The organism is Roseixanthobacter glucoisosaccharinicivorans (genome assembly GCF_043195095.2).
Lineage (GTDB): Bacteria > Pseudomonadota > Alphaproteobacteria > Rhizobiales > Xanthobacteraceae > NCEH01.
Map to the genome: position 1 here is coordinate 4200865 of NZ_CM195538.1, position 111950 is coordinate 4312814.

At 68.0% G+C, this 111950-nt stretch carries 105 protein-coding genes and 1 tRNA gene (2 of these 106 only partly in view); 65 read left to right on the forward strand and 41 right to left on the reverse strand.

Annotated elements, in window-relative coordinates; all coding sequences use genetic code 11:
- The 8 genes from V5F78_RS19455 to V5F78_RS19490 all read left to right on the forward strand — a co-directional run.
- A protein-coding gene (locus V5F78_RS19455) for a heme/hemin ABC transporter substrate-binding protein (RefSeq protein ID WP_394070271.1) crosses the window boundary here: on the forward strand, window positions 1-27 show its 3' end. Its footprint begins 900 nt before the window's first position; only the last 27 of its 927 coding nucleotides appear in the window; its start codon lies off the left edge, out of view; it ends in the stop codon at window positions 25-27.
- On the forward strand, window positions 24-1106 hold the full coding sequence (locus V5F78_RS19460; protein ID WP_394070273.1) for a FecCD family ABC transporter permease: 1083 nt from the start codon (window positions 24-26) through the stop codon (window positions 1104-1106). The genes V5F78_RS19455 and V5F78_RS19460 overlap by 4 nt, the downstream gene beginning before the upstream one ends.
- A 3-nt stretch (window positions 1107-1109) precedes the next feature.
- The gene (locus V5F78_RS19465; RefSeq protein ID WP_394070275.1) at window positions 1110-1937 is read left to right on the forward strand and encodes a heme ABC transporter ATP-binding protein; all 828 of its coding nucleotides are present in this window, start codon (window positions 1110-1112) and stop codon (window positions 1935-1937) included.
- Window positions 1938-2041: 104 nt separating this feature from the next.
- Entirely contained in the window at window positions 2042-3226 is a 1185-nt protein-coding gene (locus V5F78_RS19470) for a TDT family transporter (protein ID WP_394070276.1), read from the forward strand.
- Window positions 3227-3517: 291 nt separating this feature from the next.
- Complete coding sequence (locus V5F78_RS19475) at window positions 3518-5467, forward strand: sigma-54-dependent Fis family transcriptional regulator (RefSeq protein ID WP_394070278.1); 1950 nt, start codon at window positions 3518-3520, stop codon at window positions 5465-5467.
- A gap of 205 nt (window positions 5468-5672) precedes the next feature.
- On the forward strand, window positions 5673-7826 hold the full coding sequence (locus V5F78_RS19480; RefSeq protein ID WP_394070279.1) for a hydantoinase/oxoprolinase family protein: 2154 nt from the start codon (window positions 5673-5675) through the stop codon (window positions 7824-7826).
- Between the two features lie 41 nt (window positions 7827-7867).
- The gene (locus V5F78_RS19485; protein ID WP_394070281.1) at window positions 7868-10198 is read left to right on the forward strand and encodes a hydantoinase B/oxoprolinase family protein; all 2331 of its coding nucleotides are present in this window, start codon (window positions 7868-7870) and stop codon (window positions 10196-10198) included.
- A 66-nt stretch (window positions 10199-10264) separates the two neighbouring features.
- Window positions 10265-10771, forward strand: a complete 507-nt coding sequence (locus V5F78_RS19490; RefSeq protein ID WP_394070283.1) for an acetone carboxylase subunit gamma — start codon at window positions 10265-10267, stop codon at window positions 10769-10771.
- Between the two features lie 64 nt (window positions 10772-10835).
- Here V5F78_RS19490 and V5F78_RS19495 read toward each other — a convergent pair whose 3' ends face one another.
- The 3 genes from V5F78_RS19495 to V5F78_RS19505 all read right to left on the reverse strand — a co-directional run bounded on the left by V5F78_RS19495 (window position 10836) and on the right by V5F78_RS19505 (window position 14758).
- Complete coding sequence (locus V5F78_RS19495; RefSeq protein ID WP_394070455.1) at window positions 10836-11396, reverse strand: GNAT family N-acetyltransferase; 561 nt, start codon at window positions 11394-11396, stop codon at window positions 10836-10838.
- A 23-nt stretch (window positions 11397-11419) separates the two neighbouring features.
- Window positions 11420-13777 (reverse strand): Orn/Lys/Arg family decarboxylase, encoded by a 2358-nt coding sequence (locus V5F78_RS19500; protein WP_394070285.1) that lies wholly within the window; start codon window positions 13775-13777, stop codon window positions 11420-11422.
- A gap of 84 nt (window positions 13778-13861) precedes the next feature.
- Window positions 13862-14758: a LysR family transcriptional regulator gene (locus V5F78_RS19505; protein WP_394070287.1), complete on the reverse strand. Its 897-nt coding sequence runs from the start codon at window positions 14756-14758 to the stop codon at window positions 13862-13864.
- Window positions 14759-14843: 85 nt separating this feature from the next.
- Here V5F78_RS19505 and V5F78_RS19510 point away from each other — a divergent pair, with 85 nt between their 5' ends.
- The 5 genes from V5F78_RS19510 (at window position 14844) to V5F78_RS19530 (ending at window position 23487) form a co-directional block, all read left to right on the forward strand.
- Window positions 14844-15857: an NAD-dependent epimerase/dehydratase family protein gene (locus V5F78_RS19510; protein WP_394070289.1), complete on the forward strand. Its 1014-nt coding sequence runs from the start codon at window positions 14844-14846 to the stop codon at window positions 15855-15857.
- Between the two features lie 118 nt (window positions 15858-15975).
- Window positions 15976-17874, forward strand: coding sequence for a molecular chaperone HtpG (gene htpG, locus V5F78_RS19515; protein ID WP_394070291.1), 1899 nt, complete (start codon window positions 15976-15978; stop codon window positions 17872-17874).
- Between the two features lie 390 nt (window positions 17875-18264).
- Window positions 18265-19767: a PAS domain-containing sensor histidine kinase gene (locus tag V5F78_RS19520; protein ID WP_394070293.1), complete on the forward strand. Its 1503-nt coding sequence runs from the start codon at window positions 18265-18267 to the stop codon at window positions 19765-19767.
- Window positions 19764-20144, forward strand: coding sequence for a response regulator (locus V5F78_RS19525; RefSeq protein ID WP_394070295.1), 381 nt, complete (start codon window positions 19764-19766; stop codon window positions 20142-20144). The genes V5F78_RS19520 and V5F78_RS19525 overlap by 4 nt, the downstream gene beginning before the upstream one ends.
- Before the next feature lies 1 nt (window position 20145).
- Entirely contained in the window at window positions 20146-23487 is a 3342-nt protein-coding gene (locus tag V5F78_RS19530) for an EAL domain-containing protein (RefSeq protein WP_394070297.1), read from the forward strand.
- A 30-nt stretch (window positions 23488-23517) separates the two neighbouring features.
- On the opposite strand, the gene V5F78_RS19535 is transcribed toward V5F78_RS19530, so the two are convergent.
- The 6 genes from V5F78_RS19535 to V5F78_RS19560 are packed head-to-tail and all read right to left on the reverse strand — an operon-like array spanning window position 23518 to window position 28940.
- Window positions 23518-24762: a M20/M25/M40 family metallo-hydrolase gene (locus tag V5F78_RS19535; protein ID WP_394070299.1), complete on the reverse strand. Its 1245-nt coding sequence runs from the start codon at window positions 24760-24762 to the stop codon at window positions 23518-23520.
- Window positions 24759-26030: an allantoate amidohydrolase gene (locus V5F78_RS19540; protein ID WP_394070301.1), complete on the reverse strand. Its 1272-nt coding sequence runs from the start codon at window positions 26028-26030 to the stop codon at window positions 24759-24761. The genes V5F78_RS19535 and V5F78_RS19540 overlap by 4 nt, the downstream gene beginning before the upstream one ends.
- Before the next feature lie 44 nt (window positions 26031-26074).
- Window positions 26075-26797 carry an amino acid ABC transporter ATP-binding protein gene (locus V5F78_RS19545; RefSeq protein WP_394070303.1) on the reverse strand — a complete coding sequence of 241 codons (723 nt, stop codon included), beginning with the start codon at window positions 26795-26797 and terminating at the stop codon, window positions 26075-26077.
- Window positions 26784-27434 (reverse strand): amino acid ABC transporter permease, encoded by a 651-nt coding sequence (locus tag V5F78_RS19550; RefSeq protein ID WP_394070305.1) that lies wholly within the window; start codon window positions 27432-27434, stop codon window positions 26784-26786. Before V5F78_RS19550 ends, V5F78_RS19545 begins: the two co-directional genes overlap by 14 nt.
- 3 nt (window positions 27435-27437) lie before the next feature.
- On the reverse strand, window positions 27438-28100 hold the full coding sequence (locus V5F78_RS19555; RefSeq protein ID WP_394070307.1) for an amino acid ABC transporter permease: 663 nt from the start codon (window positions 28098-28100) through the stop codon (window positions 27438-27440).
- A gap of 39 nt (window positions 28101-28139) precedes the next feature.
- Entirely contained in the window at window positions 28140-28940 is an 801-nt protein-coding gene (locus tag V5F78_RS19560; RefSeq protein ID WP_394070309.1) for a transporter substrate-binding domain-containing protein, read from the reverse strand.
- A gap of 143 nt (window positions 28941-29083) precedes the next feature.
- Between V5F78_RS19560 and V5F78_RS19565 the strand changes: the two genes are divergently transcribed.
- Window positions 29084-29962 carry a LysR substrate-binding domain-containing protein gene (locus V5F78_RS19565; RefSeq protein WP_394070311.1) on the forward strand — a complete coding sequence of 293 codons (879 nt, stop codon included), beginning with the start codon at window positions 29084-29086 and terminating at the stop codon, window positions 29960-29962.
- A gap of 27 nt (window positions 29963-29989) precedes the next feature.
- On the opposite strand, the gene glk is transcribed toward V5F78_RS19565, so the two are convergent.
- The 4 genes from glk to V5F78_RS19585 all read right to left on the reverse strand — a co-directional run bounded on the left by glk (window position 29990) and on the right by V5F78_RS19585 (window position 34236).
- Window positions 29990-30940, reverse strand: coding sequence for a glucokinase (gene glk / locus V5F78_RS19570; RefSeq protein WP_394070313.1), 951 nt, complete (start codon window positions 30938-30940; stop codon window positions 29990-29992).
- Between the two features lie 98 nt (window positions 30941-31038).
- Window positions 31039-32535, reverse strand: coding sequence for a tripartite tricarboxylate transporter permease (locus V5F78_RS19575; protein WP_394070315.1), 1497 nt, complete (start codon window positions 32533-32535; stop codon window positions 31039-31041).
- On the reverse strand, window positions 32535-32999 hold the full coding sequence (locus V5F78_RS19580; RefSeq protein ID WP_394070317.1) for a tripartite tricarboxylate transporter TctB family protein: 465 nt from the start codon (window positions 32997-32999) through the stop codon (window positions 32535-32537). The genes V5F78_RS19575 and V5F78_RS19580 overlap by 1 nt, the downstream gene beginning before the upstream one ends.
- Window positions 33000-33267: 268 nt before the next feature.
- A complete protein-coding gene (locus V5F78_RS19585) occupies window positions 33268-34236 on the reverse strand; it encodes a Bug family tripartite tricarboxylate transporter substrate binding protein (protein ID WP_394070319.1) in 969 nt (322 codons plus the stop codon).
- Between the two features lie 459 nt (window positions 34237-34695).
- On the opposite strand from V5F78_RS19585, the gene V5F78_RS19590 reads away from it, so the two are divergent.
- The 13 genes from V5F78_RS19590 (at window position 34696) to V5F78_RS19650 (ending at window position 48303) form a co-directional block, all read left to right on the forward strand.
- Entirely contained in the window at window positions 34696-35409 is a 714-nt protein-coding gene (locus V5F78_RS19590; RefSeq protein ID WP_394070321.1) for a Tim44/TimA family putative adaptor protein, read from the forward strand.
- A gap of 366 nt (window positions 35410-35775) precedes the next feature.
- The gene (mltA, locus tag V5F78_RS19595) at window positions 35776-36945 is read left to right on the forward strand and encodes a murein transglycosylase A (protein WP_394070323.1); all 1170 of its coding nucleotides are present in this window, start codon (window positions 35776-35778) and stop codon (window positions 36943-36945) included.
- Window positions 36942-37586 (forward strand): Smr/MutS family protein, encoded by a 645-nt coding sequence (locus V5F78_RS19600; protein WP_394070325.1) that lies wholly within the window; start codon window positions 36942-36944, stop codon window positions 37584-37586. The genes mltA and V5F78_RS19600 overlap by 4 nt, the downstream gene beginning before the upstream one ends.
- Before the next feature lie 24 nt (window positions 37587-37610).
- Window positions 37611-37976 carry a helix-turn-helix domain-containing protein gene (locus V5F78_RS19605; RefSeq protein ID WP_394043958.1) on the forward strand — a complete coding sequence of 122 codons (366 nt, stop codon included), beginning with the start codon at window positions 37611-37613 and terminating at the stop codon, window positions 37974-37976.
- 155 nt (window positions 37977-38131) lie between these two features.
- Window positions 38132-39415: an imelysin family protein gene (locus V5F78_RS19610; RefSeq protein WP_394070457.1), complete on the forward strand. Its 1284-nt coding sequence runs from the start codon at window positions 38132-38134 to the stop codon at window positions 39413-39415.
- Between the two features lie 5 nt (window positions 39416-39420).
- Complete coding sequence (locus V5F78_RS19615; protein ID WP_394070327.1) at window positions 39421-40860, forward strand: multicopper oxidase family protein; 1440 nt, start codon at window positions 39421-39423, stop codon at window positions 40858-40860.
- Complete coding sequence (locus V5F78_RS19620) at window positions 40860-42083, forward strand: di-heme oxidoredictase family protein (RefSeq protein WP_394070329.1); 1224 nt, start codon at window positions 40860-40862, stop codon at window positions 42081-42083. The genes V5F78_RS19615 and V5F78_RS19620 overlap by 1 nt, the downstream gene beginning before the upstream one ends.
- Window positions 42084-42183: 100 nt before the next feature.
- A complete protein-coding gene (locus V5F78_RS19625) occupies window positions 42184-43233 on the forward strand; it encodes an imelysin family protein (RefSeq protein WP_394070330.1) in 1050 nt (349 codons plus the stop codon).
- Window positions 43234-43236: 3 nt separating this feature from the next.
- The gene (locus V5F78_RS19630; protein WP_394070332.1) at window positions 43237-44337 is read left to right on the forward strand and encodes a DUF1513 domain-containing protein; all 1101 of its coding nucleotides are present in this window, start codon (window positions 43237-43239) and stop codon (window positions 44335-44337) included.
- A gap of 66 nt (window positions 44338-44403) precedes the next feature.
- The gene (locus V5F78_RS19635; protein WP_394070334.1) at window positions 44404-44781 is read left to right on the forward strand and encodes a PRC-barrel domain-containing protein; all 378 of its coding nucleotides are present in this window, start codon (window positions 44404-44406) and stop codon (window positions 44779-44781) included.
- A gap of 150 nt (window positions 44782-44931) precedes the next feature.
- Complete coding sequence (locus tag V5F78_RS19640) at window positions 44932-45297, forward strand: PRC-barrel domain-containing protein (RefSeq protein ID WP_394070336.1); 366 nt, start codon at window positions 44932-44934, stop codon at window positions 45295-45297.
- Between the two features lie 3 nt (window positions 45298-45300).
- On the forward strand, window positions 45301-45516 hold the full coding sequence (locus V5F78_RS19645) for a hypothetical protein (protein ID WP_394070338.1): 216 nt from the start codon (window positions 45301-45303) through the stop codon (window positions 45514-45516).
- 114 nt (window positions 45517-45630) lie between these two features.
- Window positions 45631-48303, forward strand: coding sequence for a TIGR02302 family protein (locus V5F78_RS19650; protein WP_394070339.1), 2673 nt, complete (start codon window positions 45631-45633; stop codon window positions 48301-48303).
- Window positions 48304-48506: 203 nt separating this feature from the next.
- Here V5F78_RS19650 and V5F78_RS19655 read toward each other — a convergent pair whose 3' ends face one another.
- Complete coding sequence (locus V5F78_RS19655) at window positions 48507-49235, reverse strand: class I SAM-dependent methyltransferase (RefSeq protein ID WP_394070341.1); 729 nt, start codon at window positions 49233-49235, stop codon at window positions 48507-48509.
- Window positions 49232-49768, reverse strand: a complete 537-nt coding sequence (gene hpt / locus V5F78_RS19660) for a hypoxanthine phosphoribosyltransferase (protein ID WP_394070342.1) — start codon at window positions 49766-49768, stop codon at window positions 49232-49234. Before hpt ends, V5F78_RS19655 begins: the two co-directional genes overlap by 4 nt.
- A 154-nt stretch (window positions 49769-49922) precedes the next feature.
- Between hpt and ftsE the strand changes: the two genes are divergently transcribed.
- The 5 genes from ftsE to V5F78_RS19685 all read left to right on the forward strand — a co-directional run bounded on the left by ftsE (window position 49923) and on the right by V5F78_RS19685 (window position 53607).
- A complete protein-coding gene (ftsE, locus tag V5F78_RS19665) occupies window positions 49923-50582 on the forward strand; it encodes a cell division ATP-binding protein FtsE (protein ID WP_348844549.1) in 660 nt (219 codons plus the stop codon).
- Window positions 50575-51534, forward strand: a complete 960-nt coding sequence (locus V5F78_RS19670; protein ID WP_394070344.1) for a cell division protein FtsX — start codon at window positions 50575-50577, stop codon at window positions 51532-51534. The genes ftsE and V5F78_RS19670 overlap by 8 nt, the downstream gene beginning before the upstream one ends.
- A gap of 132 nt (window positions 51535-51666) precedes the next feature.
- Entirely contained in the window at window positions 51667-52302 is a 636-nt protein-coding gene (locus tag V5F78_RS19675; protein ID WP_394070346.1) for a YdcF family protein, read from the forward strand.
- Between the two features lie 40 nt (window positions 52303-52342).
- Window positions 52343-53131 (forward strand): lysophospholipid acyltransferase family protein, encoded by a 789-nt coding sequence (locus tag V5F78_RS19680; RefSeq protein WP_394070348.1) that lies wholly within the window; start codon window positions 52343-52345, stop codon window positions 53129-53131.
- 56 nt (window positions 53132-53187) lie between these two features.
- Window positions 53188-53607: a hypothetical protein gene (locus V5F78_RS19685; protein WP_509276312.1), complete on the forward strand. Its 420-nt coding sequence runs from the start codon at window positions 53188-53190 to the stop codon at window positions 53605-53607.
- A gap of 138 nt (window positions 53608-53745) precedes the next feature.
- Here the strand turns inward: V5F78_RS19685 and V5F78_RS19690 are convergent, their stop codons facing one another.
- Window positions 53746-54318 (reverse strand): gamma-glutamylcyclotransferase, encoded by a 573-nt coding sequence (locus tag V5F78_RS19690; RefSeq protein WP_394070459.1) that lies wholly within the window; start codon window positions 54316-54318, stop codon window positions 53746-53748.
- Window positions 54319-54453: 135 nt separating this feature from the next.
- Between V5F78_RS19690 and V5F78_RS19695 the strand changes: the two genes are divergently transcribed.
- Window positions 54454-55518, forward strand: coding sequence for a DUF2125 domain-containing protein (locus V5F78_RS19695; RefSeq protein WP_394070352.1), 1065 nt, complete (start codon window positions 54454-54456; stop codon window positions 55516-55518).
- On the opposite strand, the gene V5F78_RS19700 is transcribed toward V5F78_RS19695, so the two are convergent.
- The 6 genes from V5F78_RS19700 to V5F78_RS19725 all read right to left on the reverse strand — a co-directional run bounded on the left by V5F78_RS19700 (window position 55512) and on the right by V5F78_RS19725 (window position 61391).
- Window positions 55512-56447, reverse strand: coding sequence for a prephenate/arogenate dehydrogenase family protein (locus V5F78_RS19700; protein ID WP_394070354.1), 936 nt, complete (start codon window positions 56445-56447; stop codon window positions 55512-55514). The two genes, V5F78_RS19695 and V5F78_RS19700, sit on opposite strands and share 7 nt — an antisense overlap.
- The gene (hisC, locus tag V5F78_RS19705) at window positions 56444-57574 is read right to left on the reverse strand and encodes a histidinol-phosphate transaminase (protein WP_394070356.1); all 1131 of its coding nucleotides are present in this window, start codon (window positions 57572-57574) and stop codon (window positions 56444-56446) included. The genes V5F78_RS19700 and hisC overlap by 4 nt, the downstream gene beginning before the upstream one ends.
- A gap of 15 nt (window positions 57575-57589) precedes the next feature.
- On the reverse strand, window positions 57590-58441 hold the full coding sequence (locus V5F78_RS19710) for a chorismate mutase (protein ID WP_394070358.1): 852 nt from the start codon (window positions 58439-58441) through the stop codon (window positions 57590-57592).
- Between the two features lie 69 nt (window positions 58442-58510).
- The gene (locus V5F78_RS19715; protein WP_394070360.1) at window positions 58511-59155 is read right to left on the reverse strand and encodes a sugar transferase; all 645 of its coding nucleotides are present in this window, start codon (window positions 59153-59155) and stop codon (window positions 58511-58513) included.
- Entirely contained in the window at window positions 59152-60324 is a 1173-nt protein-coding gene (locus V5F78_RS19720) for a glycosyltransferase family 2 protein (protein ID WP_394070362.1), read from the reverse strand. The genes V5F78_RS19715 and V5F78_RS19720 overlap by 4 nt, the downstream gene beginning before the upstream one ends.
- Complete coding sequence (locus tag V5F78_RS19725; protein WP_394070364.1) at window positions 60318-61391, reverse strand: glycosyltransferase; 1074 nt, start codon at window positions 61389-61391, stop codon at window positions 60318-60320. The genes V5F78_RS19720 and V5F78_RS19725 overlap by 7 nt, the downstream gene beginning before the upstream one ends.
- A gap of 194 nt (window positions 61392-61585) precedes the next feature.
- Here V5F78_RS19725 and V5F78_RS19730 point away from each other — a divergent pair, with 194 nt between their 5' ends.
- From V5F78_RS19730 to V5F78_RS19745, 4 genes are read left to right on the forward strand one after another with little or no spacing between them, the layout of a single operon-like run.
- Window positions 61586-61858, forward strand: coding sequence for an STAS domain-containing protein (locus V5F78_RS19730; protein ID WP_509276314.1), 273 nt, complete (start codon window positions 61586-61588; stop codon window positions 61856-61858).
- On the forward strand, window positions 61855-62217 hold the full coding sequence (locus V5F78_RS19735) for a hypothetical protein (protein ID WP_394070367.1): 363 nt from the start codon (window positions 61855-61857) through the stop codon (window positions 62215-62217). Before V5F78_RS19730 ends, V5F78_RS19735 begins: the two co-directional genes overlap by 4 nt.
- A 1-nt stretch (window position 62218) precedes the next feature.
- Window positions 62219-64381, forward strand: a complete 2163-nt coding sequence (locus V5F78_RS19740) for an SLBB domain-containing protein (protein ID WP_394070369.1) — start codon at window positions 62219-62221, stop codon at window positions 64379-64381.
- Between the two features lies 1 nt (window position 64382).
- Window positions 64383-65069, forward strand: coding sequence for a P-loop NTPase family protein (locus V5F78_RS19745; protein ID WP_394070370.1), 687 nt, complete (start codon window positions 64383-64385; stop codon window positions 65067-65069).
- A gap of 7 nt (window positions 65070-65076) precedes the next feature.
- On the opposite strand, the gene V5F78_RS19750 is transcribed toward V5F78_RS19745, so the two are convergent.
- From V5F78_RS19750 to V5F78_RS19760, 3 genes are all read right to left on the reverse strand, one after another.
- On the reverse strand, window positions 65077-65769 hold the full coding sequence (locus V5F78_RS19750; RefSeq protein ID WP_394070371.1) for an alpha/beta hydrolase: 693 nt from the start codon (window positions 65767-65769) through the stop codon (window positions 65077-65079).
- A 129-nt stretch (window positions 65770-65898) separates the two neighbouring features.
- Window positions 65899-66315, reverse strand: coding sequence for a hypothetical protein (locus V5F78_RS19755; RefSeq protein WP_394070372.1), 417 nt, complete (start codon window positions 66313-66315; stop codon window positions 65899-65901).
- 213 nt (window positions 66316-66528) lie between these two features.
- Window positions 66529-67215: a TenA family protein gene (locus V5F78_RS19760; RefSeq protein WP_394070373.1), complete on the reverse strand. Its 687-nt coding sequence runs from the start codon at window positions 67213-67215 to the stop codon at window positions 66529-66531.
- Window positions 67216-67440: 225 nt separating this feature from the next.
- Here V5F78_RS19760 and V5F78_RS19765 point away from each other — a divergent pair, with 225 nt between their 5' ends.
- Both V5F78_RS19765 and V5F78_RS19770 read left to right on the forward strand, forming a co-directional pair.
- On the forward strand, window positions 67441-68628 hold the full coding sequence (locus tag V5F78_RS19765; RefSeq protein WP_394070375.1) for a GGDEF domain-containing protein: 1188 nt from the start codon (window positions 67441-67443) through the stop codon (window positions 68626-68628).
- A gap of 424 nt (window positions 68629-69052) precedes the next feature.
- The gene (locus V5F78_RS19770; protein WP_394070461.1) at window positions 69053-69679 is read left to right on the forward strand and encodes a TetR/AcrR family transcriptional regulator; all 627 of its coding nucleotides are present in this window, start codon (window positions 69053-69055) and stop codon (window positions 69677-69679) included.
- Window positions 69680-69691: 12 nt separating this feature from the next.
- On the opposite strand, the gene V5F78_RS19775 is transcribed toward V5F78_RS19770, so the two are convergent.
- Entirely contained in the window at window positions 69692-70006 is a 315-nt protein-coding gene (locus V5F78_RS19775) for a DUF1127 domain-containing protein (RefSeq protein WP_394070377.1), read from the reverse strand.
- Between the two features lie 80 nt (window positions 70007-70086).
- On the opposite strand from V5F78_RS19775, the gene V5F78_RS19780 reads away from it, so the two are divergent.
- A complete protein-coding gene (locus V5F78_RS19780; protein ID WP_394070379.1) occupies window positions 70087-71427 on the forward strand; it encodes an aminotransferase-like domain-containing protein in 1341 nt (446 codons plus the stop codon).
- 5 nt (window positions 71428-71432) lie between these two features.
- On the opposite strand, the gene V5F78_RS19785 is transcribed toward V5F78_RS19780, so the two are convergent.
- Window positions 71433-72416: an NAD(P)-dependent oxidoreductase gene (locus V5F78_RS19785; protein ID WP_394070381.1), complete on the reverse strand. Its 984-nt coding sequence runs from the start codon at window positions 72414-72416 to the stop codon at window positions 71433-71435.
- Window positions 72417-72466: 50 nt separating this feature from the next.
- Here V5F78_RS19785 and V5F78_RS19790 point away from each other — a divergent pair, with 50 nt between their 5' ends.
- From V5F78_RS19790 to V5F78_RS19810, 5 genes are all read left to right on the forward strand, one after another.
- Complete coding sequence (locus tag V5F78_RS19790) at window positions 72467-73516, forward strand: LacI family DNA-binding transcriptional regulator (protein WP_394070383.1); 1050 nt, start codon at window positions 72467-72469, stop codon at window positions 73514-73516.
- Between the two features lies 1 nt (window position 73517).
- Entirely contained in the window at window positions 73518-74330 is an 813-nt protein-coding gene (locus V5F78_RS19795) for a TrmH family RNA methyltransferase (RefSeq protein ID WP_394070385.1), read from the forward strand.
- A gap of 155 nt (window positions 74331-74485) precedes the next feature.
- Window positions 74486-75676 carry a tRNA 2-thiouridine(34) synthase MnmA gene (mnmA, locus tag V5F78_RS19800; protein ID WP_394070387.1) on the forward strand — a complete coding sequence of 397 codons (1191 nt, stop codon included), beginning with the start codon at window positions 74486-74488 and terminating at the stop codon, window positions 75674-75676.
- Between the two features lie 90 nt (window positions 75677-75766).
- Window positions 75767-76411 (forward strand): class I SAM-dependent methyltransferase, encoded by a 645-nt coding sequence (locus V5F78_RS19805; RefSeq protein ID WP_394070389.1) that lies wholly within the window; start codon window positions 75767-75769, stop codon window positions 76409-76411.
- A 115-nt stretch (window positions 76412-76526) separates the two neighbouring features.
- A tRNA-Met gene (locus tag V5F78_RS19810) sits at window positions 76527-76603 on the forward strand.
- Window positions 76604-77004: 401 nt separating this feature from the next.
- Here V5F78_RS19810 and mmsB read toward each other — a convergent pair.
- The 3 genes from mmsB to V5F78_RS19825 form a co-directional block, all read right to left on the reverse strand.
- Window positions 77005-77928, reverse strand: coding sequence for a 3-hydroxyisobutyrate dehydrogenase (mmsB, locus tag V5F78_RS19815; protein WP_394070463.1), 924 nt, complete (start codon window positions 77926-77928; stop codon window positions 77005-77007).
- Window positions 77928-79070, reverse strand: coding sequence for an acyl-CoA dehydrogenase family protein (locus V5F78_RS19820; protein ID WP_394070391.1), 1143 nt, complete (start codon window positions 79068-79070; stop codon window positions 77928-77930). The genes mmsB and V5F78_RS19820 overlap by 1 nt, the downstream gene beginning before the upstream one ends.
- A 163-nt stretch (window positions 79071-79233) precedes the next feature.
- Window positions 79234-80730, reverse strand: a complete 1497-nt coding sequence (locus tag V5F78_RS19825; protein ID WP_394070393.1) for a CoA-acylating methylmalonate-semialdehyde dehydrogenase — start codon at window positions 80728-80730, stop codon at window positions 79234-79236.
- A 123-nt stretch (window positions 80731-80853) separates the two neighbouring features.
- On the opposite strand from V5F78_RS19825, the gene V5F78_RS19830 reads away from it, so the two are divergent.
- From V5F78_RS19830 to V5F78_RS19840, 3 genes are read left to right on the forward strand one after another with little or no spacing between them, the layout of a single operon-like run.
- Window positions 80854-81777 (forward strand): LysR family transcriptional regulator, encoded by a 924-nt coding sequence (locus tag V5F78_RS19830; RefSeq protein ID WP_394070395.1) that lies wholly within the window; start codon window positions 80854-80856, stop codon window positions 81775-81777.
- Window positions 81778-81814: 37 nt separating this feature from the next.
- A complete protein-coding gene (locus V5F78_RS19835; RefSeq protein ID WP_394070396.1) occupies window positions 81815-82156 on the forward strand; it encodes an ArsR/SmtB family transcription factor in 342 nt (113 codons plus the stop codon).
- Window positions 82153-82632, forward strand: a complete 480-nt coding sequence (locus tag V5F78_RS19840) for an SRPBCC family protein (protein WP_394070398.1) — start codon at window positions 82153-82155, stop codon at window positions 82630-82632. The genes V5F78_RS19835 and V5F78_RS19840 overlap by 4 nt, the downstream gene beginning before the upstream one ends.
- A gap of 211 nt (window positions 82633-82843) precedes the next feature.
- Here the strand turns inward: V5F78_RS19840 and V5F78_RS19845 are convergent, their stop codons facing one another.
- On the reverse strand, window positions 82844-83500 hold the full coding sequence (locus V5F78_RS19845) for a TetR/AcrR family transcriptional regulator (protein ID WP_394070400.1): 657 nt from the start codon (window positions 83498-83500) through the stop codon (window positions 82844-82846).
- Window positions 83501-83611: 111 nt separating this feature from the next.
- Here V5F78_RS19845 and V5F78_RS19850 point away from each other — a divergent pair, with 111 nt between their 5' ends.
- From V5F78_RS19850 to V5F78_RS19860, 3 genes are all read left to right on the forward strand, one after another.
- Window positions 83612-84364, forward strand: coding sequence for an SDR family oxidoreductase (locus V5F78_RS19850; protein ID WP_394070402.1), 753 nt, complete (start codon window positions 83612-83614; stop codon window positions 84362-84364).
- Between the two features lie 171 nt (window positions 84365-84535).
- Window positions 84536-84835, forward strand: a complete 300-nt coding sequence (gene rpmB, locus V5F78_RS19855) for a 50S ribosomal protein L28 (RefSeq protein WP_394015240.1) — start codon at window positions 84536-84538, stop codon at window positions 84833-84835.
- A 35-nt stretch (window positions 84836-84870) separates the two neighbouring features.
- Window positions 84871-85455, forward strand: coding sequence for a queuosine precursor transporter (locus V5F78_RS19860; RefSeq protein WP_394070404.1), 585 nt, complete (start codon window positions 84871-84873; stop codon window positions 85453-85455).
- Between the two features lie 180 nt (window positions 85456-85635).
- On the opposite strand, the gene V5F78_RS19865 is transcribed toward V5F78_RS19860, so the two are convergent.
- The 3 genes from V5F78_RS19865 to V5F78_RS19875 all read right to left on the reverse strand — a co-directional run bounded on the left by V5F78_RS19865 (window position 85636) and on the right by V5F78_RS19875 (window position 90491).
- Window positions 85636-87243, reverse strand: a complete 1608-nt coding sequence (locus tag V5F78_RS19865; RefSeq protein WP_394070406.1) for an AMP-binding protein — start codon at window positions 87241-87243, stop codon at window positions 85636-85638.
- 99 nt (window positions 87244-87342) lie between these two features.
- Window positions 87343-87855 carry a CAP domain-containing protein gene (locus tag V5F78_RS19870; protein ID WP_394070408.1) on the reverse strand — a complete coding sequence of 171 codons (513 nt, stop codon included), beginning with the start codon at window positions 87853-87855 and terminating at the stop codon, window positions 87343-87345.
- 77 nt (window positions 87856-87932) lie between these two features.
- The gene (locus V5F78_RS19875) at window positions 87933-90491 is read right to left on the reverse strand and encodes a DUF3772 domain-containing protein (protein ID WP_394070410.1); all 2559 of its coding nucleotides are present in this window, start codon (window positions 90489-90491) and stop codon (window positions 87933-87935) included.
- A gap of 180 nt (window positions 90492-90671) precedes the next feature.
- Here V5F78_RS19875 and dapE point away from each other — a divergent pair, with 180 nt between their 5' ends.
- The 3 genes from dapE to V5F78_RS19890 all read left to right on the forward strand — a co-directional run bounded on the left by dapE (window position 90672) and on the right by V5F78_RS19890 (window position 93180).
- A complete protein-coding gene (gene dapE / locus V5F78_RS19880; RefSeq protein ID WP_394070412.1) occupies window positions 90672-91862 on the forward strand; it encodes a succinyl-diaminopimelate desuccinylase in 1191 nt (396 codons plus the stop codon).
- A gap of 18 nt (window positions 91863-91880) precedes the next feature.
- A complete protein-coding gene (locus V5F78_RS19885; protein WP_394070413.1) occupies window positions 91881-92648 on the forward strand; it encodes an alpha/beta hydrolase in 768 nt (255 codons plus the stop codon).
- Between the two features lie 82 nt (window positions 92649-92730).
- Window positions 92731-93180 carry a DNA polymerase III subunit chi gene (locus V5F78_RS19890; protein WP_394070415.1) on the forward strand — a complete coding sequence of 150 codons (450 nt, stop codon included), beginning with the start codon at window positions 92731-92733 and terminating at the stop codon, window positions 93178-93180.
- A 14-nt stretch (window positions 93181-93194) separates the two neighbouring features.
- Here V5F78_RS19890 and V5F78_RS19895 read toward each other — a convergent pair whose 3' ends face one another.
- Window positions 93195-93662, reverse strand: a complete 468-nt coding sequence (locus V5F78_RS19895; RefSeq protein ID WP_394070416.1) for a phage holin family protein — start codon at window positions 93660-93662, stop codon at window positions 93195-93197.
- On the reverse strand, window positions 93659-94027 hold the full coding sequence (locus V5F78_RS19900) for a hypothetical protein (protein ID WP_394070417.1): 369 nt from the start codon (window positions 94025-94027) through the stop codon (window positions 93659-93661). The genes V5F78_RS19895 and V5F78_RS19900 overlap by 4 nt, the downstream gene beginning before the upstream one ends.
- A 212-nt stretch (window positions 94028-94239) precedes the next feature.
- On the opposite strand from V5F78_RS19900, the gene V5F78_RS19905 reads away from it, so the two are divergent.
- From V5F78_RS19905 to V5F78_RS19915, 3 genes are all read left to right on the forward strand, one after another.
- Window positions 94240-94878, forward strand: a complete 639-nt coding sequence (locus V5F78_RS19905; RefSeq protein ID WP_394070418.1) for a 2-hydroxychromene-2-carboxylate isomerase — start codon at window positions 94240-94242, stop codon at window positions 94876-94878.
- A 65-nt stretch (window positions 94879-94943) separates the two neighbouring features.
- The gene (locus V5F78_RS19910) at window positions 94944-95384 is read left to right on the forward strand and encodes a hypothetical protein (RefSeq protein ID WP_394070419.1); all 441 of its coding nucleotides are present in this window, start codon (window positions 94944-94946) and stop codon (window positions 95382-95384) included.
- 118 nt (window positions 95385-95502) lie between these two features.
- Window positions 95503-96600, forward strand: coding sequence for a DmpA family aminopeptidase (locus tag V5F78_RS19915; RefSeq protein WP_394070420.1), 1098 nt, complete (start codon window positions 95503-95505; stop codon window positions 96598-96600).
- An 86-nt stretch (window positions 96601-96686) separates the two neighbouring features.
- On the opposite strand, the gene V5F78_RS19920 is transcribed toward V5F78_RS19915, so the two are convergent.
- Entirely contained in the window at window positions 96687-97472 is a 786-nt protein-coding gene (locus tag V5F78_RS19920; RefSeq protein WP_394070422.1) for an EAL domain-containing protein, read from the reverse strand.
- Between the two features lie 263 nt (window positions 97473-97735).
- Between V5F78_RS19920 and V5F78_RS19925 the strand changes: the two genes are divergently transcribed.
- Both V5F78_RS19925 and V5F78_RS19930 read left to right on the forward strand, forming a co-directional pair.
- The gene (locus V5F78_RS19925) at window positions 97736-98587 is read left to right on the forward strand and encodes an alpha/beta hydrolase (protein ID WP_394070423.1); all 852 of its coding nucleotides are present in this window, start codon (window positions 97736-97738) and stop codon (window positions 98585-98587) included.
- Window positions 98588-98699: 112 nt separating this feature from the next.
- Window positions 98700-99167 carry a secondary thiamine-phosphate synthase enzyme YjbQ gene (locus tag V5F78_RS19930; protein ID WP_394070425.1) on the forward strand — a complete coding sequence of 156 codons (468 nt, stop codon included), beginning with the start codon at window positions 98700-98702 and terminating at the stop codon, window positions 99165-99167.
- 96 nt (window positions 99168-99263) lie between these two features.
- Here V5F78_RS19930 and V5F78_RS19935 read toward each other — a convergent pair whose 3' ends face one another.
- Complete coding sequence (locus V5F78_RS19935; RefSeq protein ID WP_394070427.1) at window positions 99264-100298, reverse strand: glutamine synthetase beta-grasp domain-containing protein; 1035 nt, start codon at window positions 100296-100298, stop codon at window positions 99264-99266.
- A 490-nt stretch (window positions 100299-100788) separates the two neighbouring features.
- Here V5F78_RS19935 and V5F78_RS19940 point away from each other — a divergent pair, with 490 nt between their 5' ends.
- The 3 genes from V5F78_RS19940 to V5F78_RS19950 all read left to right on the forward strand — a co-directional run bounded on the left by V5F78_RS19940 (window position 100789) and on the right by V5F78_RS19950 (window position 103576).
- On the forward strand, window positions 100789-100986 hold the full coding sequence (locus V5F78_RS19940; protein WP_394070429.1) for a DUF2735 domain-containing protein: 198 nt from the start codon (window positions 100789-100791) through the stop codon (window positions 100984-100986).
- Window positions 100987-101462: 476 nt separating this feature from the next.
- Window positions 101463-102131 carry a response regulator transcription factor gene (locus V5F78_RS19945; protein WP_394070431.1) on the forward strand — a complete coding sequence of 223 codons (669 nt, stop codon included), beginning with the start codon at window positions 101463-101465 and terminating at the stop codon, window positions 102129-102131.
- A 74-nt stretch (window positions 102132-102205) separates the two neighbouring features.
- Window positions 102206-103576 carry an AmpG family muropeptide MFS transporter gene (locus V5F78_RS19950; protein ID WP_394070433.1) on the forward strand — a complete coding sequence of 457 codons (1371 nt, stop codon included), beginning with the start codon at window positions 102206-102208 and terminating at the stop codon, window positions 103574-103576.
- 928 nt (window positions 103577-104504) lie between these two features.
- On the opposite strand, the gene V5F78_RS19955 is transcribed toward V5F78_RS19950, so the two are convergent.
- Window positions 104505-105359 (reverse strand): C40 family peptidase, encoded by an 855-nt coding sequence (locus tag V5F78_RS19955; protein ID WP_394072783.1) that lies wholly within the window; start codon window positions 105357-105359, stop codon window positions 104505-104507.
- 10 nt (window positions 105360-105369) lie between these two features.
- On the reverse strand, window positions 105370-106731 hold the full coding sequence (locus V5F78_RS19960; protein ID WP_394072785.1) for a leucyl aminopeptidase family protein: 1362 nt from the start codon (window positions 106729-106731) through the stop codon (window positions 105370-105372).
- 646 nt (window positions 106732-107377) lie between these two features.
- Here V5F78_RS19960 and leuS point away from each other — a divergent pair.
- The 3 genes from leuS to holA are packed head-to-tail and all read left to right on the forward strand — an operon-like array spanning window position 107378 to window position 111674.
- The gene (gene leuS / locus V5F78_RS19965; protein ID WP_394070468.1) at window positions 107378-110008 is read left to right on the forward strand and encodes a leucine--tRNA ligase; all 2631 of its coding nucleotides are present in this window, start codon (window positions 107378-107380) and stop codon (window positions 110006-110008) included.
- Window positions 109995-110645 (forward strand): hypothetical protein, encoded by a 651-nt coding sequence (locus tag V5F78_RS19970; protein WP_394070470.1) that lies wholly within the window; start codon window positions 109995-109997, stop codon window positions 110643-110645. The genes leuS and V5F78_RS19970 overlap by 14 nt, the downstream gene beginning before the upstream one ends.
- 3 nt (window positions 110646-110648) lie before the next feature.
- Window positions 110649-111674, forward strand: coding sequence for a DNA polymerase III subunit delta (holA, locus tag V5F78_RS19975; protein WP_394070472.1), 1026 nt, complete (start codon window positions 110649-110651; stop codon window positions 111672-111674).
- 9 nt (window positions 111675-111683) lie between these two features.
- Here holA and V5F78_RS19980 read toward each other — a convergent pair whose 3' ends face one another.
- Window positions 111684-111950: the 3' end of an alpha/beta hydrolase gene (locus tag V5F78_RS19980; RefSeq protein WP_394070474.1), read on the reverse strand. Its footprint extends 969 nt past the window's final position; the window shows 267 of its 1236 coding nt (coding positions 970-1236); its start codon lies beyond the right edge, outside the window; its stop codon occupies window positions 111684-111686.

Genomic DNA, 111950 nt, shown 5'->3' on the forward strand with positions numbered 1-111950 from the left:
CCCTGGGCAGGCGAGGCGATGCCATGAGCGCGCAGGCGCACCGCACCGGCGTGTCCGGCTCCGGTCTCTGGCCCGCGGGCGCCGGCCTCGTCGGCTTCGCGGCGCTGGCGCTTCTCGCCTTTCTCGCCGCACTCGCCCTGGGGCCGGTGACAATACCCCTCGGGCGGGTCGTCCAGGTGCTGCTCGATGGCATCGGCGGGCATCGCGAACAGGCGGGTGCGGGCCTGCGCGACACCGTCATCGTGCTGGATGTCCGCCTGCCGCGCGCGGTGCTCGGCGCGCTGGTGGGCGCAGGCACGGCCACGGCGGGCGCGATCATGCAGGGCGTGTTCCGCAATCCCCTGGCCGATCCTGGCCTCATCGGCGTTTCCCCCGGCGCGGCCTTGTCCGCCGTGGCCTGGATCGTACTCGGCGGCGCGGCGGCTGGCCTTCTTCCTGCGCAAGCGGGAAGCCTCGGCCTGCCGCTGGCCGCCTTCGCCGGCGGGCTCGCCACCACACTGCTGATCGCCCGCCTTGCCATGCGCGAGGGTCACACCTCCATGGCGACGCTCCTGTTCGCCGGGCTCGCGCTCGGCGCGCTGGCGAGCGCCGGCACGGGCGTCCTGGTTTTCATGGCGAGCGAACAGCAATCGCGCGAATTCCTGTTCTGGACCCTTGGCAGCCTCGGCGGCGCGACCTGGATGAAGGCGGGGCTGACGGCGCCGTTCGTGATGGTGCTGCTGGCCGCCGGGCCGTTCCTGGCGCGCGGGCTCGATGCCCTGGCTCTCGGCGAGGCGGAGGCCTTTCACCTGGGCCTGCGGGTGGAACGCCTGAAGCGCATCGCCCTGCTTCTGGTCGCGGCGGGTGTGGGGGCTTCGGTGGCGTCCGCCGGTGTGATCGGCTTCGTCGGCCTCGTGGTGCCGCATTTGGTGCGGCTGTCCATCGGGCCGGGCCATCGCGCCCTGCTGCCGGCCTGCGCCCTGCTGGGCGCCGCGGTCCTGCTCGGCGCCGACATCCTCGCGCGGCTGATCGCGGCGCCGGCGGAACTTCCACTCGGGGTGGTGACGGCATTGGTCGGCGCGCCCTTCTTCCTGTGGCTGCTGCGCCGCCGTTCGGCGATCGGGTGAAGCATGTACCAAGCGCACGATCTGACCTTGCACCTGCAGGGCAGGACCTTGCTCGAAGGCGTTCATCTCGCGGTGATACCCGGGGCGGTGACGGTGGTGGTTGGCCCCAACGGGGCCGGCAAATCCAGCCTGCTGAAGCTTTTGGCCGGCGAGCGTCGCCCCACGTCCGGGCGTGTGACGCTGGACGGCACCGACATCGGCACCCTCGCTCCCGCCCGTCTCGCACGCCGGCGCGCGGTGCTGCCGCAGGCCGCCGAGGTGGCGTTCGCCTTCAGCGTCGCCGAAGTGGTCGGCATCGGGCTTGGTGCCCATGGCACCAGGCGGGCGGGGGCGACAATCGAAGACCTGCTGGCGCGGGTGGACCTGCCCGGATTCAGCCAGCGGCGCTACGATTCCCTCTCCGGCGGCGAGCGCCAGCGGGTCCATCTCGCGCGGGTGCTCGGCCAGCTGGCCACGCAGGCAACCGGCGCGCCGCGCTATCTGCTTCTGGACGAACCCACCTCCAGCCTGGACCTGTCGCATCAATTGCTGGTGCTGCGGCTTTCCCGCGCCCATGCGGACTCGGGCGGCGGGGTGCTCGCGGTGCTGCATGACCTCAACCTCGCCGCCATGGTCGCCGACCATCTCGTCCTGCTCGCGGCGGGCCGGGTTCTGGCGGAAGGACCGCCGGCGCAGGTGCTCACCGATGCGGTCCTGGCGCGGGGGTTTGGCGTGAACGTGCGGGTCAACACGGTCCCTGCCGGCCCCTTCATCCTGCCGCAGAGCGTAGATGGCGAGCGGCGCGCCGACAGTCATTCTCCCGTTACGGGCACCGGGCTACGCATGATATGAATATCAAGGCTTTGCGACCTCCCTCCGGCCATTGCGCTGCGCAACGCGCGCGGCTCGGCCCGGGGCGTCGTGCAAAGCAGCACGAGATCCAGTCGGAGCAGGATTTGGCCCATTCCCCTTCCCCCGCAGCCGTGGTCGGCAGCGATCCGAAGAAGACGCCCGGCACGCTCCGCGAGGTGGTGCGCCAGTTCACGCCCAATTGGTTCACCGCGACCATGGGCACCGGCATCCTAGCCGTCGCGGTCAATCAGTTTCCGCTGTCCTTTCCCGGCCAGCATGAAATCGCAACCATGATCTGGTTGGCGAATATCGGGTTCTTCGCCATTTTCACAGCGCTCTATACGGCGCGCTGGATCCTGTACCCGGCTGAGGCTCGGCGCATCTTCGGCCATTCGGTGATGTCGATGTTCTTCGGCGCCATCCCGATGGGACTCGCCACAATCATCAACGGCTTCGTGGCCTTCGGCCTGCCCTTGTGGGGACCGGTTGCGATCGACATCGCGCTGGCGCTGTGGTGGATCGACGCCGCCCTGTCGATCGCCTGCGGCGTGTTGATCCCGTTCCTGATGTTCACCTGGCAGAACCACAGCATCGAGAAGATGACCGCCGTCTGGCTGCTGCCGATCGTCGCCGCGGAAGTCGCGGCCGCCACCGCCGGCCTGATCGTGCCCCATATTTCAGATCCCGAAGCGGCTTGGCGGCTGCTGATCCTCGCCTATGCGCTTTGGGCCTATTCGGTGCCGCTGGCCATGAGCATCCTGGTCATCCTGTTGCTGCGCCTGGTGCTCCACAAGCTGCCGCCGAAAGACATGGCGGCCTCCGGCTGGCTGTCGCTGGGCCCGATCGGCACTGGCGCGCTCGGGCTCCTGTTGCTGGGGGCGGCCGCGCCGCAGGTCTTCGCAGCCGTAGGCATGGCCGACATGGGCCATGTCGCGGCGGGCATCGGCCTCGTCGGCGGCGCCATCCTGTGGGGCTATGGGGCGTGGTGGTTCGCGCTCGCCGTGCTGACGACGATGCGCTATCTCGCCCAAGGGCTGCCTTTCAACATCGGCTGGTGGGGCTTCACCTTCCCGCTCGGCGTCTATGCGGTGGCGACGCTGGCGCTCGCCCGGCAGACCCATCTGAGCTTCCTGCTGGTGATCGGCGGCGCGCTGGCGATCTGCCTTATGATCCTGTGGGCGATCATCGCCTATCGCACCCTGCGGGGGGCCATCGACCGCAGCCTGTTCTTTTCACCGTGCCTATTGTCCGGTGCCATCCCCGCCGATTTCGAGGCCGACGTGGTCTGACGCGCCGGCGCGTCAGCCTGTTCGCTCCCCCTGCGACCCAGCCCGCGCTCGCGCGGCGCTTGCAGAGGTGCGCGATAACGCCTTAACTGCACGCCACGTGCGGGCCACAGAAGCCCGCCGAGAGGAAACGCAGGCGGAGTTAAGGCACACCGGGCATCGCCCGCCGTTGCGGTCGGCAGCTCCTTGCAGCGAAGCCCTTCGTGGCGAGGAAGACGGCGCACCGCTCAAGCCCTCCGCACCACCGGACGCGACGCATCGCGCGCCGTCCGGTCGACGTCGGGGAGGACGCATATGGAGCAGGGCGAGATTCGCGCAGCCTGGGAGACCTTCCAGGTCGAAGGTCGCAAGCCCCGCGGCATTCCTGCGGCTGTCGCAGCGTCGTGGGAACGCTCCCATGTGGCCGGGGTCGGGGCGGGCCGCACCGAGGCGCCGCTCGCCGGCGAACCCGAGATCTTCCGCCGCCGCAGCAGCAGTGCCGCCCTTCTGGCCGCCGCCCGGCCCGCGCTCCAGCGCTCGGGCGTGTTCCTCGCCGAAGCCGCCTCCATGATGATCCTTGCGGATCCGAGCGGCTTCATCGTCGAGACTGCCGGGGACCCGCGCGTGGTCGACACCGGACGCCGTAATCATTTGCAGACCGGCGGCAGCTGGGAGGAAGGCACCATCGGCACCAATGCCATCGGCACCGCCCTCGCCGACGGGCGCGCGATCCAGATCTGCGGGGCGGAGCATTATTGCGAGGACGTGCAGCGCTGGACCTGCGCGGCGGTGCCGGTTCGTCATCCGATCGACGGCGCCTTGCTGGGGGTGGTGGACATCTCCGGCCCGGCCGAATCCTTCCATCCCCAGAGCCTCGCGCTCGCCGTCGCCATCGGGCAGGAGATCGAGGCCTCGCTGGGCAAGACCGCCAAGATGGAGCACGAAATCCTGCTCCGTCATTTCGTCTCCAAGCGGTCCATCTGGCTCACCGAGCAGATGCTGGTGGTGGACCGGCACGGCTTTCTCGTGCACGCGGCGCAAAAGACCCTCGATGCCATCGGCCCGGAGAGCCTTGCGGCCGACATGCGCCGGATGATCGGGAGCGCCGGCCTGGAGGCATGGGAGGAGAATTGCCGGCGGCGCTTCCCCAATGCCAGCCTGGAGTTGGTGAAGCACGACAATGCCGTGGTCGGCTGCCTGCTCGTGATGCATGGCGGACGGCGCCGCGCCCTTCCCGCCCCGCCTCCCGCCTCGTCGGCCGCCGCCGAGGCGGTCGTGGGCTTCGACCAGATCATCGGCGAGAGCCTGGCTATCCGCGCGGTGCGCGAGCGCGCCCGCAAGCTCGCGGCGAACGCGCTGCCCATTCTCATTGAGGGCGAGACCGGGGTCGGCAAGGAATTGTTCGCCCGCGCCATCAAGGGGGCAAGCCCGGTGGCGCATGGCCCGTTCATGCCGGTGAATTGCGGGGGCATGGCCCGCGACCTCATCGCCAGCGAATTGTTCGGCTATGCGAAGGGCGCCTTCACCGGCGCCGACGAGCACGGGCGCGCCGGCAAGATCGAGAAGGCCGACGGGGGCACCTTGTGCCTGGATGAAATCGGCGAAATGCCGCTCGATCTGCAATCCTATCTGCTGCGCGTGCTGGAGGACGGGGTCGTCTATCGCGTGGGCGAGCACGAAGGGCGCCGCGTCAACATCCGCATCCTGGCCATGACCAATCGCGATCTGCTGGCGGAAGTGGAGGCGGGGCGGTTCCGCCGCGACCTGTATTATCGCATCGCCGCCGCGCGCCTGCGCATCCCTCCGCTGCGCGAGCGGCCCGAGGACATCGCCCCGCTGGCGGAGAAATTCGCGGCCGCCGCCGCCCGTCGCCTCGACCGCCCGGCGCCCGCCTTCTCGCAGGCGGCGCTTCAGGTAATGCAGGCCTATGGCTGGCCCGGCAACATCCGCGAATTGCGCAATGTCGTGGATACCATGGTGGCGCTCGCGGAAAGCGACCGGCTGGAGGACGAGGACCTGCCGCTGGAATTGCGCGCACCCGCGCCCCCAGGCGCGCCAGCTTTCACGGCCGAGGACGCCCCGCGCGTCCTTGCGCCCGCGATCCCCGCCGCCGACCTCAAGGCCGCCGAACGCGCGGCGATCCTCGCCCAGGTCCAGGCGTGTGGCGGCAATCTCACGGAGGCGGCGCGCCGGCTCGGCATCGCCCGCTCCACCCTTTATGTGCGGCTCGCGGAATATGGCGACGGTCGCGCGCCCAAGAGCTGAGGTGGGCGAACTGTTCGATGCCCGTGCGGCGCGCTCGGACGACAGTCCGGCTTTCGGACGCTCGCAGACGCAACACACCACCTGAGCGACCGCGGTAAGAGCTTGGCAGATTTCATTCTGCCCCTTGCAAGTAAAACTGGCACGTCTCCTGCGACCCTGCTCGATGCCCGGCTCACCAGAAGCCGGCTCGGACAGGAGGACACGCGTGAACATCCAGGCACGGCACGTCAGAAGCGTCCAGGTGCTCGGCATTGATGCCGGCGGCACCATGACCGACACTTTCTTCGTCGATTCCGATGGCGATTTCGTCGTCGGCAAGGCGCAGAGCACCCCGCAGAACGAGGCGCTCGGCCTCATCGCCTCGAGCGAGGACGGCCTCGGCAGCTGGGGCCTCTCGCTCGCCGAGGGCCTCCAAGGCCTCCAGACCGGCGTCTATTCCGGCACCGCCATGCTCAACCGCGTGGTCCAGCGCAAGGGGCTCAAATGCGGCCTCATCGTCAATGCGGGGATGGAGGACTTCCACCGCATGGGCCGGGCGATCCAATGCTATCTCGGCTATGCGTATGAGGATCGCATCCACCTCAACACCCATCGCTACGATCCCCCGCTGGTGCCGCGCAATCTGACGCGCGGCGTCGCCGAGCGCATCGACATGTTCGGCAAGGTGGTGATCCCGCTGCGCGAGGACACCGCCCGCGCCGCGGCCCGCGACCTGATCGCGGCGGATGTGGAGGGCATCGTCATCAGCCTGCTGCACTCCTACAAGAACCCGGCGCACGAGCGGCGCGTGCGCGATATCGTCACCGAGGAAATCGCCAAGAGCGGCAAGAAGATCCCCGTATTCGCCTCGGCCGATTATTATCCGGTGCGCAAGGAAACCCACCGCACCAACACCACCATATTGGAAGGCTATGCGGCCGAGCCCTCGCGGCAGACGTTGAAGAAGATCTCAGACGCCTTCAAGGATCACGGCACCAAGTTCGACTTCCGCGTCATGGCCACCCATGGCGGGACCATCTCCTGGAAGGCCAAGGAGCTGGCCCGCACCATCGTCTCCGGCCCCATCGGCGGCGTCATCGGCGCGAAATACCTCGGCGAGGTGCTTGGCTACAACAATATCGCCTGTTCCGACATCGGCGGCACCTCGTTCGACGTGGCGCTCATCACCCAGGGTGAGCTGACGATCAAGAACGACCCGGACATGGCCCGCCTCGTCCTGTCGCTGCCGCTGGTGGCCATGGACAGCGTGGGCGCCGGCGCCGGCTCCTTCATCCGTCTCGATCCCTACACCAAGGCCATCAAGCTCGGCCCGGATTCGGCCGGCTACCGAGTGGGCGTGTGCTGGAAGGAGAGCGGCATCGAGACCGTGACCATCTCCGACTGCCACATGGTGCTGGGTTATCTGAACCCGGACAATTTCCTCGGCGGCGCGGTGAAGCTGGACCGCCAGCGTTCGGTGGACGCCATCAAGGCGCAGATCGCCGATCCGCTCGGCCTCTCGGTGGAGGACGCGGCGGCGGGCGTGATCGAATTGCTCGATTCCGACCTGCGCGATTACTTGCGTTCGATGATCTCGGCCAAGGGCTACAGCCCGGCGAGCTTCGTGTGCTTCTCCTACGGTGGCGCCGGCCCGGTGCACACCTATGGCTATACGGAAGGGCTCGGCTTCGAGGATGTGATCGTGCCCGCCTGGGCCGCCGGCTTCTCCGCCTTCGGCTGCGCGGCGGCGGACTTCGAATATCGCTACGACAAGTCCCTCGACATCAACCTTGCCCCCGATGCGCCCGACGCCTTGTGCGAGGCCGCCTCCAAGACGCTCCAGGGGGCCTGGGACGAACTCACCCACAATGTGCTGGAGGAGTTCAAGCTCAATGGCTACGACGCCGACCAGGTGACGCTCCAGCCCGGCTACCGCATGCAATATCGCGGGCAGCTCAACGACCTGGAGATCGAATCGCCCCTGCCCGCCGCCGCCAGCGCGGAGGATTGGGCTAAGCTGGTGGACGCCTTCAACGCCACCTATGGCCGCGTCTACGCCGCCTCCGCCCGCTCGCCGGAACTCGGCTATTCGGTCACCGGGGCGATCATGCGCGGGTCGGTGCCGATTCAGAAGCCGAAGATCCCCAAGGAGCCGCTGGAGGGCGAAACCGCGCCCGCAGACGCGTTCCTCGGCACCCGCAAATTCTATCGCAAGAAGCGCTGGGTGGATGCGCAGCTGTATCGCATGGAGAGTCTGCGCCCCGGCAATCGCATCGCCGGCCCGGCCATCATCGAATCCGACGCCACCACCTTCGTGGTGCCCGACGGCTTCGAAACCTTCCTCGACGGCCACCGCCTCTTCCACCTCAAGGAAGTCTGAGCCCCGCCCGTCCTTTCCAATCAAATCAAGGAAACGCCAAGATGAACATCAATGTTCGGCCCCAGGGCGCGCAAGGCGCCACACGCGGCATCGTGCGCGGCGGGGAAACCCTGAAGGAACATCGCGACCGCCTCATGGAGGCGACCAAACGCACCAAGCATTACGCAGGCCTTGAGAAGATGGAGCTGCGCGACAGCCAGCCCATCCATTACAACAAGCTGTTCTCCCGGCTGCGCGCCGGCGTGGTGGATGCGCGCGAAACGGCGAAGAAGATCGCCGCCTCGCCCATCGTCGAGCAGGAGGGCGAACTGTGCTTCACCCTCTATAATGCGGCGGGCGACAGCATCCTCACCTCCACCGGCATCATCATCCATGTGGGAACCATGGGTGCGGCGATCAAATACATGATCGAGAACGACTGGGAGAGCAATCCCGGCATCAAGGACAAGGACATCTTCTGCAACAACGACTGCCTGATCGGGAACGTCCATCCCTGCGACATCCACACCATCGTGCCGATCTTCTGGGAGGGCGAGCTGATCGGCTGGGTCGGCGGCGTCACCCACGTCATCGACACCGGTTCGGTGGGGCCGGGCTCCATGTCCACCGGGCAGGTGCAGCGCTTCGGCGACGGCTACCAGATCACCTGCCGCAAGGTGGGCGCCGACGACACGCTGTTCCGCGACTGGCTGCACGAGAGCCAGCGCATGGTGCGCACCACCCGCTACTGGATGCTGGACGAGCGCACCCGCATCGCGGGCTGCCACATGATCCGCAAGCTGGTGGAAGAGGTGGTCGCGGAAGAAGGCATCGAGGCCTATTGGAAGTTCGCCTATGAGGCGGTCGAGCACGGCCGGCAGGGCTTGCAGAACCGCATCAAGGCCATGACCATTCCCGGCACCTACCGGCAGGTGGGCTTCGTGGACGTGCCCTACGCCCATGAGGACGTGCGGGTGCCCTCCGACTTCGCCAAGCTCGACACCATCATGCACTCGCCCTCGGAAATCACGATCCGCGGCGACGGCACCTGGCGGCTCGATTTCGAAGGCTCCAGCCGCTGGGGCTGGCACACCTACAATGCCCATCAGGTGAGCTTCACCTCGGGCATCTGGGTGATGATGACCCAGACCCTGATCCCCTCGGAAATGATCAATGACGGGGCGGCCTACGGCACCGAGTTTCGCCTGCCCAAGGGCACCTGGATGAACCCGGACGACCGCCGCGTCGCCTTCTCCTATTCCTGGCACTTCCTCGTCTCGACCTGGACGGCGCTCTGGCGCGGCCTGTCGCGCTCCTATTTCGGGCGCGGCTACCTGGAGGAGGTGAATGCGGGCAATGCCAACACCTCCAACTGGCTGCAGGGCGGCGGCTTCAACCAATATGACGAGATCCACGCGGTGAACTCGTTCGAATGCGCCGCCAACGGCACCGGCGCCACGGCGGTGCATGACGGCCTCTCCCATGCCGCCGCCATCTGGAACCCGGAAGGCGACATGGGCGACATGGAGATCTGGGAACTGGCCGAGCCGCTGGTCTATCTCGGCCGGCAGATCAAGGCCTCCTCCGGCGGCGCCGGCAAGTATCGCGGCGGGTGCGGGTTCGAGAGCCTGCGCATGGTCTGGAACGCCAAGGACTGGACCATGTTCTTCATGGGCAACGGCCACATCTCCTCCGATTGGGGGCTGATGGGCGGCTATCCGGCCGCCTCCGGCTATCGCTTCGCCGCCCATGACACCGGGCTGAAGGAGCTGATCGCCTCCGGTGCGCCGATCCCGTTCGGCGGCGATACCGATCCGCAGAACCCGGTGTGGGACGCGATGATGCCCGACGCCAGGATCAAGCGCGACAAGCAGGCGATCACCACCGAGGAGATGTTCAAGGATTACGATCTCTACCTCAACTACATGCGCGGCGGCCCCGGCTTCGGCGATCCGATCGACCGGGATCCGCAGAGCGTGGTGGCCGACATCAATGGCGGCTATCTGGTGGAGCGCTTCGCCCTCCAGGTCTATGGCGTCGTGGCGGAAAAGGGCGCGGACGGTACCTATGCCGTGGATGCGCCCGCCACCGCCACGCGGCGCAAGGAGATCCGCGCCGAGCGGCTCGCCAAGTCCGTGCCCACCCGCGACTGGATGAAGGGTGAGCGCGAGAAGATCCTTGCCAAGGACGCGGGCGACCACGTCAAGCAGATGTTCGCCTCGTCCTTCAAGCTCGGGCCGAAATTCTTCAAGGACTTCCAGACGTTCTGGGATCTGCCGGCGGACTGGACGCTGCTGGAGGAAGAGATCGGCATCCCTCACTACGGCTCGCACTACCACATGGACGTGTCCGAGCTGCCCGACGTGAAGACCGTGCAATTCGTCGAACAATAAGCGCGCCGGGCACCGGCCGCGCGCCGGTGCCTTCCGCCTCAATCATCAAAATTCAGGAGGACACCCATGGCCTACACACGCGCCAAGATCGCCGACCTCGTCGATGGAAAGATCGACCACGACACGCTGCACCAGATGCTCGCCACACCGAAGGACCCGGAGCGCTTCTCCATCTATCTGGAGATCCTTCAGCAACGCATGCCCTGGGATGACAAGATCATCCTGCCGCTCGGTCCGAAACTTTTCATGGTCCAGCGCAAGGATACCAAGCAATGGAAGATCCGCTGCGAATGCGGCCATGATTTCTGCGACTGGCGGGAAAACTGGAAGCTGTTCGCCCGCGTGCATGTGCGCGACACGCCGGAAAAGATGGAGGAGATCTATCCGCGCCTGATGACGCCGACCTCCTCCTGGCAGGTGCTGCGGGAATTCTATTGCCCGGAATGCGGCACGCTGCATGATGTGGAAGCGCCAACCCCCTGGTATCCGGTGATCCGCGATTTCGAACCGGACATCGACACCTTCTACAAGGACTGGCTCGGCCTGCCGGTGCCCGAGCGCGTCGACGCCTGATGGCCCTGGCCCGGAGGGCGCTCTTGCACTCTCCGGGCGCACATTCCCGCGCCGGCGCCTTGCGTCAGCGGGTGGAGAGCGGCAAAGGCGGCGGGGGCGCAGTGGCGCCGGCACCCAGCGAGCGCTGCACCATCACGCTGTCGGACCAACGGCCATAGCGATAGGCGACCCCCGGCAACAGCCCCACGCGCACGAAGCCGAACCGCTCGTGCAGGGTGAGCGAGGCGATATTGTCGGCGTCGATATAGCCGATCATCTGGCGGAAGCCGGCGGCCGCGCAGGCGTCGATCAGCCCGCGCATGAGCAGGCGGCCGATACCTTGCCCGAGATGCTCGTGGTGCACGTAGATCGAGTGCTTGACGCTGTAGCGATAGGCCGGCCGCTTGCGGAACAGCACCACATAAGCATAGCCCAGCACCACGCCGTCCTTCACCGCGACGATGTGGGGGAAGCGGCGGCTCTTCAGGTTCTTGCGCCGCTCGCGCAGATCGTCCGGCTGCGGGGTTTCGCCGTCGTCCACCCCTTCCTCGACACCGCGTCGAATATGGCGGCGATAGATCGCCAGCATGGCATCCACATCCGCATCCCGCGACGGGCGCACGACGACAGCTTGCTCCTGCTCCATGGACGAACCCGACATTCCCCGCCCTATTCGGCGACAACATAAGTGTGGAGCCGCACGCGGCCCGATGCATCGTTTTGGCGATAGACGCCTTGGATCTCCACGTCAAAGCCGGGAAAGGTGTTGAAGCAGGCTTCGAACATCTTGAGATAATCAATCATCGGCTGCGCGCGCTCGGTCAGCCGCTCGCCCGGCACGATGGTGGCGATGCCCGGCGGATAGACCACGAACGGCGTCGTCGCGATGCGGCCGGAAATGGCGTCGATGGGCAGGAAGTCCACGTCGTTGCGGACCAGGGCACGCGCCGCATCATGGGGCGACATCGCGATATCGGGCAGGTGCGCGGCGGAAAACTGCATGGCCTGGAGCGCGCTGACATTGGCCGCGCGGAAGAAGCGGTGCATCTCCCCGCACAGATCGCGCAACCGCACCCCGGCATAGCGGGCGGGCCGGCGGCGGAAGAATTCCGGGATCGCCTCCTCCAGCAGCGCATTGTCGTCGTGCAGCTTCTTGAAGGCGACGAGGCCGCTGATCAGCGTGCCCGCCTTGCTCGCCTCCACCCCCGGCGTCAGCAGGAAGAGCAGGGAATTCAGGTCGTTCTTCTCGGCAACGATGCGGTTCTCGCGCAGATATTGCGCCACGATCGGCGCGGGAATTCCGTGCTCGGCATAAGCGCCGGTGGCGCGGTCGAAACCGGGGGTGAGGAGGGTCAGCTTGTTCGGATCGGTCATGGCGAAGCCGGGGGCCATGCCTGCGAACCCGTGCCAGGCGGCGCCGGGGGTCAGATGCCAGAAGGCCGGGTTGGTGGCGAGCTGGTCGGTGGCGACGCTCTCCCACGGCACATCGTGCACCGCGCCGGGGCTCGACACGTCGGGGATCGCCACGCGATCCGGCACGAATGGCTCGAAGAACCAGCGCCGCTCTACCCGCTGCTCCTTCTCCTCGAACTCGCGCCGCACCGCGCGGATCTTCTTCCGCAGCTCGATGCCGAGGCGGATCGTGTCGTCCCACAGCACTTCACCCGAGCGGCCCTTCATCATCTGCGCGCCTACGTCCAGTGAGGCGAACAGGGGATAGAAGGGCGAAGTCGAGGCGTGCTGCATGAAGCTCTCGTTGAAGCGCCGGTGCTCCACGCGGCGCTTCTGGCCGGTGATGTGCCGGTCCTTCATGTGGATCTGCGAGGCCTGCGAGAAGCTCGCCAGCTGCTTGTGAGTGGATTGGGTGGCGATGATGCCCGGCGCGTCGGGGCCAAGATCGGCAAGGCCCATGGCGAAGCGCCCGGCATAGAGCGGGTGGAACTTCATGAAGCCCGCCCACGCCTCGTCGAACAAAATGTAGTCGCACAGGTGGCCGATCTTTTTCAGGATCATCTCGGCATTGTGGATCGTGCCGTCATAGGTGCACTGCTCCACCACGGCGACGCGGAACGGGCGCGGCTTCTTCCACGCCTCGGGGTCCTTCACCAGGGGGTGGGTGCGGATGCGCTCACGCAGGGCCGCTTCGTCCAGCGCCGCGAACTCCATGGAGCCGATGAGGCCCCAGGCATTGCGCACGGTGGGCACATAGACCGGAATGCCCCCGGCGATCAGCAGCGCCCCATGATGGGCGGCCTTGTGGTTGTTGCGGTCGAACAGCACGAGGTCGCCGTCGGTGACCAAAGCGGTGAGTGCCACTTTGTTGGAGGTGGAAGTCCCGTTCAGCACGAAATAAGTCTTCTCTGCGCCGAAGATCTTCGCCGCTTCCTTCTGCGCCTGGAGGGCCGGTCCCTCATGGGTCAGCAGGTCGCCGAGATCGAGCACGGAATTGTCGAGATCGTCGCGGAACACCGCCTCGCCCAGATGCTCCATGAACACCCGGCCGATGGGGCTTCTGGAATAGAACACGCCGCCATTGTGCCCCGGGCAGGTCCAGAGCTGGTTGCCCTCTTCCGCATAATCCACCAGGGCGCCGAAGAACGGGGTCTTCAGCGTCTCGGCGTATTGCTTCAGCCGGCTGATGAGGTTCTTGGCGATGAAAGCGGGGGTCTCCTCGGAGAGGAAGACATAGCCGTCGATGAAGTCCAGCACCTCCACCGGCACATCCTCGAAGCGCTTGCGGCGGATAAGGAGGATGATCGGGAAATCGAGGCCGCGGCGGCGCATGAGGTTGATGAGGGAGGCGGTCTTGCCCTCCAGGCCCTTCTTGCCCCAGTCCACCAGCATGCAGCCGATGGCGGCATCGGTCTGAACGGCGATCTCCGCGTCTTCCAGATTGCGCGCCTTCACCACCTCGAAGCCGGAGCTTTCAATCTCCCTGACGATCTGGTTGTAGCGGGCGCCTTCCAGGTCCTCGGCGTCGAAGACCGGGGTCGCGAACAGGAAATTGAAGCGCTTGAAATAATCCATCTGGGCACCCGCTCTGATCCGAACCGGAGGTGTCGACGCGTTTCATGACAGTGCCGTGACAGCGCGACTCACGAACTTGCGGCCTCATGTCAGGGCGCAATAGGTCTGAAGGCGCGCGACCAGATGGTCAAAGGTGGCGCGCACCCGGCGCACCTGCCGCAGGTCCTCGTGCATGGCGACGAAGGTTTCCAGCTGCAGCGTGAACAGATCGGGCAGAACGCGCGTCAGCACCGGGGTTCGCGCCGCAAGCGCGATCTGGCACACGCCGATGCCCGCCCCCGCGCGGATCGCCTCCAGCTGCGCGAAATGGCTGTCGGTGCGATAGGCCAGCGCGCCGGGCACCACGCCATCGCTCAGCGCCGCCAGGGCCCGCAGGAAATCCACGTCGCGATCCGGGCCGACGATGGCGAAGCGGGCGAGATCGGCGACATCTCGCGGCACGCCCGCGCGCTCCAGATAGGCCGGCGCGGCGAACAGGCCCAGCTTCACCGCACCCACATGCTTCACCACCAGAGCGCTCTGCACCGGCCGCACCATGCGCACGGCGATGTCCGCCTCCTGGTGCAGCAGATCCTGCGTGCGGTTGCTGAGATGGGTCTCGAACCGCAGGCGCGGGTGGCGCTGCAGCAATTCGGCCAGGATGGCGGGCAGTACGTGGGCGCCCACCATTTCGCTCGCGGTGATGCGGACGCTGCCGGCGACGGCGCCCGCGTCCGCCGAGGCCGTGCGCGCGAATGCGGCGGCAGCCGCCGCCATGGCACGTGCATGCGGCCCGAGGGCCCGCGCCGCCTCGGTGGGCGTAAGGCCGGAGGGCGAGCGGGTGAAGAGCGCCTGCCCCAGCCCGCGCTCCAACGCCTCCAGCCGCCGCCGAACGGTCGCCTGCGCCACGGCGAGTTCCCGCGCGGCGGCAGAGAGGCTGCCATGCTCCAGCACCGCGAGAAACGCGCGTTGGTTTTCCCAGTCGGCGGAAGACAGGCTCATATATTTCATACTAGCTATGACGCCAGATTTGACAATTCCATATGAGCCCAAAACGCCGTTCTATCCCGCCGAACGGGAGACCAACATGACGGACACTCTGGAAAAGACGGCGCTGGTGCTGGGCGCCACGGGCGGCATCGGCGGGGAGGTGGCCGCGGAGCTGCTGCGTCGGGGCTGGACGGTGAACGCGCTGGCCCGCGATCCCGAAACCGCCGCCCCGCGCTGGCACCGGCCGGAGCGCGGCCTCCATTGGATCAAGGGCGATGCCATGAATGCGGACGCGGTGGTGGCGGCGGCGCGGGGCGCGGACCTCATCGTCCACGCCGTCAACCCGCCCGGCTATCGCGACTGGGATAAGCTCGTAATACCCATGCTGGAGAATTCCATCGCGGCGGCGCGAGCAAGCGGCGCGCGAATCCTGCTGCCGGGCACGGTCTATAATTTCGGCCCCGACGCCTTCCTCGCGCCCGGCGAAGACGCCCCGCAGAACCCGAGCACCCGCAAGGGCGCGATTCGCGTCACCATGGAACGCCGGCTCCGCGCGGTCTCGTCCGAAGGAGTGCGGGCGCTGATCGTGCGGGCAGGTGATTTCTTCGGCCCCCATGCCGGCAACAACTGGTTCTCGCAAGGCCTGGTGCGGCCCGGCCGGCCGCTGCGTGCCATCAGCGTGCCGGGCCGGCCGGGCATCGGGCACCAATGGGCCTATCTGCCCGACGTGGCGCGGACCATGGTGCAGTTGGCGGAACGCGGCGACGCGCTCGGCGCTTTCGAGGTGTTCCACATGGACGGCCATTGGGACGCCGACGGGCACGCGATGAGCGCCGCTATCCGCGCGGCTTGCGGCCGGCCGGATCTCAAGATCCGGCCCTTTCCCTGGTGGCTGGTCCCGCTCGCCGCGCCGTTCGTGACCACGTTCCGGGAAATGGGCGAGATGCGTTATCTCTGGCGGGTGCCGCTGCGCATGAACAATGCCCGCCTCGTAGCGGTTCTTGGTGCGGAACCCCATACACCTCTCGTCACGGCGGTGCGCGAGACCCTCGCGGGCATCGGCTGCTTGCCAGACGAGGCCGGTATTCCGCGCCATCAGACCGCACCGTGAGAGCGGGGCGTGATCGGCGAGACATTGCCCTGGCGGACGACGCCCGCCCGGGCGCGCCCTTGAAATCGGCGGGGGCATCCGCCATCTGGTCGTCGCCTTCAACTGGAGAGCTGCCGCCATGACCACCGAGAGCGCCCCAAGCGCCCCCGCCCCCGAGACCCACGCCTTCGAGGCCGATGTGGCCAAGCTGCTGCACCTGATGGTGCACGCGGTCTATTCGGACAAGGACGTGTTTCTGCGCGAGCTGATCTCCAACGCCGCCGATGCCTGCGAGAAGCTGCGCTACGAGGCGATCAGCGAGCCCACCCTTCTCGGCGACGACCCGAAGCTGCGCATCACCCTGCATCCCGATGCGGAGGCGCGCCGCCTCGTCATCGAGGACAACGGCATCGGCATGAGCGCGATCGACATGGCGGAGGCGCTCGGCACCATCGCGCGCTCGGGCACCAAGGCATTCATGGATCGCATCGCCGCCAATGCGGGCGGGGAAGGCACCCAACTCATCGGCCAGTTCGGCGTCGGCTTCTATTCCGCCTTCATGGTGGCGGACAAGGTGAACGTCATCTCGCGTCGCGCCGGCACCGAACAGGCCGCGCTCTGGTCCTCGGATGGCAAGGGCACCTACACCATCGCCCCGATAGATCTGGCGGAAGCGCCCGCGCGCGGCACCCGCGTGGTGCTGCACTTGATGGAAGACGCCCTCGCCTATTGCGAACGCTACAATCTGGAGCGCATCGTCAAGGCCCAATCGGGTCATGTGCCGGTGCCGATCGTGCTGATCGGCACCGGCGAGGAAGAGCCCTCCGAGATCGCCGACGGCGCGGCGCTCTGGACCAAGCCCAGGTCCGAGGTAAGCGAAGCGGAATATGCCGATTTCTATCGCAGCGTCGCCGGCCAGTTCGACGATCCGGCGCTGACCCTCCACTATCGCGCGGAAGGACGGCACGAATATGCGGTGCTCGCCTTCGTGCCTGGCAGCAAGCCCTTCGATCTGTTCGACCCGGACCGCCACGGGCGCATGAAGCTCTATGTGAAGCGCGTGTTCATCACCGACGAAGCCGAATTGCTGCCGCGCTACCTGCGCTTCGTGCGCGGGCTGGTGGATTCCGCCGACCTGCCGCTCAACATGTCGCGCGAGATGATCCAGGAAAGCCCGATCCTCGCCGCCATCAAGAAAGGCGTCTCCAACCGCATCCTCAGCGAACTCGAAAAGCTCGCTGCCAACGATGCCGACGCTTATGCGGCCATCTGGGAGAATTTCGGCCCGGTGCTGAAGGAAGGGCTCTATGAGGATTACGAGCGCCGCAGCGCGCTCTTGAACCTCGCCCGCTTCAAGACCACGGCCGCCGGCGGCGCGTGGCGCACGCTGAAGGATTATGTCGCGGCCCTGAAGGAGAACCAGACCGCGATCTATTATGCCACCGGCACCGACCTGGAGCGCATCGCCGCCTCCCCGCAGCTCGAGGGGTTCCGCGCCCGCGGCATCGAGGTGCTGTTGTTGCCGGACCAGGTGGACAGCTTCTGGGTGACGGCCGGCCTCGATTATGAGGGCAAGCCGTTCAAATCCGTCACCCAGGGCTCGGCGGACCTGAAGCTGATCCCGCTGCTGGAGGGCGCCGACCAGCCCGCCGCCGAAGCGAGCGAGGCGGTTTCGGCCTTCATCGCCTATCTCAAGACGGCCCTGGACGAGGCGGTCTCCGACGTGCGCGCATCCGACCGTCTCACCGAAAGCCCGGTGTGCCTGGTCGCCGCCGACACCGGGATGGATCGGCAGCTGGAAAAACTGCTGGCCAGCGCCGGGCGCGGCGGTGCCGGCGCCAAGCCGGTGCTGGAAATCAATCCACGCCACGATCTGGTGGTGAAGCTGGCAGAGCTGGGCGAGGACGAGGCCGCCTTCCGCGAGGACGCCGCGCGCCTGTTGCTCGATGAGGCGCAGATCGCCGATGGCGAACGCCCGAGCGATCCGCGCGCTTTTTCCGCCCGGCTCGGCCGGCTGATCGCCCGCGCGCTGCGCTGAACCTGAGGCCGATCGGGCGGATCCAGCCCGGTCGGCGCGCGCTCCAGGGTCCGGCGCTTCCGCCGGGCCCATGTGCGCAACCCGCGTGAAGTCCGTCGTGCCAGAATAATCGCCCGCGATCACAGCTGCTCGGCCGGGGCGGCAAGCCGGGCGGCGGAAGTTTCCCGTGCCGCACCCCATTGATTTCGCACTGGCGAACAGATCGGCGTGGTATTTCAGTAATAGGGAAGTGATTTCCGCCCAGAACGTCTATCGCAAGTTGTGCGAGATCATTATAATGGTGAATGATACTCGCTGACGAAGCGTGCCGGCACGCTCAGTGAAAAGGCCCGTTAGTTAGCTGCACGCTAATTCGGGTCATATACGCACCCGAGCGGAGACCCTCGCACGATGGACAGCGACGGTGGCTACGATGCCTTGATCCTCGAGGAGGCACCCGACGCGGTGATAGCCATCGACGCCGACCAGCGCGTCCTGGTGTGGAATCGCGGCGCCGAGCGGCTCTATGGCTATGCCCAGCGCGAGGCGATCGGCGGGCGGCTGCGCGAACTGGTTCTGCCCAGCGACGCGCCGAACGGCGCCGCCGACCCGCTCAACCACCTGCCCGCCCGCGGCCCCAGCACCTATGAGGCCCTGCGCCGTCGCAAGGACGGCGTGCTGATGTATGTGGACGTGACCGCCAAGCGCATCACCCACACCAATGGCACCGGCGACGGCGCCCCGCTGATCGTGCTGGGCGAGAAGGATGTGACGCAATTGCGCGTGCAGCGCGACGCAAAGCTGCTGGAAACCCGCTTTCGTGACCTGTTCGAACTCATGCCGGACGCGATCGTCGTGCTGAACGCCACCGGCCGCATCGTGCTGATCAACAGCCAGGCCGAGGAGCTGTTCGGTTATGCGATGGGAAGCCTGATCGGCGAGCCGGTGGAACGCCTGCTGCCGGAGCGCCTGCGCGCGGCCCATCTGCGCCATCGCGCAGGCTATGTGGCGCAGCCGCGCGTGCGCGCCATGGGCGTCGGGCTCGAATTGCATGGACGGCGCGCCGACGGCTCGGAATTTCCGGTCGACATCAGCCTGAGCCCGCTCCAGACGCCGGAAGGCACGCTGGTGCTCAGCGCCATCCGCGACGCCACCGAGCGCAAGCGCTTCGAGGCGGCGCTGCGGGAGAAGAACGAGCAGCTCGCCAGCGCCATGCAAGCCAAGGATCGCTTTCTGGCCACCATGAGCCACGAATTGCGTACACCGCTGAATGCCGTCATCGGCTTTACCGGCACCTTGCTGATGCGCCTGCCCGGTCCGCTCAACGATGATCAGGAGCGCCAGCTGAAGACCATTCAGAGCAGCGGGCGCCACCTGCTGTCGCTGATCAACGACCTGCTGGACCTGGCCCGCATCGAGGCCGACAAGTTCGAGCTGAGCATGGAGCCGGTGGTGTGCCAGGAGGTGCTGCGCGGCGTGTTCGGCGCTCTGCTGCACCAGGTCGAGCAGAAGGGGCTTCGCTTCGGCCTCGACATGCCCGAGGCGAACCTGATCGCCCGCACCGACCGCCGCGCTCTGACGCAGATCCTCACCAATCTGTGCGCCAATGCGGTGAAATTCTGCGACCACGGCAGCATTCATGTCGGGCTCGGCCCGGCGCTGGACGGCGCAGCGGACGAGGTGCAATTCACCGTATCCGACACCGGCGTCGGCATCCGCGCCGAGCACATGCCGACCGTGTTCGACGCCTTCGCGCGCTTCGAATCCGAAACCGGCCCGCGCGAAGGCAGCGGACTCGGCCTGCACATCAGCCGCCGGCTGGCGGAACACCTGGGAGGACGCATCAAGCTGGAAAGCGAATATGGCAAGGGCTCGACTTTCACACTCATCTTGCCGGCAGGATCGGTATCATGACCAAGATCCTGGTCATCGAAGACCACCCCACCAGCCGCGAGCTCATGACCTATATTCTGCGCTGCAACGGCCACGAGGTGATTGAAACCGGCGACGGGCGGGTGGGTCTTGATCTCGCGCGCGGGCAGCGGCCGGATCTTGTGATCAGCGACGTCCAGCTTCCCGGCATGAACGGCTTCGAAATCGTCGCCGCGATCAAGCAGGACCCTGACCTTGCCGGGATCCCGGTCGTGGCGGTGACCGCCTCGGCCATGTCGGGGGATCGCGAAAACATCATCGCCGCAGGGTTCGACGACTATCTCTCCAAACCCATCGACCCGGAGACATTTGCACAGCAGATCGGCCGTCACCTGGCGCCTCAGCGATCGAGCCGATGACATGGCGACCATCCTCATCGTCGACGATCATGCGATCAACCGCGAATTCCTGGTTACCCTGCTCAAGTACGGCGACCACCGGCTGATCGAGGCCGCCGACGGCACGACCGCATTGGCCATCGCGCAGGCGGAATTTCCCGATCTGGTCATCTCCGATATCCTGATGCCGTCGGGCGACGGTTACGAGCTTGTGCGCGCCCTGCGGCAGGCGGGCGGGCTCGCCGATGTGCCGGTGATCTTCTACACCGCCCATTACAATGAGCGCGAGGCGCTCACCCTCGCCCAGGCGTGCGGCGTTCAATATGTGCTGACCAAGCCGGCAGACCCCGCGCTCATCCTGGAAGTGGTCAACGACGTGCTGACGCGCAAGCGCACGATCGCTCCGACCGGGCAGCAAGAACATCCGGGCTTCGACCGCAAGCACCTTCGGCTGGTGTCCGACAAGCTGGTGCAGGCCACGGAGGAGCTGGAATGGACCACCAGCCGCCTGATGGCTTTGATCGAAATGAGCCTCCAGATCGCGGCAGAGCGCGAGCCCCTGCACATCGCGCGCGTGTTCTGCCGCTGGACCCGCGATCTCGTCGCCGCGCGCCATGCGGTGGTCGGGCTGTGGGAACCAGACCATCCGGGGGCCGGCTATGCGGCGGCGAGCGGACTGCCGGAGGATCTGATCGGCGAGGTGGAAAGCCAGCTCCTGCGCAACGGGCCGCAGCCCATTCCGATCGGCGCCAACGGTGCGGCACGCCATCTCGGCGAGCCCACGGACGCGTCCAACCTCGGCCTGCCGGTGGCCTTTCCGCGGGTGCGCTCGCTGCTGTTCGTGCCGGTGCGCTCGGCCACCCGCGCGTTCGGCTGGGTCTGCGCCTCGAACAAGATCGGCCGAAACGGATTCTCGCCCGACGACGAGCGCCTGCTCTCCATCTTCGCCGCCTATGTCGGGCGCATTTTCGAGAATCATTGCCTGTTCAGCGAGCTGGCGGAACGCTCTGGGCAGCTGGAGGGGGAAGTTGCAGAGCGTGCGGCGGCGCAATGGCGGCTGGAGAGCCAATATGCCCTCGCCGGCGTGCTGGCGGAAACGTCCACCATTGATCAGGCAGCCCCGGAAATCCTGCGCACCATCTGCGCCCTCGCCGGTTTTCAGCTGGGCGAGCTCTGGGAGGTGGATGCCGATGCGGCCCGCCTGCGCCATGTCGCCACCTGGCATGCCGACGGCGCGGCGGCCGCCGATTTTCTCGCCCGCACGAGCGCCTATGACTTTCCCAAGGGCTCAGGCCTGCTGGGCCGGGCCTGGGAGAGCGGCGCCCCGGTCTGGCTCGACGCGGCGAATCTCGGCCTGGTGTGCCGTCGCGCGAGTGCGGTCCGCGCCCTGGGCATGGATAGCGCGCTGGCGTTTCCGGTCGTCACCGGTGGCAAGGTGATCGGCGTGCTCGGCTTCTTCGGTGCCGGGCCGCACACCTCCGATCCGGCGCTGAGCGCTCTGTTCACGGCCATGGGCAGCCAGGTGGGACAGTTCATCGACCGGCGCGGGCAGGAACTGCGCCTCGTGCGACTCTCCCGCATCCGGGCGGTGCTCAGCGGCATCAATTCCCTGATCGTCCGCGTGGACGATCGTGCCGCTTTGCTGGAGGGCGCCTGCCAGATCGCGGTGGAGGAGGGCGAGTTCGTCAAGGCTGAGGTGGTCCTGCTGGAGGGTGCCGCGCCGGACGGCGGGTCGCGGGTGCTCCGGGTCGCCACCTATGGGGAGGGCGAGCCGCCCACGCTACCGGGCACGGGCCTTGCGCCGATTGATACCGCCGAGCTGATCGCCACGGCGATCGCAACCGCCGCCCCGGCCATCGACAATGACGCGCTCGGGGGCAAGGCCTCGTGCGTCGCGCTGCCCTTGGCGGAAGGCACGCGGCTGATCGCGGTGCTTGTGCTGCGGGCGCGCGTCTGCGGCTTCTTCACCGCCGAGGAAATGCTCCTCCTCAAGCAATTGGTCGCTGACATCTCGTTCGCGCTGACCCATCTCTCGACCCAGAAGCGGCTGACGCAGCTGAATCAGTACGACGGCCTCACGGGGCTGCCCAACCGCGCCCTGTTCCTCGAACGCCTGCGCCAGGCGATGCACAATGCCCGCGATGACGGCGAGCAGCTTCTGGTCGTCGTGGGGAACCTGCGCAATTTCGTTTCGATCAACACCACGCTGGGCCGCGCCGCCGGCGACGACGTGCTGCGCCAGGTGGCGCACCGGCTGAAAGCGGCCTCGCGGTTTCCAGACCGGGTGGCGCGCATCTCCGGCAATCTGTTCGCGAGCTTCTTGCCCAACAAGACCACCGCGAGCGAACCAACCTTGCGCATGGATCATTCCCTGGACGAGGCCTTCTCCGAGCCGTTCAAGGTGGGCACGCACGAGGTGACCCTCACCTTCCAGACCGGCGTCTCCATCTATCCCGTCGATGCCGACGACGCCGACGCCCTGCTGGCCAATGCGGAGACCGCGCTGCGCCGGGCGCGCAATACGGGCACCCGGATCTCGTTCTACGAGCCGCGCATGCACGAGGAAATGGCGCGGCGCATGCAAGTGGAAATGCGCCTTGCCCAGGCCTTTTCGGGTGAGGAGTTCACGCTCCATTATCAACCGAAGCTGGAAATCTCCACCGGCAACATCATCGGCCTGGAAGCCCTGCTGCGCTGGCAGGACGACGAGCGAACGATGATGCAGCCGAGCCAGTTCGTGCCGCTGCTGGAAGAAAACGGCATGATCGTCGATGTCGGGCTGTGGGTGATCCGCCGCGCCATGGAGGATCAATCCGCCTGGATCGCGGCGGGGCTGCCCTATATTCCGGTGGCGGTGAACGTGTCGGCGGTGCAGATGCGCGAGCCGAACTTCGTCGAGGAGGTGCTCGCCATCCTCGACAAGATGGCACCCGCGCCCGCCTCCGGCTGGCCCGCGCCGTGGCTCGAGATCGAGCTGACGGAAAGCGCCGCCATGGAGGATATCGAGCGCACGGTGGCGCAGCTCCAGCAATTGCGCGCGCGCGACGTTCAGGTGGCCATCGACGATTTCGGCACCGGCCATTCCTCGCTGGGATATCTGGCCCAGCTCCCGGTTTCCGCGCTGAAGATCGACCGCTCCTTCGTCTCCGGCATGACACCGCGGCGCGATACCATGATGATCGTGGACGCCATCATCTCGCTTGCCCATTCACTCGGGCTGAAGGTGATCGCCGAAGGCGTGGAGACCCGCCAGCAGATGGACCTGCTGAGCAAACTGCGCTGCGACGAGATCCAGGGCTATCTGTTCAGCCCGCCGCTGGATGCCAAGGGCCTGACGAAATTCCTCGGCGACTACAGGCGCTAGCGGCATCCACCGGCAAGGCCGGCGGGGCGCTCACCGGACCTCGAGCAACTCCGCCAACGCCAGGGCGACGACATGGGTCGCCCGTTCGAGGTCGGCGAGCAACAGCTTTTCGTCGGCGCGATGGCCGTTCGCCTCCAGCAGGGTACGCGGGCCGGCGCCGTAGAGCACGGTGGGAATGCCCGCCGCCGAATAGAGCCGTGCGTCGGTGTAGATCGGCACGCCCTTCGTTCCCACCGGCTGCTCCATCACCCCCGACGCCGCGCGCTGGATCGCCGCTACCAGGCGATCCTGGCCCGGCATGGGCACGAACGGTTCCGCCAGCAGAAGGCGGCGGAAGTGGCAGGAGATGCCGGGGAAGCCGGCGGCCTCCTGCTCGATCAGCGCCCTGAGGTCGGCTTCGGCCGCCGCCGCGTCCTCCTGCGGGGTGATGCGGCGGTCGATGCGCAGCGTCACCTTGTCCGGCACCACATTGGTGTTGATGCCGCCGGAAATCAGCCCCACCGTCAGGCCCGGTGCGCCGATGCCCGGCAGGGAGGAGACGTTTTCGCGCAATTGGTGCCGCAGGCGATAGAGCGCGGCCAGGACGCCGGTCGCCGCCTCCAGCGCGTCGGCGCCGGTTTCCGGCATGGCGGCATGGGCCGAGCGGCCGAGAATCTCCGCCTCCAGGTGCAAGCAGCCGTTGTGGGCGGTGACGATGTCGTAGGAGAAACCGGCTGAGAGCGCATAATCCGGCTTAGAAATGCCCTGCGCCAGCAGCCAGCCGGGGCCGAGCAGGCCGCCCATCTCCTCGTCATAGGTGAAATGCAGCTCCACCGTGCCGGCGAAGCGCGCGCCGGCCCGCACGGCATCTCGCAAGGCGAGCAGGGCGAAGGCATAGGTGGCGAAATCCGACTTGGAAACCGCCACTCCGCGCCCATACATGAAGCCGTCGGAGACGTCCGCGCCGTAGGGATCGAACGTCCAGCCGAGCCCTGGCGGCACCACGTCGCCATGGGCGTTCAGCGCAATGGTGGGCCCCTCGCCGAACCGTTCGCGCACCACGAGATTGGTGACGCTCACCATGCCGCCGTCGCGCACGATCGCGTCGGGCACCGCATGGCGCTCCACGACGAAGCCCAGGTCCTCCAGCAGCCGCGCGGCCAGCGCCGCATGGGGCGCGCAATCGCCCGGCGGATTGTCGGACGGCATGCGCACCAGCGCGGCCAGGAATTGGATCTCGGCCTCCTTTCGGGCGGCGAGGCTTTCGATGATCGCTGTCTTGAATTGGTCGGTCATGACGCCCTTGGGGTGAAGTGTTCCATGGCATGCAGCAGCACTTTCGCGCCGGCGGCGACGTCGCGCGTTTCCACATGCTCGCTCGGATGATGGCTGACGCCGCCGCGGCAGCGCACGAACAGCATGGCGATGTCGGTGATGTCGATCATCGCCATGCCGTCATGCCCCGCCCCGCTCGGGAGCGCATGCACGCGATAGCCCGACGCCGCGATGGCATCTGCGAGCTGCGCGCACAACCAGGGCGCGCACTGCGCCGTGGAATTGTCGTGGGTCTTGGTGATGCGCGCCTTGAGCTGGCGGCGCGCGGCGATCTCGTCGATCGCCTCCACCACCGCCGAGACGGTTGTGCGCCGCTGGGCGTCGGTGGCCGCGCGCAAGTCGATGGTGAAGCGCACGTCGCCGGGAATGACGTTGGTGGCGCCCGGCGCGGCCTGGATCTGGCCCACCGTTCCCACCACGCCCGCGCCGGCATCGCGGCACAGCGCCTCGATGACGAGGATGCATTCCGCGGCCCCGGCGAGCGCATCGCGCCGCAGGCCCATGGGCACGGTGCCGGCGTGGCCGGCCATGCCCGTGAGATCCACCGCGAACCGGCTCGCGCCGCTGATGGCGGTGACGACGCCCACCGGCAAATCCTGCGCCTCCAGCACCGGCCCCTGCTCGATGTGCAGTTCCAGATACGCGAGGATATCGGCGCGGCGGCGGGCGGCGCGGCGGATGCGGGCGGGATCGAGCCCGAACGCGGCGATGGCGTCACGCGCCTTCACGCCCGCGGCGTCGCGCGTCTCCAGCACGCCCTCATCGAACGTGCCGGCGACCGCGCGGCTGCCGAGCAGCGTGGAGGAAAAGCGCACGCCCTCCTCGTCCGCGAAGCCGATCACCTCCAGCGCATAGGGCCGGCGCGTTCCCGCCTGCGCGATGCGCGCGACGCATTCGATTGCGGTGATGAGCCCGAGCGGCCCATCCCAGCGCCCGGCGTCGCGCACGGTGTCGTAATGCGAGCCCACCATCAGGCAGGGCATGCCCTGCGAGGTGCCCTCATAGCGGCCGAACACATTGCCGATCTCGTCCATGCGGGCGGTCATGCCGGCCCCCCGCATCCAGCCGAGGATCAGATCGGCGGCGCGGTGGTGCTCGGGCGAGAAGCACACGCGGGTGATCGCGCCGTCATCCTGCGAGATGGCTGCGAGTTCGTCGATCCGCGCCACGATGCGGGTCGCCATGGCTTCGGGCAACGCTTCGGGCAGCGCCTCGCGCGCAGGCTCCATGAGTGCGGCCTCTCGTTTTATAGCCTTGCGCAAACGCATGGCGTTCAGTGCGCGCCGGTCACGAATTGCGCGAGTTCCGGCGTCTGCGGATTGGCGAACAGCGTCTTCGGCGCGCCCTCCTCATGCACGCGGCCCTGGTGCATGAAGATGAGCTTGGTGCCGACGTCGCGGGCAAAGCGCATCTCGTGGGTCACCAGGATCAGCGTCATGCCCTCGCTGGCGAGTTGCTCCACCACGCGGAGCACCTCGTTCACCAGCTCGGGGTCGAGGGCGGAGGTGATCTCATCGCAGAGCAGGACGGTCGGCTCCATGGCGAGCGCCCGCGCAATGGCGACGCGCTGCTGCTGGCCGCCCGAGAGCTGGCTTGGATAGGCATCGAACTTGCCGGCAAGGCCGACCTTCTCCAGCAAGGCGGCGGCCCGCTCGCGCGCCTCGCCCTTCTGGAGCTTCGCCACCACGGTGGGCGCCAGCATCACGTTCTCGCCCGCCGTGAGGTGGGGGAAGAGATTGAACTGCTGGAACACCATGCCGACATGGCGGCGCAGGATGCGCAGATCGGTCTTGCCCACCGCCATGCCGTCGACCGTGATGGCACCGGCCTGGAATTCCTCCAGCCCGTTGATGCAGCGTAGCAGCGTGCTCTTGCCGCTGCCCGAGCGGCCGATGATCGCCGCGACATCGCCGCGACCGATCTCGATGGATACGCCCTTCAAGACTTCGAGGGGACCGAAGCTCTTGCGGACATCTTGGATATCAACGAGCGACATTGAGACGAGCCTCCAGGCGCTTGGAACACCAGGACAGAGGGAAGCAGAGGCAGAAGTAGATCAGCGCCACCAGCGAATAGACGAGGAACGGGCGGAAGGTGGCGTTGTTGAGCATGGTCCCGGCCTTGGTCAGTTCGACAAAGCCGATGATCGAGGCGAGCGCCGTGCCCTTGATGACCTGCACCGAGAAGCCGACCGTGGGCGCCACCGCGATGCGCATGGCCTGGGGCAGGATGACGTAGCGCATCTGTTCCAGATAGCTCATGGCGAGCGTTCCGGAGGCCTCCCACTGGCCGCGCGGAACCGATTCCACGCAGCCGCGCCAGATCTCCGACAAGAACGCACTGGTCCAGAAGGTCAGCGCCAGCCAGGCTGCAACCCAGGGGCTGACCTCGATGCCGAACAAGGCAATGCCGAAGAACAGCAGGAAGAGCTGCATCAGAAGCGGTGTGCCCTGGAAGAATTCGATGTACCCCGCCGTGAGAAGGCGCAGCACTTCGTGCTTGGAGACGCGGCCGAACAGGACCAGCAGTCCCACCAGGCCGCCGCTGACAAAGGCGATGAGCGACAGGAGAATGGTCCAGCGCGTCGCCAGCAGCAGGTTTTCAAGGATGATCGCAAAGCTGAATTCGATCATGGCTCAGGCCTTCGGGAACAGGGCCCGGCCGATGCCACGCAACAGGGCGCGCATGGCGATGGCCAGCAGCAAGTAGAGAAAGGCGGCGACCAGATAGACTTCGAAGGCCCGGAAGTTGCGCGACTGCACGAAATTCGCCGCGTAGGTCAGGTCTTCGGCCGAGATCTGCGAAACCACCGCCGACCCCAGCATGACGATGACGATCTGCGAGGAGAGCGCCGGGTAGACCTTCATGAAGGCCTGCTTCAGCACCACGTATCGGAACGTCTCCAGCCGGCTCATGGCGAGCGATGCCGCCGCCTCCAGATGGCCCTTCGGCACCGCCTGGATGCCGGCGCGGATGATCTCGGTGGAATAGGCGCCGAGATTGATCACCATGGCGAGGAACGCGGCCTGCGATTCCGTCATCTTCACGCCGATCGCCGGCAGGCCGAAGAATACGAAGAACAGCTGCACGATGAACGGCGTGTTGCGGATCAACTCCACATAGGCGCCGACGGCGTACCCCGCCCATTTCGGCCCGAAGCTCCGGGCCCAGGCGCCCGCCGTTCCCACGGCGAGGCCGGTGACGGTCGAAACGACCGTGAGGATGATGGTGTAGAGCAATCCGCGCGCCAGGACGCCCCAATAGGGCAGCAGGTCGCCGAAGCTCATGTGATAGGTCATGCGACCGCCCCCCGCTGGCTGTTGAGACTGCGGCGGGGATCAGAACTCGGCCGGCAGCGGCGCCTTCAGCCACTTCTCAGAAAACTTGGCGAGCGTGCCGTCGGCCTTGGCCTTGGCGATGATCTCGTTCACCTTGGCGAGCAAGGCCGGCTCGTCCTTGTTCAAGCCCACATAGCACGGGCTGTTCTTGATGATGAACTTCAGCTCCGGCTTGCGGGCCGGGCTCTTCTCGGCGATCGCGGCGGCCACCGTATTGCCGGTTGCTATCAGGTCCACCTGACCGGAGATGAAGGCGGAGATGGTGGCGTTATTGTCCTCGTAGCGCTTCACGGTCGCCGAGGCGGGCGCGCTCTTGGTCAATTCCTGCTCCTCGATGGAGCCGCGCGTCGCGCCCACGGTCTTGCCGGCGAGATCGTCGAACTTGGCCGAGGTTTCGCCCTTCAGGCCATAGACGCCGGAGAAGAACGGCGCGTAGGGAACCGAGAAATCGATCACCTTCTCGCGCTCGGCATTCTTGCCGAGGCTGGAGATGACCAGGTCCACCTTCTTGGTCTGAAGATAAGCGATGCGGTTGGCGCTGGTCACCGGCACGATCTCGACCTTCACGCCCAGTTGCTGGCCGATGTAATTGGCCATGTCGATGTCATAGCCCACCGGCTTCAGATCGAGCCCGGCCGAGCCGAACGGCGCGAAATCCTGCGGCACCGCGATCTTGATGACCTTGGCCTTTTCGATATCGGCCAAGGTATCGGCCGAAGCGGGGCGCAGGGCGCCGGCCGCGAACACACCCACAAGCGCCGCGACGGCGCACCCGAGACGGAAACTTTTAACCCGTGTCATCTGGAAGTTCCTGTTTTGCGATTGTTCCCCACCGGTGCTTCAGCCTGGGACGCACCCAGCCCGGTCCGGTTATTGAGGGCAGTGTTGCGCCGCAACAGGCATAGGTCCAATATATCGTTGGACTTAATAGATATGTTTTGAATATGGATCTGCGCCAGCTTCGCTATTTCCTCGCGGTCGCCGAGGAGCTGTCCTTCACGCGCGCCGCGGCGCGGCTGAACATCTCACAGCCGCCGCTGTCCCAGCAGATCGCTCAGCTTGAGGCGGAGCTGGACACGAAGCTCTTCACCCGCACGAGCCGCAGGGTGGAACTGACCGCCGCCGGGCAGGAACTGGAGGCGCAGGCCCGCGCCCTGCTGGAACAGGCGGCGCGCACGCGGCTACACGTGAAGGCCATCGGCGCCGGGCGCAGCGGCACCATTGCCATCGGCGCCACCGGCACCATTCTGCGCGGAGGCCTTGCCCAATGGCTCTCGGCCTATCGCCGACACGCCCCGGACGTGCGCACGGTGATCTTCGAGCAGGCGCCCGCGCTCCAGGTCAAGGCGGTGCTGGAGCTGCGCACGGACATCAGCTTCAACCGCTCGGTGGCCGACAGCGCGGAGCTGGCGAGCACGCTGGCGTGGCAGGAAGCCATTTCGGTGATTTTGCCGCGCGGCCATCGCCTCGTCGGGCGGCCCCATGTGGGCCTCGCCGAATTGAGCGCGGACGAGCATGTGATGCTGCATCCGGATTCCTCGGAATTCGCCCGCTATCTCCAGCGCTGCTGCGTGGATGCGGGGTTTTTGCCGCGCATCTCCCAACAGGTGGTGGATTCCCAATCCATTCCGAGCTTGATCGCGGCGGGGTTCGGGGTGTCGCTTGTGCCGGCCTCCACCGCCGCTTTCACCAGCGACGACGTGGTGTTCGTGCCCATCGCCCCGGCCCTGGTGGCGGATGTCTATATGATCTACCGGCGGCGCGAGCAGTCGCCCGCTGTGCATGAATTCCTGCGCTGGCGGCAGATGGCGGGACGCGTCTGAGGGAGCGGGCGACCCGCGTGCGCGCCCTCAGACGGGTTCGAGGGCAGCCAGCAGGCGCCGGCCCACTTCCGCCGCGCCGACCAGGCCGGGCGTGGGATGCACCACCACCCGCACCGGGATGGCGGCAAGGCGGGCCTGATACGGCGGATGATCCTCGAACGCCGCGCGGAACGGGGATTCGGCGAACAATTGCGCCATCGCCGCCCCCACCCCGCCGGAAATGAACACGCCCCCCCGCGCCAGGGTCAGCAGGGTGAAATCCCCCACCACGCGTCCCAGCAGGCGTAGGAACACGTGGCAGGTCTCACGCTCGTTGCGCTGGCCCGAGAGCGCAGCGGTGATGATCGAATGGGAGGAAGCAATCTCCCCGCTGAGGATGCGATGCAGCCGCACGAGCCCGGTTCCGGAAAGCACATGCTCGACGCTCACCGGCCCGAGATCCTGCACCAGATGGGCAAGCACACGCGCTTCCTCGGAAGTGACGGCGCCGAACCGCACATGCCCGCCCTCGCCCGGCAGCACATCATAGCCCTCGCCGCGCGGCAGCACGAGCGCGGTGCCGAGCCCGGTGCCGGGACCGCAGACCAGCATCGGGGCGCCCTCCACCGCCTTGCCGGTGCCCACTGTCACGAGGTTCTGCGGCCCAAGGCCCACCACCCCATGGGCCAATGCCGCGAAATCATTGAGTACGGTCAGTTCGTCGAGCCCCAGGGTGCGGGCAAGCTCCGGGCGGGAGAAGTGCCAGGCCCGGTTGGTCAGCTTCACCTCGTCGCCGTCCACCGGACCTGCGACCGCGAACACGCCGGCGCACGGACGCGGCCCGCCGATGTTGGACAGATAGACGCCGAACAGGTCTTCCAGGCTGGCATAGGAATCGTTCGCCTCCACCCGCAGGTCGAACAAGGTGCCGTCTCGGCCGGCGCGCGCGATGCGCGTGGAGGTACCGCCGATATCGGCAAGAAGGAGCGTCGCGGGCATCAGGCATCCATGGCAGGAAAGGTCGCAATCCTAGAAGTGGGCGGCCTTTCCGGTCTATTCAAGGCAAGAATCCGGACGCGCGGCCGGAAGATGCGCCGTCAGGCGGCACGCGGCGCCCCCAGCCGGCGGCGCAGCACGCCAAAGAGCGGCAGCAGCAGCACCGCGAGCGTGACGATGCCGAGCCCCGCCGAGATCGGCCGGTAGAAAAAGCCCAGCAGGTCGCCGTCGGCCTTGATCATGGAGGTGACGAAGCTTTCCTCCAGCATCTTGCCGAGCACGATGCCGAGCACGCAGGGCGCGATCGGCACGTCGTGCTCTTCCATGAAGAAGCCGAGCACGCCGAACGCCAGCATGAGGATGACGCCGTAGATCGAATTGTTCACCGCGAACGCGCCGACCACACAGAACAGCAGGATCACCGGCATCAGGATGCGGCGCGGCACCTTGAGCAGGGCCGTACCCGCCTTCAGCGCCGCGAGCCCCAGCGGGATCATGGCGAGGTTGGCGATGATGAAGATGAAGAATACCGCATAGATGGATTCGGGATTGTTGAGGAACAGCGTCGGGCCCGGGTTGAGGCCCTTCAGATACAGAACGCCGATGACGATGGCGGTGATGCTGTCGCCGGGAATGCCGAACACCAGCGCCGGCACCCAGGCCCCGGCGAGCGCGGCATTGTTGGACGAGGTGCTCTCGATGATGCCTTCTACGTGCCCGGTGCCGAACTTTTCCGGGGTCTTGGAGAATTTCCGGCTCATGGCATAGGAGACCCAGGCCGCGATATCCGCCCCCGCGCCGGGCAGAATCCCGATGGCGGTGCCGGTGATGTTGCCGCGGATCTGCTGCGGCCAGTATTTGAGGAACATCGCTCCCCAGCCGCGCAGCGGATTGCCGAGCGAGGTCTGTTTCACGTCCCAGTCCTTGGCGCCGGACGCCATGGCGCGGATCACCTCGGACACCGCGAACAGGCCGATCATGGCGGGGATGAAGTCCACCCCGCTCATGAGGTCGGTATTGCCGAGGGTGAAGCGCGGGATGCCGGCGGGATTGTCGAGCCCGATGCACGCCACGAACAGGCCCAGGAACAGGGAGATCAGCCCTTTCACCGGCGAGCCGGAGCCGATGAAGATGGCGCAGGTCAGCCCGAGCAGCGCCAGCCAGAAATATTCGAACGAGGAAAAGCCCAGCGCCACCTCCGCCAGCAGCGGCGCCGAGACGATCAGCACCGCCGTGCCGAACAGGCCGCCGAGGGCGGAGAACAGCACGTTGGCGCCCAGCGCCACCTCGGCCTGCCCCTTGCGGGTCATGGCATAGCATTCGTCGGTATAGGCCGCGGAAGCCGGCGTGCCGGGCATGCGCATCAGCGTGCTCGGAATGTCGCCGGCGAAAATCGCCATGGCCGAGCAGGAGATCATGGCGCCCACCGCCGAGATCGGATCCATGAAGAAGGTGATGGGCACCAGCAGGGCAATGGCCATGGTGGCGGTGAGGCCGGGAATTGCCCCCACCACCAGCCCGAACGCCGCCGCGATGAAGATGGTGAGAATGACGTGCCAATGCAGCACGAGGCCGATGCCGGCTTCGATGGCGCCCATCACAGCATGCCCTCGATCAGGCCGCGCGGCAGCGGAACGCGCAGGCCGTGGGCGAAGGAATAATAGACGCACAGCGTCGCAATCAACGCCACCGGCACCGCCGCAAGGGGCGGCACCTTCAGCATCAGGAACAGGGCCAGCAGCATGAGGGTGGAGGCAATGATGAAGCCGGTCAGCGGCGCCAACACCAGGTACAGCACCACCGCCGCCAGCGCGCCGCCGGCACGCAGCAGGGCGGGCAGTTCCCGCGCCCAGCCGAGCATCAGCGCGGGCCCCGCCCCGGCCCGCAGGCTCTGCACCGCCAGCACGAGGCCGCACAGGAACAGGCCGCCGGCGATCGCCATGGGAAAGACGTCGGCGCCGAACTTCTGGCCGGGAATGGGCGGCAGGGTCGAGGCCGCGGCGGCCAGCGCCGCAGCCCCGATCATCACGGCGATGGCGAGGATCAAATCATTGACGCGCATGGTGCAGTCCTTGGGTGCACTGAAACGTAGGTTGGGCTGATCCCCTCTTGCGGGGGACTAAAGGCGCTCCGGCCCATCTGACGGGGGCGCGCGCTTAGCGGCACGGCCGGCACCCCTCACCCGTCCGCTTCGCGGCCCACCTCTCCCCGGCGGGGAGAGGTGAACCCAGCGTCCCGCCTTTGCAGCAAAGGACTCTTTCGACGCCCCCTCTCCCCGCCGGGGAGAGGGTTGGGGTGAGGGGCGAAACAAACCCGTGAGCGGCAGGCCGCTATTTCGCGAGCCCCACTTCCTTCATCACCGCACCCAAAGCGGCGTCGCTCTGGGCCATAAAGGCGCCGAACGCGGGACCTTCCGCCCACTTCCCGCCAAAGCCGCGACTGGTCAGGAAGTCCTGGTATTCCTTGCTTTCGTACGCCTTCTTCACCGAGGCGATGAGCTTGTCGGAAATCTCCTTCGGCAGGCCCTTCGGCCCGGCGATGCCGCGCCACGCGCCGATCGTCCAGTCGCTGCCGGTGGCTTCCTTCAGGGTCGGGATGTTGGGCATCAGCTTGGAGCGCTCCTTGGCCATGATGGCGAGGCTCTTGACCCGGCCAGCGTCGATCAGCGAGCGCGCCTCGGGCAGCGAGCAGGTGACGATCTGCACGCCGCCGGCCATCAGGTCCTGCAATCCGGGCGCGGCCCCCGCGCTCGGCACCCAGGGCACGCTCGCCGGGTCCACCTTCAGCGAGGAGAGCATGCCGGCCACCGCCAGATGCCAGATGCCGCCCTGCCCGGTGCCGGAGGCCTTGAACTTGCCTGGGTTTTTCTTGACGTCGTCGATGACCTCCTGCGCGGTCTTGTAGGGCGCGTCGGCGCGCACCTGGAGACCGGCGGGATCCTCGTTCACGAGGCCGATCGGGGTATAGGAGGAGGGGTCGAGCTTGGTGAGGCCGGCCCAGTGCATCATGGCGATTTCCACCGTCAGCAGGCCGATGGTGTAGCCGTCCGGTGCCGCATCCGCGATCGCCTGGTGGCCCACCACGCCCTGGCCGCCGGTGCGGTTCACCACCGCCACCGGCTGGCCGAGATCGCGCTCCATCAGCGATCCGATGATCCGCGCCACCGCATCCGTGCCGCCGCCCGCGCCCCAGGGCACGATCAGCGTGATCGGCCGGTCAGGATAAGCCGCCTTGGCGGCACCCAACGGCAGCAGTGCGGACATGGCGAGGCTGAGCCCGGCGACGAGCAATCGTTTCATGCATTCCTCCCGTTGTGAGGCCCTTGTGGCCCCTTTGCCGCCTCCCCCGGCCTTGATTGGCGTGGCCTTTGGGTGGGGGCGGCAAATTCTTTTAATCGTTTGAAACAGCTTATGTGACCCATCGGCACCGGTCAACGGAGCATGCGGCGCGGTGGCGCATATGGCGTTCCCACACCCCTAACCTTAGGTTATTCGCGGTCCGCGCCGCTCCGGGGGGTGGCGGCGGCGCCCGGACCACGTACATATAGGGACAGATCGGTTGATCGCCCGCGCGGGGTGGGTCTCGGCCGATGAGGCGGGTTTCGGAATGCGACCGGTTAGGATATCCATCTAACCGAGGATCGGTCGTGTCCCAGGGGTGGGGTCGCTTGGCGTCCTTGGGGATGGCAAGGGGCCTCAAGCGGCGGCAACAGAGGCGGTGGCGGCTTGTCCGCGCGGCCGGAGGCATGGCGAAGCGCAGTGCTCGACATTTACACGATCATCTTCCTGGCCCTCGCGGTCTTCATCTTCTTCCGTCTGCGCTCGGTGCTCGGCCAGCGCACCGGCAAGGAACGGCCGCCCTATGATCCCTATTCGCGCGATGCCACGCGCCCGCCACCGGCGCCAGCCGACAATGTGGTGACCCTGCCGGAGCGCAACAGCGACCTGCCTGCCCGCGCGCCGGTGAACGATGATACCCCGCCCGGCTTCCGCTGGCAGGGCGTAACGACCGAGGGGTCCCCGGTGGCCGTGGCGCTCGACCAGATCGTCGCCATCGAGCCGGATTTCGACGCGAAGCAATTCCTCTCCGGCGCCAAGGGCGCCTATGAGTTGATCGTGCTCGCGTTCGCGAACGGCGACCGCCGGCAGCTCAAGGACCTTCTGGCCAAGGACGTCTATGACGGCTTCGTCGCCGCGATCGCCGACCGCGAGAGCCGGGCCGAGACCATGGAATCGCGCTTCGTCTCCATTGACACGGCGGACCTGGTGGACGCGAGCGTGCGCAACCGCACCGCCCAGGTCACGGTGCGCTTCGTCTCCAAGCTGATTTCCGTCACCCGCGCCAAGGATGGCTCGGTGGCGGACGGCAGCCCGGACAGCGTGTCCGACGTGACCGACGTGTGGACCTTCGCGCGCGACCTCGGCACCCGCGACCCGAACTGGAAGCTGGTCGCCACCGAAGCAGCGCAGTAAGGGGCACACATGGCGCCCGCGCGCCCATCGCCCGTTCCGCCGCACAGCGCCTTCGCCCTCCTGGGCGGAGCGGCGCAGGGCGGCAAATCGGGCGGCGCCGACATAAGTCCGGCCCAGGGCGCGCCCTCCCCACGTCCGCTTTCCCGCTTGCGGGAGAAGGGTCTGCGGGGCAAGAGCGGGCAAGGGACAATCCCGTCGGCCGGCAAAACCATTCTTTTCTGTGGGCACAGAAAGACGCCCGGCGGTCCACAATCAGGGGCGCGCCGCCCCCCAGGACGAAATGCCGTCGCAGGCGCTTATCCCTCCATAAGGCGGCTTGCATGCGCCGGCCTGCTCCTGGCGGCATGGCTCGGCGCGACGCCGGCGTTGGCGAGCACCCCGGCCGGGCCCGCCTTCACGCCCGTGGCCCGCCCGGAGATCGCCGGCGCACGGCTGGAAGGCGCGGCTTATGCCTCCTTGCCGGGCTGGGGGCAGGACGACCAGGGCGCGGCCTTCTCCGCTTTCCTCGCCAGCTGTGGCGCGCTGCGCGCCCGCCCGGCGCAGGTCGGCCCGCCGGACAATCCCGCGCTGGTGCCGGGGCTGCGCATCGCCTGCGACAATGCCCGCCAGCTGGTGCGCGTGCTTGCGCCCGAAACCGTCTCGGCGGCGGTGTCGCGGCTGTTCTTCGAGGCCAATTTCCGCCCCTACACCATCGTGCCGGAGAAGAACCCGCCCGGGTTTCTCACCGGCTATTACGAGCCCGAGCTGGACGGCGCGCTCACCCCCACTCCCGAATTTAAGGTGCCGGTCTATGGCCGACCGGCGGATCTCATCCCCACCGGGCCCGCGGGCAGCAACAAGGGGGGCGCGGTGCGCCGCGCCGGGGACCAACTCGTTCCCTATTACGACCGCGCCCAGATCGAGGATGGCGCGCTCGCCGGGCGCGGGCTGGAAATCGCCTATATCGCCCATCCCGTGGACCTGTTCTTCATGCAGATCCAGGGCTCGGCGCGCATCCGCCTGCCCGACGGCAAAGCGCTGCGGCTCAATTACGATGGCCATAACGGCTATCCCTATACGCCCGTGGGCCGCTTGCTGATCCAGCGCGGGCTGGTCGCGCGCGAGGCCATGTCCATGGCCGCGATCCGTACCTTCATCGAGCAGCACCCGCAGGCCGGCGCGGAGCTGATGCGGGAAAACCGCTCGTTCGTGTTCTTCCGCGCCGTTCCGCTCGCCGCCGACGCGGGCGCGCTCGGCGCCCAGGGCGTGCCGCTGACGGCCGGTCGCTCGATCGCCATCGACCGCGCGCTGCACGCCTATGGCATGCCGATCTTCATCAACGCCACCCTGCCGCTGGCACGCGCCACCAGCGCCGACCCCTTCCGCCGGCTGATGATCGCGCAGGATACCGGGTCCGCCATCGTCGGGCCGGCGCGGGCCGATCTGTTCTTCGGTGCCGGGGACGCGGCGGCGGCGGTGGCCGGGCGCATCCGCCATCCCGGCGCCTTTACCCTGCTGGTGCCGCGCCTCCAGCCGGCGCGGGCGAAAGCGCCATGAGCCGGCGGGGCCGCAGGCGGGTGCTGAACGAGGAAGAGCGTGCGCTGTGGCAGCATGTGGTGCGCTCGGTCGCCCCGCTGCGCGCGGCCCCGCGTCCCCTCGCCCCACCTCCTGCCCCGATCGCCGCCCCGATCGCCGCGCCGGTGCCGGAGCCTGCCGTGAGCGAACCGGCGGCGCCCATGCCCAAAGCACCCGCTGCGAAGGCGCGCGTCCTCAAGCCCACCGGCAGCACGGCTGCGCGGCGCGCGCTGGAGGCGCCCGTCCCGCCGCCGCTCTCGGTGCTGGATCCCAAGGTGCGGCGCCGCCTGACGCGCGGCGGCGAGGTGGATGCCCGGCTCGATCTGCATGGCCTCACCCAGGCGGCCGCCCATCGTCAACTGCTGCTGTTCGTGGCGCAGGCGCAGGCCGCAGGCCATGCCCTGGTGCTGGTGATCACCGGCAAGGGAGACCCGGAAACCGTGTTCATGACTGGCACGCCCGAGCGCGGCATATTGCGCCGGGCGGTGCCGCAATGGCTCTGCGATGCGACCATGCGGCCCTATGTGGTGGGCTTCGAGAGCGCGGCGCGGCGCCATGGGGGCGACGGCGCGCTCTATGTCCGCATCCGGCGGCGGCGCGGCACCCGCGCGCCGCAGCCGTGAGCGGGCGCGCATGAGGATATCCGCATGACCCCGTTCGGGCGCCGGGTGCGCGAATTGCGCGCCCGCAAGGGCGTGACGCTCAGCGAGATGGCCCATGCCGTGGGCGTGACGCCGACCTATCTTTCGGCGCTGGAAAACGGCAAGCGCGGGCGTCCCACCTGGCCGCTGGTGCAGCGGGTGATCGCCTATTTCAACGTGATCTGGGACGAGGCCGAGGATCTCCAGCGGCTCGCCGAGGTCTCCCACCCCCGCGTCACCGTGGATACCGCCGGCCTGACGCCGGAGGCGACCGAACTCGCCAATCTGCTGGCCAAGGAAATCGCCGTCCTGCCGCCGGAAGCGGTGGCCGAGCTGCTGGGGCGCCTCAAAATCCTGCGCCGCCGCGCCTGACGCCTTCCCTCGCGTTCCAAATTCGGCCTCCAAGCATCCAGCCTGTAGTCATTCCAATTTTCTGCGCTCAACTTGCGGGATATCTCCCCCTCGGTTATGGCTGATGCGGGGTGGCCCGGCGATTTCTGCCGGGCGACGCGGGAGCATTTGCTGTGATACGCGCCAAGACTTTCATCTTTGCCTTAGGGTGCGCGGCTCTGTCCGCAATTACTGTCGCAAAAGCCGAGACCGCGCCAGCGCCCAAGGTTAAGGACGTCCTCTCCACTTACGCCAACCTGGCCGAGGCCATGTATGGCGACAGCCTGATCGCCGCCAAGACGCTGCAAGGCGCGGTGAACGCCTTCCTCGCCGCCCCGACCGACGCGACCCTGGCCAAGGCGCGCGACGCCTGGAAGGCCGCCCGCGTACCCTACCAGCAGACCGAGGGCTTCCGCTTCGGCAATCCGGTGGTGGATGCCTGGGAAGGCAAGGTCAACGCCTGGCCGCTCGACGAGGGCCTGATCGACTATGTGGCGCCCGCCTATGGCGACACCTCGGACGAGAACCCGCTCTACAAGGCGAACATCATCGCCAACAAGAAGATCCGGGTCGGCAAGAAGATGGTCGACACCTCGACCATCACGCCCAAGCTCATCGCCTCGCTGGCCGAGGCGGCGGGCGTGGAGGCCAATGTCACCACCGGCTATCACGCCATCGAATTCCTGCTGTGGGGCCAGGACCTGAACGGCACCAAGGCGGGGGCCGGCAATCGCCCGGCCAGCGATTATGATCTGAAGGCCTGCACCAACGGCAACTGCGACCGCCGCGCCGCCTATCTCAAGGCCGCCACCGACCTGCTGGTGAGCGACCTGCAGGAGATCGTCACGCAATGGGGTCCCAAGGGCAAGGCGCGCGCCGTGGTGCTGAAGACCTCGGAGAAGGCCGGGCTCGGCATCATCCTCACCGGGCTCGGCTCGCTCTCCTATGGCGAACTGGCGGGGGAGCGCATGAAGCTCGGCCTGATCCTGCACGACCCCGAGGAGGAGCATGATTGCTTCTCCGACAACACCCACAATTCCCATTATTACGACGAAGTCGGCATCACCGGCATCTATAACGGCCGCTACACCCGCCTCGACGGCAGCGTGGTGCAGGGCCCCTCGGTGGCCGATCTCGTCGCCGCCAAGGACCCCAAGGTGGCCGCCACGGTGAAGGAGCGCATGGACGCCGCCCTCGCCGCCCTGAAGGCCATCAAGGACACCGCCGACAGCGGCAAGGAAGCTTATGACCAGATGATCGGTGAGGGGAACACCGAGGGCAATGCCCGCGTGCAAGCCGGCATCGACGCCCTGGTGGCCCAGACCCGCGCGCTGGAACAAGCGGTTGCCGCCCTCGGCGTGAAGATCAAGGTGGAAGGCTCCAAGAGCCTCGACGATCCCTCGAAGGTGAAGACCAACTGAGCGCGATGGTCACGCGGCGCACCCTTCTGACCGGCCTTGCGGCAGGCGCCCTCACCGGGTTCCTGCCGCAGCGCCTTGGGCAGGCCGCAGCCGCGACCGACCCGCGTGCTCCGGTCCAGCCGCTCGCGCTGACCCCGCGGATCAGCCCGCGCACCCTGCTCGGCCCGGGCACGCAGGCGCAGGACCTCTATCTCTTCAACGACACGATCTTCCCCATCGTGCGCGCCCGGCGCGGCACGCGGCTGAAGGTCGCCGTGGACAATCGCCTGCCGGTCGGCACCACCGTGCATTGGCACGGCATCCGCCTGCCGAACCCGCAGGACGGCGTGCCGGGGCTCACGCAGGACCTGATCCCCGCGAACGGCGGGCAGTTTACCTATGAAGTGCCGCTGCCGGACGCCGGCACCTATTTCTTCCACCCCCATTGCGATGAGACCGGCCAGGTGGGACGCGGGCTCGCCGGAGTGCTGATCGTGGAGGACGAGGAGAAGCTTCCCTTCCAGGCCGAGCACGTGCTCGTCATCAAGGATTGGCGGCTGGCGCCGGACGGCAGCTTCCTGCCCTTCCTCACCGAGGAGGGCGCCTCCAAGGCCGGCACCTTCGGCACCGTGCGGGGCGTCAACGGGGTCGGCCCGGCGATGCTGTCCGCGCCCGCCCATGCGGACCTGCGCCTGCGCATCCTCAATCTGGATTCCACCCGCACCGTGCAGGTCGGCACCGGCGAGGCGGAGGGCTACATCATCGCCTATGACGGCCATGCCGTGCCGCCGCTGGATTTCGAGACCTGCGACCTCGGCTCCTCCCAACGGCTGGACCTGCATGTGCGCATGCCCGCCGAGGGACAGAGCGTCTCGATCTATGATTATCGCACCGGCGGAGACCCGTTCCTCCTGGCGCGCATCGAGGCCACGGCCTCGAATTTCCGCAAGCGCCCGTTCAAGCCCATCGCCCTGCCGCCGCCGAACGTGCCAAAGGCGGACCTGCGCAAGGCCGAGCGGTTCTCGCTCAGCCTCCAGCAGGCGACCGACGATGCCGCCACCGTGCTCGACGGCCTGCCGCCGGACGATCCGCTCGCCAAGGCGCTGGTGGACCAATATTGCACCGGCCCGCGCACCTTCTGGGCCATCAGCCAGAATTCCTGGCCCACCGGCGGCACAAAGCCCATGCCGCCCCCGCTGCTTCGCCTGGTGGCCGGCCGCTCCTATGTGATCAGCCTCACCAATCCCACCCAGCATCTGCACCCGATCCACCTGCATGGGCATGTGTTCGACGTGATCTCGGCCAGCAAGTCCAAGCGGCCGCGCCATTATGCCGACACCGTGCTGCTGGCGGTGCGCGAGACCGCCGAGATCGCCTTCGTCGCGGCGCCGGGAAACTGGGTGCTCCATTGCCACATCCTCGATCATATGGAGACGGGGATGATGGGCTATGTGAGCATCGCCTGATGCGCCGGGCGCTGCCCCGCGCCCTGGTCGCGGCCGCGCTCTGCCTGCTCGGTGCCGGCACAGGCCTTGCCGACGGGCTCGACATCGCGGTGGGAAAAGCCGTGTTCGACCGGCCCTGGGTGCCGGCGCCTTCGTCCACGCGCGGCAATGACGGGCTCGGCCCACTGTTCGATGCCCGCTCCTGCAGCGCCTGCCACCCCAAGGACGGGCGCGGCACGGCGCGCCTCGGCGCCGATGGCGCGCCGCTCGGCCACGGGCTGGTGGTGGCGCTGGCGCGGACGGGCGGGGCGCCCGACCCGGTCTATGGCGCTCGGCTGCAGACCGAAGCGGTGCAGGGCCTGGATGCCGAGGCGATCGTGCGCATCCGCGAGGGCCGCGACGAGGCCGGGCGCACCACCCGCGCGCCGGTGCTGAGCGCGCTCGCCTATGGCCCGCTCGCCCCCGACACGTTGCCACGCCTGCGCGTAGCACCGGATCTGCGCGGACGCGGGCTGCTGGAACAGGTGCCGCAGGCCGCCATCCTGGCGCTGGAGGACCCGGACGACCGCGACGACGACGGCGTGCGCGGCCGCGCCCATCGTGTCATCGGCGCGGACGGGCGCGAAACCCTGGGCCGGTTCGGCTGGAAGGCAGCCCAGCCCACGCTTTCCGGGCAGATCGCCGAGGCGTTCCACCTGGATCTCGGCCTCTCGACGCCCCTGCTGCCGGAGCCCTGGGGCGATTGCACCCCCGCGCAGACGGTGTGTCGCGCCGCGCCCCATGGCGTGACGCACGAGGGGGAGAGCGAGATTTCCCCCTCTTTGTTCAATGCCCTCGTCGCCTATGTGGCGGACCTTCCCGTGCCCGGCGCGCGGGCCGATGCGGCCGGCGCCCGTCTGTTCGCCGCCACCGGCTGCGCCGCCTGCCACCGGCCGACCCTGCCGCTGGAGGGCGGCGGCACGGCGGCCCTGTTCACCGACGTGCTGCTGCACGATCTCGGACCCGGGCTCGACGACGGGCTCGACACACCCGCGGCCGCCGGCCGGGAATGGCGCACCGCCCCGCTCGCCGGCCTCTCGCAGGCGCTCGCGCGCGGCACCGGCCTGCTGCACGACGGCCGCGCGGCCAACGTTGAGGCTGCGCTCGCCTGGCATGGCGGGGAGGCCGCGAGCGCCCTCGCACGCTATGGCAAGCTGCCCGCGCGCGACCGCGATGCCCTGATCCGCTATGTTTCCGGTCTCTAGGTTCCGCAGGTCCGGGACAAGACCCTCGCTCCGCCGATTTCTGCCCGAAGGTGCGCCGATGCTCCGAACGTCCCTCCCGTCCCGCATCCGCGGACCTCTCATGTTCGGCATGGTCGCCCTCGGCGCCATATTCGCCGCCAGCCTGCCCGCCCGCGCGGCGCCCGATGCTGTGCCGATCATCGAAACCTGGCTGCTGCCGCGCTATGACGCGCTCGCCGCCGCCACGGCCAGGCAGGACGAGGATTGGCGCGCCTTCTGCGCCAAGCCGAGCGCCGAGGGAGTCGCCACCCTTACCAGCGACTTCCGCGCGGCCGGCGATGCCTGGGCGCAGGTGAGCTTCGTCACCTTCGGCCCGGTGATCCTGGCGCTGCGCGCGGATCGCTTCAACATGTTCCCCGACAAGCGCAACGCGGTGTCGCGCTCAATTCCCGAATTGCTCGCCGACCCGGACGACGCCCGCCTTCAGACGGACCGCTTCCCGCGCCTCTCCGCCGCCGTGCAGGGCCTGCCGGCCCTGGAGCGGGTGCTGTTCGAGCCGAATGCGGCGCAGGATCTGGTCAGCGGCCCACAGGCCGCCCGACGCTGCCAGCTGGGCGCGGCCATCGCCCTCAATCTCGCGACCATCGCGAAGGAGATCCGCGCCGGCTGGGGCTCCGAGACCTCCGGCCTGCTGGCGGAGGTGAAGAGCGGCACCGGCGACAAGGTGTTCCTGCCCGATCCCGCCCAGGTGCCGAGCCTCATTCTCACAGATCTCGCCGGCGCCTATCAGCGCGTGGTGGACCAGGGCCTCATCGGAGTGCTCGGCAAATCGCTGGAGGAGGCAAAGCCCCAATCCGGCGAGGGCCGCCGCTCGGGCCGCGAGGCGGCTATTCTCCAGCACATGGTGAAGAGCGCCAATGCGCTCGGCACGCTGCTGGCCGCCGACCTTCAGGAACCGGCGAAGGGCCAGGTGCTCGCCCGCTTCGCCGCCGCGCAAAAGGCGGTGGATGTCCTGCCCGCCGATCTCGGCGCCGCCGCAGCCGATCCGAAACGCCGCAAGCTGCTGGAAACCGCCGTCGCCGAGGTGAAGGCGGCGCAGAAGGCGGTGGTGGACCCGCTCGCGGCCAAGCTCGGCGTGCCGCTCGGCTTCAATGCGCTGGACGGGGATTGAGCCATGATCTCCCGCCGCACTTTGCTGCTCGGGGCCGGTGCGCTCGCCGCCGCCTCCCGCCTGGACCTTGCCCGCGCACACGAACTCTCGCACGCGCAGGACACGCTGACCAAAGGATGGCTCGCCACCGGGCAGGTGGCTGGCGGCTTCGCGCCGCTCGCCCTCGACGGCGCCTTCGAGGCCGACCCGCTGGCGCTCAGCCCGACCCGCCTGCACGCCATCGAACCCGCAGCCCACGGCCCGCTCGCGGTGGCGGTGGGCCGGCGGCCCGGCAAGGTGGCGCTGGTGCTGGATCGCGCGGCCGGAACGGAAGTGGCGCGCTTCGCCCCCGGCGGGGACCGCGTGTTCTCCGGCCACGGCCGCTTCACGCCCGACGGCACGGGTTTCCTCACGGTGGAAATCGACCCCGCGAACGACGAAGGCACACTGGCCCTGCGCCGCATCGCCGGGCATTTCGAGATCGTCGCCGAATGGCCCACCCGCGGCCCCGGCCCGCACGACATGCTGCACATGGGCGACGGCCTGATCATCGCCAATGGCGGCGTCGAGCCGGGCACGCCGGCCGCCGTGGGCTGCGAGGAGACCGGCGCCAATCTCGCCCTCCTCGGCCCCGACGGCAGCACGCGCGCGGTGTTCGCGCCCGGCGGCGATCTCGCCTCGCTCTCGCTGCGCCATCTGGCGCGCGATGCGGCAGGCGCGGTGGTGGCGGCGCAGGAAATCTCCCTGGTGCCCTCCAGCAAGCCGCTCCTCTTCGCCATCGACGAAGCCCGCGGCCTCACCGCCTATGAGGCGCCGGACGAGGCCTGGATGGGCCTGCGCGGTTATATCGGCTCGGTGGCGCTCGATGCCTCGGGGCGGATCGCGGCGGCGGCGAGCCCGCGCGGCGGGCGGGTCGCGTTCTGGGAGCGCACGGGGCGCTATCTCGGCTTCGTGCCATTTGCCGACGGCTGCGGCCTGGCGCCGACCGCCGAGGCGGGGCGGTTCCTGGCCACCAGCGGCTATGGCGAGGTGGTCCTGATCGCGGTGGAGGATCGCAGCCCGCGCATCCTCGCCCGGCACACCGGCGGCCCGCGCTTTGACAATCACGTGTCCCGTGTGGCGTGAGGGAGAGCGGAACTCCCGTGCCGGCTGCGGTGTTCCCTGGGGAAGACATCGGCAAAGGAGAACCCCATGGGTACGCGCCACATTCCGGTTGAAGAAACCACGTCGCTGATCTCCACCAGCAAGGTCGGCGGCACCGACGTCTACAATACCGAGGGCGAGCACATCGGCTTCATCAGCGACGTCATGATCGACAAGCGCTCGGGCCGGGTCGCTTATGCGGTGCTGACCATCGGCGCCGTGCTGGGCCTTGGGGGCGACCATCAGCCCGTGCCCTGGGCCGCGCTGAAATATGATACCCGCCAGGGCGGCTACGTCACCGGCGTGACCATCGACCAATTGCAGGACGCCCCGCCCTGGCCGGACGAACAGGACGTCGAACTGCGCCGCGCCGGGGAACAACGGCTGCATGGCCATTACGGCCTGCAAGGCTATTGGGTCGGCTGAACACCCACGATCCGCTTCGATCCGAACAACCCGGCGCCCACGCGCCGGGTTTTTCTTTTGGGCAGCGCCACCTCTTCGCCGGTGCCGCGACGGAACATTGAGGGACACAGGACGTTTCATAAACAAGAAATGTCTTCAAGGAGATATGTCATGGACATTCGCGATGAAACCACATCCCTGATTGCTGGCGACAAGGTCTCCGGGACCGCAGTCTATAATCCGGCGGGCGAACATCTCGGCTCGATCCACGATCTCATGCTCGACAAGCGTTCGGGCCAGGTGGCCTATGCGGTGATGTCGTTCGGCGGCTTCCTGGGCATTGGCGAGAAATACCATCCGCTCCCATGGTCGACCCTGGATTACGACCCCGCGCAGTCCGGCTATGTGGTGAACCTCAGCCGTGCGCAGATGGAAGGCGCTCCGACCTATGGGGTCGAGGACCAGCCGACCTGGGATCGCGATTATGAAACCCGCGTGCACGATTATTATCGCGCGCCTTATTATTGGGGGGTGTGAGCCATGCACCCGCGCCCCGTGCAGCCGCCGATGGGCAGCCTCGCCTTTTCCCATCCCCGTTTTCGCCACGGGCCGCAGGCGCATGCCGGCTGGTGGGTAATGTCCGCCGAGGGTGCCCCGCTGGAAGGCCCGTTCCTCAATCGGGCACAGGCCGTGCGCCACATCGCCGCCGCCGAACGCGCCGCGCGGCCGGCCCCGCCGGAGCGCTGGGGCATCTGATCCGTCGCGGCCACCCATCTGAACGAGACGTGAGCACCGGGTGCGGCGCTCCCGCTGGCCAGAGCCGACAGCCGTGCTAAGCTCTTTCCTTTGGGGCTGGTGTTCGGAGGTCGCGTGAGCGGGACACCGGAAGTGAAGAAGCCGCGCGGACCCGCGCGACCCGAGGCGGACGGCAGCGCGACGGCGTTTCTGGATCGTGCGGTGCTGCGCGCCCGCAGGGTTCTGGCGTGGGAACGGGCTTGGCCCGTGATCGCCACTGCCCTGGTGGTGCTCGCCGCCTTCCTGGCCGTATCTTGGGCGGGCCTCTGGCTCTCCGTGCCACCGCTGGTGCGGTTGATCGGCGTGGCGCTGTTCGCGCTTTTCCTGCTGGCGAGCCTCCTGCCCCTCATCCGCATGCGCTGGCCGCGCCGGGAAGAAGCGCTCACGCGCCTTGACCGCGAAAGTCATCTCGCCCATCGCCCGGCGACCACGATTTCCGATGCGCTGGCTACCCGCGCCGATGATCCCGTCAGCGCCGCCTTGTGGCGCGCCCATGTTGCGAAGACGCTGGCGGCGGCCCGCAATCTGAAAGCCGGCCTGCCCGCGCCGGGCCTTGCCGCGCGCGATCCCCGCGCGTTCCGCGCCCTCGCCGTGCTGGCGCTGTTCGCAACCTTCTTCCTGGCCGGCGGCGACCGCTGGAGCCGCATCGAAAGCGCGTTCGACTGGTCGGGTGCCGTCACCCGCACGCCCTACCGCCTGGATGCCTGGGTGGACCCGCCGGCCTATACCGGCCGCCCGCCGGTGGTGCTGCCGGGCCTGCGTTCGGACGATCCCACCACGTTCCAGGCCGCCGCCCTTTCGGTGCCCGCCGGCAGCGTGCTTGTGGTGCGTGCCGTGGGGCTCGATGCCTCCGCGCTCAAGATTGACGGCGGGATCGCCGAGCTGGCGCCCCAGGATGATGCATCCCAGAAGTCTCCGGAGCAGCCGCCCGCGACCGCCGCCCCGGCGCCGGAGCGGCGGTTTACGATCAGCCAGGCGGGCACAGTCTCGCTGGCCGGGCCGGACGGGCGCAATGTGACGTGGAAGTTCACCGCGCTGGCGGACACCAAGCCCACCATCGCCTTCGCCAAGGAGCCCCAGGGCGGCCAGCGCAACCAGCTCGTGCTCGCCTATCGCATCGAGGATGATTACGGTGCCAAGTCCGCGCGCGCAGTGTTTCAGGCCGCGCCGCCGCCCGCGCCATTCTTCCCGCGCCCCGGCGCACCCGCCCCGGTGGCCACCAAGCCCTTGGTGGAAGCACCCGATTTCGACCTCGCCTTGCCCGGCGCCGGCAGCAAGACCGGCGCGGCGCAGACCCAGAAGGACCTGGTCGCCCATCCCTGGGCCGGCGCCCTGGTGCGCCTGACGCTGAAGGTGGAAGACGAGGCCGGCAACACCGGCGAGAGTGAAACCAAGACCTTCCGCTTGCCCGCCCGCACCTTCACCAAGCCGCTGGCCCGCGCGCTGATCGAGCAGCGGCAGCATCTCGCGCTCGATGCCGGGGCGAGCCGGCAGGTGCAGGACATCCTCTCCGCCCTGGCGCTCGCGCCGGATCAGTTCGGCATCCCGCCCGGGCAATATCTCGGCCTGCGCAGCGCCTATTGGCGGCTGCATAATGCCCGTGGCGACGACGACCTGCGCGGCGTGGTGGATTATCTGTGGGAAATGGCGCTCGCCATCGAGGACGGCGATCTGAGTGCCGCCCAGAAGGAATTGCGCGATGCCCAGCAGGCGTTGCGCGATGCGCTGGAGCGCGGCGCCAGCGACGAGGAGATCAAGCGCCTCACGCAGGATCTGCGCGCCGCGATGGAGAAGATGATGCGCCAGCTGGCCGAGGAAGCGCAGCGCAACGGCAATGCCGATGCCCGCCCGCTCGACCAGAACAGCCGCGTCATCCGCCCGCAGGACCTCCAGCGCATGCTGGACCGCATCGAGAACCTTGCCCGCAGCGGTGCCAAGGATGCCGCCAAGCAGCTTCTGGATGAACTCCAGGCCATGATGGACAATCTGAAGCCGGGCAATCGCCAGGCCGGCCAGCAGGGGCAGCAGGGCCAGAGCGAGCTGGGCAATATGATCCAGGAGCAGCAGCGCCTGCGCGACCGCACCTACAAGCAGCGCCAGCAGCAGGGGCAGCAAGGGCAGGACGGCGAGCAGGGGCAGCAAGGCGAGAACGGCACGTTCGGCCCGCTTCAGGAAGGCCAGGAAGGCCTGCGCCGCCGCCTCGGCCAGATGCTCGACGAAATGCGCCGCATGGAACAGCAGCGCGGCCAGGGACAAGGCCAGGATCAGGCCGAGGGGCAGAGTCAGGGCGAAGGTCAGGGTCAGGCGGGCGAAGGCCAGGGTGGAGAAGGCCAGGGCGGCGAGAGCCCCACCGGCCGCGCGGGCCGCGCCTTCGGCCGGGCCGAACAGGCCATGCGCGATGCCGAGCGCGCGCTCGGCGAGGGCAATGCCCAGGGCGCGCTGGATTCCCAGGGCCGTGCGCTCCAGGCCCTGCGTCAGGGCGCCCAGGCCATGGCGGAAGGCCAGCAGTCCAATCCCAACGGCCAGGGTCCCGGCGGCCCGTCGGGCCAGGGCGCCCAGCGCACCGATCCCATGGGCCGGCCCCTGCGCAGCCAGGATTATGGCGACGATTACACCGTGAAGGTGCCCGAGGAGGTGGATGTCCAGCGCGCGCGCCAGGTGCTGGAGGAATTGCGCCGCCGCCTGGAGCAGACCAACCGGCCCCAGCTCGAACTCGATTATATCGAGCGCCTGCTGGAGAATTTCTGACCCGCGCCTGAGGGGAGGCCGCTTGCCCCCTCACCCCAGCCCCCTCCCCGCCGAGGAGAGGGGGACTCTTCCCGGATTCGCCGTCCACGTCCCGAGCTGAGCCGCCCCTTCACCTCTCCCCCACGAGGAGAGGTCGGCCGCGCAGCGGACGGGTGAGGGAGGAGTGCCGTTCCGCAAGTCCCCGACGCGTTGCGCGGGGTTGCTCACATCTTGCGGCGCGAGAGGCTGGCGGCCCAGAACAGGCTGGAGAAGAAGAAGGTCGGCGGTTCGAACCCGGCTTCGTCCAGCAGTTGCGCCACTTCGGCTTCCGAATGCGGCGGGTCGGCCCCTTGGAGGATCTTGCCGAGCTTCGCCTCCACCTCGAGCGCGGATGCGCCATGCATGCGCCAGCGCTCGCCCCAGGCCTTCAGCAACAGGGGATGCTCGGCATAGGCGAAGCGGTTGCCTGCGAGGATCAGCGGCGCCCCCGGTTTCAGCCGCAGGGCGAGGTCGGCCAGGATCGCGCGCTTGGCCTCCTGCCCCGGCAGATGGTGCAGCACCCCGATCAAGGTCGCCCCGTCGAACTTCGGTTCGGCCGGCAGATCGGCGACCACGCCAAGCTTGAAATCGGTGCGGCCGGTCAGCCCGGCCTGGGCGACCTGCGCCACCGCAAGCTCCAGCATGGGCGCGGAGGGGTCGATGGCGGTGAAGCGCCACGCCGGCTCCAGCGCGCCGGCGCTCAGCACCTCCTGCGCCCCGCCGCCCGCGCCCGCCACCAGAATGTGCGCCGCCCCGCCCGTGCCGATGGCGGCCGCCAGCATGCAGGCGGACAATTCGTGGCAGGCGTCATAGCCCGCCAGCGCGATCCGGCTCTGGGCCTGGTATTCGCCGGCCCGCGCGGGATCGAACTTGCGCACCGCCTCGCTCTCGGCGGGCGAAGGCGAAGCGGTCATTCCAGCCCCTCGATATGGCCGATGAATGGCAATTGCCGGAACGCGTGGGCGACATCCATGCCATAGCCCACCACGAACACGTCCGGACACTCGAAGCCGACGAGGTCGGCCTCGATCTGCACCGCCCGCTTGCCGGGCTTTTCCAGCAGCACGCACACCAGAACCCGCCGCGCCCCGCGCGCGACCAGCAGGTCCTTCGCGAACGCCAGGGTGCGGCCAGATTCCAGAATATCGTCCACCAGCAGCACGTCGCGCCCGCGCACATCGCTTTCCACATCGCGCAGGATCTGCACCTGGCCGGAGGAGACCGTCGCCTCGCGATAGGAGGAGAGGTGCACGAATTCCATTTCCGGCGTCAGGCCCGAGCCATGCAGCGCCCGCAGCAGATCCGCCGCGAACATGAACGAGCCCTTCAGCACCGCGACCACCAGGAGCTTTTCCGGCTCCAGAGCGGCGATTTCAGACGCCAGCTCGCGATTGCGGGCGGCGATGCGGTTCTCATCGAACAGAACTTTAACCGTAGGGAGCGACATGGTTCCTCTCATTTCGTGCGAGCATGGACCGGGCGCGGGCAAGCGTCCAGACTCGGCCTGCAAGCGCCGGATGCGGCGGGGCCTTTCGCCTCGCGCGCCGGCACGGTCTATGGTTGGCGGGCGCAAGACGTCCGATTCGCTTAAGGTGGGGGCTTTGGTCCGCTTCGAGAATGTCGGCCTGAGATACGGCATGGGTCCCGAAGTGCTGAAGGACGTGACCTTCGGCATCGAGCCCAATTCGTTTCAATTCCTCACCGGGCCGTCGGGCGCCGGCAAGACCACTTTGATGCGCCTGCTGTTCCTCTCGCTGAAGCCGACGCGGGGGCTCATCACCCTGTTCGGGCGCGATGTCTCCTCGCTCGATCCCGACGAGGTGGCGGTGCTGCGCCGGCGCATCGGCATCGTGTTCCAGGATTTCCGCCTGCTGGACCATCTCACCACCTATGAGAATGTCGCCCTGCCGCTGCGCGTGCTCGGCAAGGAAGAGACCAGCTACCGCGCGGAAGTGACGGAATTGATGCATTGGGTGGGTCTCGGCGACCGCATGAACGTGCTGCCCCCCGTGCTCTCGGGCGGCGAGAAGCAGCGCGCCGCCATCGCCCGCGCGCTGATCGGCCGGCCCGAATTCCTGCTGGCCGACGAACCCACGGGCAATGTGGACCCCACCTTGGCGCGCCGCCTGCTGCGCCTGTTCGTGGAATTGAACAAATCCGGCACCTCGGTGCTGCTGGCCACCCACGACATCGCGCTCATGGATCAGTTCGACGCGCGGCGCCTCGTGATCGCGGACGGGCGGCTCTATGTCTATGAATAGCCTCCCCCCCGCCGCACCGGAGGCAAAGGCCGCCGCCGCGCCACGCAAGAAGGCGAGCCGCAAGGCTCAGGGCTCCATCGTGCCGCGCGCCACGGTCGCGGGCCGCGCGCTGGTGGCGGTGGTGGCGATCATGACGTTCCTCGCCAGCCTCACCCTCGGCACCGTCCTCGCGGTGCGGGCGACCGCCGACATGTGGCGCTCCGACGTCGCACGCGAGGTGACGATCCAGATCCGCGCCGGCGATGCGGCGGCGGTCGATGCCCAGGTGAAGGCCGCCACCGACATCGCCCAGGGCACCCCCGGCATCGCCGAAGTCCATGTGCTGAGCCAGGACGAGACGGGACGCCTGCTGGAGCCCTGGCTCGGAACCGGGCTCGACTTTTCGGACCTCCCGGTGCCGCGCATCATCGTGCTGCGGCTCGATCCGAGCCAGACCCCGGACCTCGCCCGCCTGCGCCGCACGCTCACGGACAGGATTCCCACCGCCAGCCTCGACGACCACCGCTCCTGGTCGCGGCGGCTTGGCTCCATGGCCGAAGGCGTGATGGCGACCGGCATCGGCCTTCTCGTGCTGGTGGCCATCGCCACCGTGCTGTCGGTGGTGTTCGCCACCCGCGCGGCGGTGGCGACCAATCGCACGATCGTGGAGGTGCTGCATTTCGTCGGTGCCCGAGACGGCTTCATCGCCGCCCAGTTCCAGCGCCATTTCCTGAAGATCGGCGCCCAGGGCGGCCTGCTCGGCGGACTGTCCGCAACCGCCGTATTCCTGGCCATCGCCAGCCTGCCGCGCCTCGGCTTTGGCGGCGATCCGGAAAACCCCTCGATCCTCACCTGGCTCTATCCCGGCCTGCTGGGATTCGCCGGCATCGCGGTGCTGGTGCTGCTGGTCGCGGGCGTCACCGCCTTGACCTCGCGCATGACCGTTTACCGGACGTTGAGGACGATCCAGTGAGGCGGCTCAAAATTTCTCCTCGCCCACGCCTTATTCCACAGACATGCTGCGCTGATGATGGCTTCTGAAGCAGTGCCAGACTCCAGCATGGGCCCGCTTTCGCAGGGAAGGCGGCGGCGCTCGCGGCGGCGCATGGCGCTGCTCGCGGTCGGGCTGGTGATCGGCAGCGCCACCTTGACGCTGGCCGGCGGCTTCTTTCTGTTCACCGCCCGCATCGCCGGCCGCGAGCCGGTCGCGCTGAAACCGGTGGATGCCATCGTGGTGCTGACCGGCGGCCAGTCGCGGGTATCGGACGGCGTGCAATTGCTCGCGGAAGGGCACGGCAAGCGGTTGCTGATCACCGGCGTGAACCGCAACACTTCGGCCGGCGAGCTGCGCCGCGCGCTGCCGGTGAGCGAAGCTTTGCTCGAATGCTGCGTCGATCTCGGCCACAAGGCGCTGAACACCTGGGGCAATGCCATCGAGGCCGCGGAATGGGCGCGGGCGAAGCGCTTCCGCTCGCTCATGGTGGTCACCTCCACCTGGCACATGCCGCGCGCCCTGTTCGAACTCTCGCGTGCCCTGCCGGATGTGGAGCTGGTCGCCTATCCCGTGGTGAGCGACCGCATGAGCGAACGGGGATGGTGGAGCGATCCGGCGATGGTGAAGCTCCTCGTGAAGGAATATTTGAAGTACATGATGGCGAAGGCCAAGATCCGCCCGGCCCAGGCGGTTGCGCCGCTTGATTCGCCGCCGCCCGCACCCGCGCAGGTTTCGGCCAATCGCTGATCCGCCGAAAGGCACGCACGACGGGGCCAGGGGACGAAGCGTGATTGTTCTGCGGTCGATCCTGTTTCAGGTGCTGTTCTACGGCATCACAATCATCGTCATGCTTCTGCTGCTGCCGCTGATGGCCATTCTCCCCCGGCGGGTGCTGTGGGACCGCTTCATCATGCTGTGGGTGCGCATCGTCATGCTGCTGCTGCGCGTGGTGGTGGGCATGAAGGTGGAGATCACCGGCCGGGAGAATATTCCAGAGGGACCGCTCCTGGTGGTCGCCAAGCACCAGTCGGCCTGGGAGACCATCGCCCTGCTGCCTTTGTTCGCGGATCCCGTGTTCATCCTGAAAAAAGAACTGATGTCGATGCCCCTGTTCGGCTGGTTCCTGGCCAAGGCCGAGATGGTTCCCATCGACCGCGCCGCCGGGTCCTCGGCGCTGCGGGGCATGACCGACGCGGCGCTGGAGAAGATCGTCGAGGGCCGCCAGATCCTGATTTTTCCCGAAGGCACGCGCCGCCCGCCCGGTGCGCCGCCGGCCTATAAGTTCGGCGTGGCGCACCTCTACACCACGCTGAAAGCGCCCTGCCTGCCGATCGCGCTCAACTCCGGCCTGTTCTGGCCGCGCAACCAGATGATCCGCCGCCCGGGCACGGTGCGGGTCGAGATCCTGCCAGTTATCCCCACGGGATTGCCGCGCGGCGTGTTCCTCAAACGCATGCAGGAGGTCATCGAAACCGCCTCCGATCGCCTGCTGGAAGAGGGATTGCAGGAGCTTGGCCCCAACGCGCCGAAAATCGACCGCAGCGCGGCCGCTGCAGGGGACGATTTATCCCCATAATTCGGTCCTGTGGAAAACTCTTGATCGCGGATTCGGGCTGTTCTAGTTTCGTTCTCATGAACGCGACTGATTCGCTCCTTATCCCCTTGTTCGATGCCGGCCGGCTCTCCGGGCTGACGGGTGGTCCTTTGGGCCCGCGCTATCGATTCTGGCGCGACGCGGACGGGCAACGCCACATCTTTTCCATCTACGACGCCGATGCGGTGCCGGACTATCCGGACGCGCTCGCCATCGTCGCGCGGCGCACGCCGGCGGGTCCCATCGCCATGTGGGCGGGCCCGGCCGGAGAGCCGGCGCGGCGGGCCGCCCGGCGCATGAAGGCGGAGGAAGTGCATGTGCACGTCTTCGGCGACGATGTGCCGGAAACCCTGGCCCGCTTGCTGCAACCCCACCAGCCGCCGAGCGAATGCCTCGCCTTGCCCGCGCCCGCCTCCATGGCGCCGATGTTTGCGAACCAAAGCCGCCAGGCCGCCTGAGCGGCAAGGGAGCCGGAGCCCCGAGGGACAGCATCCTTACGGGGCAGTCTTCTTAAGGGGCAGGCTTAAGGGGCAGGAGGCCCCTGCCCCCAAACGCGGCCTTACAGGGCGACACCGGCGACGCGCCTTCGCCGCAGCTTAGTCGCGGCCCGCATTCAGCCGGTGGGCGATCCAGGCAAGGCCGCTATCGGCGATGCCCATCGCCTCCAGCGCATGGACGGTGAACAGCACGTAATCGCGATTCGGGCCGGATTTCCCATGCGCGCGCTGCACCAGGTGAAGCTGGTCCTCCAATTCCAGCCGCCGGGCATATTGCGCGTGGCCGCGATCCACCAGATAGGCGATCGCCGCCACATCCCGCCGCGAGCCGTCCAGGATCTGCACCCGCCGCACGCGCTCACGATAAACACCCGAAATCTGCTCGCGCGCGGTGAGATAGGCGTGGGTCTGCGCCCAATCCTCAGGCGCGATGCGATAGGCGATGCCCCGGCAGGAACCGCCGAGATCCAGCCCCAGCACCAGGCCCGGCTGTTCCGGCGTGCCGCGATGATGGAAGGAATAGACGCACAGCGCCCGGTGCGCGCCGAGCAGGCGCGCCTCCGCCTTCTCCGCGAAGGCGAAGCCGGGATTCCACATCAGCGAACCATAGGCGAACACCCAATGGTCGTGTGGCGTTGGTGCGGGGGAAATCATCGCGGCGCGGGCCGGCATTGACACGGAACGTTCATCGTCGCCTAACAGCGTCTTTAACCGTCTGCAAGGGTGCGCCGCGCCACGGCCCCCCGGCAGGCCGTATTTCCGGCCCTTCGCGCAGGCATTTTGTCCGGACTGCTCATAGGAACGCCCATGACCGATACTTCGCCCGCGCCGCGTCGCCGCAAGAGCTGGATGGTCGCCATCCCATTCGGTCTGGTGATGATTCTCGCCATCGGCTGGTGCGGCCTGTGGTTCTATGCCGCCAACCGGGCGGAACGGGAGATCGACGCCTGGATCGTGCGCGAGAAGACCCTCGGCCGGATCTGGAATTGCGGCGAGCGTAGCCTCGGTGGCTTCCCCTTCCGCTTCGAGCTGCTGTGCCAGTCGCCGACGCTGGAAACCCAGGGCGGAGATCCGCTGCGCATCAGCGCGGCCAAGGCCCATGCGGTGGCACAGGTGTGGGCGCCGAACCATATCGTCGCCGAGTTCGCCTCCCCCGCGCGCGTGGAAGACCCCAAGACCGGCCGTATCTATGAGGCGAACTGGAGCCTGCTCCAGATGAGCGGCATCGGCGACACCAGCGGGCGGCCCCAGCGCTTCGCCCTGGTGGTGGACCAGCCGGATGTGAAATGGGTGCCCACGCCGGGCGCGGACGCATTGCCGGTGCTCTCCGCCACGCATCTGGAGATCCACGCCCGCCGCAACCCGGCCACCACCGCCGTGCCTGATGGCGTTGACTATGCCGCCTCCATCGCAGGCGGGGAAAGCGCCATGCTGGCCGCCGCGGGCGCCACCGGCCCGCTGAACCTGAACCTGCAAGGCACCGTGACCGCGGCCGAGGATTTCCGCCCCATGGCCGTGACTGAGCGCCTGCGCGCCTGGGCGGCCGCGGGCGGCATCCTGAAGCTCGATACCCTCACCATCACCACCCCGAAGGCCGCCGTGAGCGCCTCCGGCGCCCTCGCCCTGGATGCCGCGGGCCGCCTCAACGGCGCGGTGAACGTGGGCTTCGCCGGCATCGAGGACCTGGCGCGCAATCTGTCGCGCAGCGGCGTCATTCCCCCGGAGATGGCCCCCATCGTCGGCGCGCTGGCGCTGGCCGGCAAGCCCGGCGACGTCGCCGGGCGACGCGGGGCCACTTTCTCGCTGCTGCTGAAGGAAGGCACGCTTCAGCTCGGCAAATTCCCGGTGGGGATCATTCCGCCGCTCTATTGAGCGCCGCCGCCCTCGCCGCCGCGTCGTCCAAAATCCGGCGCGGCGGTTTCCTGCCCCTGCTCGATGATGGATTTGCGGATCGCGCGGGTGCGGGTGAAATGCGCGAACAGGGCCTCGCCGTCGCCGTAGCGGATCGCCCGCTGCAGCGACATGAGGTCTTCGTTGAAGCGGGCCAGCATCTCCAGCACCGCCTCGCGATTGTAGAGGAACACGTCGCGCCACATGGTGGGATCGGACGCCGCGATGCGGGTGAAGTCGCGAAACCCGCCGGCCGAGAATTTGATCACCTCGGAGGTCAGCGTCTGCTCCAGGTGCTCGGCGGTGCCGACGATATTGTAGGCGATCAGGTGCGGCACGTGGCTGGTGATGGCCAGCACCAGATCATGATGCTGCGCCGACATCTGCTCCACGTTGGAGCCGAAGCCGCGCCAGAGCGCTGAGAGCTTTTCCACCGCTGCCGGATCGGCACCCTCGGGCGGGGTGACGATGCACCAGCGGTTCTCGAACAGGCTGGCAAACCCCGCCTCGGGGCCGGAAAATTCCGTGCCCGCCACGGGATGGGCCGGGACGAGATGGGCGTGCGCGGGCACGAACGGCGCCATGGCCTCCACCACCGCCCCCTTCACCGAACCGACATCGGAGAGGATGGCGCCGGGCTTGAGATGCGGCCCCACCTGCTCCGCCACCGCGCCTGAGGCACCCACCGGCACGGCGGCAATCACGATATCGGCGTCGCGCACCGCCTCCGCCACGCTCTCCGGCACCGCATCCGCAAAGCCGAGTGCGCGCACACGCGCGCGCACGCCGGCATCGGCGTCGAACACCACCACCTCCCCCGCCAGCCCCTTCTCGCGCGCGGCGCGGGCGACGGAAGATCCGATCAGCCCCGCGCCGATGACCGCGAGACGGCCGACGAGCGGCGCGTTCAACGCTCCGTCCCCGACAGGAAGGCGGCGAGCGCCTCCACCACCAGGCGGTTGGCTTCCTCGGTGCCGACCGTCATGCGCAGCGCGTTCGGCAGGCCATAGGATGCGACCGAGCGCAGGATCAGCCCGCGCGCGCTCAGGAAGGCGTCCGCGTCATGGGCGGTGCGGCCCGGCGTCTCGTCGAAATGGATCAGCACGAAATTGGCGACCGACGGCGTCACCTTCAGGCCGAGCTTCTCGATCTCGGCGGTGAGCCAGGGCAGCCAGCGGTCATTATGGGCCACCGCGAGATCCACATGGGCGGTGTCGGCGATCGCGGCGGCGCCGGCCAGCAGCGCCGGTGTGTTCATGTTGAACGGCCCGCGCACGCGGTTCATGGCGTCGAGCACCGCCGCCGGCCCCACCGCCCAGCCGACCCGCAGCGCCGCGAGCCCGTGGATCTTGGAGAAGGTGCGGGTCATGATGACGTTCTCGGCGGTCAGCGCCAGTTCGAGCCCGGTCTCGTAATCGTTGCGGCGGACATATTCCGCGTAAGCCGCGTCCAGCACCAGCAGCACATTGCCCGGCAGGCCGGCGTGCAGGCGGCGCACCTCCTCGAACGGCAAATAGGTGCCGGTGGGATTGTTGGGATTGGCCAGGAACACCACGCGGGTGCGCGGCGTCACCGCCGCGAGCATGGCGTCCACGCTCGCCGTATGGTCGGTTTCGCGCGCCACCACGGGCGTGCCGCCGGCCGCCATGGTCGCGATGGGATAGACCAGGAAGCCGTACTGGCTGTAGATCGCCTCGTCGCCCGGTCCGATAAAGGTGTGGGCGATCATGCTCAGCAATTCGTCCGAGCCCGCGCCGCAGATGATGCGGTCGGGATCAATGCCGAACGTGTGGCCGATGGCCCGACGCAGCACGCCGGAGGTGCCATCGGGATAATCCTGCAGATGCGAGCCGGCTTCCGCGAACGCCGTCATCGCCTGCGGGCTCGGACCCACCGGGGTTTCGTTCGACGAGAGCTTGAACACCTTCTCGACACCATGCGCATGGCTCTTGCCCGGCACATAGGCGCGGATATCGAGCACGCCGGGGCGCGGCACGGGGCGGAGGGAAACACGGGGGCTTTGCGCGGGGGTGGACATACTCAACTCCACAGGTCACGGACGCCGGGTGCTGTCCGCGCCGAGACGATAGGGGGCAGCATGGCTGCCCACGGGAAGAACGGCGGCGATCTGCGCCCCGGCCTGCCGCAGGGCGTCCAGCGCCGCATCGCGGGTGCCGGCGGGCACGCTCAGCAGAACGGCGGCCTGGCCCGGCGCGCGATCGGCGGCCACCAGCATGTCGCCCTGCCCACCCAGCGCGCCAGCGGCGCGTGCGCTCCAGCCGGACACATGCAGGCTCCAGGTCTCCACCTCGGTCACCGCGGCATCGTTGATGGGATGGGAGACCACGAACACCGGCAGGCCGGCGGGATGGTCCGCCCGCTCCACGAACGGCAGGCGCGCGATGATCTTCGGCGCGTGGTCGCCCTCGAGCGCGGTCCACCAGGCATCGCCGCCGGAGAGCGCGGAAGCCGGCAGCAGGCCGAGATCGCCCTTGGAGGCCACCACCGATTCGATCACGCCGCGCGGCCCCATATGGGTCACGAACGGCGTCGTGAAGCCGAAATGGAAGCGCGCGCTGTCGCGCATCTGCGGCTCACCCACCGACAAATCGGCATGCACCGCATAAGGCGCCTGGACATAAGTGAAGGTGGAGATGATGACGCGCCAGATGCTCTCGACGGTGTCGAGCGGCAGCAGGCCGGCGTGCCGGTCCACGAGCCGACGCATCATCGCGGCCTCGCGGGCGGGGCGGAAGGCGGAGCCTTCGCTCTGGTTGCGCTTCACCGCGACGAGGCGATCAATGATCTCGCCGCGCTCCATCAGGAGGCGGTGCATGGCTTCGTCGATGCGGTCGATCTCGGCGCGCAGGTCGGCGAGAACGGGAGGGGGCGCTGATGAATTCATGGGGCTCACAATCGGGCTGATCCTCTACCCCCAGAACGCGGCAAGATCAAAAGCTATGTTGCGCCCGGCCTATTGGCCCTTGCCGAGCACCATGGTGGAAGCGGTGCGCAGGATGATCCAGACGTCGGTCTTGAACCAGTCCAGCGGGTCAAGCAGCCGCATGGCATAAGCGTGGTCGTACGACACCTTGGATCGCACATCCTCGATGGAGGCGTCATAGCCCTGGTTCACCTGGGCAAGGCCGGTGATGCCCGGCTTCAGGCCGAAGGTGCGCTCGGTATAAAACGGGATCTCGGTCTCCAGCTTGGCGAAGAACGCCGGGCGCTCGGGGCGCGGGCCGACGATCGACATCTCGCCCTTCAGCACGTTCAGCGCCTGCGGCAGCTCGTCGATGCGGGTCTTGCGCATGAAGCGACCGACCGGGGTGACGCGCGGATCGTTGACGCTGGCCCACACGGCGCCGGTGCGCGCTTCCGCGTCCACATACATGGTACGGAACTTGTAGAGATAGAACAGGCGGGTACAGGTGGGCGTCGCCTGGCCCACGCGCAGCTGGCGATAGAGCACCGGGCCGCGCGAGGTGAGCTTGATCGCCAGCGCCACCGGCAGGAACGCCAGCGCGAGCACCGCCGTCGCGACCAGGCCGACAGCGATATCGAACGCGCGCTTGCCCAGCCGCACCATGGGATGGGTGAAATCCTCGTCGAAACTCACGGCTGCGCTCCCCCGGCCCGATGCCAGCGTCCCTTGTCCCGCCCGGCGATCTGGCGCATCCCGCCCACCAGCCCCGCCGCATGTCCTTCCACGAAATAGGCCGCGAATCGCGCCACGCGGGGAAGATTGCCACGATGCGTCATGGCCATGCCGGCCAGCAGATAGAAGGCGATCTGGCCGGCAAGCAGCAGCTGGTACAGCGCAATGCCCGCAAACGCGAGCACCAGATTGCTCAGGAACGCCCCCACCAGCAACAGCGGCACCAGCGCCCGCAGCGCCTTGCCCGAAAGGAACACGAAGGCAAGGCCCGGGCGGCGCGGGTCCGCGAGCCGCCACAGGCGCACCGCCTGCTGCACATTGCCCGAGGAAATGCGCACCCGGCGGCGAAATTCTTGGCCGCGCCGGCTCGTCTCCTCCTCGGTGGCGACGATCTTCAGGTCGTACACCGCCCGCGCGCCGCCGGCGACGATCGCCATGGGCAGCACCACGTCGTCATTGATGGTGTCACCCGGCAAGGGCGCCCAGAGCGCACGGCGGAACAGATAGAAGGCGCCATGCACGCCGAACGGCGCGCTAAGCGCGGCCTCGTCGGCCTTGATGGCGGTCTGATAGGCCCAATAGCCCGCCTCCCCCGCGCTGCCCGCCGCCTTCAGCGCATAAGTGCCCGCCACCACCCCCACCTCGGGCCGCGAGAAATGGGCGGCGGCGCGCATCAGGGCATCGGCGGAGAGGGTGGCCGAGGCATCGGACAGCGCGACGATGCCGTCGGGGATCGAGGCGATCACCTCGTTCAGCACCGCGACCTTGCCGCGATTGACCGGAAAGGCACGCACCTCCGCGCTGAGGCCCGCGCAGTCGGGGGACGACAGCGCGGCGCGGGCAATCTCGACCGTGTCGTCGGTGCAGCCGTCGCAGGCGACGATCACGTGCAGGCGGTCGCGCGGATAGGCGAGGCGCGCGCAGTCGCGCAGCTTCAGCGCGATGAAGGCGGCCTCCTGGTAGGCCGGAATGACGAGCGTGACGACGGGCAGCGCGGCATCGGCAGGGACGGGAGGAACCGGCCGCGCGGGTCGCAGGCGCGCCAGCAGGCGCAGCGCCACGGGATAGAGCGCATGGTGATAGACCACGGCCGCGACACTCGCCCAGAACAGGATCTGGAGCATCAGCATGGCGGGCGGCCCGCCATCAGGTCGCGATAGGCGTCGAGCATCCGCTCCCAGGAGAAATGCGCACACACGAAATCGCGCGGCGCGACCGAGACAGGCGCGGCGAGCCCGGCCCGGATCGCTGCAGCCAGCGCCGAGGGATCCTCCGGCGGCACCAGCCGGCCGGAGGCCGGGCACACCGCCTCGCGCAAGGAGCCGACATCGCTCGCCACCACCGGGATGTCGCAAGCCTGCGCCTCGATCACCGACAAAGGCAGGCCCTCGTTGCGGGAGGGCAGGCAGAACAGGTCGAGCGCCGGCAGAACCTGCGGCATGTCGCCGCGATGCCCGAGAAAATGGATGCGGTCCGCGAGGCCGAGCTGGTCCGCGAGCCGGCGCAGGGCGTGGTGCGCACTTCCTTCGCCGATCAGCGCCAACCGCGCGTCGGGCACCTCCACCATGGCCCGCAGCAGCACGTCGTGACCCTTCACCGGCTCCAGCCGGCCCGCCGATCCCACGAGCGCCCCTTCGGCGGGAAGTCCCAAAGCGGCCCGCGCCACGGCGCGGGGGGCCGGCCGGAAGCGCTCGGTATCCACGGCATTGGCGATCACCCGCACAGGGGCGCCGGGCATGATTGTGCGCGAAACCTCCGCCACCGCGCGCGACACCGCCACCACCTGCGGCCGCACGATGCGCGCGAGGGCAGCGGTGAGGGTGCGCTGACGCGGCGCATCATAATGCCAGGAATCATGCTCCACATAGGCCAGCACGGGCACCCCCGCCAGGCGCGCGGCAAGGCCGCCATAGAGCAGCGGGCCGATATGATGCACGAGGACGGCCCGCGGCTTCAGGGCGCGCAGGCGTGCGGCGAGCGAGACGACGAGGCCCGGGCGCAGGCCGGGCGGCTTGGCGAGCCCTTCCACCGGCCCCGCCTGCGCCAGGGCCGACCAGGCGCCGACAAGGCTCTGGGTGTCTCCATCGAGGCTGAAAATGGGGTTGGTTCCGGGCAAGCGCCGCGCCAGTTCCAGCGCTAATATCTCGATACCGCCCGGAGCGAGGCGCTGCACAATCTGCACCAGTCCAGCGGACACGAATCCCCCCCGCAATCGGCCATTATTCACCACTCATTAAGGTAAATGGTTCCTTGTTGCGAGCAACCGATGCTGCGACACAGCATGCTCGATTCGCACGGCAGGGGACGGTGTGCGCTTGCGCCCGCCGGGACGGCGAAACGGGTGTTCGTGGAATCGTGGAAGACCAACCGGGTGGGCAATCAATGTCAAAGTTGGTTCAGATCGTCGAGGACATGGACGCGGCGTCCATGGCTAAGCTCAAACCTGTGTTCGAGGAGCTGGGAGCCGCCACCGACGACGTGACGCTCGACCTGAGCGCGGTGGATTTTATCGATTCCTCGGGCATCGGCGGCATCGTCTACCTCTACAAGCGCCTGCGAATCGCCGGCCGCACGCTGCGCCTGCGCGGCGCCAGCGGCCAGCCCCGGCGATTGATCAATCACTTGCGGCTCGCCGATCTGACGGAAGAGAGCTACCCCTCATGAGGATTGCGCACGATCCAATCGTGCTTGTGATCGTCGCTGGCCTGCTCACCTCGGCCTGCGATACGGTCACCCATGTGCCGTGGCCTCCCAAGGGAACCGGGGGGATGGCGGAACGGCGCCCCTCCGAAGACCCGCGGATCGACGCGCTGCAACGCCGGCTGATGGTGCTGACCGAGCGCAACGCACGCTATTATGCGGCGGCCGATTATGCCGATGCGGAAATGATGCTCATCACCCTGCGCCGCCTCTCGGAAGGCGGGCTGCCGGAAGATGCGGAAATCCAGATGGCCCGCCTGAAGCGCAAGCTCGACCAGATCGAGCGCGCTCTTCCCGGGCCAAAAGGCGAGCGGGCGCCGTGACATGCAACGCCCCTGCGCGCCCCGTGCCGGTTCTGGTGGCCTCCTCCTCGCCTGGGTCTGCGCCGCGCTGATCGCGCTCGTGCTCGGCCTGTGCGGGACGGCGCGCGCCCAGTCCGCCGGCGCGGGCGAGGACGTCCGGCTGCGGATCGGCGACGTGCTCGCCATCGCTTTGCCCGGCGAACCGGCGCTCAACAAGGACCTGAACGTGGACCGGCGCGGCCGCGTGACGCTGCCGGAAGTCGGCGCCCTCGATGTCGCGGGCCGCACGCTCGCGGAAGCCTCCAGCTTGATCCGCACTGCCCTGGCACGGGCCTATCGCGACCTCGACCGCCTCGCGGTGACGCTCAAGGACCGGCGGCTCTATATCACCGTGCTCGGCTATGTGGACAAGCCGGGCGAAGTGGACTTGCCGGGGGAGTCCAACGTGCAGCAGGCCATCGGGGCGGCGGGCGGCGTGCTCCAGGGCGCCCAACTCGACCGCCTCCAGGTGCGCCGGGGCACCCGCACCACCGTGTTCAACTACAAGCGCTATCTCGACACGGGCGATACCAGCCTGCTGCCGCAATTGCAGCCGCTCGACATCATCTTCGTGCCCGCCTCGCCGGCCACCGGGAATGTCCAGATCAATTTCGACAGCCGCACCCTCGCCGAGCAGGGGGATGCCGCCGAATCCCCCTCCGCCGTGAAGGTGTTCGGCGAGGTCAGCCGCGCCGGCTCCTTCGCCTATAAGGAGGGGCTCAGCGTGGTCGACATGATCATGCGCGCTGGCGGCGTCACCCGCTTTTCCTCCATCGACCAGGTGCGAGTGATCGACGGCGGCGAACCGAAGATCTTCAACCTGCGCAAATATCTCGATACCGGCGATGCCAAGCTGATGCCGCCGCTGAAGCCCGGCGCCACCATCTTCATCCCCAAGCAGGAAGACGAGATCCGCCGCTCGGTGCGCACCGTCTATGTCATCGGCGAGGTGGCTCGGCCCGGCTCGCTCGAAGCCCCGCCCGAGGCCCGTCTGGTGGAGATCCTCGCCAATGCCGGCGGCCCGACCCGCTTCGCCGACACGACGCGGGTGAAGATCCTGAAAGCCGACGGCACGGTCCAGCAATTCAACCTGTTCGCCTATACCGAGGGCGACAAGAAGCCCCTGCCGGAGATCCTGCCGGGCGATGCGGTGTTCGTGCCGGAAAAGATCGAGGCCTCGGACCGCCCGTCCTGGCTCAAGGTCCCGCCCAATCGGGCGGTGGAGGTGATGGGCGCCGTGCAGCGCACCGGCCGCTACGAATGGTCCGACGAAATGACCTTGCTGGATCTGCTGGGCGAAGCCGGCGGCCCCAGCCAGAACGGCGACATCGCCCATTTGCAGATTCTCAAGGCGCGCCAGGGCGGCAAGGCGATCAGCTTCGATCTCGGCGCCTTCATCACCAATGGCGGGAAGATATCGGACCTGCCGAAGATCGAGGCCGGCGACGTCATCCGCGTGCCGCCGCTGCCGGATTCGCCCATCGACAACAAGGCCAAATGGGTTCAGCTGCCGAAGGAAGACGCGATCTATGTGATGGGTCAGGTGGGCACCCCCGGCCGCTATGCCTTCAACAAGAACATGACCTTCATGGACATTCTCACCGCCGCCAACGGCCCCACCTCCAACGCCGACCTGCGCAACGTGCGGGTGTCGCATCGCAACCAGCCGGGCTCGAAGGTCACCCAGGTCAATCTGGCGCAATATTTCGCCACCGGCGACGAGAAACTGCTGCCGAAGGTGCGCACCGGCGACGTGATCTTCGTGCCGGACCGCACCAACAAGGATTGGTTCGACGATCCCGCCGAGAACACGGTGCGGGTGCTGGGGGCCGTGGGCAAGCCCGGACGCTATCGCTTCGCCGCCAACATGACGCTGCTTGATCTGCTCGCCGAGGCCGGCGGGCCGACTGCGGATGCCTATCAGCAGCGCATCGTGGTGGTGAATCTCGGCTGCTGCCGCGAGCAGGCGCGGGTGTTCGATCTGGTGGAATTCGCCCGCACCGGCGACATCACCATGCTGCCGGTGGTGGGACCGGGCGACACCGTCTATGTGCCCAATTCGTCCCAGAGCGAATGGAAGATCTTCGTCGATTCCATGCGCAACATCCTGCCGGTGATCTCGCTCATTCTCGCGATGGGAGGCTAGGGTGAGGGGACGCAGCCTGCGCGAGGTCGAATCCGTCTATCTCTCCACCTTCGGGCAGGGTGCCCGCGCCGTGGGCATCACCAGCGTCCACAGCGACAGCGGCGTGTCGGCGCTGGCGGGGGCGCTGGCGGTGCGGTCCCAGCGCCAGAATCGCACCTTGCTGATCGGCCTTGCGGACCCAACCGCCGCCGTGCCGGCGCAGGCCACCGTCTGGACCCCCGCCGATCCCGATCTGCTCGCCTTCGTCGAATCCGACCCGCGCGGCTTCGATACGCTGATCGCCGCGCCCCTGCCGGAGGCCAGCTTCGCCTTTCGCAGCGCCCCGGCGATCCGCGCCATGCTCGACCACCTGCTGGCCTCCTACGACGCGATCGTGCTCGATCTCGCTGCCGTGGAGCCGCGCGAACGCGTCGCCGTGCCGGTGACGAGCATCGCCGCGGCATGCGACAGCGTCGTGGTGCTGTGCATGCCGGGGCGCGATGCGCGCATCGCGCTCTCCCGCGCCGCCGCCGCCCTGCGCACCGCCCACGCGCCGGTGAGCGGCATCGTGATGAACGATCGCTTCAACCAGAGCGTGGCGGACGAAATCACCCGCGAGGCGCGCCGCTACCAGCGCTTCGCCCCGCGCCTGATCGCCGCCCTGATCGCGGCGGTCGCCCGCATCAAATTCCTCAACGTGAAGCCCTGACGCGGGCTCACGCCGCCCCGCCTGCGCCGAGGAAGAAATTCATGGCCAGGAACACGATCGGCGGCTGCACCGAATGGTTGCCGTTGAATTCCACATATTGCACGTCGTAGCCGGCCGCCTGGAGCTTGGCGGCATTGGCGCGGCCGGCGGTGGCGATGGGCAATTGCTCGTCCTGGAGGCCATGCGCGATGAACACCCGCGGCGCGCCCTCCTGCACATGCACCGACATGAAGCCGGCGGAGAACGCGATGATATGGCTGACGATGTCGCCATTGGTCAGGCCGAGGGACAGGGCATAGCTGCCGCCATCGGAGAATCCGGCGAAGGCCAGATGGCTGCGGTCCACGGTGAAATGCGCCGCGACCTCGGCCAGCGCCCGATCCAGCCGCTCGCGGTCCGGGCCGTTGCCGGCGATCACGATGTCCCAGGTGGGAAACTGCGATTGCGGCGCCAGCAGCAGGAAGGAATGCATTTGCGCCTGGGCTTCCAGCACCGGAAGAATCTTCTCCGCGCTGCCGCCGCCGCCGTGAAACAGCACCACGAGCGGCACCGGCCTGGCCGGATCGAGCCCGGGGGGCACGAACAGCACGGCGTCGCGTTCGTCTGCGATACCGAGCGCGTTGCGGCCGGGAGGAAGCGGCGGCTTGGTGGGGGCGGCAGGCGTGAAGGTGAGGCGGCCCGCGAGGAAGGGATCAATCATGGCGCCACCTTAGCCAAATGGATAAGGCGGACAAGGCCGCCAGGCGGTGCAGACGTGACCATCCCCTCGTCCTCCGCGCGGCGCCGGGCGAGGGGGTGAAGCGATAAGGGCGCCACGGCGCCGAAGGATCTAGCGGCCTTCCAGCATGTCACGCGCCTCGCCGACCGCCTTCAGGCACTTGGCCTCATCGCCGGCGGCCTGGAAATTCTCCGCCGCATTGAGCGCGGCGGCGGGCCCGACCGGGGGCGGCAGGTTGCCGCTCGCGGCGGCGACCGAACCCGGGGTGGGCTGCTGATCGAGCTGCGCGCCGACGCTCTGCGGCTCCGGGCGCGGAGCCGCCGGCTTGCCCTGCACCGCATCCACGCGCTTCTGAAGGGCGACGATCTGTTCCAGGCAGGTTTCCGCGTGCGCGGACACCGACGGAACCGCCACGGCAGCCAGAAGGCCAGCCGCCACGGCCCAGGCGCCGGTGGCGCGGGCGGCGGCAGTGCGGACGACGAGGGTGCGGGCAACCACGGTGCGGGCGAAAGCGGGGTGGGCGGTCATGAGGGCTCCATATGCGCGGCCCGTGCAGCCGCTCGCGACGCGGCTCCGGGGTGATTTGCGGCGGAGTGTGTCCATCTCCGGCGACGGCGGCAAGACCATGCCGCGCGTGAAGACCATGCCGCGCGTGAATTGCGCGCGGCCGCCCTTCCCCTTTTGCCATTCGCCCTTGGCATGCGCCCGGCGGCGGGGCGGCCGCCTCACACCGGCAAGGCCTCACACCGGCCAGGCTTCCAGGCGATAGGCGGAGTCCCAGAACATCCATTCCAGCTGGGTCGCGCGGGAGAACGCCTCGTGCATGCGCGCCCGGGCCCCGGCGGAGGCCTGCGCCGCCGCTTCGTCGGTGGCGGCGATCACCTCCCGCACGGCGGCGTGGAACTCCTCGCCGGCATAGGTGTCGATCCAGGCCTGATAGGGATTTGAGGACGCCGCGCGGGCGAGAATGTCGCGCCCCACCTCGGCATAGATCCAGAAGCAGGGCAGCAATGCCCCGAGCACAACCTCGTAGGGCTCGCCATGGGCGGTCGCCAGCAGGAACGACACGTAATGGTGGCAGGCGGGAGACAAGGGCGTGCGCGCGAACGCCGACGGCCCGATGCCGAACTGGAGGAAAAAGGAGCCGTGCAATTCGCGCTCGACGATGATCGCGACCTCCGCGCCCTTGGCGAATTGCACGATCCGGTCCGGAGTCGGCGCCTTGGCCGCCGCCAGCGCCAGGGCGCGGCCGAAGCCGATCAGATAATGCGCATCCTGCACGATGTAATGCTTGAACCGGGCCTCATCCAGCGTGCCGGCCGCCAGCTCGGCGTTGAACGGCATGGTGCGGATGGCATCGTAAAGCGGCGCGTTCGCGTCCCACGCCTGGCGGGAGAAGGAGGTGTCGGGGCGGGCCTGAGGGGTCATCGAGGCGTCCGGGAAGGGCACGCCTAAGGCGCACGCGACGGCAGGAACACGCACATTACCCGATCCGCCGAGGTCGGCGCCAGGGTCTCGCGCCAAAGCCCCGCGGCGGGGCCGCATCCCCGGTTTGTGAGCCGGCCGCCGGCCGCGCGACGTCAACCCTGGGCAGTGCTATAAGGCTATCTGCGATGAGCGCGCAGACCTTCCGCCTCAGGCCACGAAACCCAGATGCAGACCGAGCCCCACACCCTTTTCGCCTTGCTGGTGCTGACCGCCGCGATCGGCGCCGGTCTCCAGATCTGGGCGTGGGCGCAGGCGCGGAGCGAACGCCTGTTGCTGTGGGGCGGCATCGCTTATGGGTGCGTCACCCTCGGCATCCTGCTGAACGCGGCGCGCGAGGCGCTGCCGGCCATGTTCTCGCAGATGCTGGGAACCGGGCTCGTGATCTATGGGGGCGGCCTGCTCTATGCCGCGGCGCGCGGGTTCAACGGCCGCCAGATGGAGCCCCTGGTTGCGGTGTCCGGCGCGGTGATGTGGCTGGTGGCCTGCCAATTTCCCGATTTCTACGCCAATGTCACCAACCGCGTCACGCTGGCCTCGGTGCTGCTTGCGGCCTATTGCGCGGCCGCGGCCTTTGAATTCCTGCGGGCCAAGGGATTGCCGAGCCGCATTCTCCTCGCCGTCCTGCTGATCGTGCACGGCATCGGCCTGCTGCTGCGCATTCCGCTCGCGCTCGCCCAGCCGCAGGGGCCGGTGTTCATGTTCGCCAATCCGTGGTTCGTCCCGCTTGCGCTCGAAAACGTACTGATGCTGCAATTGTTCGCCTTCCTCATGGTGACCCTCACCAAGGAGAAGATCGCGGCGGACCTGCGCCAGACCGCCGACACGGACGCCCTGACCGGCCTGCCGAACCGGCGCGCCCTGTTCGTCCATGCCGTATCGGCCCTGGCGCGGGACGCACGGCGCGCGCGGCCGAGCGCCGTGATCGTGTTCGATCTCGACCGCTTCAAGCACGTCAACGACACCTACGGCCATCCGGTGGGCGATGCGGTGCTGCTGGCGTTCGCCAGCGCCGCCACCACGCAATTGCGCGCCGGCGACATGGCCGGGCGGATCGGCGGCGAGGAATTCGCGGTGCTGCTGCCGGAAACCGATGGCCAGCAGGCGGCCATCGCGGCGCGGCGCATCATGGTCACCTTCACCCATCTGTCCAGCATGGTGGAAGGGTGCGAGAGCCTGTGCACCGCCTCGGCCGGCATCGCCTCTACCCGCGCCGGCTCGGCGGCCAACATGGACATGCTGCTCCACGCGGCCGACCGCGCGCTTTATGAGGCCAAGCGCGAGGGCCACAATCGTCTCAGCGTCGCGCCACCGCTCGACCTGCCAGTCGAGCTGCCGGTCCTGGCGACGCGCTGAACGCGCGCCCGACGCCAGCGCCCCCGCACGAAGGCACGCCATCTCGACAGCAACGATAGGGATGGCAAACGCGCGCCCGCAACGAACCATCCTGCGCGAGGATGGGCGAGCGAACCGGGCGGCGCGAAATGGGGAAGAGGGCTTGAGGGAAGAATGAGGGAGGAGAGCGGGGGCGGTGCTCTCCTCCCTCAACGCCGATCACCACCGGGTTGCGGCTCCGGAAGTGACCGAACGGTTCGGTCAAGACATTCCCCTTCTAGCGGAGCTTTTCGACGGGCGCAAGCGGAACCGAACGGTTCGGTCAAGTTTTAACCATTGTCGGCGTGCAGACAATTGACGCGGCGGCGCTTTCGTCGAAGGGTAATGCTGCAATGGCAGCGCATTGGCGCGCCTGCGCCAGCTTAGGGAGCGGATTTTGTCGGTTGTGGAAACCAGGGAAGCAGTGGCGGGCCAGGACCCGGAAAAACGCAGGCAAATCCTGGCCGGCGCACGCGAAGTGTTTCTGGACCAGGGCTTCGACGCCGCCAGCATGGGCGAAATCGCGCGCGCGGCGGGGGTCTCCAAGGGCACGCTCTATGTGTATTTCCACGACAAGGTGGATCTGTTCGCCAGCCTCGTGAGCTGCGAATGCGCGGAAACCGCCGAGCGCCTGTTCGTGCTCGACGCCAACGAGCCGGATCTGGAAGCGGCGCTGACCAAGCTCGGCATTTCGTTCATCGAGGCCATGCTGCGCCCCTGCCATGTGGCGACCGTGCGCAGCGTGATCGCCATCGCCGAGAAATTTCCCGCGATCGGCTTGCGGTTCCTGGAAGCGGGGCCGAACGCCGGCACGCAGCGCCTGTCGGCCTTCCTCCAGGCGAAGGTGGACCAGGGCGTGCTCGACATCGACGACACCGAGGCGGCGGCGAGCCAGTTCCTCTCCCTCTCCAAGGACACCATCCTCGCCCCGGTGCTGTTCGGCGCCGCCGCCACCATCCAGCGCGACCAGATCGAGGCGGTGGTCGGCCGCGCGGTGCGCATGTTCCTGAGCGCCTATGGCGTGAAGCGCTGAGCCGCGCCGCGCTCACGCACGCCAGAACGGCTTTTCCGCCTCGCGGCGCGCCGCCTCCCGGCTAATGCCCGCATCGCGCATCTGGTCGTCGTCCAGATCCGCCAGTTCGCGCCGCTCGCGTGCGCGCCGCATCCACACGCGCAGCATGCCCACCAGCCAGACAAGGCGATCAAGTGGCGTGGCGGAGCGCCTCGCAATCGTCTCGCCAAAGATCTCGCCGACGGCCACACGCCCCCGCGCCGCGACAGGAGCGGTCGGCCGTGGGAGCGGAAGCGCGGGCCGGACCCGGCTTTCAGTCGGTGTAATCTGGTGAATGCGCGGCGTCATGGTAAGATCCTCATGAATTGCTCGCATTCATTGCGCCGATGGTGTATCGGTGCAATTATTATATTGCCCTCGGATCAATAATGCCTGCATCTGATTATCGCGCCCTCGCCGACATGCTCGCCGCCGATATCGCGTCCGGGCGCCTCGCCCCCGGCAGCCGCCTGCCCACCCAGCGGGACTTCGCCTATACGGTCGGCATTGCCCCCTCCACCGCCAGCCGGGTCTATGCCGAGCTGGTGCGCCGGGGCCTGATCACGGGCGAAGTGGGGCGGGGCAGCTATGTGCGCAGCATCGAAGAGGGGAACACGGCCAGCCTGGGCGAGCCCACGCATGCGCCGGTCGATCTGCAGCTCAATTTTCCGATCCTGCCGACCCAGGATGCGGAGCTGGAACAGATCCTGGCGGGGTTTACCCGGCAGGGCGCGCTCTCGGCCGCCTTCCGGCCCACCGGCGCGGCGGGAACGCGCGCGGCACGCCTTGCTGTGACGGAGTTTCTCGCCGGGCCGAACTGGCGCCCGGATCCCGCCGGCATTGCGTTCACCACCAACGGGCGACAAGCGATCGCCGCCACCTTCTCGGCCCTCGCGCCCCCCGGCGAGCGCATCGGCGTCGAGGCCATGACCTATCCGGCCGTGAAATGGATCGCCGCCCGCCTCGGCATCACCCTGGTGCCGCTCGCCATGGACGAGAAGGGCCTCAAGCCCGACGCCATCCTGCGCGCCCATCGCGCGACACCGCTGCGCGGCATCTATGTGCAGCCGAGCCTGCATAATCCGCTCGGCGTCTCCATGGACGCGGCGCGGCGCGATGAGATTGCCGATCTGCTGCGCGCCGAAGGCCTGATGGCGGTGGAAGACGCGATCTACGGCTTTTTATGCGACGACGATCCCCTCAGCGCGCGGGCTCCGGACCATGTGCTGCTGGTGGACAGCCTTTCCAAACGCGTCGCGCCGGGCCTCACCCTCGGCTTCATCGCCGGCCCGCCCGCCTGGAGCGAACGGCTGGTGGCGGCGGTGCGTTCGGGCGCCTGGGCGGTCATGGGCCTGCCCCTGGCGATGGGGTTGCACATCATGGCCGATGGCGTCGTCGCCCGCCTCGTGGCGGCCAAGCGCGCGGATGCGCAGGCGCGCCAGGCGATCGTGCGCGGCGTGTTCGACGGCCCCATGCTCAAGGCCGACCCGCGCGCCTATCACGCCTGGCTGGAACTGCCGGAGCCCTGGCGCGCGGAAGCTTTCGCCGGAGCGGCGGCGCGGCAGGGCATCGCCATCACCCCGTCCAGCGCCTTCGCGGTGACCCCCGGCCATGCGCCGAACGCGGTGCGGCTCGCTTTGTCGCCCCCCTCCCACGCCGTTCTGCGCGAGGCGCTGCTGACCTTGCGCCGGCTGATGGAGGGCGGGCCGGTGGAAAGCGAGGTGGAATAGAAGCCCTATTCCGCCGCCGCCTTCATTTGCGGGATCTCGCCCAGCGAGACGCCGTTCATCTCGGCCACCACGTCGGAAATCTGCGGCACGTTCCAATCACCCCGGCCCAGCCCCTCGGCGGCGGCATAGACATTCTTGATGGTCGCGCCGATGAAATTCGCCGCCCCGGTCGCGGAAGCAAGGTTGTTCACATAGCGCATATCCTTGTGCGCATTGGACAAAGTGAACTTGTGGGCGTTCACGTCGCGCTCCAGCACATATTTGAAATAGGTCTGGTAGAAGCCGCAATCCATGCGCGAGCCGCGGATGACGCTGTCGAAGGTCTCCGGCGAGACGCCCACCTTGGCCGCGAGCGAGAGCGCCTCGGCATAGAGCGCGCCATAGCCCAGCGAGAGGAAATTGTTGAGCAGCTTCATGGTGTGGCCGGCGCCCGGCCCGCCCACATGGTTGATCCGCGCGGAGATCGCCTCCAGCGCCGGCTTCACGGTAGCGAAGGCCGCGTCCTCGGCGCCGACGATGGCGATCAGCGTGCCCTCGGCCGCATTGGCGGGGGTGCCGCCGAGCGGGGAATCCACCAGGGCGATGCCCTTTTCCTTCAGCTCGGCATGCAGCGCCATGGTGAGCGCCGGCTCGGAGGTGGACGTATCCACGAGATGCAGGCCCGCGCGGGCGCCTTCCAGGATCCCGCCGGGACCGCGCACCACCGCTTCCACCTGCGGCGCGCCGGTGACGCAGAGGAAGATAATGTCGCAGGCGGCGGCCATCTGCGCCGCGCTTTCGGCCTCGCGCGCGCCGCGCGCCAGGAGATCCTCCACCGGCGCGCGGTTGCGATGGGCGAGAACCGTGAGGGGAAATCCCTTTTCCAGCAGGGTCTTGGCCATGCCGTGGCCCATGAGGCCGACGCCGATGAAGCCGATGCGCGCTTTTTCCATTTCCGTTCCCTCCGGGTGACTTTGTCTTTTGGTCGCGGGGCTTAAATCGTTTAGCATGGATGAAGTGAGCAAGCGAAGCGTCTAAGACTTGGCAGCACGGAGGGATTATGGACGACACGGAGACGGTAAGCCTCGGCAGGGTCACGCTGCAACGCCTGGCTTCGGAACTGGGATTGTCCACGGCCACGATCTCGCTCGCGCTGCGCGACAGCCCGGTGGTGGCACAGGCCACCCGCCAGCGGGTGCAGGACATGGCCCGCGAGCGCGGCTATGTGGCCAATCGCGGCGCCGCCTCCCTGCGCACCGCCCGCACCAACATCATCGGCGTCGGCCTGCACGATATCGTCAATCCCTCCTTCACCGAGCTGCTCGCCGCGCTCGAGGATGCGCTGAGCGGCGCCGGCAAGACCATTCTGCTGGGCGTGAGCCAGGAAGACGTGGTGCGCCAGGCCCGCACGCTGGGCACGCTCGCCGAATACCGGCCGGACGCCTTCATCATCTCCCCGGCCCTGGACAGCACCGTCGCCGACCTGCGCGCGCTCGCCATCAGCGGCATCGCCGTGGTGCAGGTGACGCGCGAGGTGGAGGGATCGGGCTTCGATTTCGCCGGCTCCGACGATGCCACCGGCGTCAGCCTGGGCGTTGCCCATCTGGTGGCGCTGGGCCATCGCCGCATCGGCATGATCGGCGGGCTGCAGGGAACCTCCACCGGCCGCAAGCGGCTCGCCGGCTACAAGGCCGGGCTCGCGCAGGCGGGCCTGCCGTTCGAGCCGGAGCTGCATGCGCCCGGTCCCGGCCTGCGCGAATACGGCCGCGAGGGCGTCGCGCGCCTGCTGGCGCTGGAACATCCGCCAACCGCCGCGGTCTGTTTCAACGATCTGTGCGCGTTCGGGGCGGTCATGGGCGTGCAGGCGGCGGGGCTGGAGGTGGGCGCGGATTTCTCCATCGTCGGCTATGACGACATCGGCGAAGCGGCGCTCTGGCACCCGGCCTTGACCACTGTCTACACCCGCATTCCCGAATATGGCCGCGCCGCCGCCGCCCTCGCGCTCTCGCGCATCGCCGCGCCCACCCGCCCGGTGGAGCGCGTGGTGCTGGAGCCGAAGCTGGTGGTGCGCGCCTCCGCCGGTCCCCCGCCGGCCCGTCCCGCACGCTGAGATGCCGGACATCGTCACGATCACCGATGCGCAGGATGAGCGCATCGCGGATTTCGTTGCGCTGCGCGAGCGCGACCTGATCGGCCGGAAGAACCGCTTCATCGCCGAGGGCGAAGTGGTGCTGCGCCTGCTGGCGCCGCGCGCCGATCATCGCATCCGCGCGCTTCTGCTCTCCGCCGCCAGCGCCGCGCGCCTTGCCGATGTGCTCGCCCTTTTGCCGGACCATGTCGAGGTGCATGTGGCCGCCCAGCCGGTGATGGACGCCATCGTCGGCTTCCACATCCATCGCGGCATCCTCGCCTTGGTGGAACCGCCGCCCCCGCCCGATCCGGCCGCCTTGCTCGCTGCCCTGCCGGCGCGCGCGCTGGTGGTGGGGCTGGTGGGCATTTCCAACCATGACAATATGGGCGGCATCTTCCGCAACGCCGCCGCCTTCGGAGCCGCCGCCGTGCTGCTGGACGCGGCGAGCTGCGATCCGCTCTATCGCAAGGCGATCCGGGTCTCCGTCGGGGCGAGCCTGATCGTGCCCTATGCGCGGGTCGCCAGTGGCGCGGACATGCTGGCGCTGCTGGAACGGGCCGGCTTCGACATCGTCTCGCTCAGCCCGTCGGGAACGCTTCCCCTGTCGCGCCTGGAGCGCGGCGCGCGGGTCGCGGCGCTGTTCGGCACCGAGGGGCCGGGCCTGCCGGCGGACCTGCTCGCCCGCACCCGCACCGTTTCCATCCCCATGGCGGCGGGATTCGACAGCTTGAACGTCGCCACCACCAGCGGCATCGTTCTGCATCATCTCGCCGGCGCGGCGGGGCCGGGCTGAGCGCCTCACGCGCCGGTGCGCGTCCTGCCCTGCTTGGCGCACATGGACGTTGTGTTGCGTCGCAATTGCAGACTCGCGGCGGCAACCTATACTAAAGGGGCGTGGTCGCGCAGGTTCCGGCCATGCGCCCGTCCTTCTGCCGGTGACACCGCCCCATGATTTTGACCCCCAGCCTCCTCGACCAGATCGGCGATATCGGCGCGGACCCCGCTTCCACCCGCGTGGTGGTGGCCATGTCCGGCGGCGTCGATTCCTCCGTGGTGGCGGGGCTGCTGGCGCACGCCGGCTATGACGTGGTGGGCGTAACGCTGCAATTGTACGACCAGGGCGCCGCCGCCCTGCGCAAGGGCGCCTGCTGCGCCGGGCAGGACATTTACGACGCCCGCACGGTCGCCGAGAAGCTGGGCATTCCCCATTATGTGCTCGATTATGAAAGCCGCTTCCGCGAGGAAGTGATCGAGCGCTTCGCCGACAGCTATGCCTCCGGCGTCACCCCCATTCCGTGCGTGGACTGCAACCGCACGGTCAAGTTCCGCGACCTGCTGGCCACCGCCGAGGATCTCGGCGCCAGCGTGCTGGCCACCGGCCATTATGTCTCCAGCCGTGCCTTGCCGGACGGGCGCCGCGCGCTCCATCGCGCCGCCGAGGACAATCGCGACCAGAGCTATTTTCTCTATGCCACCACCCAGGCGCAGCTGGCGCGGCTGCGCTTTCCGCTCGGCCACCTGAAGAAGAGCGAGGTGCGCGCGCTCGCCGCCGAGCTCGGCCTCGTGGTCGCGGACAAGCCCGACAGCCAGGACATCTGCTTCGTGCCCGGCGGCGATTATGCCGAAATCGTCCAGCGCCTGCGCCCCGAGGCCGGCGATCCCGGTGACATCGTGCATCTGGACGGGCGCCTGCTCGGCCGCCATCGCGGCGTAATGCATTACACCATCGGCCAGCGCAAGGGCCTCGGCATCTCCACGCCGGAGCCGCTGTATGTCATCGGCATCGACGCCGCGCGGCGCGAGGTCAAGGTGGGCCCGCGCGAGGCGCTGGCGGTGCACGCCATCCGCATCGCCGACGTGAACTGGCTGGGCGACGAGCCGTTCGCGGAGGCCTGCGCGGCGGGGCGCGAGGTGTTCGTGAAGGTGCGCTCCACCCGCGCGCCCGCACCCGGCCGGCTGGGGCTCGACGCCCAGGGCCTGCCGCTGGTGCATCTGCACCTCGGCGAAGAAGGCGTTGCGCCCGGGCAGGCATGCGTGCTCTACGATGCTCCCGACGGCGGCGCCCGCCTTCTGGGCGGCGGCACCATTCTGCGCACCCGCTCGGCGGCGCGCGACGCGTTTCAGGCGCAGGTCGCCTGAGCGGACGATCTTTTCGCGGCCCGCACGCCGCATGACACGACGTCCCGGCGGGGCGACCGCCGGGATGCACAGGCTGGGGCAGAGGCAGACATGGCGGTCCAGTACGATCTCGAAGGCCAGAAGCGCGCTTATGCGAAATGGGCGCCCATCTATGACACCGTGTATGAGAAGCTGCTGGCCGACGCCCAGCGCAAGGCGGCCAATGCCGCCGCAAGCTGCGGCCCGGACATTCTGGAAGTGGGCGTCGGCACCGGCCTGACCCTGCCTTATTATCCCCGCTCCTGCCGCGTGACCGGCATTGATCTGTCCTCGGACATGCTGCGCAAGGCGGTGCAGAAGACCACGGCGCGCGGCCTCAAGCAGGTGTCGCTGCTGGCCGCCATGGACGCTTGCGCACTCGGCTTTCCCGATGCCCGCTTCGACGCCGTCACCGTGCCCTTCGTCATCACTTTGGTGCCGGACCCGGAAGGCGCGCTCGACGAGATGCGCCGCGTGCTGAAGCCGAATGGCGAGATCATCATCACCTCCAAGCTCGGCGCCGATGCGGGTGCCGCCATGCATGTGGAATCCGCCCTCGCCCCTTTGGTGAAGAAGGTGGGCTGGAGCATCGCCTTCAAAGCCAGCCGCCTCGGCGCCTGGGCGGCCCGCCAGGGTGACATGGAAGTGGTGGAAATTTCGCCGGTTTTCCCGGTGGGCTTCTTCAAGCTGGTGCGCATCAAGAAAGCGCGCGCCTGAGGGGGCGCGCTGAGCGGTTGAAGAACGCACGCGCTTTCTTGACACCGCCGCGCCCGCTCCCCTATATCCCGTCCTCCGCAAGCTCGCGTGCCCGGCACCGAGCGGCGTGCGATGTGGCAGTGTAGCTCAGTTGGTGAGAGCGCCGGATTCATAACCCGGAGGTCGGCGGTTCAAATCCGCCCGCTGCTACCATTCGCCTCCCAATCCCCTTCTTTGTGGAATGCCAACGGCCACGCCGGGGCGGCAGCCGGGCCCGGTCTCACAGGAGACGCCGTCATGCACGGGCGCGTCCCGTGCATCCACGCGGCACCGCTGGCGCTGGCGTTTCAAAGATCGCGCGAGCGGGGGAGTGTGGATGGCCGGGACATGCCCGGCCATGACGAACGAACAAGGACAGACAGGGCCGCTACTGCTTTCGCACGGCTCAACTCTGTCCACACGTCTCAACGTTGATCGGCCGGAACGGTCTCGAACGATGGGGAAGCCGGGCGCGTGTAGAAAACGCGCCGGCACGCTGAGGAACAGCGGCGCGCAAAAAAAAGCCCCGGACCAGCCGGGGCATGTCGTGATCTCGCGCCTGAAGGGTCTGCGCGTCACCCCTCGCGGGTGCGCACCCATTCGATGATGCCGGAGAAGTCCTTGCCGGCATTCCCCTCTTCCTCGAAGGCGGTGTAGAGCGCGGTGGCCGCCGCGCCGAGGGCGGTCGCCGCCCCGGCCTGGCCGGCGGCTTCCTGGGAGAGGCGCAGATCCTTCAGCATCAGCGCGGCCGCAAATCCCGGCTGATAGCCGCGATTGGCCGGGCTGGTGGGCACCGGCCCCGGCACGGGGCAATAGGTGGTGAGCGACCAGCATTGCCCCGAGGAGGTCGAGGCAACATCGTAGAGCGCCTGATGGGAGAGGCCGAGCTTCTCCGCGAGAACGAACGCCTCGCTGACCGCGATCATGGAAATGCCGAGGATCATGTTGTTGCAGATCTTCGCCGCCTGCCCCGCGCCGGCATCGCCGCAATGGACGATCTTCTTGCCCATGAGCGCCAGGATCGGCTCGGCTTTCGCGAACGCCTCGGCCGTGCCGCCGGCCATGAAGGTGAGCGTGCCGGCTTCCGCCCCGCCCACGCCGCCGGAGACCGGCGCATCGAGGGGCTCATGCCCGGCCGCCAGCGCCGCCTCATGGAAGGCGCGCGCGGAAGCGACGTCGATGGTGGAGCTGTCGATGAACAGCGTGCCGGGCTTCGCCGCCGCGAACAGGCCGTTTTCGCCCGTGGTGGCGCCCACCACATGCTTGCCACTGGGCAGCATGGTGACGACGATGTCGGCGTCCGCCACCGCTTCGGCGGCAGTCGCGGCGATGACGACGCCCTTCGCCTTCGCGGCCTCCAGCGCGGCCGGGGAAAGGTCGAACCCGCGCACCGCGTGCCCCGCCTTGACCAGATTGGCCGCCATGGGCCCGCCCATGTTGCCGAGCCCGATGAAACCGATGCTGGCCATCTCTTCCTCCCGTTCTTCTTGTTGCCGGATCAGTTCGCCCGCGCCACCAGAGCGCGGGAGATGATGACCCGCATGATTTCGTTCGTGCCTTCCAGGATCTGGTGCACCCGCAGGTCGCGCACGATCTTCTCGATCCCGTAATCGGCGAGATAGCCGTAGCCGCCGTGCAATTGCAGCGCCTGGTTGGCGACCTCGAATCCGCTGTCCGTCACCACGCGCTTCGCCATGGCGCACAGGCGGGTGGCCTGCGGGTCCGCCCGGTCGTAGGCGGCGGCGGCGCGCCACAGGAAGGTGCGCGCGACCTCAAGGTCGGTCTCCATGTCTGCGAGACGGAATTGCAGCGCCTGGAATTCGTTCAGCGCCTTGCCGAAGGCGGTGCGCTCGCGCATGTAGCCGAGGGCCTTGTCGAAAGCGCTCTGCGCCCCGCCGAGCGAGCAGGCCGCAATGTTCAGCCGGCCGCCGTCGAGCCCGGCCATGGCGAACTTGAAGCCCTCGCCTTCCTTGCCCAGAAGGTTCTGCGCCGGCACCCGCAGGCCTTCCATGATGACCGCGCGGGTGGGCTGGATCTTCCAGCCCATCTTCTTCTCATTGGCGCCGAACGAGAGGCCGGGCGTGCCCGCCTCCACCAGGAAGGCGGAGATGCCGGAGGGGCCGGGCCCGCCGGTGCGCGCCATCACCACGTAGAGGTCGGAGACCCCGGCGCCGGAAATGAACTGCTTCACCCCGTCGAGCACGTAATGATCGCCGTCCTTCACCGCGCGGGTCTTCAGCGCCGCCGCGTCCGAGCCGCTGCCGGGCTCGGTGAGGCAATAGCTCGCCACCCGCTCCATGCTGCACAGGCCCGGCAGCCAGGCGAGGCGCTGGGCATCGTCGCCGAAGCGGTCGATCATGGCGGCGACCATGTTGTGGATCGACAGGAAAGCCGAGGTGGCGGGGCAGCCGGTGGCCAAGGCCTCGAAGATCAAGGTTCCGTCGAGCCGCGACAGGCCGGAGCCGCCGAAGTCCTCGCGCACATAAATGCCGCCCATGCCGAGCGCGGCGGCGGCCTTGAGGGTGGGAATGGGGAAATGCGCCGCCTCGTCCCACGCCTGGGCATGGGGGGCGATTTCCTCGCGCGCGAAATCCTGCGCCATGGCGCGGATGGCCTGCTGGTCTTCCGTCAATTCAAACATGGCACCCTCCCGAATGCGAACAACCGGCCGCCGGTTGTCCCGGCGTGCCGAAGGAAGGCGCATGGCGCTGGAACCGGCCGCGTCATGCGCCTGAGGCGTCTCCGCTTACAGCGGTTTGAGCAAAACGGCGCGTCCGCGCAAGGCACGGCGCGCCGGTTTGGCATCACCCCATGGTTGGGATGACGAATTCCGCGCCGTCCTTGACGCCCGAGGGCCAGCGGGAGGTGACGGTCTTGGTCTTGGTGTAGAAGCGCACGCCGTCCGGCCCGTGCTGGTTGAGATCGCCGAAGCCCGAGCGCTTCCAACCGCCGAAGGTGTGGTAGGCGATCGGCACCGGGATCGGCACATTGATGCCCACCATGCCCACCTGCACCTTGGAGGCGAAGTCGCGGGCGGCATCACCGTCGCGGGTGAAGATGGCGACGCCGTTGCCATATTCGTGCTCGGTCGGCAGGCGCAGGGCTTCCTTGTAGTCCGGCGCGCGCACCACGCACAGCACAGGGCCGAAGATCTCTTCCTTGTAGATGCGCATGTCGGCGGTGACGTTGTCGAACAGGCAGCCGCCCATGTAGAAGCCGTTCTCATAGCCCTGGAGCTTGAAGCCGCGGCCGTCCACCAGCAGGTTGGCGCCTTCCTGCACGCCGATGTCGACATAATTGGTCACCCGCTCCAGCGCCTCGCGGGTCACCAGCGGGCCGAAATCGGCGGTGACGTCGGTGGAAGGGCCGATCTTGAGGCTCTCCACGCGGGGCACCAGCTTTTCCAGCAGCTTCTCGGCGGCATATTCGCCCACCGGCACCGCCACCGAGATCGCCATGCAGCGCTCGCCGGCGGAGCCGTAGCCGGCGCCGATGAGGGCATCCACGGCCTGGTCCATGTCCGCGTCGGGCATGATGATCATATGGTTCTTGGCGCCGCCGAAGCCCTGGATGCGCTTTCCGGTCGCCGCACCGCGCGCATAGATATATTGCGCGATGTTGGAGGAGCCGACGAAGCCCACGGCCTGGATGTCCGGGTCGTCGAGGATGGCGTCCACCGCTTCCTTGTCACCGTTCACCACGTTCAGGATGCCTGCCGGGAGGCCGGCCTCGATCATCAGCTCGGCGAGCTTCATGGGCACGCCGGGATCGCGCTCGGACGGCTTGAGGATGAAGGCATTGCCGCAGGCGATGGCGGGGCCGAACTTCCACATGGGGATCATGGCCGGGAAGTTGAAAGGCGTGATGCCGGCCACCACGCCCAGCGGCTGGCGCATTGAATAGACGTCGATGCCGGGGCCGGCGCCGTCGGTGAACTCGCCCTTCAGCAGGTGCGGGATGCCGCAGGCGAACTCGATAACCTCCAGGCCGCGCTGGATGTCGCCCTTGGCGTCGGGAACGGTCTTGCCGTGCTCGCGGGCGAGCAGGTCCGCGAGCGCATCATAATCGCGCTGCACGAGTTCCAGGAACTTCATCATCACGCGGGCGCGGCGCTGGGGATTGGTGGCGGCCCAGCCGATCTGCGCGGCCTTGGCATTCTCCACGGCGGCGCGCATTTCGGCGGCCGAGGCGAGCGCCACGCGGCCCACCACTTCGCCCGTCATGGGCTGCCATACGTCGCTATAGCGTCCCGACGTGCCCGCGACGTGCTTGCCGCCGATGAAATGGCCGATATCGCGCATGATGCGCCTCCCTAGCTTTAAAGCGTTTCCCAGATTTTGGCGTCGCTTATTGGCCGGCACAATGGCCTATCATTTTTTGCACATCCAGGGCTATTATCGCACGGTAACTGTGCGGATTTTCACATGCCATCGGCGGCGTTCGACTGGGCGGACCTGCGCCATTTCCTGGCCATCGCCCGCACCGGCAAGCTCACCACGGCGGCGCGCCTGCTGGGGGTGGAGCATTCCACGGTCAGCCGCCGCCTCGCGGCCCTCGAGCATAGCCTCGGGGCGAAACTGTTCGACCGCCAGCCGGCCGGCTATGTGCTCACCAGTGCCGGCGAACGGCTGATGGCGACGGCCGAAGCCATGGAGACGCTGGCCGCCGGCGCCCAGCAGGAGATCGGCGGGGCCGATCTCGGCGTTTCCGGCGCGGTGCGCATCGGCGCGCCGGATGGGTTCGGCACCTTCTTCCTCGCCCCGCGCATCGGCGCGCTCGCGGCGCTCCATCCCGCGCTCGACATCCAATTGCTGGCCATGCCGCGCCTGTTCAGCCTGTCGAAACGCGAGGCGGACATCGCCATCTCCATCAGCCGGCCGAAGGAAGGGCGCCTGCATGCGAGGAAGCTCACCGACTATCGCCTCGGCCTCTATGCCGCGCGCGATTATCTCGCCCGCCACGGCCCCATCGAGAGCCGGGCGGCGCTGCTGCGCCATCCCTTCATCAGCTATATCGACGATTTGATCTATGCGCCCGAGCTGGACTATGTGCCGACGGTCTCGCGCGAGCTGCGGCCGCGCCTGAAAAGCTCGAACCTCGTGGCGCAATTCATGGCGACGCGCGGCGGGGCGGGGGTGTGCGTGCTGCCCAATTTCATGGGCGATACCGACGATGCTCTGGTGCCCATCCTGCCGCAGGAGGTGTCCTTGATCCGAAGCTTCTGGCTGCTCACCCATGCCGACACGCGCGACCTCGCCCGCGTGAAAGTCGCCGCCGATTTCATCGCCAAGGCGGCGCGGGAGGCGCAGGCAGTGTTTCTGCCGGTCGGGCCGCAGACAAACGCTTAGCCGTTGCACTAAGTATTGCCTCATGATACTTAGCCGTATGGATCAGTATTCCGATCGCCTGGACGGCATTTTTCAGGCTCTCGCCGACCCCACGCGCCGCGCCGTGCTGGATCGGCTCGGCCAAGGGCCGGCGAGCATCAGCGAATTGGCGGCGCCGTTCGCCATGGCCCTGCCCTCGTTCATGAAGCACATCCATTTCCTGGAGGGCCAGGGCCTGATCCGCACGCACAAGGCCGGGCGGGTGCGCACCTGCGCCATCGAGGGCCAATCCATTGCGCTCGCCGAATCCTGGCTGCGCGGCCAGCGCGCGCTCTGGGAAGGCCGTGCCGACCGGCTGGAACGCTTCGTCACCACCGCCCACCGGGAAACACCAGAATGAGCCCAAGCGTGAATTCCGATCTCGACCTGACCCTCTCGCGCGTCATCAGGGCGCCTCGATCCGTGGTCTGGAACGCCTGGGCCGACCGGGCGCAATTCGCGCAATGGTGGATTCCTGCCCCCACCCTCTGTCAGGTGGCGCACATGGAGCTTCGCCCCGGCGGCGCCTTCGTGACGCGGATGAGCGAAGAGGGCGGCCCATTCGTGCCCCATCTCGACGCCTGCTTCCTGGACGTTGTGGCGCAGGAGCGGATCGTCTTCACCAACGTGCTGCTGGGGGGATGGCGGCCTGCGGAAAAAGGCTTCATCACCGCCATCATCACCTTTCGCGACCATCCCGACGGCACCACCTATGCCGCCCATGTGATGCACAAGAACGGCGCCGACCGCGCCATGCACGAAGAGCTGGGCTTTCACGACGGCTGGGGCACGGTCGCGAACCAGCTCGCCGCATTGGCCGAACGGCAGGTCTGCTAGAGCCGGCGCCCGCCCGGCCCTCCCCCGCAAGCGGGAGAGGGGGCGTTTTGCGCGGGCGGCAAGAGCCGTTCAGGCCGCAATGTGCGGCGGACTCCCTCTCCCGCGTGCGGGGGAGGGTTGGGGAGGGGGAAGTCGGAAGGGGGAAATGGGAAGGGGGAAGTGGGAAGGGAGAAGCAGGAAGCGGTGGTCCGCGCGTGGCTGGAGGGGCGGCTCAGGTCCCGCGCGGGTCAAGCGGCGTGCACGCTTGCTCTGCGGGCGGGTGTGCGCCCGCATCGGTGAGCGCCGGCCATGCGGCGAGGGCGCACCGGGCGATGGCCTCCAGCTTCTCCCGGTCTGCTCCGTCCCGCGCCTCGATGGACATGCCGTGCTGGACGCAGGCGTAGAAAGCGGCGACGGCGGCAACATCGGTGCCGGGCGGCAATTCCCCCTCCGCACGGGCGCGTCGCAGACGCTCGGCGATCATGGCCCCGCCTTCCGCGCGCGCCTGCATCACAAGCGCCGCGAGGCGGGCGCCACCCTCCTGGCCGGCGGTTGAAAGCGTCACCATGCAGCCGGCCGGGTGATCCGTGCCGGGCAGGTTCGCCGCCGAGGCCATCAGCAGGACGGCAATGCTGTCCCGCGCGGTGGGCGCCGCCGCGAACCGCCCCCAGATGTGCGGCGTGGCGGCCTGCCCATAATGGTGAAGCGCCGCCTCATAGAGCGCTTCCTTGCTGCCGAAAGCGGCATAAAGGCTGGGCGCATTGATCCCCATGGCAGCGCACAGATCCGCCACGGAAGTGGCACAAAATCCCTTGCGCCAGAACAGCTCCATGGCGGCATTCAATGCCGCGTCCCGATCGAACGCCCTGGGCCTGCCGCGTGCCGCCATCTCCGGCTCCCGCTCCTATTTTGTATCAATCACTAAATAATGTCTTGACCGTCTTTGGCCAACCTATTTATGTAGCGGTCACTATATTTATCTCCCCCACAGGAGTCCACCATGACCGAAAGCGCACAGGATCTCGCCGGCAAGAAAGCCCTCGTCACCGGCGCGAGCCGCGGCATCGGCGCCGCCATCGCCCTGGCCCTCGCTAAGGCTGGAGCGGACGTCGCCATTACCTATGAGCGCTCGGCGGACAAGGCCGGCGCCGTCGTGCGCCAGATCGAGGCGCTGGGCCGGCGCGGCCATGCCATCCATGCCGACAGCGCCGATGCGGCGGCGAGCGAGGCGGCGGTGAAGCAAGCCGCCGCGACGCTCGGCGGGCTCGATATCGTCGTGAACAATGCCGGCATCGCCCGGGCCGGCGCGCTGGAGACCATGAGCCTCGAAGATATCGACGCGCTGCTCGGCGTGAACATTCGCGGCGTCGTATTGACCACCCGCGCGGCGATTCCCCTGCTCGCCGATGGCGGCCGCATCATCAATATTGGCAGCTGCCTCGCCGAGCGTGTCCCCTTCCCCGGCATCAGCCTTTATTCCGCGACCAAATCCGCGCTGGTGGCCCTCACCAAGGGGCTCGCGCGCGATCTCGGGCCGCGCAACATCACGGTGAATGTGGTGCATCCCGGCGCCACCGACACCGACATGAACCCGGCCGACGGCCCCAACCGTGACGGCATGCTTGCCGGCATGTCCTTGAAGCATTACGGCACCGGGGAGGATATCGCGGCCATGGTCGCCTTTCTCGCCGGTCCATCCGGCCGCCAGATCACCGGAGCCGGATTTGTGGTGGACGGCGGCGCGAACGCCTGAGCCGCTCCGCTGACACGACGCGCGCCGCCACATTGGACGGCGCGCACCTTGACGCGGAAGCCGGCTCCCCTTATACGAGCGCCTTCCCGATACATGCGGGTGTGAGACGAGGGGTCGGGTTCGGCCCTGGGCTTCCGCGTCCGTGATCAACGAATTTGAAGGACTTCTGCCATGTCCCGGCGGTGCGACCTGACCGGCAAGGGGGTTCTGACTGGCCACCTCGTGAGCCACTCGAACCACAAGACCAAGCGCCGGTTCTTGCCGAATCTCTGCAACGTGACGCTCGAGAGCGAAGTGCTCGGCCGTTCGGTGCGCTTCCGTGTCAGCGCCAACGCGCTGAAGAGCGTCGATCATCGCGGCGGCCTCGACGGCTTCCTCAAGAAGGCGCGCGACGAGGAACTCTCCCAGCGCGCGCTCGAGCTGAAGCGTCTCGTGGTCAAGGCCCTCGCCGAGGCGAAGCCGGCCGCCTGATCGCGTCTCGCGATCGACGGTCTGGGCGGTCCGCCATGGCGCGCCTGTTTCCGCTGCAATCCGAACCGCGGGCGTTTGCGCTCGCGGTTTTCTTTATGTGCGCGGCGGTGCTCACCGCCAACATCCTGGTGCAGTTTCCGTTCGAGCCGTTCGGCCTCGCGGATTATCTCACCTATGGCGCCTTCACCTATCCCGTCACCTTCCTGGTGAACGACCTCACCAACCGGCGCCTCGGCCCGGCCCGCACCCGGCGGGTGATCTATGTGGGGTTCGCGCTGGCGGTGGCGCTTTCCGCCGTGCTGGCGACGCCGCGCATCGCGCTCGCCTCGGGCACCGCCTTCCTGGCCGCCCAATTGCTGGACGCGAGCGTGTTTGACCGCCTGCGCCGCCGCGCCTGGTGGATGCCGCCCTTCGTCTCCGGCCTGATCTCCAGCGCCATCGACACGATCGTCTTCTTCACCCTCGCCTTCGCCGGCACCGAGTTGCCCTGGCAGACCTGGGCGGTGTTCGACTATGCGGTGAAGCTGGCGATGATCCTGCTGTTCCTCGGCCCCTATCGCGCCCTCATCGCCCGCATGCCGGTGTGGCCGGGACCGCCGAGTGCCCGCGCCCGCGCCTGATCGCGCCCGGCGAATTTCGCCAAGGCGAATCTTTACCGAAATTCCGGTTCGGTGGCGCTGAGAAGCCCGCAGAGGCGCGGAAACGTGCCAGAAAACCCCTGTTCGTCTGCGCTAAGCTATTGTTTCACGTGAAACATTTTCCCCGGGACCACCCCGTTTGCCGGGAAAATCCGGGAAAACCTAATCCTGCTCCCGCAGCAGGCGGCGGATCACCTTGCCGGAGCTGGTGAGCGGCATTTCCTCCAGAAACACGATCTCGCGGGGATATTCATAGCCCGCCAGATTGTTGCGCACGAGCGCCTGCACCTCGGCCTTCAACGCCTCGCTCGGCACCACGCCATCCTTCAGCACCAGGAAGGCTTTCACCACCTCGGTCCGCACCGGATCCGGCTTGCCGACCACGGCGGCGATGGCGATATCGGGATGGCGCAGGATGCAATCCTCGATCTCCGCCGGGCCAATGCGATAGCCGGCGGAGGTGATGACATCATCATCCCGGCCGAGGAAATGGATATAGCCATCGCCATCCTGGCGGGCGAGGTCGCCGGTGAGCATCCAATCGCCGGAGAATTTCTCCGCCGTCGCCTCGGGACGGTTCCAATATTCCAGGAACATCACGGGGTTGGGCGCGCGGATGGCGATCTGCCCCATCTCCTCGACCGCGCAGGGCACACCGTCCGCCCGCAGCACCGCCACGTCATGGCCAGGCAAAGGCTTGCCCGTGGCGCCGGCCCGCGCGACCCCCATGGCAGCATTGGAGCCGATGACGTAATTGCATTCGGTCTGGCCGTAGAATTCATTGATGGGAACGCCCAAGGCCTCGCGCCCCCATTGGAACGTCTCCGCCCCCAGCGCCTCCCCCGCCGACCCCACGGTGCGCAGATCGAAGCCGAAGCGCTCCTTGGGGTGCGGCACGGCCCGCATCATCTTCAGTGCCGTCGGCGGAATGAACACATTGCGCACCTGCGCCTGCGCCATCAGATGGAACGCCCGCTCGGGATCGAACTTGCCCGGCGGCTGGACCACCACCGGCACGCCCAGCGCCAGCGAAGGGAAGAGCGTGTTCAACAACCCGCCGGCCCAGGCCCAGTCGGAAGGCGTCCACATGCGGTCGCCGGCCTTGGGAAGATCGTCATGGGTGAATTGCATGCCCGCCACATGGGGCAGCAGCACCCGATGCCCGTGCAGCGCGCCCTTGGGCTGGCCCGTGGTGCCGGAGGTGTAGATCATCAGCGCGGGATCGTCCGGCCCGCTGTCGATGGGGAGCGGGGCCGGGCTCTCGCCGGCGCAGATCTCGGCAAAGCCGGCCACGCCCGCCCCCGCCCCGTCGGTGCAGATGACCAGGGAGAGGCCCGCAGGCCGCACCGGCAGCTTGGCGAGCCCCGCCGCATCGCTCACCAGCGCGGCGGCGCCGGAATCCTCCAGGCGATAGGAAATGGCATCGATGCCGAACACTGCCGCCAGCGGCACGGCGATGGCGCCGAGCTTATAGGTGGCAAGATGGGTGGCGAGCACCTCCAGCCCTTGCGGCAGCAGGATCGCCACCCGGTCGCCGCGCCCGATGCCGCGCCGGGCGAGCGCCCGCGCCAGCCGGTTCGAAGCGGCCGCTACGGCGCCATAGCTCAGCGGCGCGAACCCGTTCTCGCGCGGCAGGAACAGCGCGGGGCGATCCGGCTCGCGCTCGGCCCAGCTGTCGCAGGCGTGGATTGCGATGTTGTAGCGCGCAGGAACGTGCCATTGGAACGCGGCACGACGGCGTTCATACTCACCCGATGCGGACAACGTCACCTTCCTGCTTAAAGCTTAGGCAGGAAGGCAAGCTAAAGCTCTGTTGCGTCCGCGTCCATCCTCATTGTGCGATGCACCGACACGGACACGAACGCCGTGTCAGCGGACCTTCTCCGGCTGCGCCAGCACCAGGGCCCAATAGACCTTGTATTTGGAGCGCGGATTGAACGCAGTGGCGATGCCCATGCGGGTCACGCCCGGGGTGAGCATGTTCTTGTTGTGGGGCGGGCTGTCGCGCCAGCCGGAGAAGGCCTCGGCGAGCGTGTGATAGCCGGCGCCCACATTCTCAACCGCAATCGCCGGGTCATAGCCCGAGGCCCTCATGCGCATGACGAAGGTGCGCCCCCCGACCTCGTGCGAGAGCGTGTCCGCCTTGGCCATGGCGTCGGCTTGCTCCTGGGCGAGCCGGCTCAGGGCGGGGTCGATGGCCACGGCGGAAAGGCCTTTCCCGGTGCGATAGGCGCTGATGATGGAGGCGGCGGCGGCCGGGTCCACGGGCTGCCCGCTCTTGGAAAGATCGTCATAAAAGGCGGGCTTGGTCGGCTCCACTTCCGTCGTGCCGCAGGCGGCGAGCAGGAAAGAGAGGAGCACGATGAGGGGAGCGGCGCGCATGCGGCCTCCAGGACAGGAAAGGTTTCGGCCCGCTATGTGAGGGCGGCGAGGTTTAGGAAGCGTTAGCATCCCCGCCCTCAGGCGCCCTCCGGCTGTTGTGCCGCGCCGAGAATGCCGGGCTTCGCGGGCTTTTCATCCCCCGCGGAAGCCGCGACGGGAGCTGCTGAAGCCGCGGAAGATGGACCCGGAGCGGGCGGCGGAGGGGCGATCTCCTGCGGCGCGGGCACGGACGGATCGGGCCGCGCAGGCGGCACCATGTCGGCCGGCGCCCGCGCCAGCGCCGCCCAGGGCTGGCACGCGAGGCCGATGCCCGCCTTGCGGAACCGCGTGAGGATGGCGAAGTGCAGATCGCTCTTCACCGTCAGCCCGTAATCCACATTCGCCACCACGCAGCGCAGTTCAAAGCCGAGGCCGGCATCGGCGAACTTGGTGAGGAACACGCGCGGCGGCGGCGATTGCAACACCTGGGGATGGTCGCAGGCGCAGGCGACAAGAATGTCCCGCACTTCCTCCAGGTCGCCGTCATACGTGACGTTCACCGCCACGATCACCCGCCCGGTGGTGTTGGAATGGGTGAAGTTCTTGACCATGCCCGAGATCAGGTCGGAATTGGGCACGATCACCGTGGCCCGCTCGAAGGTCTCGATCTCGGTGGAGCGCACGCTGATGCGGCGCACATAGCCTTCCTCGCCCTTCACATTGATGGTGTCGCCAACCCGGATCGGCCGTTCCGCCAGCAGGATCAGGCCGGACACGAAGTTCGAGACGATGGATTGCAAGCCGAAACCGATACCGACCGAAAGCGCGCCGGCCACCAGGGCGATGTTCTCGAGGTTGAGCCCGATCTCCCCCATGGCGATCATCAGGGCGACGATGGTGCCGATATAGCCGACAATGGTGGCGATGGAGGATTGCAGGCTCGGTTCAAGCCCCGTGCGGGGCAGGAATTTGGTCGAGACCCAGCGCTGGATCGCGCGGGCGATGAAGATGCCGGCGATCAGCAGGGCGACGGCATAGATGACGTTGGAAAGCGTGATGGTGGTCGCGCCGATGCGCACCCCGAACGAGGCGCGCTCGATGGTGTCCATCACGTCGGCGGTGGAGGTCCCTGCGCTGCCGGCGATCACGAACAAGCCAACGGCGAGGAGCATCAGCTTCAGCAATGCGGCGATCAGCGTGCCCAGCAGGTCGAGGCGCTCCTGCCGCAGGCCGAGGGTGCGCGCGAGCTGGCGGGCATGGGGGGCTTCGGGCGTGAGGCTGCCGAAAAAAGCTTCGATCAGCGCGTTCAGCACATAGAGGCAGGCGATCACCGTCGCCGCGACCATGATGCGCGCGACCGCGAACGCGGCGAGGCCGACATAGCCCGCCACCAGCGCGCCGGCGAGCCCAGCCAGCACGACCCACATCAGGAACCGCACCCAAGGAATGCCGCCGCTGGTGGTTCCTCCGGCGGCGTCCTCGTCGCCCTCGCGGGCGAGCACGACCAGCATGCGCGAGATGAACAGGCCGATCAGCAGCGCCATCACCGCGCTGGTCGCCACCGTCAGCGCCACCGGGGCGAACAGGGCACGATGGATGGAATTGAGGAAGGCCGCGATCGACAGCGTCCACACCATCCAGCTGAAATACCGGAAGCCGAGGCTGGCGGCATAGTCCGACAGGGGCGGCAGCCGCCGCCAGGACTGGTCCGGTGCCAGCACCGCCCGCGCCACCGCAAGGCCGATGGACTGGATGAACACCGCCACCAGCAGCCCGTGGATCACATCGGCGGCCCGCGGCGGCGTAACGTCGAAGCCGGCGAGGAAAGAAAAGGCGGCGATCACCGCCAGGGGCGTCGTGAGCGCGTTGAACACGCCCATCTTCACCGCTTCGCGGGCGGAGCGCAGCCGCGAATAGCTCACGCCTTCCTCCGGCGGCGGGCAGGCGAACCTGCGCTGCAGGAACAGGCCGCCGGCGAACACGAGGCCGAAGATCAACACCGCGCCGGCGGTGATCGCCATCAGCACCGGGCCACCCTGGCGTTGCAAGGCGAAGGCCAGCCAGTCGTTGGCGAGGAACCGCAGCGAACGCCCCTCGCTGCCAAGCCCGCTCGCCGCCCCGGCCCACAGGCTCGGGTCGAGAATGCTCATGGAACGGTCGAGCAACTGCCCGGTGAACAAGCTGCGGCGGCGGCTCGACAGGCGGTCCGACAATTGGTCCGCCCGCACCAGCAGCGCGCGATTCTGCTTGATCACGGCATCAAGCTCCGTGATCAGGCTCTGCATGCTCTCGCGATCGGCGGTGACGGAGGGGTCTTCCGGCGGCGCTCCGGCGGCCGGTGGCTCGCCCAGTTCCTGTGCGCGGGTCTTGGCATTCGCCAGGCGCGGCACCAGGGCGTCGGTGCGCTGGGCCAGTTCGCGCCGCACCGGGTCGAGCCGGTTGCGCAGCTCGTCGAGATCGTCGGCGCGCAGGCCCTCCACCGACAGCGCGCCTTCGATGCTGTCGAGCGAGGAGCGTGTCGCATCCACCTTCTCGCGCGCGGCCTGCACCGCCGGATCGCTCGCCGGTGCCGCGAAGCCGGGCGCGGACAGGCCGCCGAGTACGGCAGCGATCAAAAATCCGGCCAGAATGGCGGCACGCGCGATGGGTCGCGACATGGGAAAACCTCCAGGGGGCGCCCGTAAAGAAGGCGCCTTATAGGAAAGCGAAGGCGGCGGACTGATGGCCGCCGGGAAATGCCAGCGACGCATGCAAAGCCGGCGGTAGGCCGCGCGAACGTTTCCATTCGCGGGCGAAGCGCACTAAGAACAGGAAAACCTCGACGCGGACCTACCTCCATGAGCAGCCCCCTTCCCGTCAAGAGCGAAGCCGCCATCGCGGTGCACGATCCCCTCGCTTTGGCCAAGGCGCTGCTGCGCGCCCCCTCGGTGACGCCGGATGCCGAAGGCGCGGTGGCCCTGGTGGCGCAGATCCTGGAGGGCGCGGGATATGCGGTGACCCTTCTGCCCTTCGATAGCGCCGGCACACCGATCGCCAATCTCTATGCGCGGATCGGCACCGGCCATCCCAATTTGTGCTTCGCCGGCCATGTGGACGTGGTGCCGCCGGGCGATGAAGCCGCCTGGCGCCATCCCCCGTTCGGCGCGGAAGTGGTGGACGGACAGCTGTTCGGCCGGGGCGCCGTGGACATGAAGGGCGCGGTGGCGGCGGCGTTGGCGGCGGCATTGCGCCATGGCCGGCCGAACACGGGCGCGATTTCCTTTCTCATCACGGGCGATGAGGAAGGCCCCGCGCTCGACGGCACGGTGAAGGTGGTGGAATGGCTCAAGGCCCGCGGCGAGCGGGTGGACCATTGCATCCTCGGCGAACCGACCAATCCCGCGGCGCTCGGTGATGCGGTGAAGATCGGCCGGCGCGGCAGCCTGTCAGGCGTCATCCAGGTGCATGGCAAGCAGGGGCATGTGGCCTATCCCCATCTCGCCGACAATCCGGTGCCGCGCCTGCTCCGGCTGTTGTCGGCCTTGACGGCGCAGCCGCTCGACGCAGGCTCGGCGCATTTTCCGCCGTCCAATCTGGAGTTGGTCTCGGTGGATGTGGGCAATCCCGCGTTCAACGTCATTCCCGCCGAGGCCAAAGCCAGGTTCAACGTGCGCTTCAACGACCAGTTCACGCTCGACAGCCTGAAGGCCGAGATCACCCGGCGTCTCGCCTCGGCACACCACACCGGCTCCTATGACGTGAGCTTCCAGACCGGCGCGAGCACAAGCTTCCTCACGGCGCCCGGCCCGTTCGTCGATCTCGTCAGCGGCGCCATCGCCGAGGTGACGGGCCGCGTGCCGGAGCAGTCCACCTCCGGCGGCACGTCGGACGCCCGCTTCATCAAGGACCTGTGTCCGGTGGTGGAATTCGGCCTGGTGGGACGCACCATGCATGCGGTCGACGAATCCACCCCGGTCAGCGACCTCGAAGACCTCACCCGCATCTATGAGCTGATGATCGCGCGCTATTTCGCCGCGTTCGCGGCCTGACCCGTTCGGAACCGACCCATGAGCACGCCCGGCGCGGAAATCCTCTCCCATCTCGACGTGAACGGCCGCGCCATCGCGGTGCGCCGCCTGCCTGGGCAGGTACCGGGCGTGATGTGGCTCGGCGGCTTCAAGTCCGACATGATGGGCTCCAAGGCGCAGACCCTCGCCCATTGGGCGGCCCAGCGCGGGCAGGCCTATGTGCGCTTTGATTATTCCGGCCACGGGGAATCCGCCGGCCGGTTCGAGGATGGCACCATCTCCGCCTGGGCGGAGGAGGCGCTCGCCGTGTTCGACCGGGAGACCAGCGGCCCGCAGATCCTCGTCGGCTCGTCCATGGGCGGCTGGATGGCCCTGCTGCTCGCTCGCGCCCTTGCCGCGCGGGGCGAGAGCCGGCTGAAGGCCCTGGTGCTCATCGCCCCCGCGCCCGATTTCACCGAGGACCTCATGTGGGCGCGCTTCCCGCTCGAGGCGCAGGCGGCGATCCTGGAGACCGGCCGCTATGAGCGGCCCTCCGAATACAGCGCCGAGCCCTATGTGATCACCCGCGCCCTGATCGAGGATGGGCGGCGGCATCGTGTTCTTGGCGCGCCATTCGCGGTGGGGTGCCCGGTGCGCATTCTCCAGGGCGCGCAGGACGAAGACGTGCCCTGGCAGCACGCCATGCGCCTCGTGTCCTGCCTTGCCGAGGACGACGTGGTGTTCTCCTTGGTGAAGGATGGCGACCATCGGCTCTCCCGACCCGAGGATCTGGAGCGGCTGACGGCGGTGCTGGAGGAATTCGTCTGAGCGCGCGCCGCTTGACCGGGCACGCGGGGCACCGCACATCTGGCGCTGGGCCCTGCAAGGTGGCACGGCGAAGGAATGGGCGTTGAGCGAAGTCGTCTTCTATCATCTGGAGCGGCGCCCCCTGGAGGACGCCCTGCCCGCCTTGCTCGAAAAGAGCCTGGAGCGGGGGTGGCGCTGCGTCGTCCAATGCTCCTCGCCCGAGCGGCGCGATGCGCTCGACGCCCATCTGTGGACCTATAACGAGAGCTCGTTCCTGCCCCACGGCACGGACGCGCAACCCCAGGTGGAACGCCAGCCCATCCTGATCACCACCGGCGAGGAGAACCCCAACGGGGCGCAGGTGCGCTTCCTGGTGGATGGCGCCATCCTCGCTGATGCGACGCCTTATGTGCGGGTGGTCCACATGTTCAACGGCCGTGATGAAGAAGCCGTCGCCGCCGCCCGCGACCGCTGGCGCGAGGCCAAGGCCGCCGGCCACACCCTCACCTATTGGCAGCAGGACGAAAACGGCCGCTGGGTGCGCAAGGCATAACCCCTGGCCTGCGGCTATTTTCCCCGGTCGGACCGCAGCCCCTTCAGCAGCGATCCCACCACCGGCACCAACAGTGCAGGCAAGGCAGAATCGAAGGGGTGGCGCACCGCATTGGCGATCGCCTTCACCTCGCCCTCCGCCTCACGCAAGTCCGCCGCCAGGGCCTCGATGGCCGATTTGTGGATTTCATTGGCGAATTCCAGGTCGCGCCCCGGCTTGATGGCGCCTGCAATGAGCGCCGCAATCCCGGCGACGACGATGTTGCCTCCACCCACCGCAACGGCCGCCCAGATCGGCCCCCACAGCTCGGACAAAGCGAGATAGGCGGCGACGCCCAGCATCAGCACGCCCCCGGACGCGATCAAAGCGGCGAAGACGAAGATGCCGGACCGCGCGAGCAGCGTGCGCAGATGAATATCCGCGATGATAGAATCCGCGCGCCAGAGAACACGCAGGTTTCGCACGGCATTATCGAGTTTCATGACGAACGTCCCCAGGCGCGTCCCACCAGGACGCCGAGAAGAAAAGCCGAGGCGACGGAGACCGCCGGATGCGCGGAGACCGTGGCGTCGGCCTCCGCCTTCGCGTCTGTGACGGCCGCCTGAAGATCGCGCACCAAAGCCTGGAGTTCGGAAAGGCTCGGCTCCGGTGCCGCTTCGGCCCCGGCAGCGGGCGCATCCTCCGCCGGCGGCGCGGCTTGGCCCTGGCGGGTTTCGTCGGGGGCGGGGGCTGCGGCCGGCCTGGCGCGCGACCGCGCCGCGTGGGGGGCGGCGGGCGCGGGATCGGCCGGGGCTTGCGCCGCCAGTTCTGCCTTGAGGGCGTCGAGTTCGGGACGGCGAGTAGCCATGGCTGGCCTTCCAAATCAGCGGCCGGAATAACGGTCTCGCTTCAGCTTAGACGCACTGTCCCCACCGGGCAAATACCCCTCAAACCATGCGCCTGCGCGGCTTGCGCGCCTTGACCCGTATCAATCGCGGGTGCGCGCAACATCGCAAAGGGGCGGCGCGGGGCGTTCCAATCCGGCCGATCGTGCTAGAACACGCGCAAACGGAGGAGCCCATGTCCGCAACACCGCGCCAGATCAACTATTTCTTTTCCGTCGTCAGTCCCTGGACCTTCCTCGGCCATGCCCGCTTCATGGCGGTGGCGGCCCGGCATGACGCGCGGGTGCGGTTCATTCCGGTAGAACTTGGATCGGTGTTCGCGGAATCCGGCGGCCTGCCATTGGCGCGGCGGGCGCCGCAGCGCCAGCGCTATCGCCTGCTGGAACTCCAGCGCTGGCGGGTGAAGCTGGGGGTGGATTTCCACCTCCACCCGGCGCATTGGCCGTTCAACGGGGCGCTCGCCGACAAGGTGCTGATCGCCGCGCTGGCCCGTGGCCACAACATCGAACCCCTTCTGCCACTTATCTTTTCGGGGATCTGGCAGCAGCAGCAGAACCTCGCCGACCCGCAGGTGATCGCCGCCATGTGCGCGGCCGCTGGCCTGCCGGGCGCGGACCTGCTCGCCGCCGCCGAAACCGCCGAGGTGGATGCCGCCTATCTCGCCAATCGAGAGCAGGCGCTGGCCGCCGACGTCTTCGGCGCGCCCGCCTATGTGCTTGAGGGGGAAGTGTTTTGGGGTCAGGATCGGATCGAGTTGCTGGCCGATGCCCTGGCCAGCGGCCGGGCGCCTTTTGGTCCGGTGGAGCGGGCCTGAGCGCCGCTGTTCGGCCCCTTTCCCCTGCGAGAGTTGAAGCCACACCACCTGACGGGAGACGCACAATGCAACGCGCTTACATGGGCCGACCAACCCTTGCGGGCATTGGATTTGCGGCCCTTCTTCTGATGCCAGCGGCGCAGGCGGCGGAGCAGGCCGCACCCGGTGCCCCGGCACCGGCGGGGCCGCGCTATACCTTTTCTCCGGTCGAGGGAGGGGCGCTGAAGCTCGACACCCAGACCGGCCAGGTTTCCTTCTGCGGCAAGGGTTCGGCGGGCTATTCCTGCGAGGCGGTGCCGGATTCGCGCGATGCCTATGAAGCTGAGATCGCCCGCCTTCAGGCCCGCATCGCCACGCTGGAAGGAAAGCCCGCCACAGCCCCGAATGCGGGATCATCATACCTTCCAAACCAGTCGGATTTCGACGCTGCGCTCGATTATGCCGAGCGCGCGTTCCGTCGCCTGCGCGATCTGGTGAACGGCACGCCGAGCGGCGACCGCACCTGACGAACGCCGGTTTGATGGCCGGTTTCCGTGCCATGAAACCGCTGTTCGGGTCTTTTCACGCCGATTTCGCCCGATGTCCGGAAAAGCGCCTTTCCCGCGCGATCTCGAAGGCCGACCCATGAGCGAACCCCACATCCGATTCGCCCCGGCGACCCATGCGGCAAGCGGCCGGCCGCGCGCCCGAGGGCTCGGGCTGAAGCTGCCGGGCACGCCGGGCCCCTACAATGCGATCACCGACGTGGCGGGCGTCGCGGTGGGGATGACCACCCGCGCGTCCCCCGGGGATGGCATCCTCACCGGCGTCACCGCCATTCTGCCCCGCGCCCCCGACGCTTTGCTCGAACCGATCTGGGCCGGCGCCTTCTCCATGAACGGCAATGGCGAGATGACCGGGGTGCACTGGATCCACGAGGCCGGCTGGTTCACCGGGCCGATCGTCCTCACCAACACGCTCTCGCTCGGCATCGCGCATCATGCGACGGCGCGCTGGATGTGCCGCACCTTTGGCCCGGTGATCGGCGAGGACCTGTGGGTACTGCCGGTGGTCGCCGAGACTTATGACGGATATCTCAACGACATTTCCGGCTTCCACATCACGGAAGAAGATGTGTCCGCAGCCATCGACGGCGCGACCGGCGGGGCGGTGGCCGAGGGCTCGGTGGGCGGCGGCACGGGCATGATCTGCTATGAATACAAGGGGGGCACCGGCACCGCCTCGCGCATCGCCCATACCCCGACGGGCATGTTCACAGTCGGCGCGCTGGTGCAGGCCAACCACGGCATCCGGCCCTGGCTCACCGTGTGCGGCCGGCGGGTTGGCGCGAGCCTCACCGACGCGCTGCTGTGGACCCGCGAGCGCGGCTCCATCATCGTCATCCTCGCCACCGACGCGCCCTTGCTGCCGACCCAGATGCAGCGCCTCGCCAAGCGGGCGGCGATCGGCATCGGGCGGGGCGGCACGCCCTCCGGCAATAATTCCGGCGATATCTTCCTGGCCTTCACCACCGCCAATTCCCCCGGCCCGCTGCCCGAGCCGCCGCGCCTGAAGCTGGAGGCGCTCTCCAGCGACGATCTCGACCCGATTTTCCTGGCCGCCGTGGAGAGCGTGGAGGAGGCGGTGGTGAACGCCATGCTCGCGGCTGATCCCGTCACCGGCAAGCGCGGGCGGCACGTGGCGGCGCTCGACGGGGCGCGGCTGATGGCGCTGATGGGATAAGGCGGTCTGCCGACGTTGAGACCGGGAGCATCTGGCGCCGGGCGCGTTTTCGAGCGTAGCCGGTACAGGCGGTGCCTCGTCACGCCCTACGGCGAAGGGCTTAATGCGCGCAGACCGGACCCTTCGGGCCAGATGGGGGGCTGAACCGCCGCGAGCGCGGGCTGGCCGAAGAGATAGCCTTGCATCAGCGCGACGCCCATCTCTCCGAGCACCTCATACTCGGCTTGCGTCTCGACGCCCTCGCACAGGGCTGTAATTCCAAGATCCGCCAGAATGCGAAGCGTGCCCCTTACAATCGTGCGCTTCACCGGCTCGACATCAATATTCCGCACCAGGCCCATGTCTATCTTGACGAGATCCGGCTGAAACTTTGAAAGCAAGCCCAGCCCTGCATATCCAGCGCCAAAATCATCAATGGCTGTCTTAAAGCCCATGCTTCTATAGGAGGTCAGGATATTTAGGAGATGATCGGTGTCGAGCTTCTCGACTTCGGTGAATTCAAATATGATCTGATGAAGAGGAAAATGACATCTCAACGCCGTCTCAAGCGTCGCACGAATGCAAGCGCGCGGCTCATACACCGCATTGGGCAGAAAATTGATCGACAGGCATTCCCCCGCCTGCCCCACCCTCAGGCCCGTTGCCAGTTCGATCGCCTTCACGCGGCAGGTCTGATCGAACGAATACAGGTTTTCGTCGGAAACCTGATGCAAGATTTGGCCGGCACCTTCGCCGGCGGCACCCCGCACAAGCGCCTCATATGCGAATACAGTGCGGGTTTGAATGTTCACCATGGGCTGGAAAGCCATGGTGATCGGTAGATCGAAGCCGGCGCCGTCCTGACAGGCCTTGCATTTCCCTTGAGGGCTCATGTCGTCTCCAATGAAAGCCGCGAAAACCAACTCCCATATGTGAAATTAGATCCGGATCGTCGCCCAGCGCCCGATGGCAAGGCTCGTCGAGCCCAAAACCACCCTCACCGGATCGCCAACTTCATTTAGCGGCGCATATTTTCCCATAAGCAACCATGGAACCGGCGACGCCCCGCCGGGCGCGCACCCCTTGAATGCCGCGCCGATCCGGTGTCGGCTCTGCCACGGACACCAACGGATTCGACGGGCGGGAGAGCTTGGGGATGGACATCGCGATTGAAGCGCCCGATTGGCGCGCCCTCGACCAGGAGGCTCGCGACCGCGCCTTCAACAATGCGGCCGCGGTCGCCGACAGCGCCGAAATCCTGCGCGGCTGGGCGGAACGCTCGGCGGCCCTGCGGGCCCAATGCGCCCTCACGCTCGACATGCCCTATGGCCCCGGCCCGCGCAATCGCATTGATTTCCTCAAAGCGGGCGAGAACGCCCCCACCCTGGTGTTCATCCATGGCGGCTATTGGCAGATGCGCGCGAAGGAGGACTTCACCTTCTGCGCCGCCGGGCCGCTCGCCCACGGCATCAATGTCGCGCTCATGGGCTATACGCTGGCGCCCGACGCCACCCTCGACGAGATCTGCCAGGAGATCCGCACCGGCCTGCGCCATCTCACGCGCGAATTGCCGGCGCTCGGCGGCGATGTGGACCGGGTGTTCCTCTCCGGCTGGTCGGCCGGCGGACATCTGGCGGCGATGAACCTCGACCACCCCCTCATCAAGGGCGGCCTCGCTATCTCGGGCGTGTTCGACCTGGAGCCCATGCGGCACATCTATATCAACGCCAAGCTCGGGCTCGACGAAGCGGCGGTGGCGCGCAATTCGCCCACCTTGCTGCCGGGGCGCGGGGAGGTGCCGCTGATCCTGGTGGCGGGGAGCGCGGAGCTGCCCCTCATGCGCAAGCAGACCGCCGATTTCGCCGCCCATCGCACGGCACAGGGCCTGCCGCTGCATTATGAGGAAATTCCCGACGCCAATCATTTCACCATATTGGAGACCATGGCCGAGCCCTCGGGTCGCATCGCGCAGTTGATCACCGCTTTGGTGAAGGGTGTCGCGCTCTAGAGCATTTCATCATTATTAGAAACGATGAAATGCCCTAACTTATTGTGTTGTCGCATTTTCTTCACGCAAACCGGTATCCGATTCGCGCGAAAATGCTTAAAGGGAGGCCGGCATGAGCCAGTTCCACCGCGGGCGGCCGCGCATCACGGCCCTCGACATCTGCGCCCAGGCGCTGCTGGAAGTGGAGACGCGCGGCGAGGGCTTCACCGACCTCACCCGCGAGGTGCGGGCCTTCCTGGCCGAGATCGGCGCGCGCGACGGCATGGTGCATCTGTTCTGCCGCCACACCTCCGCCTCCCTCACGATCCAGGAAAATGCCGACCCGGACGTACGCGTGGACCTCATCACCGCCCTGCGCCGCCTCGCGCCGGCGGATCACCCCTGGGTGCACGACCTGGAAGGGCCGGACGACATGCCCGCCCATATCCGCACCGCGCTCACCGCCACCGACCTCGCCATTCCCGTGGCTGACGGCGCGCTGCGGCTCGGCACCTGGCAGGCGCTCTATCTCATCGAGCACCGCGCCCGCCCGCATGTGCGCGAACTGGTGCTCTGTTTCTGCGGGGAAGCGCGGGACTGAACGCGGAAGCTCGGACCCACTTGAGACCCTTGAAAGAAAACGGCGCGGACCCGAAGGCCCGCGCCGCTAAAACTGCAATCCACAGAATGAGAAAGATCAGGCCGCGGCCGACACGCTGGTCGGAACCTCGGAGATGGTCTTCAGGATCTGCGAGGCGATCTGGTAGGGGTCGCCCTGGGAATTGGGGCGGCGATCCTCGAGATAGCCCTTGTAGTCGTTCTTGATGAACGAGTGCGGCACGCGGATGGAGGCGCCACGATCAGCCACGCCATAGCTGAACTTGTTCCACGGCGCGGTCTCGTGCTTGCCGGTCAGGCGCATGTGGTTGTCCGGACCATAGACGGCGATGTGGGCGTCGAGGTTCTTGTCGAAGGCCGCCATGAGGGCTTCGAAATACTCCTTGCCGCCGACTTCGCGCATGTACTTGGTCGAGAAATTGGCGTGCATGCCCGAGCCGTTCCAGTCGGTATCACCGAGCGGCTTGCAGTGGAACTCGATGTCCACGCCATACTTCTCTGTGAGGCGGAGCAGCAGGTAGCGCGCCATCCACACTTCGTCGGCGGCCCGCTTGGAGCCCTTGCCGAAGATCTGGAATTCCCACTGGCCCTTCGCGACTTCCGCGTTGATGCCCTCGTGGTTGATACCGGCCTCGAGGCAGAGCTCGAGATGCTCCTCGACGATCTCGCGGGCGACATCACCGACATTCTTGAAGCCGACGCCGGTGTAGTACGGGCCCTGCGGGGCCGGATAGCCATGCTCGGGGAAGCCGAGCGGACGGCCGTCCTTGTAGAAGAAATATTCCTGCTCGAAGCCGAACCAGGCGCCTTCGTCGTCCAGGATGGTGGCGCGGGCATTGGTGGCGTGGGGGGTGACGCCGTCCGGCATCATCACTTCGCACATCACCAGGGCGCCGTTCTTGCGCGCCGGGTCGGGATAGATCGCGACCGGCTTCAGCACGCAATCCGAGCTGCGGCCTTCGGCCTGATTGGTGGACGAACCGTCGAAGCCCCAAAGCGGAAGCTCATCGAGCGAGGGGAAATGGTCGAATTCCTTGATCTGCGTCTTTCCCCGCAGATTGGGGACGGGCGTGTACCCGTCCAGCCATATGTACTCGAGTTTGTACTTTGTCATTACGAGCCTCTCGTGAGCTGATGACGCGACGTTTGACCGTGTTCGGATGCGCGGCCCCGAAAAGGGACCGGCAGCGACTGGCGTGCTCGGCCGCCAACTGGCTGGCCTCCCCCAAGCATTTCCTATGCCAACCCGGCCAACCGGCCGGACCGGGCGGATGCAGCCGCGCAATCTGCGGCGGCATCGGTTTCCTTCAGGCCCGCACAAGATAGGCGGCTCAGCATGAGGCCAAATGGCGTGCCCAGGAAATGAACAGGCTCCATTAGACAGCAACCCTTTGGGACACCGCAGGGCGCGGCTGGAACTTCATGCGTAACCGCACGTTCCATAGGAGGAGAATGCTAGCCGAAGATGCAAAAACCGAAGTGCTGATAATGTAGTCAAACGGTGATTTTAAAAGAGGCAGCTTGTATAAAACGCGAGCAGACCATGCTAAGCTCACCCAACGTCTGATGCGTTATCGCACAGCACAAAATGAGAGAGAGATAGAATGGCTACGAGTCAGTATCCGGAATCTGCAAAGATTTATGCCTTTCCCGCCGGCGGTCGCGCGGGTGTTTCCGGCCGGCAGGACCCCGCCAAGCCGGTGAACGACCTCATTGCGATGCAGATCGCGACCCAGAATTTCAGCAGCAGCTGGTATCACGAAGCTGCAATTCGCGAAGCGGAGACACCGCGCAAGCGCTGAATTCAAGACGTTCACGCACCCCATGCCACGTTCGTCTTTCAAACACTTGAACATGATCTAAGGGCCGGCCCGCATACGCGCCGGCCCTTTTTATTTGCAGCCGCGCCCCCCGCGTCACCTTGCCTCGCGCAAAATCCTTTTCCCGCTTGGCCCGGCAAGACCGCGCGACGTCCCATCCCGCGCCAGCGCCAAAAATGCTTAAATGTTAAGCATTACTGCCCTCTGAATAGGCAGGGTGGAGACGCGCGGCGAGGCCTGCCGCGTCCGCGCCATTTGCGCCGCGACTTGACCTGCCCGCTTGACTCCGCACCTGCCCCTATGCCCTCAAGTCACGGGTGGATAAGCCGGCTTGCAACGCGCGCCGACGGGACGAATGATTCGGTGACTTCCGATTCGCGCGGGCCTCGAGCAGAAGCCGGTGGGCACGCAACAGCCGGTGGGCAATCAACAGCCGGTGGGACCGGGGGAGAAGCCATTTGGGAGACGCCAACGCCTTCCGGCTCGTCATCGCCGACGACCATCCGATGTTTCGCGGCGCGCTGCGCGAAGCGCTGGCCGCGCTCTATCCCCAGAGCGAGATCGCGGAGGTCGGCACGTTCGACGATCTCCACGCCCTGCTGGAGAAGGAAGCGGATTTCGACCTGATCCTGCTGGATCTCACCATGCCCGGCGCGCGCGGCTTTTCCGGCCTCATCTATCTGCGCGCCCAATATGCCGGCGTGCCGGTGGTGGTGGTCTCCGGCAATGAGGAAGCCCCGATCATCCGCCGCTGTCTCGATCTCGGCGCCTCCGGCTTCATTCCCAAGACCCTGGGTGTCACCGCCATGCGCGATGCGGTCGCGACCGTGCTCGCCGGCGGAAGCTGGGCGCCGCCGGACATCAATCTCTCCGGCCGGGGCGACAGCGAATCCGACGCCATCCTCGCCCGCCTCTCCACCTTAACCCCCCAGCAGGTGCGGGTGCTGATGATGCTGTCCGAAGGGCGGCTCAACAAGCAGATCGCCTATGAATTGTCGGTGTCCGAGGCCACCGTGAAGGCCCATGTCTCGGCCATCCTCCAGAAGCTCGGGGTGGAGAGCCGCACCCAGGCCGTCATCGCCGTCTCCAAGGTGGAATCCGGCCTCTGGAGCCACGGGCAGGCCTGAGCCGGCCGGAACCCGAACGCCCGAAGATCCGAGCCCGCGCCCGCCCGCCGGCTCCCATGGCAGGAGACCGCCCCATGAGCCTCACCTCTGCCAATGCGCGCGTCTCCTCCGCCTTCGCGGCGCTCGCGGTCTATCTGCGGCCGAGCGTGCTGGTGGTGATCCTGCTCGGCTTCTCCTCCGGCCTGCCGCTGGCGCTCACCGGCACCACGCTGTCGGTCTGGATGACGGAAGCCGGCGTAAATCTCGCCACCATCGGCCTGTTCTCCCTGGTGGGGCTGCCCTACACGCTGAAATTCCTCTGGGCGCCGATCGTCGATGCGCTGGATGTGCCGGTGCTTTCGCGCTGGCTCGGGCGGCGGCGCGGGTGGCTGCTGGCGACGCAGATCGTGCTCGCCGGCGCCATCCTGTTCCTCGGCCTCCAGGATCCCATGGCGGCGCCGTTCGCCGTGGCGCTGGGGGCGGTGATCGTCGCCACCGTCTCGGCGACGCAGGACATCGTGGTGGACGCGTTCCGCGTGGAGCGGCTCGACACGTCCGAACAGGCCGCCGGCATGGCGGGCTATGTGGCGGCCTATCGCATCGGCATGCTGGTCTCGGGCGCCGGGGTCATCGCCATCGTCGCGGGGCTGGAAGCCTATGGCGTCCCGCGCGCGCAGGTGTGGACCTGGGGCTATGTGGCCGCCGCCCTGTTCATGGGGGTCGGCATCGCCGCCACCTTCCTCGCCCGCGAGCCGGACGCGCCGGTGCGGCACGATGGTGACACCGCGACCCGCGAGGGCAACGCGCTGAAGCGGGTTGTCGCTACGGCGGTGGGTGCGTTCAGCGAATTCCTCTCGCGCGACCAGGCGGTGACCATCCTGCTGTTCGTGCTGCTGTATAAATTCTGCGATGCGCTCGCCGGCGTGCTCACGGCGCCGTTCGTCATCTCCATCGGCTTCGACAAGGCGACCTACGCGGCCATCGTGAAGGGCGTGGGGCTTGCGGCAGCTCTGCTCGGCGGCTTTGCCGGCGGGGCCTTGGCGCGCGCCTATCCGCTCGTCACCTGCCTGTGGATCGGCGGCATCCTGCAGATGACCTCGAACCTCGCCTTCTCCGCCCAGGCGCTGATTGGGGTGAACGTGCCGGCGCTCACCGCCACCGTGGTGGTGGAGAATTTCACCGGCGCCATCGGCACGGTGATCTTCGTCGCCTATCTCTCGGCCCTGTGCGGCGCGCGGGCGCACACCGCCACCCAATATGCCCTGCTCACCGCGCTCACCGCCGTGGGCCGCACCTTCCTCGCCTCCGGCGGCGGCTATATCGTGGAAGCCACCGGCTGGGCGCTGTTCTTCGTCATCACCGTCCTCGCCGGAATTCCCGGCCTGATCCTGCTGGCCTGGCTGCAGATGCGCGGCCATTTCAAATCGCTGGCGAAGAAGGAGGCGGCAGACGCAGCCGGGCTCTAGCGTCCCGGCTCAAAAGACCGCCGCAGGCGCTTCAATTCCTCAAGCGGACAGGGCTTTTGACGGCTTCGCCGCATTCTCCCCTGGGTCCCCGTTCGGCGCTCCGACTGCGCCGTCGCTGGACCGGGACGCAAGAGCGGGGCGCGGGGCTCCCTCTCCGGCAGGCGGGGGATGACGTCCCGATCTCCCTATCATTGCGGGGCCGGCCGCAAAAAATGCGCGTCCCGGCCAAGGGAAGCAGCGGCGGGGCCGACGCGGACCGCGAGCCGGGACCCAGCACAAAAGACCGCCGCAGGCGCTTCAATCCCTCAAGCGGACAGCGCTTTTGACGGCTTCGCCGCATCCTCCCCTGGGTCCCGGTTCGGCGCTCCGGCTGCGCCGTCGCTGGACCGGGACGCGAGAGCGGGGCTCCCTCTCCGGCGGGCGGGGGATGACGTCCCGATCTCCCAATCATTGCGGGGCCGGCCGCAAAAAATGCGTCCCGGCCAAGGGAAGCGGCGGCAGAGCCGACGCGGACCGCGAGCCGGGACCCAGCACAAAGAACCGCCGCAGGCGCTTCAATTCCTCAAGCGAGCAGGGCTTTTGACGGCTTCGCCGCATTCTCCCCTGGGTCCCGGTTCGGCGCTCCGGCTGCGCCGTCGCTGGACCGGGACGCGAGACGGGCGCGGGGCTCCCTCTCCGGCGGGTGGGGGATGATGTCCCTATCTCCCAATCATTGCGGGGCGGTCCGCAAAAATGCGCGTCCCGGCCAAGGGAAGCGGCGGCAGAGCCGACGCGGACCGCGAGCCGGGACCCAGCACAAAAGACCGCCGCAGGCGCTTCAATCCCTCAAGCGGACAGCGCTTTTGACGACTTCGCCGCGTCCGCCCCTGGGTCCCGATTCGGCGCTCCGGCTGCGCCGTCGCTGGACCGGGACGCGAGAGCGGGGCGCCTAAACCCCCAGCCGCTTCACGCTGCGCAGCGGCGTTTTTTCGGCGATGCGGGCGAGCGCTTGCGCCAGGGGCTCGCGGGCGACGGACATGGCGAAGGCGTTGGCATGGAGCAGGGTCGCCTCATCCTCGACGATTCCCACATGGCCGGGCCAGAACAGCAGGTCGCCCCGCCGCAACGGCGCATCCAGCGACAGGGCCATGCCGAGGGCGGCTTCCTGCTGGTCGCTGTCGCGCGGCGCGGCGATGCCGCAGGCGGCCAGCGCCGTCTGCACCAGGCCCGAGCAATCGAGCCCGAAGGCCGAGCGCCCGCCCCACAGATAGGGCGCGCCGAGGAACCGCCCTGCCACCTCGACGAAATCCGCCTCCCGCGCATCCAGCGGCGCCACATGCACGGCGGGCAAAAACCCCTGCGGCGTCACGGCGAAGGCGCCGCGCAGCTCGCGCACCTCCACTTGCGCGCCGAATGGCAGGGCCGCTCGCGGCGGCAGCTTGATGTCCGGGCCGGGGAACAGAAAGGTGCGCTGCGCGCGCACCTTGTGGGTCGGCTGCGGGCCGAGGGCGGCGAGTGACTCGCTCGGCAGATAGCCCACATAGCCGTCGCTCTCCAGCTGGCCCCAGGCCCAGCCCTCGCCCTCATCCTCATAGATGGTGACAATCTCGCCCTGGAGGGCCTCGGTATCGAGCGCGGCGGTGGAGGACGGCGCGCGGCGCACCGCCGCCACCGGCTCCACCACCCGGCGCTTCACGCCTTCATTATAGAACGGCGCATCGACGATGCCGCGCAGGCTCTCGGCGGCGAGATTGGCCTTCGCCGGCGTGAGGCGCGGATCGCGGCCTTGCGGAAGATCGCTCATAAAACGGGCCTCATGCGCCGTAGCGCTCGGCAATCAGGGCATCGAGCGCGCGGATGGTCTGCGCCTCGCCTCCTTCCGGCCGGCCGGGGCGTGCGGAAGGGTTCCAGGCGTAGATGTCGAGATGCAGCCAGGACTTGGCGGTCTCGACGAAGCGCGACAGGAACAGCGCCGCCGTGATCGAGCCGGCAAAGCCGCCCGCGCCGGCATTGTTGATATCCGCCACCTTGGAATCGATCATCGCCGCGTACGGCCGCCACAGGGGCAGGCGCCAGAGCGGGTCCGCCTGCCCCTGGGCGTGGCGGGCAAGATCGGCGGCGAGCGTCTCGTCGTCCGTATAGGCCGGCGGCAGATGGGGACCGAGCGCCACGCGGGCTGCGCCCGTGAGGGTGGCGAAATCCACCAGCAGGTCGGGGCTGTCCTCGTCCGCGAGCGAGAGCGCATCGGCGAGCACGAGACGGCCTTCCGCATCCGTATTGCCGATCTCCACGGTGAGGCCCTTGCGGCTCGCGAAAATATCGCCGGGGCGGAAGGCATCGCCGGCGATGGCATTCTCCACCGCCGGAATCAGCACCCGCAGCCGCACCTTCAGGCCGCGCGACATGATGAGATGGGCAAGGCCCAGCGCGGTCGCCGCCCCGCCCATGTCCTTCTTCATGATCAGCATGCCGGAGGAGGGCTTGATGTCGAGCCCGCCGGTGTCGAAGCACACGCCCTTGCCGACCAATGTCACCCTGGGCGCGTCTTCCGGCCCCCAGGCGAGATCCAGCAGGCGCGGCGCGCGGGTGGCGGCGCGGCCGACCGTGTGGATCAGCGGGAAATTTCGCGCCAAGAGATCGGCGCCGACGATGGAGCGGAAGCTTGCCCCGTGGCGGGCGGCGAGGCGGCGGGCGGCATCCTCCAGCTCGGCGGGGCCGAGGTCATTCGCCGGCGTGTTGACCAGGTCGCGCACCAGGCTCACCGCCTCGAACGTGCGCGCGAGCGCGGCCGCATCATCGCCCGCGCCGAGCTTCAGGCGCACTTGCCCCTTGGAATTGGCCCGATAGCGGGTGAAGCGATAGGTACCGAGCGCAAACGCCAGCGCATCCAGCGCGCCGATCTCGCCCTCCAGATGATAATCGCCTTCCGGCAGGAGCCCCGGCAGGGCGCCGGCGGCGAACGGATCGCCCTTTTCCCCCGGCACGCCGAACAGGAAGCCCGCGATCGCCCCCTCCGCGCCCGGCAATGCAAGCAATTTGCCGTTTTCGCCCTTGAAGCCCGCCGCCTCCGCGAACCGCCGCGCCGCCTGCGGCAAGGGCGCGGTCTTGAAGCCGTCCCGCGTTACGAGGCGCACCGGCACGGAAGACATGGCGGCAGGGGCGAAGCACTCGGGCATCACGATCGGCATGGCGGTCTCCTTGGCCTTGCTGGTTAGCATGGGGCCAAGGCGGCGGCCAAGCCAGGCGGCGGCCAAGCCGGCCGGCGGACCTGCATGGCGGCGGGAGGGCGCGTTTCGCGTCCCGGCCCAGCGACGGCGCAGCCGGAGCGCCGAGCCGGGACCCAGGAAAAAAGCGGCGAAGCCGGCACACGGCGCCGCGCGCCTTTTCCAGGAGGGAAGCGCCTGCGGCGATTTCTTGCGCTGGGTCCCGGCTCGCGCTCCGCGCCGGAGGCGCTCCGCTTGGCCGGGAAGCAAATTGGCCGGCGGACCTGCACGTCGGCGGGAGGGCGCGTTTCGCGTCCCGGCCCAGCGACGGCGCAGCCGGAGCGCCGAGCCGGGACCCAGGAAAAAAGCGGCGAAGCCGGCACACGGCGCCGCGCGCCTTTTCCAGGAGGGAAGCGCCTGCGGCGATTTCTTGCGCTGGGTCCCGGCTCGCGCTCCGCGCCGGAGGCGCTCCGCTTGGCCGGGAAGCAAGTTGGCCGGAAAGCAGGTTGGCCGGGAAGCAAGAACGACTCGCGCCCCGCACCCTCTGCCGCAGCCGCGAAGGTTGACCCGTGACGCGGTTTCTGTCCTAGTCCCGCCGCCCCTGGACCATAGATATTCGATGACCACAGACCGATACAACGCGCGCGACGCCGAACCCCGTTGGCAGAAGATTTGGAAGGACCGCGGCATCTTCCGCACGCGGAACGACGATCCGCGTCCCAAATTCTTCGTGATGGAGATGTTCCCCTATCCGTCGGGCCGCATCCATATCGGCCACGGGCGCAATTATGTGATGGGCGACGTGCTCGCGCGCACCAAGCGCATGCAGGGCTTCAACGTGCTCCATCCCATGGGCTGGGATGCCTTCGGCCTGCCGGCGGAGAATGCCGCCATCGAGCGCGGCATCCATCCCAAGGCCTGGACCTACGAGAACATCGCCTCCATGAAGGAGCAGCTGCAGCTGCTCGGCCTGTCGCTCGACTGGAACCGCGAGATCGCCACCTGCGATCCCTCCTATTATGTCGAGCAGCAGCGCATCTTCCTCGACTTCTTCGACAAGGGCCTCGCCTATCGCAAGGAGAGCGAGGTCAATTGGGACCCCATCGACAACACCGTGCTCGCCAATGAGCAGGTGATCGACGGGCGCGGCTGGCGCTCCGGCGCGGTGGTGGAGCGACGCAAGCTCTCCCAATGGTTCTTCCGCATCACCGATTTCGCCCAGGACCTGCTGGACGCCATCGACACGCTGGACCGCTGGCCGGACCGCGTGCGCCTCATGCAGCGCAACTGGATCGGCCGTTCGGAAGGCCTCGAAGTGCTGTTCGAGCTGTCCAAGGCCCATCACCGGGAGAAGATCCCGGCCGGCACGGCTGCGGTGAAGGTCTATACCACCCGCCCCGACACGCTGTTCGGCGCGTCCTTCCTGGCGCTCTCGCCCGACCATCCGCTCACGGCGGCGCTGGCGGCGAAGGACGAGGCGCTCGCCGCCTTCATCGTCGCCTGCAAGAAGGGCGGCACCACCGCCGAGGCCATCGAGACCCAGGAGAAGATGGGCTACGACACCGGCCTGAAGGTGGTGCATCCCCTGGATGCCAGCCGCACCGTGCCGGTCTATGTGGCCAATTTCGTGCTGATGGACTACGGCACCGGCGCCATCTTCGGCTGCCCGGCGCACGACCAGCGCGACCTCGACTTCGCCCGCAAATACGGCCTCACCGTCACCCCCGTGGTGCTGCCGCCGGACGCCGACCCCGCAACCTTCGCGGTGCAGGACCTCGCCTATGACGGCGAGGGCACGCTGTTCAATTCCCAGTTCCTCGACGGCATGGGCGTGGACGCGGCGAAGGAAGCGGTCGCCCGCCAGCTCGAGCGGTTCCGCATCGGCGACGAGCCGCAGGGTAAAAGGCAGGTGAATTTCCGCCTGCGCGACTGGGGCATCTCGCGTCAGCGCTATTGGGGCTGCCCGATCCCGGTCATCCATTGCGAGACCTGCGGCCCCGTGGGCGTGCCGCGCGAGCAATTGCCCGTGACGCTGCCGGACGATGTCACCTTCGACATGCCCGGCAATCCGCTGGACCGCGCCAAGGCCTGGCGCAACGTGCCCTGCCCCAAGTGCGGCGCGCCGGCGAAGCGCGAGACCGACACCATGGACACCTTCGTGGATTCGTCCTGGTATTTCCTGCGCTACGCCAGCGACGACCCGTCGAAGCCCCTCGACAAGGACGCGGTGCGCCACTGGCTGCCGGTGGACCAATATATCGGCGGCATCGAGCACGCGATCCTGCATCTGCTCTATTCGCGCTTCTTTACCCGCGCGCTCAACGCCTGCGGCCGCGTGGACATCAAGGAGCCGTTCGCCGGCCTGTTCACCCAGGGCATGATCGTCCACGAGACCTATAAGGACAAAGCCGGCCGCTGGCTGTTCCCGGAGGAGGTGAAGCTCCTCGGCACCGGCAAGGCGGTGAAGATCGACACCGGCGAGGACGTGGTGGTCGGCCCGCCGGAGAAGATGTCCAAGTCCAAGCGCAATGTGGTGGCCCCCGAAGTGGTGGCCGACACCTATGGCGTGGATTGCGCCCGCTGGTTCATGCTCGCCGACACCCCGCCCGAGCGCGACAGCGAATGGACCCAGTCCGGCATCGAGGGCGCGTGGCGCTTCGTGCAGCGGGTGTGGCGCCTGGTGCACGAGGGAATCGCCCTCGGCGCGCCGGCCGATGCACCGCGCCCGGAGAGCTTCGGCGCGGAAGCCACCGCTTTGCGCCGCGCCTCCCATGCTTTGGTCGCCACGGTCGCCGAGGATGTGGAGCGCCTGCGCTTCAACGTGGCGGTCGCCCATGTGCACGAGTTCGCCAATGCGTTCGGCCAGGCGATCGCCGGCGTGCGCGCCGGCGAAGTGGCGCCGGACATGGCGTTCGCCTTGCGCGAGGCGGCCGAGATGCTGGTGCGCACCATCGCCCCCATGACGCCCCATCTGGCGGAGGAATGCTGGGCCGCGCTCGGCCACGCGGGCCTGGTTGCCGAGGCCGCATGGCCGCAGGTGGACCCGGCGCTGCTGGTTGAAAACACCATCACGCTGCCGATCCAGATCAACGGCCGCAAGCGCGACGACATCATCGTCCCGCGCGAGGCGACGCCGGCGGAGATCGAAGCCGCCGTGCTCGCCCTTGAAACCGTGCAGCGCGCCCTCGACGGGCGGCCGCCGAAGCGTATCATCGTGGTTCCACAGAGGATCGTGAATGTTGTCGCCTGACCGCGCCGCGCTGCTCGCCCGCCTCGGCCTCGTGTGCGCCCTCTCCGGGGCGCTCGCCGGCTGTTTCCAGCCCATGTATGCGGCGAACTCGACCGTCGCCGGGCCTGCCCTGCAGGAGCGGCTCCAGGACATCGAGATCGTCAAGATCAACGGGCGCATCGGCAACGATCTGCGCAACGACCTGATCTACAATCTCACCGGCGGCGCGGGAAATCCCGCCAACGCGCCGTACAAGATGTTCATCACGGTCCGCTCGTCCAGCTCGTTCGCCATCGTCGACACCCAGTCCGGCCTGCCGGAAGCCAAGACCTTCCGCGTGGAAGGCGAATGGAAGCTGGTGCGCGCGGGCGAGGAGACCAAGCCGCCGATCGCTTCCGGCAAGGCGGCCGCCGCCGTCTCCACCGACGTCAGCGAACAGCGCTTCGCCAATTACAGCGCCGCCCGCGACGCGGAGAGCCGTGCCTCCCAGGTGGTCGCGGACCAGATCAAGGTGCAGCTGGCGGCCTTCTTCATCAAGAACCCGACCGGCACGCCCGCGCCCGGCGGCCCCCCGACCGGCAGCCCGCCGGTTGCGCCGCCGCCGGCAGCTGCTCCGGCAACGCCGGCCGCCGCCCCGGCTACCACTCCGGCGCGCTGACCCATGGTCGCGGTGCGCGCGGGCGAGGCCGACGCCGCCCTCGCCCGCCGCGATCCCAAGCGCCCGGTGGTGCTGATCTACGGCCCCGACATGGGGCTGGTGCGCGAGCGCGCGGCCGGCCTCGTGCGCCGCGCCGTGCCCGATGCGAGCGACCCGTTCGCCGTGGTGCGGCTCGACGGCGACGACCTCTCCTCCGATCCGCGCCGCCTCATGGACGAGACGCGCACCATCGGCCTGTTCGGCGGGCAGCGCGTGGTGTGGGTGCGCGCCGGCAGCCGAAACCTTGTGCCCGCGCTCGAACCGGTGCTCTCCGAACCCTGCGACGCCTTGGTGGTGGTGGAAGCGGGCGACCTCAAGAAGGGCGCGCCGCTGCGCTCCTTGTGCGAGGGCGCGCCGAACGCGCTCGCCATTCCCTGCTATGCCGACGGCGAGCGCGACCTGATGCGCCTCGTCGATACCATGCTGGGCGAAGCGGGCCTGCCAATCGACCGCGACGCGCGCGACCTGCTGGTCTCCCTCATCGGCGGCGATCGCCTGGCCTCGCGCGGCGAGATCGAGAAGCTCGCGCTCTACGCCAAGGGCAACGGGCGCGTGACCCTGGACGATGTGCGGGTGATCGTGGGCGATGCCTCGGCCCTCGCCATGGACGATGTGGTGGACGCAGCGCTGGCCGGCCAGCCGGCGCAGACCGCCACCGCCCTCGCCAAGGCCTGGGGCGCGGCGACGCGGCCCGATGCCATTCTCGGCGCGCTGCTGCGGGCGCTCATGGCACTCCACCAGATGGCGCTGGCGGTGGAGGCCGGCAGCAGCATCGAGCGGGTGATCGACCAGGCCCGTCCAGCCGTGCATTTCTCCCGCAAGCCGCTGGTGGACAAGGCCTTGCGCGCCTTCACGCCGGAGCGCTGCCTGCGCGCCATCCTCACCGTGGACGAAGCCATTCTCGCCTGCCGGCGCACTGCCGCCATGGCCCAGCCGATCACCGAGCGGGTGCTGTTGAACCTCGCCGTGCGCCGAAGGGACGCCGCCTGACGGCGCGGCTCAGCGCGCGAGCACGGCATCCAGCCAGTCAAACATCTCGCGATTGAAAAGCGCGCGGGCGCCGCCCTCGCAATGGGCCGCCGCGCCCTCCTCCGCCTTGAAGAGCGCCAGCCGCTTGGTGCAGGCGAGATGCTCGAACAGGCTTTCCGCCGAGGCGCCGATGGCGTCGCCCTGCGCCTTGCAGACCATGGTGGGGCAGGCGATCTCCCGCGCGCGGCCTTCCAGGGTGTAGGTGGCGATGGACTGCACATAATCCCACGGCGTCTC

What these genes read in the sequence shown, in the direction of transcription:
- V5F78_RS19825 (WP_394070393.1), bottom strand. Translation starts at nt 80,730, where the DNA reads ATGCGCGATATCGGCCATTTCATCGGCGGCAAGCACGTCGCGGGCACG.
- V5F78_RS19460 (WP_394070273.1), top strand. Translation starts at nt 24, where the DNA reads ATGAGCGCGCAGGCGCACCGCACCGGCGTGTCCGGCTCCGGTCTCTGG.
- V5F78_RS19640 (WP_394070336.1), top strand. Translation starts at nt 44,932, where the DNA reads ATGGACATTCGCGATGAAACCACATCCCTGATTGCTGGCGACAAGGTC.
- V5F78_RS19655 (WP_394070341.1), bottom strand. Translation starts at nt 49,235, where the DNA reads ATGACCGCTTCGCCTTCGCCCGCCGAGAGCGAGGCGGTGCGCAAGTTC.
- V5F78_RS19695 (WP_394070352.1), top strand. Translation starts at nt 54,454, where the DNA reads ATGACCGATACTTCGCCCGCGCCGCGTCGCCGCAAGAGCTGGATGGTC.
- V5F78_RS19785 (WP_394070381.1), bottom strand. Translation starts at nt 72,416, where the DNA reads ATGCTAAACGATTTAAGCCCCGCGACCAAAAGACAAAGTCACCCGGAG.
- V5F78_RS19625 (WP_394070330.1), top strand. Translation starts at nt 42,184, where the DNA reads ATGTTCGGCATGGTCGCCCTCGGCGCCATATTCGCCGCCAGCCTGCCC.
- V5F78_RS19555 (WP_394070307.1), bottom strand. Translation starts at nt 28,100, where the DNA reads ATGACCTATCACATGAGCTTCGGCGACCTGCTGCCCTATTGGGGCGTC.
- V5F78_RS19790 (WP_394070383.1), top strand. Translation starts at nt 72,467, where the DNA reads ATGGACGACACGGAGACGGTAAGCCTCGGCAGGGTCACGCTGCAACGC.
- V5F78_RS19575 (WP_394070315.1), bottom strand. Translation starts at nt 32,535, where the DNA reads ATGGGCGCCATCGAAGCCGGCATCGGCCTCGTGCTGCATTGGCACGTC.
- V5F78_RS19795 (WP_394070385.1), top strand. Translation starts at nt 73,518, where the DNA reads ATGCCGGACATCGTCACGATCACCGATGCGCAGGATGAGCGCATCGCG.
- V5F78_RS19545 (WP_394070303.1), bottom strand. Translation starts at nt 26,797, where the DNA reads ATGTCGCTCGTTGATATCCAAGATGTCCGCAAGAGCTTCGGTCCCCTC.
- V5F78_RS19850 (WP_394070402.1), top strand. Translation starts at nt 83,612, where the DNA reads ATGACCGAAAGCGCACAGGATCTCGCCGGCAAGAAAGCCCTCGTCACC.
- V5F78_RS19500 (WP_394070285.1), bottom strand. Translation starts at nt 13,777, where the DNA reads ATGGATTATTTCAAGCGCTTCAATTTCCTGTTCGCGACCCCGGTCTTC.
- V5F78_RS19780 (WP_394070379.1), top strand. Translation starts at nt 70,087, where the DNA reads ATGCCTGCATCTGATTATCGCGCCCTCGCCGACATGCTCGCCGCCGAT.
- V5F78_RS19495 (WP_394070455.1), bottom strand. Translation starts at nt 11,396, where the DNA reads ATGGAGCAGGAGCAAGCTGTCGTCGTGCGCCCGTCGCGGGATGCGGAT.
- V5F78_RS19755 (WP_394070372.1), bottom strand. Translation starts at nt 66,315, where the DNA reads ATGACCGCCCACCCCGCTTTCGCCCGCACCGTGGTTGCCCGCACCCTC.
- V5F78_RS19530 (WP_394070297.1), top strand. Translation starts at nt 20,146, where the DNA reads ATGGCGACCATCCTCATCGTCGACGATCATGCGATCAACCGCGAATTC.
- V5F78_RS19540 (WP_394070301.1), bottom strand. Translation starts at nt 26,030, where the DNA reads ATGGAGCCTGCGCGCGAGGCGCTGCCCGAAGCGTTGCCCGAAGCCATG.
- V5F78_RS19870 (WP_394070408.1), bottom strand. Translation starts at nt 87,855, where the DNA reads ATGCGCGCCGCTCCCCTCATCGTGCTCCTCTCTTTCCTGCTCGCCGCC.
- dapE (WP_394070412.1), top strand. Translation starts at nt 90,672, where the DNA reads ATGAGCAGCCCCCTTCCCGTCAAGAGCGAAGCCGCCATCGCGGTGCAC.
- V5F78_RS19735 (WP_394070367.1), top strand. Translation starts at nt 61,855, where the DNA reads ATGAGGATTGCGCACGATCCAATCGTGCTTGTGATCGTCGCTGGCCTG.
- V5F78_RS19580 (WP_394070317.1), bottom strand. Translation starts at nt 32,999, where the DNA reads ATGCGCGTCAATGATTTGATCCTCGCCATCGCCGTGATGATCGGGGCT.
- V5F78_RS19720 (WP_394070362.1), bottom strand. Translation starts at nt 60,324, where the DNA reads ATGCTGATGCTCCAGATCCTGTTCTGGGCGAGTGTCGCGGCCGTGGTC.
- V5F78_RS19690 (WP_394070459.1), bottom strand. Translation starts at nt 54,318, where the DNA reads ATGCCGGCCCGCGCCGCGATGATTTCCCCCGCACCAACGCCACACGAC.
- glk (WP_394070313.1), bottom strand. Translation starts at nt 30,940, where the DNA reads ATGCCCGCGACGCTCCTTCTTGCCGATATCGGCGGTACCTCCACGCGC.
- V5F78_RS19875 (WP_394070410.1), bottom strand. Translation starts at nt 90,491, where the DNA reads ATGTCGCGACCCATCGCGCGTGCCGCCATTCTGGCCGGATTTTTGATC.
- V5F78_RS19600 (WP_394070325.1), top strand. Translation starts at nt 36,942, where the DNA reads ATGAGCCGGCGGGGCCGCAGGCGGGTGCTGAACGAGGAAGAGCGTGCG.
- V5F78_RS19630 (WP_394070332.1), top strand. Translation starts at nt 43,237, where the DNA reads ATGATCTCCCGCCGCACTTTGCTGCTCGGGGCCGGTGCGCTCGCCGCC.
- V5F78_RS19835 (WP_394070396.1), top strand. Translation starts at nt 81,815, where the DNA reads ATGGATCAGTATTCCGATCGCCTGGACGGCATTTTTCAGGCTCTCGCC.
- V5F78_RS19550 (WP_394070305.1), bottom strand. Translation starts at nt 27,434, where the DNA reads ATGATCGAATTCAGCTTTGCGATCATCCTTGAAAACCTGCTGCTGGCG.
- V5F78_RS19935 (WP_394070427.1), bottom strand. Translation starts at nt 100,298, where the DNA reads ATGACAAAGTACAAACTCGAGTACATATGGCTGGACGGGTACACGCCC.
- mnmA (WP_394070387.1), top strand. Translation starts at nt 74,486, where the DNA reads ATGATTTTGACCCCCAGCCTCCTCGACCAGATCGGCGATATCGGCGCG.
- V5F78_RS19940 (WP_394070429.1), top strand. Translation starts at nt 100,789, where the DNA reads ATGGCTACGAGTCAGTATCCGGAATCTGCAAAGATTTATGCCTTTCCC.
- V5F78_RS19510 (WP_394070289.1), top strand. Translation starts at nt 14,844, where the DNA reads ATGACGGACACTCTGGAAAAGACGGCGCTGGTGCTGGGCGCCACGGGC.
- V5F78_RS19685 (WP_509276312.1), top strand. Translation starts at nt 53,188, where the DNA reads ATGAACGCGACTGATTCGCTCCTTATCCCCTTGTTCGATGCCGGCCGG.
- V5F78_RS19670 (WP_394070344.1), top strand. Translation starts at nt 50,575, where the DNA reads ATGAATAGCCTCCCCCCCGCCGCACCGGAGGCAAAGGCCGCCGCCGCG.
- V5F78_RS19560 (WP_394070309.1), bottom strand. Translation starts at nt 28,940, where the DNA reads ATGACACGGGTTAAAAGTTTCCGTCTCGGGTGCGCCGTCGCGGCGCTT.
- V5F78_RS19955 (WP_394072783.1), bottom strand. Translation starts at nt 105,359, where the DNA reads ATGAGCGATCTTCCGCAAGGCCGCGATCCGCGCCTCACGCCGGCGAAG.
- hisC (WP_394070356.1), bottom strand. Translation starts at nt 57,574, where the DNA reads ATGTCCACCCCCGCGCAAAGCCCCCGTGTTTCCCTCCGCCCCGTGCCG.
- V5F78_RS19535 (WP_394070299.1), bottom strand. Translation starts at nt 24,762, where the DNA reads ATGACCGACCAATTCAAGACAGCGATCATCGAAAGCCTCGCCGCCCGA.
- V5F78_RS19635 (WP_394070334.1), top strand. Translation starts at nt 44,404, where the DNA reads ATGGGTACGCGCCACATTCCGGTTGAAGAAACCACGTCGCTGATCTCC.
- V5F78_RS19840 (WP_394070398.1), top strand. Translation starts at nt 82,153, where the DNA reads ATGAGCCCAAGCGTGAATTCCGATCTCGACCTGACCCTCTCGCGCGTC.
- V5F78_RS19615 (WP_394070327.1), top strand. Translation starts at nt 39,421, where the DNA reads ATGGTCACGCGGCGCACCCTTCTGACCGGCCTTGCGGCAGGCGCCCTC.
- V5F78_RS19490 (WP_394070283.1), top strand. Translation starts at nt 10,265, where the DNA reads ATGGCCTACACACGCGCCAAGATCGCCGACCTCGTCGATGGAAAGATC.
- V5F78_RS19740 (WP_394070369.1), top strand. Translation starts at nt 62,219, where the DNA reads ATGCAACGCCCCTGCGCGCCCCGTGCCGGTTCTGGTGGCCTCCTCCTC.
- V5F78_RS19960 (WP_394072785.1), bottom strand. Translation starts at nt 106,731, where the DNA reads ATGCCCGAGTGCTTCGCCCCTGCCGCCATGTCTTCCGTGCCGGTGCGC.
- V5F78_RS19465 (WP_394070275.1), top strand. Translation starts at nt 1,110, where the DNA reads ATGTACCAAGCGCACGATCTGACCTTGCACCTGCAGGGCAGGACCTTG.
- V5F78_RS19895 (WP_394070416.1), bottom strand. Translation starts at nt 93,662, where the DNA reads ATGAAACTCGATAATGCCGTGCGAAACCTGCGTGTTCTCTGGCGCGCG.
- rpmB (WP_394015240.1), top strand. Translation starts at nt 84,536, where the DNA reads ATGTCCCGGCGGTGCGACCTGACCGGCAAGGGGGTTCTGACTGGCCAC.
- V5F78_RS19675 (WP_394070346.1), top strand. Translation starts at nt 51,667, where the DNA reads ATGGCGCTGCTCGCGGTCGGGCTGGTGATCGGCAGCGCCACCTTGACG.
- hpt (WP_394070342.1), bottom strand. Translation starts at nt 49,768, where the DNA reads ATGTCGCTCCCTACGGTTAAAGTTCTGTTCGATGAGAACCGCATCGCC.
- V5F78_RS19900 (WP_394070417.1), bottom strand. Translation starts at nt 94,027, where the DNA reads ATGGCTACTCGCCGTCCCGAACTCGACGCCCTCAAGGCAGAACTGGCG.
- V5F78_RS19930 (WP_394070425.1), top strand. Translation starts at nt 98,700, where the DNA reads ATGAGCCAGTTCCACCGCGGGCGGCCGCGCATCACGGCCCTCGACATC.
- V5F78_RS19925 (WP_394070423.1), top strand. Translation starts at nt 97,736, where the DNA reads ATGGACATCGCGATTGAAGCGCCCGATTGGCGCGCCCTCGACCAGGAG.
- V5F78_RS19760 (WP_394070373.1), bottom strand. Translation starts at nt 67,215, where the DNA reads ATGACCCCTCAGGCCCGCCCCGACACCTCCTTCTCCCGCCAGGCGTGG.
- V5F78_RS19920 (WP_394070422.1), bottom strand. Translation starts at nt 97,472, where the DNA reads ATGAGCCCTCAAGGGAAATGCAAGGCCTGTCAGGACGGCGCCGGCTTC.
- V5F78_RS19845 (WP_394070400.1), bottom strand. Translation starts at nt 83,500, where the DNA reads ATGGCGGCACGCGGCAGGCCCAGGGCGTTCGATCGGGACGCGGCATTG.
- V5F78_RS19910 (WP_394070419.1), top strand. Translation starts at nt 94,944, where the DNA reads ATGCAACGCGCTTACATGGGCCGACCAACCCTTGCGGGCATTGGATTT.
- V5F78_RS19775 (WP_394070377.1), bottom strand. Translation starts at nt 70,006, where the DNA reads ATGACGCCGCGCATTCACCAGATTACACCGACTGAAAGCCGGGTCCGG.
- V5F78_RS19805 (WP_394070389.1), top strand. Translation starts at nt 75,767, where the DNA reads ATGGCGGTCCAGTACGATCTCGAAGGCCAGAAGCGCGCTTATGCGAAA.
- V5F78_RS19830 (WP_394070395.1), top strand. Translation starts at nt 80,854, where the DNA reads ATGCCATCGGCGGCGTTCGACTGGGCGGACCTGCGCCATTTCCTGGCC.
- V5F78_RS19950 (WP_394070433.1), top strand. Translation starts at nt 102,206, where the DNA reads ATGAGCCTCACCTCTGCCAATGCGCGCGTCTCCTCCGCCTTCGCGGCG.
- V5F78_RS19915 (WP_394070420.1), top strand. Translation starts at nt 95,503, where the DNA reads ATGAGCGAACCCCACATCCGATTCGCCCCGGCGACCCATGCGGCAAGC.
- V5F78_RS19820 (WP_394070391.1), bottom strand. Translation starts at nt 79,070, where the DNA reads ATGTTTGAATTGACGGAAGACCAGCAGGCCATCCGCGCCATGGCGCAG.
- V5F78_RS19765 (WP_394070375.1), top strand. Translation starts at nt 67,441, where the DNA reads ATGCAGACCGAGCCCCACACCCTTTTCGCCTTGCTGGTGCTGACCGCC.
- V5F78_RS19475 (WP_394070278.1), top strand. Translation starts at nt 3,518, where the DNA reads ATGGAGCAGGGCGAGATTCGCGCAGCCTGGGAGACCTTCCAGGTCGAA.
- V5F78_RS19525 (WP_394070295.1), top strand. Translation starts at nt 19,764, where the DNA reads ATGACCAAGATCCTGGTCATCGAAGACCACCCCACCAGCCGCGAGCTC.
- V5F78_RS19505 (WP_394070287.1), bottom strand. Translation starts at nt 14,758, where the DNA reads ATGAGCCTGTCTTCCGCCGACTGGGAAAACCAACGCGCGTTTCTCGCG.
- holA (WP_394070472.1), top strand. Translation starts at nt 110,649, where the DNA reads ATGGTCGCGGTGCGCGCGGGCGAGGCCGACGCCGCCCTCGCCCGCCGC.
- V5F78_RS19885 (WP_394070413.1), top strand. Translation starts at nt 91,881, where the DNA reads ATGAGCACGCCCGGCGCGGAAATCCTCTCCCATCTCGACGTGAACGGC.
- V5F78_RS19970 (WP_394070470.1), top strand. Translation starts at nt 109,995, where the DNA reads ATGTTGTCGCCTGACCGCGCCGCGCTGCTCGCCCGCCTCGGCCTCGTG.
- V5F78_RS19605 (WP_394043958.1), top strand. Translation starts at nt 37,611, where the DNA reads ATGACCCCGTTCGGGCGCCGGGTGCGCGAATTGCGCGCCCGCAAGGGC.
- htpG (WP_394070291.1), top strand. Translation starts at nt 15,976, where the DNA reads ATGACCACCGAGAGCGCCCCAAGCGCCCCCGCCCCCGAGACCCACGCC.
- V5F78_RS19710 (WP_394070358.1), bottom strand. Translation starts at nt 58,441, where the DNA reads ATGAATTCATCAGCGCCCCCTCCCGTTCTCGCCGACCTGCGCGCCGAG.
- leuS (WP_394070468.1), top strand. Translation starts at nt 107,378, where the DNA reads ATGACCACAGACCGATACAACGCGCGCGACGCCGAACCCCGTTGGCAG.
- V5F78_RS19485 (WP_394070281.1), top strand. Translation starts at nt 7,868, where the DNA reads ATGAACATCAATGTTCGGCCCCAGGGCGCGCAAGGCGCCACACGCGGC.
- V5F78_RS19860 (WP_394070404.1), top strand. Translation starts at nt 84,871, where the DNA reads ATGGCGCGCCTGTTTCCGCTGCAATCCGAACCGCGGGCGTTTGCGCTC.
- V5F78_RS19905 (WP_394070418.1), top strand. Translation starts at nt 94,240, where the DNA reads ATGTCCGCAACACCGCGCCAGATCAACTATTTCTTTTCCGTCGTCAGT.
- V5F78_RS19585 (WP_394070319.1), bottom strand. Translation starts at nt 34,236, where the DNA reads ATGAAACGATTGCTCGTCGCCGGGCTCAGCCTCGCCATGTCCGCACTG.
- V5F78_RS19520 (WP_394070293.1), top strand. Translation starts at nt 18,265, where the DNA reads ATGGACAGCGACGGTGGCTACGATGCCTTGATCCTCGAGGAGGCACCC.
- V5F78_RS19645 (WP_394070338.1), top strand. Translation starts at nt 45,301, where the DNA reads ATGCACCCGCGCCCCGTGCAGCCGCCGATGGGCAGCCTCGCCTTTTCC.
- V5F78_RS19750 (WP_394070371.1), bottom strand. Translation starts at nt 65,769, where the DNA reads ATGATTGATCCCTTCCTCGCGGGCCGCCTCACCTTCACGCCTGCCGCC.
- V5F78_RS19565 (WP_394070311.1), top strand. Translation starts at nt 29,084, where the DNA reads ATGGATCTGCGCCAGCTTCGCTATTTCCTCGCGGTCGCCGAGGAGCTG.
- V5F78_RS19620 (WP_394070329.1), top strand. Translation starts at nt 40,860, where the DNA reads ATGCGCCGGGCGCTGCCCCGCGCCCTGGTCGCGGCCGCGCTCTGCCTG.